The 112980-nt window shown below is 61.8% G+C and carries 107 protein-coding genes, 1 other RNA gene and 2 pseudogenes (1 of these 110 only partly in view); 51 read left to right on the forward strand and 59 right to left on the reverse strand.

The annotated features are described in order from the left end of the window. From AC1ECN_RS04390 to AC1ECN_RS04400, 3 genes and pseudogenes are all read left to right on the forward strand, one after another. Nucleotides 1–511: pseudogene (locus AC1ECN_RS04390) on the forward strand (CASTOR/POLLUX-related putative ion channel); the annotation flags it as partial. A 137-nt stretch (nucleotides 512–648) separates the two neighbouring features. Further along, nucleotides 649–1707, forward strand: coding sequence for an aldo/keto reductase (locus tag AC1ECN_RS04395; protein ID WP_130672859.1), 1059 nt, complete (start codon nucleotides 649–651; stop codon nucleotides 1705–1707). A 100-nt stretch (nucleotides 1708–1807) separates the two neighbouring features. Next, a complete protein-coding gene (locus AC1ECN_RS04400; protein ID WP_477952288.1) occupies nucleotides 1808–2851 on the forward strand; it encodes a DUF2278 family protein in 1044 nt (347 codons plus the stop codon). A gap of 40 nt (nucleotides 2852–2891) precedes the next feature. Here the strand turns inward: AC1ECN_RS04400 and AC1ECN_RS04405 are convergent, their stop codons facing one another. Further along, on the reverse strand, nucleotides 2892–4112 hold the full coding sequence (locus AC1ECN_RS04405) for an aminotransferase-like domain-containing protein (protein WP_130672861.1): 1221 nt from the start codon (nucleotides 4110–4112) through the stop codon (nucleotides 2892–2894). Between the two features lie 389 nt (nucleotides 4113–4501). Here AC1ECN_RS04405 and AC1ECN_RS04410 point away from each other — a divergent pair, with 389 nt between their 5' ends. The 5 genes and pseudogenes from AC1ECN_RS04410 to AC1ECN_RS04430 all read left to right on the forward strand — a co-directional run bounded on the left by AC1ECN_RS04410 (nucleotide 4502) and on the right by AC1ECN_RS04430 (nucleotide 7111). Next, entirely contained in the window at nucleotides 4502–5602 is a 1101-nt protein-coding gene (locus AC1ECN_RS04410; protein ID WP_477952289.1) for a branched-chain amino acid aminotransferase, read from the forward strand. A 107-nt stretch (nucleotides 5603–5709) separates the two neighbouring features. After that, nucleotides 5710–5840: pseudogene (locus AC1ECN_RS04415) on the forward strand (PIN domain-containing protein); the annotation flags it as partial. Between the two features lie 123 nt (nucleotides 5841–5963). Continuing rightward, nucleotides 5964–6215 carry a ribbon-helix-helix domain-containing protein gene (locus tag AC1ECN_RS04420; protein WP_018074241.1) on the forward strand — a complete coding sequence of 84 codons (252 nt, stop codon included), beginning with the start codon at nucleotides 5964–5966 and terminating at the stop codon, nucleotides 6213–6215. After that, nucleotides 6199–6534: a type II toxin-antitoxin system RelE/ParE family toxin gene (locus AC1ECN_RS04425; RefSeq protein ID WP_130672863.1), complete on the forward strand. Its 336-nt coding sequence runs from the start codon at nucleotides 6199–6201 to the stop codon at nucleotides 6532–6534. The genes AC1ECN_RS04420 and AC1ECN_RS04425 overlap by 17 nt, the downstream gene beginning before the upstream one ends. Continuing rightward, nucleotides 6524–7111, forward strand: coding sequence for a class I SAM-dependent methyltransferase (locus tag AC1ECN_RS04430; protein WP_130672864.1), 588 nt, complete (start codon nucleotides 6524–6526; stop codon nucleotides 7109–7111). The genes AC1ECN_RS04425 and AC1ECN_RS04430 overlap by 11 nt, the downstream gene beginning before the upstream one ends. 49 nt (nucleotides 7112–7160) lie before the next feature. Here the strand turns inward: AC1ECN_RS04430 and ilvC are convergent, their stop codons facing one another. Both ilvC and AC1ECN_RS04440 read right to left on the reverse strand, forming a co-directional pair. Continuing rightward, on the reverse strand, nucleotides 7161–8219 hold the full coding sequence (gene ilvC / locus AC1ECN_RS04435; RefSeq protein WP_018482866.1) for a ketol-acid reductoisomerase: 1059 nt from the start codon (nucleotides 8217–8219) through the stop codon (nucleotides 7161–7163). 10 nt (nucleotides 8220–8229) lie between these two features. After that, nucleotides 8230–8895 (reverse strand): TetR/AcrR family transcriptional regulator, encoded by a 666-nt coding sequence (locus tag AC1ECN_RS04440; protein WP_018074237.1) that lies wholly within the window; start codon nucleotides 8893–8895, stop codon nucleotides 8230–8232. Nucleotides 8896–9036: 141 nt separating this feature from the next. Here AC1ECN_RS04440 and AC1ECN_RS04445 point away from each other — a divergent pair, with 141 nt between their 5' ends. Together AC1ECN_RS04445 and AC1ECN_RS04450 are read left to right on the forward strand one after the other, a co-directional pair. Then, nucleotides 9037–9516 carry a hypothetical protein gene (locus tag AC1ECN_RS04445; protein ID WP_018074236.1) on the forward strand — a complete coding sequence of 160 codons (480 nt, stop codon included), beginning with the start codon at nucleotides 9037–9039 and terminating at the stop codon, nucleotides 9514–9516. A 23-nt stretch (nucleotides 9517–9539) separates the two neighbouring features. Next, nucleotides 9540–9905 (forward strand): DUF4087 domain-containing protein, encoded by a 366-nt coding sequence (locus tag AC1ECN_RS04450; RefSeq protein ID WP_130672865.1) that lies wholly within the window; start codon nucleotides 9540–9542, stop codon nucleotides 9903–9905. Nucleotides 9906–9988: 83 nt separating this feature from the next. Here the strand turns inward: AC1ECN_RS04450 and AC1ECN_RS04455 are convergent, their stop codons facing one another. The 3 genes from AC1ECN_RS04455 to AC1ECN_RS04465 form a co-directional block, all read right to left on the reverse strand. Further along, nucleotides 9989–11671: a hypothetical protein gene (locus AC1ECN_RS04455; protein ID WP_130672866.1), complete on the reverse strand. Its 1683-nt coding sequence runs from the start codon at nucleotides 11669–11671 to the stop codon at nucleotides 9989–9991. After that, complete coding sequence (locus AC1ECN_RS04460; RefSeq protein WP_477952291.1) at nucleotides 11671–12729, reverse strand: glycosyltransferase family 2 protein; 1059 nt, start codon at nucleotides 12727–12729, stop codon at nucleotides 11671–11673. The genes AC1ECN_RS04455 and AC1ECN_RS04460 overlap by 1 nt, the downstream gene beginning before the upstream one ends. A gap of 180 nt (nucleotides 12730–12909) precedes the next feature. Then, nucleotides 12910–13836, reverse strand: a complete 927-nt coding sequence (locus AC1ECN_RS04465; RefSeq protein ID WP_130672868.1) for an AraC family transcriptional regulator — start codon at nucleotides 13834–13836, stop codon at nucleotides 12910–12912. Nucleotides 13837–14040: 204 nt separating this feature from the next. Between AC1ECN_RS04465 and AC1ECN_RS04470 the strand changes: the two genes are divergently transcribed. Beyond that, nucleotides 14041–15087: an NAD(P)-dependent alcohol dehydrogenase gene (locus AC1ECN_RS04470; RefSeq protein ID WP_011652713.1), complete on the forward strand. Its 1047-nt coding sequence runs from the start codon at nucleotides 14041–14043 to the stop codon at nucleotides 15085–15087. 182 nt (nucleotides 15088–15269) lie between these two features. On the opposite strand, the gene AC1ECN_RS04475 is transcribed toward AC1ECN_RS04470, so the two are convergent. The 3 genes from AC1ECN_RS04475 to AC1ECN_RS04485 all read right to left on the reverse strand — a co-directional run bounded on the left by AC1ECN_RS04475 (nucleotide 15270) and on the right by AC1ECN_RS04485 (nucleotide 19273). After that, nucleotides 15270–17225 (reverse strand): elongation factor G, encoded by a 1956-nt coding sequence (locus AC1ECN_RS04475; RefSeq protein ID WP_130672869.1) that lies wholly within the window; start codon nucleotides 17223–17225, stop codon nucleotides 15270–15272. Between the two features lie 209 nt (nucleotides 17226–17434). Beyond that, nucleotides 17435–18700 carry an NAD(P)/FAD-dependent oxidoreductase gene (locus AC1ECN_RS04480; RefSeq protein WP_018074228.1) on the reverse strand — a complete coding sequence of 422 codons (1266 nt, stop codon included), beginning with the start codon at nucleotides 18698–18700 and terminating at the stop codon, nucleotides 17435–17437. A gap of 108 nt (nucleotides 18701–18808) precedes the next feature. After that, nucleotides 18809–19273 carry an Lrp/AsnC family transcriptional regulator gene (locus tag AC1ECN_RS04485; protein WP_018074226.1) on the reverse strand — a complete coding sequence of 155 codons (465 nt, stop codon included), beginning with the start codon at nucleotides 19271–19273 and terminating at the stop codon, nucleotides 18809–18811. 157 nt (nucleotides 19274–19430) lie between these two features. On the opposite strand from AC1ECN_RS04485, the gene AC1ECN_RS04490 reads away from it, so the two are divergent. The 5 genes from AC1ECN_RS04490 to AC1ECN_RS04510 all read left to right on the forward strand — a co-directional run bounded on the left by AC1ECN_RS04490 (nucleotide 19431) and on the right by AC1ECN_RS04510 (nucleotide 23668). Next, entirely contained in the window at nucleotides 19431–20150 is a 720-nt protein-coding gene (locus tag AC1ECN_RS04490; RefSeq protein ID WP_024320830.1) for an aspartate/glutamate racemase family protein, read from the forward strand. A 232-nt stretch (nucleotides 20151–20382) separates the two neighbouring features. After that, on the forward strand, nucleotides 20383–21300 hold the full coding sequence (locus tag AC1ECN_RS04495) for a bifunctional helix-turn-helix transcriptional regulator/GNAT family N-acetyltransferase (protein WP_024320829.1): 918 nt from the start codon (nucleotides 20383–20385) through the stop codon (nucleotides 21298–21300). A 60-nt stretch (nucleotides 21301–21360) separates the two neighbouring features. Beyond that, entirely contained in the window at nucleotides 21361–21984 is a 624-nt protein-coding gene (locus tag AC1ECN_RS04500; RefSeq protein ID WP_018074223.1) for a TetR/AcrR family transcriptional regulator, read from the forward strand. 110 nt (nucleotides 21985–22094) lie between these two features. Continuing rightward, nucleotides 22095–23303 (forward strand): MFS transporter, encoded by a 1209-nt coding sequence (locus AC1ECN_RS04505; protein WP_018074222.1) that lies wholly within the window; start codon nucleotides 22095–22097, stop codon nucleotides 23301–23303. 131 nt (nucleotides 23304–23434) lie between these two features. Next, complete coding sequence (locus AC1ECN_RS04510) at nucleotides 23435–23668, forward strand: DUF6429 family protein (protein ID WP_130672870.1); 234 nt, start codon at nucleotides 23435–23437, stop codon at nucleotides 23666–23668. A gap of 48 nt (nucleotides 23669–23716) precedes the next feature. Here the strand turns inward: AC1ECN_RS04510 and AC1ECN_RS04515 are convergent, their stop codons facing one another. Further along, nucleotides 23717–24133 carry a winged helix-turn-helix transcriptional regulator gene (locus tag AC1ECN_RS04515; protein ID WP_018074220.1) on the reverse strand — a complete coding sequence of 139 codons (417 nt, stop codon included), beginning with the start codon at nucleotides 24131–24133 and terminating at the stop codon, nucleotides 23717–23719. A gap of 123 nt (nucleotides 24134–24256) precedes the next feature. Here AC1ECN_RS04515 and AC1ECN_RS04520 point away from each other — a divergent pair, with 123 nt between their 5' ends. Continuing rightward, entirely contained in the window at nucleotides 24257–25144 is an 888-nt protein-coding gene (locus tag AC1ECN_RS04520) for an SDR family oxidoreductase (RefSeq protein ID WP_018074219.1), read from the forward strand. 61 nt (nucleotides 25145–25205) lie between these two features. Here the strand turns inward: AC1ECN_RS04520 and AC1ECN_RS04525 are convergent, their stop codons facing one another. Next, entirely contained in the window at nucleotides 25206–25958 is a 753-nt protein-coding gene (locus AC1ECN_RS04525; protein ID WP_020397661.1) for a pyridoxine 5'-phosphate synthase, read from the reverse strand. A 450-nt stretch (nucleotides 25959–26408) separates the two neighbouring features. Between AC1ECN_RS04525 and AC1ECN_RS04530 the strand changes: the two genes are divergently transcribed. Continuing rightward, nucleotides 26409–27101: a MerR family transcriptional regulator gene (locus AC1ECN_RS04530; RefSeq protein ID WP_018074217.1), complete on the forward strand. Its 693-nt coding sequence runs from the start codon at nucleotides 26409–26411 to the stop codon at nucleotides 27099–27101. Between the two features lie 117 nt (nucleotides 27102–27218). Here the strand turns inward: AC1ECN_RS04530 and AC1ECN_RS04535 are convergent, their stop codons facing one another. Further along, nucleotides 27219–28346 carry an ATP-dependent DNA helicase gene (locus AC1ECN_RS04535; protein WP_018074216.1) on the reverse strand — a complete coding sequence of 376 codons (1128 nt, stop codon included), beginning with the start codon at nucleotides 28344–28346 and terminating at the stop codon, nucleotides 27219–27221. A 73-nt stretch (nucleotides 28347–28419) separates the two neighbouring features. Next, a complete protein-coding gene (locus tag AC1ECN_RS04540) occupies nucleotides 28420–29343 on the reverse strand; it encodes a LysR family transcriptional regulator (protein WP_477952296.1) in 924 nt (307 codons plus the stop codon). A gap of 132 nt (nucleotides 29344–29475) precedes the next feature. On the opposite strand from AC1ECN_RS04540, the gene AC1ECN_RS04545 reads away from it, so the two are divergent. The 4 genes from AC1ECN_RS04545 (at nucleotide 29476) to AC1ECN_RS04560 (ending at nucleotide 32841) form a co-directional block, all read left to right on the forward strand. Continuing rightward, nucleotides 29476–29955 carry a carboxymuconolactone decarboxylase family protein gene (locus tag AC1ECN_RS04545; protein WP_018074214.1) on the forward strand — a complete coding sequence of 160 codons (480 nt, stop codon included), beginning with the start codon at nucleotides 29476–29478 and terminating at the stop codon, nucleotides 29953–29955. A 68-nt stretch (nucleotides 29956–30023) separates the two neighbouring features. Continuing rightward, nucleotides 30024–30779: an SDR family oxidoreductase gene (locus AC1ECN_RS04550; RefSeq protein WP_130661920.1), complete on the forward strand. Its 756-nt coding sequence runs from the start codon at nucleotides 30024–30026 to the stop codon at nucleotides 30777–30779. Between the two features lie 69 nt (nucleotides 30780–30848). Next, complete coding sequence (locus tag AC1ECN_RS04555) at nucleotides 30849–31265, forward strand: cupin domain-containing protein (protein WP_018074212.1); 417 nt, start codon at nucleotides 30849–30851, stop codon at nucleotides 31263–31265. A 94-nt stretch (nucleotides 31266–31359) separates the two neighbouring features. Beyond that, nucleotides 31360–32841 (forward strand): mechanosensitive ion channel family protein, encoded by a 1482-nt coding sequence (locus AC1ECN_RS04560; protein WP_477952299.1) that lies wholly within the window; start codon nucleotides 31360–31362, stop codon nucleotides 32839–32841. 17 nt (nucleotides 32842–32858) lie between these two features. On the opposite strand, the gene AC1ECN_RS04565 is transcribed toward AC1ECN_RS04560, so the two are convergent. Both AC1ECN_RS04565 and AC1ECN_RS04570 read right to left on the reverse strand, forming a co-directional pair. Next, nucleotides 32859–33347 carry an RrF2 family transcriptional regulator gene (locus AC1ECN_RS04565; RefSeq protein WP_018074210.1) on the reverse strand — a complete coding sequence of 163 codons (489 nt, stop codon included), beginning with the start codon at nucleotides 33345–33347 and terminating at the stop codon, nucleotides 32859–32861. 110 nt (nucleotides 33348–33457) lie between these two features. Further along, nucleotides 33458–34033, reverse strand: coding sequence for a MarR family winged helix-turn-helix transcriptional regulator (locus AC1ECN_RS04570; RefSeq protein WP_032989016.1), 576 nt, complete (start codon nucleotides 34031–34033; stop codon nucleotides 33458–33460). A 144-nt stretch (nucleotides 34034–34177) separates the two neighbouring features. Here AC1ECN_RS04570 and AC1ECN_RS04575 point away from each other — a divergent pair, with 144 nt between their 5' ends. The 5 genes from AC1ECN_RS04575 (at nucleotide 34178) to AC1ECN_RS04595 (ending at nucleotide 36850) form a co-directional block, all read left to right on the forward strand. Next, the gene (locus AC1ECN_RS04575) at nucleotides 34178–34513 is read left to right on the forward strand and encodes a cupin domain-containing protein (protein ID WP_130655880.1); all 336 of its coding nucleotides are present in this window, start codon (nucleotides 34178–34180) and stop codon (nucleotides 34511–34513) included. A gap of 45 nt (nucleotides 34514–34558) precedes the next feature. After that, complete coding sequence (locus AC1ECN_RS04580; RefSeq protein ID WP_003560880.1) at nucleotides 34559–34975, forward strand: VOC family protein; 417 nt, start codon at nucleotides 34559–34561, stop codon at nucleotides 34973–34975. A 165-nt stretch (nucleotides 34976–35140) separates the two neighbouring features. After that, nucleotides 35141–35521 carry a COG4315 family predicted lipoprotein gene (locus tag AC1ECN_RS04585; protein ID WP_018074207.1) on the forward strand — a complete coding sequence of 127 codons (381 nt, stop codon included), beginning with the start codon at nucleotides 35141–35143 and terminating at the stop codon, nucleotides 35519–35521. A 34-nt stretch (nucleotides 35522–35555) separates the two neighbouring features. Next, complete coding sequence (locus AC1ECN_RS04590; RefSeq protein WP_020397660.1) at nucleotides 35556–36071, forward strand: RNA polymerase sigma factor; 516 nt, start codon at nucleotides 35556–35558, stop codon at nucleotides 36069–36071. Then, nucleotides 36068–36850 (forward strand): anti-sigma factor family protein, encoded by a 783-nt coding sequence (locus tag AC1ECN_RS04595; RefSeq protein ID WP_130661921.1) that lies wholly within the window; start codon nucleotides 36068–36070, stop codon nucleotides 36848–36850. The genes AC1ECN_RS04590 and AC1ECN_RS04595 overlap by 4 nt, the downstream gene beginning before the upstream one ends. Here AC1ECN_RS04595 and AC1ECN_RS04600 read toward each other — a convergent pair. From AC1ECN_RS04600 to nthA, 3 genes are read right to left on the reverse strand one after another with little or no spacing between them, the layout of a single operon-like run. After that, on the reverse strand, nucleotides 36845–37222 hold the full coding sequence (locus tag AC1ECN_RS04600) for a nitrile hydratase accessory protein (protein WP_018074205.1): 378 nt from the start codon (nucleotides 37220–37222) through the stop codon (nucleotides 36845–36847). The genes AC1ECN_RS04595 and AC1ECN_RS04600 overlap by 6 nt on opposite strands. Next, complete coding sequence (gene nthB, locus AC1ECN_RS04605; RefSeq protein WP_003541276.1) at nucleotides 37209–37868, reverse strand: nitrile hydratase subunit beta; 660 nt, start codon at nucleotides 37866–37868, stop codon at nucleotides 37209–37211. Before nthB ends, AC1ECN_RS04600 begins: the two co-directional genes overlap by 14 nt. Continuing rightward, nucleotides 37865–38509, reverse strand: coding sequence for a nitrile hydratase subunit alpha (gene nthA / locus AC1ECN_RS04610; protein WP_130661922.1), 645 nt, complete (start codon nucleotides 38507–38509; stop codon nucleotides 37865–37867). The genes nthB and nthA overlap by 4 nt, the downstream gene beginning before the upstream one ends. A 234-nt stretch (nucleotides 38510–38743) precedes the next feature. Between nthA and AC1ECN_RS04615 the strand changes: the two genes are divergently transcribed. The 3 genes from AC1ECN_RS04615 to AC1ECN_RS04625 all read left to right on the forward strand — a co-directional run bounded on the left by AC1ECN_RS04615 (nucleotide 38744) and on the right by AC1ECN_RS04625 (nucleotide 41293). Continuing rightward, nucleotides 38744–39436, forward strand: a complete 693-nt coding sequence (locus AC1ECN_RS04615; protein ID WP_024320823.1) for a hypothetical protein — start codon at nucleotides 38744–38746, stop codon at nucleotides 39434–39436. Between the two features lie 97 nt (nucleotides 39437–39533). Beyond that, nucleotides 39534–40817, forward strand: a complete 1284-nt coding sequence (locus tag AC1ECN_RS04620) for an SDR family oxidoreductase (RefSeq protein WP_130661924.1) — start codon at nucleotides 39534–39536, stop codon at nucleotides 40815–40817. Further along, nucleotides 40817–41293, forward strand: coding sequence for a DUF2269 family protein (locus AC1ECN_RS04625; RefSeq protein WP_024320821.1), 477 nt, complete (start codon nucleotides 40817–40819; stop codon nucleotides 41291–41293). The genes AC1ECN_RS04620 and AC1ECN_RS04625 overlap by 1 nt, the downstream gene beginning before the upstream one ends. Here the strand turns inward: AC1ECN_RS04625 and AC1ECN_RS04630 are convergent. Next, complete coding sequence (locus AC1ECN_RS04630; protein WP_130661925.1) at nucleotides 41285–41878, reverse strand: LysE family translocator; 594 nt, start codon at nucleotides 41876–41878, stop codon at nucleotides 41285–41287. The two genes, AC1ECN_RS04625 and AC1ECN_RS04630, sit on opposite strands and share 9 nt — an antisense overlap. 244 nt (nucleotides 41879–42122) lie before the next feature. Between AC1ECN_RS04630 and AC1ECN_RS04635 the strand changes: the two genes are divergently transcribed. Then, nucleotides 42123–42971, forward strand: coding sequence for an aldo/keto reductase (locus AC1ECN_RS04635; protein ID WP_018074199.1), 849 nt, complete (start codon nucleotides 42123–42125; stop codon nucleotides 42969–42971). A gap of 117 nt (nucleotides 42972–43088) precedes the next feature. Here AC1ECN_RS04635 and ilvN read toward each other — a convergent pair whose 3' ends face one another. Both ilvN and AC1ECN_RS04645 read right to left on the reverse strand, forming a co-directional pair. Further along, nucleotides 43089–43661 (reverse strand): acetolactate synthase small subunit, encoded by a 573-nt coding sequence (gene ilvN, locus AC1ECN_RS04640; protein WP_003560902.1) that lies wholly within the window; start codon nucleotides 43659–43661, stop codon nucleotides 43089–43091. Between the two features lie 83 nt (nucleotides 43662–43744). Further along, nucleotides 43745–45535 carry an acetolactate synthase 3 large subunit gene (locus tag AC1ECN_RS04645; protein ID WP_477952304.1) on the reverse strand — a complete coding sequence of 597 codons (1791 nt, stop codon included), beginning with the start codon at nucleotides 45533–45535 and terminating at the stop codon, nucleotides 43745–43747. Nucleotides 45536–45858: 323 nt separating this feature from the next. Here AC1ECN_RS04645 and AC1ECN_RS04650 point away from each other — a divergent pair, with 323 nt between their 5' ends. After that, nucleotides 45859–47898, forward strand: a complete 2040-nt coding sequence (locus tag AC1ECN_RS04650; RefSeq protein WP_130672871.1) for an ATP-binding protein — start codon at nucleotides 45859–45861, stop codon at nucleotides 47896–47898. On the opposite strand, the gene AC1ECN_RS04655 is transcribed toward AC1ECN_RS04650, so the two are convergent. Continuing rightward, nucleotides 47883–48809 (reverse strand): dihydrodipicolinate synthase family protein, encoded by a 927-nt coding sequence (locus tag AC1ECN_RS04655; protein WP_130661928.1) that lies wholly within the window; start codon nucleotides 48807–48809, stop codon nucleotides 47883–47885. The two genes, AC1ECN_RS04650 and AC1ECN_RS04655, sit on opposite strands and share 16 nt — an antisense overlap. A gap of 21 nt (nucleotides 48810–48830) precedes the next feature. Beyond that, nucleotides 48831–49445: a LysE family translocator gene (locus tag AC1ECN_RS04660; protein ID WP_130672872.1), complete on the reverse strand. Its 615-nt coding sequence runs from the start codon at nucleotides 49443–49445 to the stop codon at nucleotides 48831–48833. A gap of 152 nt (nucleotides 49446–49597) precedes the next feature. Between AC1ECN_RS04660 and pdxR the strand changes: the two genes are divergently transcribed. Continuing rightward, nucleotides 49598–51106, forward strand: coding sequence for a MocR-like pyridoxine biosynthesis transcription factor PdxR (gene pdxR / locus AC1ECN_RS04665; protein WP_130672873.1), 1509 nt, complete (start codon nucleotides 49598–49600; stop codon nucleotides 51104–51106). Here pdxR and miaA read toward each other — a convergent pair. Further along, complete coding sequence (miaA, locus tag AC1ECN_RS04670) at nucleotides 51103–51999, reverse strand: tRNA (adenosine(37)-N6)-dimethylallyltransferase MiaA (RefSeq protein ID WP_130672874.1); 897 nt, start codon at nucleotides 51997–51999, stop codon at nucleotides 51103–51105. The genes pdxR and miaA overlap by 4 nt on opposite strands. On the opposite strand from miaA, the gene serB reads away from it, so the two are divergent. Beyond that, the gene (serB, locus tag AC1ECN_RS04675) at nucleotides 51998–52888 is read left to right on the forward strand and encodes a phosphoserine phosphatase SerB (RefSeq protein ID WP_130672875.1); all 891 of its coding nucleotides are present in this window, start codon (nucleotides 51998–52000) and stop codon (nucleotides 52886–52888) included. The two genes, miaA and serB, sit on opposite strands and share 2 nt — an antisense overlap. A gap of 198 nt (nucleotides 52889–53086) precedes the next feature. On the opposite strand, the gene AC1ECN_RS04680 is transcribed toward serB, so the two are convergent. From AC1ECN_RS04680 to AC1ECN_RS04700, 5 genes are all read right to left on the reverse strand, one after another. Then, nucleotides 53087–54838, reverse strand: coding sequence for a DegQ family serine endoprotease (locus AC1ECN_RS04680; protein ID WP_130672876.1), 1752 nt, complete (start codon nucleotides 54836–54838; stop codon nucleotides 53087–53089). A gap of 207 nt (nucleotides 54839–55045) precedes the next feature. Beyond that, complete coding sequence (gene hflC / locus AC1ECN_RS04685; protein WP_477952308.1) at nucleotides 55046–56014, reverse strand: protease modulator HflC; 969 nt, start codon at nucleotides 56012–56014, stop codon at nucleotides 55046–55048. Between the two features lie 3 nt (nucleotides 56015–56017). Next, nucleotides 56018–57100 carry an FtsH protease activity modulator HflK gene (gene hflK / locus AC1ECN_RS04690; RefSeq protein ID WP_003560923.1) on the reverse strand — a complete coding sequence of 361 codons (1083 nt, stop codon included), beginning with the start codon at nucleotides 57098–57100 and terminating at the stop codon, nucleotides 56018–56020. Nucleotides 57101–57242: 142 nt separating this feature from the next. Further along, nucleotides 57243–57767 (reverse strand): dihydrofolate reductase, encoded by a 525-nt coding sequence (locus AC1ECN_RS04695; protein WP_130672878.1) that lies wholly within the window; start codon nucleotides 57765–57767, stop codon nucleotides 57243–57245. Nucleotides 57768–57780: 13 nt separating this feature from the next. Continuing rightward, nucleotides 57781–58575, reverse strand: coding sequence for a thymidylate synthase (locus AC1ECN_RS04700; RefSeq protein WP_130672879.1), 795 nt, complete (start codon nucleotides 58573–58575; stop codon nucleotides 57781–57783). A gap of 111 nt (nucleotides 58576–58686) precedes the next feature. Between AC1ECN_RS04700 and ssrA the strand changes: the two genes are divergently transcribed. The 4 genes from ssrA (at nucleotide 58687) to AC1ECN_RS04720 (ending at nucleotide 60320) form a co-directional block, all read left to right on the forward strand. Continuing rightward, nucleotides 58687–59049, forward strand: a transfer-messenger RNA (tmRNA) gene (gene ssrA, locus AC1ECN_RS04705). A 127-nt stretch (nucleotides 59050–59176) separates the two neighbouring features. Then, entirely contained in the window at nucleotides 59177–59692 is a 516-nt protein-coding gene (locus AC1ECN_RS04710) for an SspB family protein (RefSeq protein ID WP_018483820.1), read from the forward strand. Nucleotides 59693–59742: 50 nt separating this feature from the next. Next, nucleotides 59743–59937 (forward strand): DUF4169 family protein, encoded by a 195-nt coding sequence (locus AC1ECN_RS04715; RefSeq protein WP_477952310.1) that lies wholly within the window; start codon nucleotides 59743–59745, stop codon nucleotides 59935–59937. A gap of 158 nt (nucleotides 59938–60095) precedes the next feature. Further along, nucleotides 60096–60320, forward strand: coding sequence for a ribbon-helix-helix domain-containing protein (locus AC1ECN_RS04720; RefSeq protein WP_018074186.1), 225 nt, complete (start codon nucleotides 60096–60098; stop codon nucleotides 60318–60320). 207 nt (nucleotides 60321–60527) lie between these two features. Here the strand turns inward: AC1ECN_RS04720 and AC1ECN_RS04725 are convergent, their stop codons facing one another. From AC1ECN_RS04725 to AC1ECN_RS04735, 3 genes are all read right to left on the reverse strand, one after another. After that, the gene (locus AC1ECN_RS04725) at nucleotides 60528–64238 is read right to left on the reverse strand and encodes an AsmA family protein (protein ID WP_477952311.1); all 3711 of its coding nucleotides are present in this window, start codon (nucleotides 64236–64238) and stop codon (nucleotides 60528–60530) included. A 202-nt stretch (nucleotides 64239–64440) separates the two neighbouring features. Beyond that, nucleotides 64441–65853 carry an FAD-binding oxidoreductase gene (locus AC1ECN_RS04730; protein WP_130672881.1) on the reverse strand — a complete coding sequence of 471 codons (1413 nt, stop codon included), beginning with the start codon at nucleotides 65851–65853 and terminating at the stop codon, nucleotides 64441–64443. Between the two features lie 163 nt (nucleotides 65854–66016). Beyond that, the gene (locus AC1ECN_RS04735; RefSeq protein ID WP_477952313.1) at nucleotides 66017–67051 is read right to left on the reverse strand and encodes an aldo/keto reductase; all 1035 of its coding nucleotides are present in this window, start codon (nucleotides 67049–67051) and stop codon (nucleotides 66017–66019) included. 92 nt (nucleotides 67052–67143) lie between these two features. Between AC1ECN_RS04735 and AC1ECN_RS04740 the strand changes: the two genes are divergently transcribed. Together AC1ECN_RS04740 and AC1ECN_RS04745 are read left to right on the forward strand one after the other, a co-directional pair. Continuing rightward, the gene (locus tag AC1ECN_RS04740) at nucleotides 67144–68046 is read left to right on the forward strand and encodes a LysR family transcriptional regulator (protein ID WP_130672883.1); all 903 of its coding nucleotides are present in this window, start codon (nucleotides 67144–67146) and stop codon (nucleotides 68044–68046) included. 256 nt (nucleotides 68047–68302) lie between these two features. Beyond that, on the forward strand, nucleotides 68303–69397 hold the full coding sequence (locus AC1ECN_RS04745; protein WP_130672884.1) for an AbrB family transcriptional regulator: 1095 nt from the start codon (nucleotides 68303–68305) through the stop codon (nucleotides 69395–69397). 51 nt (nucleotides 69398–69448) lie between these two features. Here AC1ECN_RS04745 and AC1ECN_RS04750 read toward each other — a convergent pair whose 3' ends face one another. Continuing rightward, nucleotides 69449–70351, reverse strand: a complete 903-nt coding sequence (locus AC1ECN_RS04750; RefSeq protein WP_130672885.1) for an AraC family transcriptional regulator — start codon at nucleotides 70349–70351, stop codon at nucleotides 69449–69451. A gap of 44 nt (nucleotides 70352–70395) precedes the next feature. Between AC1ECN_RS04750 and AC1ECN_RS04755 the strand changes: the two genes are divergently transcribed. Continuing rightward, entirely contained in the window at nucleotides 70396–70803 is a 408-nt protein-coding gene (locus AC1ECN_RS04755) for a DUF2000 family protein (protein WP_130672886.1), read from the forward strand. A gap of 52 nt (nucleotides 70804–70855) precedes the next feature. Here the strand turns inward: AC1ECN_RS04755 and AC1ECN_RS04760 are convergent, their stop codons facing one another. From AC1ECN_RS04760 to AC1ECN_RS04800, 9 genes are all read right to left on the reverse strand, one after another. Next, nucleotides 70856–71521: a YiaD family glycine zipper/OmpA-like lipoprotein gene (locus AC1ECN_RS04760; protein ID WP_018483828.1), complete on the reverse strand. Its 666-nt coding sequence runs from the start codon at nucleotides 71519–71521 to the stop codon at nucleotides 70856–70858. A 252-nt stretch (nucleotides 71522–71773) separates the two neighbouring features. After that, nucleotides 71774–72772 carry a flagellin N-terminal helical domain-containing protein gene (locus tag AC1ECN_RS04765; protein WP_024320809.1) on the reverse strand — a complete coding sequence of 333 codons (999 nt, stop codon included), beginning with the start codon at nucleotides 72770–72772 and terminating at the stop codon, nucleotides 71774–71776. 374 nt (nucleotides 72773–73146) lie between these two features. Continuing rightward, complete coding sequence (locus AC1ECN_RS04770) at nucleotides 73147–76302, reverse strand: efflux RND transporter permease subunit (protein ID WP_477952317.1); 3156 nt, start codon at nucleotides 76300–76302, stop codon at nucleotides 73147–73149. Next, nucleotides 76299–77516 carry an efflux RND transporter periplasmic adaptor subunit gene (locus AC1ECN_RS04775; protein WP_075224097.1) on the reverse strand — a complete coding sequence of 406 codons (1218 nt, stop codon included), beginning with the start codon at nucleotides 77514–77516 and terminating at the stop codon, nucleotides 76299–76301. The genes AC1ECN_RS04770 and AC1ECN_RS04775 overlap by 4 nt, the downstream gene beginning before the upstream one ends. Nucleotides 77517–77783: 267 nt before the next feature. After that, entirely contained in the window at nucleotides 77784–78710 is a 927-nt protein-coding gene (locus AC1ECN_RS04780) for an adenylate/guanylate cyclase domain-containing protein (protein ID WP_018074175.1), read from the reverse strand. A 158-nt stretch (nucleotides 78711–78868) separates the two neighbouring features. After that, nucleotides 78869–80419 carry a SpoVR family protein gene (locus tag AC1ECN_RS04785; RefSeq protein WP_018074174.1) on the reverse strand — a complete coding sequence of 517 codons (1551 nt, stop codon included), beginning with the start codon at nucleotides 80417–80419 and terminating at the stop codon, nucleotides 78869–78871. Further along, nucleotides 80416–81690, reverse strand: a complete 1275-nt coding sequence (locus AC1ECN_RS04790; protein WP_018074173.1) for a YeaH/YhbH family protein — start codon at nucleotides 81688–81690, stop codon at nucleotides 80416–80418. Before AC1ECN_RS04790 ends, AC1ECN_RS04785 begins: the two co-directional genes overlap by 4 nt. Nucleotides 81691–81702: 12 nt before the next feature. Beyond that, nucleotides 81703–83646 carry a PrkA family serine protein kinase gene (locus AC1ECN_RS04795; protein ID WP_477952320.1) on the reverse strand — a complete coding sequence of 648 codons (1944 nt, stop codon included), beginning with the start codon at nucleotides 83644–83646 and terminating at the stop codon, nucleotides 81703–81705. Nucleotides 83647–84060: 414 nt separating this feature from the next. Beyond that, the gene (locus tag AC1ECN_RS04800) at nucleotides 84061–84537 is read right to left on the reverse strand and encodes a VOC family protein (RefSeq protein ID WP_130661938.1); all 477 of its coding nucleotides are present in this window, start codon (nucleotides 84535–84537) and stop codon (nucleotides 84061–84063) included. 45 nt (nucleotides 84538–84582) lie between these two features. Between AC1ECN_RS04800 and AC1ECN_RS04805 the strand changes: the two genes are divergently transcribed. Both AC1ECN_RS04805 and AC1ECN_RS04810 read left to right on the forward strand, forming a co-directional pair. Beyond that, nucleotides 84583–84732, forward strand: a complete 150-nt coding sequence (locus tag AC1ECN_RS04805; protein WP_155249521.1) for a hypothetical protein — start codon at nucleotides 84583–84585, stop codon at nucleotides 84730–84732. Nucleotides 84733–84784: 52 nt separating this feature from the next. Further along, entirely contained in the window at nucleotides 84785–87265 is a 2481-nt protein-coding gene (locus AC1ECN_RS04810; RefSeq protein WP_130672887.1) for an ATP-dependent helicase, read from the forward strand. Between the two features lie 27 nt (nucleotides 87266–87292). Here AC1ECN_RS04810 and AC1ECN_RS04815 read toward each other — a convergent pair whose 3' ends face one another. Then, entirely contained in the window at nucleotides 87293–87640 is a 348-nt protein-coding gene (locus AC1ECN_RS04815) for a hypothetical protein (protein ID WP_130661939.1), read from the reverse strand. 400 nt (nucleotides 87641–88040) lie between these two features. On the opposite strand from AC1ECN_RS04815, the gene AC1ECN_RS04820 reads away from it, so the two are divergent. The 3 genes from AC1ECN_RS04820 (at nucleotide 88041) to AC1ECN_RS04830 (ending at nucleotide 90262) form a co-directional block, all read left to right on the forward strand. Continuing rightward, nucleotides 88041–88538 carry an EF-hand domain-containing protein gene (locus AC1ECN_RS04820; RefSeq protein WP_130661940.1) on the forward strand — a complete coding sequence of 166 codons (498 nt, stop codon included), beginning with the start codon at nucleotides 88041–88043 and terminating at the stop codon, nucleotides 88536–88538. A 332-nt stretch (nucleotides 88539–88870) separates the two neighbouring features. After that, nucleotides 88871–89497 carry a bifunctional nicotinamidase/pyrazinamidase gene (gene pncA / locus AC1ECN_RS04825; RefSeq protein ID WP_130655893.1) on the forward strand — a complete coding sequence of 209 codons (627 nt, stop codon included), beginning with the start codon at nucleotides 88871–88873 and terminating at the stop codon, nucleotides 89495–89497. A gap of 99 nt (nucleotides 89498–89596) precedes the next feature. Further along, entirely contained in the window at nucleotides 89597–90262 is a 666-nt protein-coding gene (locus tag AC1ECN_RS04830; protein ID WP_130655894.1) for a dihydrofolate reductase family protein, read from the forward strand. A 191-nt stretch (nucleotides 90263–90453) separates the two neighbouring features. On the opposite strand, the gene AC1ECN_RS04835 is transcribed toward AC1ECN_RS04830, so the two are convergent. Then, on the reverse strand, nucleotides 90454–92046 hold the full coding sequence (locus AC1ECN_RS04835) for a hypothetical protein (protein ID WP_130672888.1): 1593 nt from the start codon (nucleotides 92044–92046) through the stop codon (nucleotides 90454–90456). Nucleotides 92047–92241: 195 nt separating this feature from the next. Beyond that, on the reverse strand, nucleotides 92242–92487 hold the full coding sequence (locus tag AC1ECN_RS04840) for a DUF2164 domain-containing protein (protein WP_018074164.1): 246 nt from the start codon (nucleotides 92485–92487) through the stop codon (nucleotides 92242–92244). A 133-nt stretch (nucleotides 92488–92620) separates the two neighbouring features. Between AC1ECN_RS04840 and AC1ECN_RS04845 the strand changes: the two genes are divergently transcribed. Both AC1ECN_RS04845 and AC1ECN_RS04850 read left to right on the forward strand, forming a co-directional pair. After that, complete coding sequence (locus tag AC1ECN_RS04845; protein ID WP_130661944.1) at nucleotides 92621–93352, forward strand: AzlC family ABC transporter permease; 732 nt, start codon at nucleotides 92621–92623, stop codon at nucleotides 93350–93352. Between the two features lie 3 nt (nucleotides 93353–93355). Next, entirely contained in the window at nucleotides 93356–93664 is a 309-nt protein-coding gene (locus AC1ECN_RS04850; protein ID WP_018074162.1) for an AzlD family protein, read from the forward strand. A gap of 68 nt (nucleotides 93665–93732) precedes the next feature. Here the strand turns inward: AC1ECN_RS04850 and AC1ECN_RS04855 are convergent, their stop codons facing one another. Next, nucleotides 93733–95568, reverse strand: coding sequence for an aminopeptidase P family protein (locus tag AC1ECN_RS04855; protein WP_130672889.1), 1836 nt, complete (start codon nucleotides 95566–95568; stop codon nucleotides 93733–93735). Nucleotides 95569–95846: 278 nt separating this feature from the next. On the opposite strand from AC1ECN_RS04855, the gene AC1ECN_RS04860 reads away from it, so the two are divergent. Beyond that, nucleotides 95847–96020, forward strand: coding sequence for a hypothetical protein (locus AC1ECN_RS04860; RefSeq protein ID WP_003541368.1), 174 nt, complete (start codon nucleotides 95847–95849; stop codon nucleotides 96018–96020). Between the two features lie 417 nt (nucleotides 96021–96437). On the opposite strand, the gene AC1ECN_RS04865 is transcribed toward AC1ECN_RS04860, so the two are convergent. Next, on the reverse strand, nucleotides 96438–97316 hold the full coding sequence (locus AC1ECN_RS04865) for a 50S ribosomal protein L11 methyltransferase (protein ID WP_018074160.1): 879 nt from the start codon (nucleotides 97314–97316) through the stop codon (nucleotides 96438–96440). Between the two features lie 68 nt (nucleotides 97317–97384). Next, nucleotides 97385–97987: an SCO family protein gene (locus tag AC1ECN_RS04870; protein WP_024320796.1), complete on the reverse strand. Its 603-nt coding sequence runs from the start codon at nucleotides 97985–97987 to the stop codon at nucleotides 97385–97387. A gap of 324 nt (nucleotides 97988–98311) precedes the next feature. Between AC1ECN_RS04870 and AC1ECN_RS04875 the strand changes: the two genes are divergently transcribed. Further along, nucleotides 98312–98782: a chemotaxis protein CheW gene (locus AC1ECN_RS04875; RefSeq protein WP_003541378.1), complete on the forward strand. Its 471-nt coding sequence runs from the start codon at nucleotides 98312–98314 to the stop codon at nucleotides 98780–98782. A gap of 273 nt (nucleotides 98783–99055) precedes the next feature. On the opposite strand, the gene AC1ECN_RS04880 is transcribed toward AC1ECN_RS04875, so the two are convergent. Continuing rightward, complete coding sequence (locus AC1ECN_RS04880) at nucleotides 99056–99550, reverse strand: CreA family protein (protein WP_477952326.1); 495 nt, start codon at nucleotides 99548–99550, stop codon at nucleotides 99056–99058. 76 nt (nucleotides 99551–99626) lie between these two features. Then, nucleotides 99627–100217, reverse strand: a complete 591-nt coding sequence (locus AC1ECN_RS04885; protein ID WP_130655898.1) for a 3'-5' exonuclease — start codon at nucleotides 100215–100217, stop codon at nucleotides 99627–99629. Between the two features lie 283 nt (nucleotides 100218–100500). Here AC1ECN_RS04885 and AC1ECN_RS04890 point away from each other — a divergent pair, with 283 nt between their 5' ends. Continuing rightward, nucleotides 100501–101037 (forward strand): GNAT family N-acetyltransferase, encoded by a 537-nt coding sequence (locus AC1ECN_RS04890; RefSeq protein ID WP_130672898.1) that lies wholly within the window; start codon nucleotides 100501–100503, stop codon nucleotides 101035–101037. A 32-nt stretch (nucleotides 101038–101069) separates the two neighbouring features. Here the strand turns inward: AC1ECN_RS04890 and ligA are convergent, their stop codons facing one another. The 9 genes from ligA to AC1ECN_RS04935 all read right to left on the reverse strand — a co-directional run. After that, complete coding sequence (gene ligA / locus AC1ECN_RS04895; RefSeq protein WP_130661949.1) at nucleotides 101070–103226, reverse strand: NAD-dependent DNA ligase LigA; 2157 nt, start codon at nucleotides 103224–103226, stop codon at nucleotides 101070–101072. Between the two features lie 307 nt (nucleotides 103227–103533). After that, the gene (locus tag AC1ECN_RS04900; protein ID WP_024320791.1) at nucleotides 103534–104061 is read right to left on the reverse strand and encodes a DUF6886 family protein; all 528 of its coding nucleotides are present in this window, start codon (nucleotides 104059–104061) and stop codon (nucleotides 103534–103536) included. A 99-nt stretch (nucleotides 104062–104160) separates the two neighbouring features. Continuing rightward, nucleotides 104161–105834, reverse strand: a complete 1674-nt coding sequence (gene recN, locus AC1ECN_RS04905; protein WP_075224105.1) for a DNA repair protein RecN — start codon at nucleotides 105832–105834, stop codon at nucleotides 104161–104163. Nucleotides 105835–105839: 5 nt separating this feature from the next. After that, a complete protein-coding gene (locus tag AC1ECN_RS04910) occupies nucleotides 105840–106709 on the reverse strand; it encodes an outer membrane protein assembly factor BamD (RefSeq protein ID WP_018074152.1) in 870 nt (289 codons plus the stop codon). A 257-nt stretch (nucleotides 106710–106966) separates the two neighbouring features. Next, complete coding sequence (gene lpxC, locus AC1ECN_RS04915) at nucleotides 106967–107923, reverse strand: UDP-3-O-acyl-N-acetylglucosamine deacetylase (RefSeq protein ID WP_018483854.1); 957 nt, start codon at nucleotides 107921–107923, stop codon at nucleotides 106967–106969. A gap of 262 nt (nucleotides 107924–108185) precedes the next feature. After that, entirely contained in the window at nucleotides 108186–109904 is a 1719-nt protein-coding gene (gene ftsZ / locus AC1ECN_RS04920; RefSeq protein ID WP_477952331.1) for a cell division protein FtsZ, read from the reverse strand. A 55-nt stretch (nucleotides 109905–109959) separates the two neighbouring features. Next, nucleotides 109960–111291 (reverse strand): cell division protein FtsA, encoded by a 1332-nt coding sequence (gene ftsA / locus AC1ECN_RS04925; RefSeq protein ID WP_003561012.1) that lies wholly within the window; start codon nucleotides 111289–111291, stop codon nucleotides 109960–109962. Further along, on the reverse strand, nucleotides 111288–112220 hold the full coding sequence (locus tag AC1ECN_RS04930) for a cell division protein FtsQ/DivIB (protein ID WP_075224107.1): 933 nt from the start codon (nucleotides 112218–112220) through the stop codon (nucleotides 111288–111290). The genes ftsA and AC1ECN_RS04930 overlap by 4 nt, the downstream gene beginning before the upstream one ends. After that, nucleotides 112208–112980: the 3' portion of a D-alanine--D-alanine ligase gene (locus AC1ECN_RS04935; RefSeq protein ID WP_012758281.1), read on the reverse strand. Its footprint extends 154 nt past the window's final position; only the last 773 of its 927 coding nucleotides appear in the window; its start codon lies off the right edge, out of view — the gene reads right to left on this strand; its stop codon occupies nucleotides 112208–112210. The genes AC1ECN_RS04930 and AC1ECN_RS04935 overlap by 13 nt, the downstream gene beginning before the upstream one ends.

Genomic DNA, 112980 nt, shown 5'->3' on the forward strand with positions numbered 1-112980 from the left:
CGGCTACTCCGACGGCTACTCCGACCACATGGCCGCACAGCCCGCCGACACCCGCACGCTCGTCACCCTTTTGCAGCTACGCCGGATCGCCGAGAAAACCGGCCGCCACATCGGCATCGTCAGCGAGATGATCGACGTGCGCAACCGTGAGCTTGCCGCYGTCACCCGCGCCGACGATTTCGTCGTCAGCAACAAGCTCGTCAGCCTGATGCTGGCGCAGGCCTCCGAGAACGGCCAGATGGCGGCGATCTTCGACGAACTGCTCGACGAGGACGGCTCGGAAATCTACATGCGCCCCGTCACCGACTATGTTTCGATCGACAAGCCGCTGACCTTCTATACGATCTGCCTTGCGGCGCTGCGCCGCGGCGAGGTCGCGATCGGCTATCAACGGCAGCGGCAGGGAGAAGCCGACGCCCGCAATCTTTCCGGCGTCGTCGTCAATCCCGGGAAATCGGATCTTCTGGCCTTTGCCGAGGCCGATCGCCTGATCATCCTCGCCCGCCAGTGAACCCGCGTGTGAAAGTTCACACGCAAGCGAGCGTGGGAGTTCGCGCAAGCGAGTTCACGCAGGCGTGAACGCGCGGCGATTTGCCATTGCCGGGCTTTGCGCTACGTCACTCACATTTGGATGAGGGAGGAATTTCAATGGAATATCGTCTGCTCGGCCGTTCCGGCCTGAAGATTTCGACTTTGACAATGGGCACGATGACCTTCGGTGGCGTCGGCTGGGCAAAGACCGTCGGCGACCTCGGCGTTGCAGAGGCGCGCAAGATGATCGACATGTGCATCGATGCCGGCATCAACCTGATCGACACCGCCAATGCCTATTCATCGGGCGAATGCGAAAACATCATCGGCGATGTGCTCGGCGGCAAGCGGCCGCAGGGCGTGTTGCTCGCCACCAAGGCCCGCTTCAGCATGGGCGACGGCCCGAACGACCAGGGTCTGTCGCGCTACCACCTGATCCGGGAATGCGAGGCGAGCCTCAAGCGCCTGAAGACCGATGTCATCGACCTCTACCAGGTGCATGAATGGGACGGCCAGACGCCGCTGGAAGAGACGATGGAAGCGCTCGACACCCTGATCAGGCAGGGCAAGGTGCGTTACGTCGGCTGCTCGAATTATTCCGGCTGGCACATCATGAAGGCGCTCGGCATCGCCAACGAGCACAGATACCAGCGCTTCGTCAGCCAGCAGATCCACTATACGCTGGAGGCGCGCGACGCCGAATACGAGCTGCTGCCGATCTCGATCGACCAGGGCCTCGGCGTGCTGGTCTGGAGCCCGCTCGCCGGCGGCCTGCTCTCCGGCAAGCATCGCCGCAACCAGGCAGCCCCCGAAGGCACGCGCCAGTTCGCCGGCTGGACCGAACCGCCGATCCGCGATGAGAACCGCCTTTGGAACATCGTCGAGACGTTGGTCGCGATCGGCGAAGAGCGCGGCGTTTCGGCGGCACAGGTGGCGCTCGCCTGGCTGATCGGCCGCAAGGCCGTGACCTCGGTCATCATCGGCGGCCGCACCGAAGCCCAGTTCCACGACAACATCGCCGCCGCCGCGCTGAAACTCACGGACGACGAAAGCAAGCGCCTCGACGCGGTCAGCCTGCCGCCGGTGATCTATCCCTATTGGCACCAGCTGAACACGGTTAGCGACAGGCTTGGTGAAGCCGACCTCGAGCTTTTCGGCCCGCATCTCCAGCAATAGGCGATAGCGGATCCGGCATCGCACGGCGAAGACAGGCGTCACAAAAGATGCACTTTCGCCGTGTTATCGTCAAACCCCGCCACCCGCCGCGAGGTTCTCCATGCTGAAGAATTACACGGTCCTGAAGGGTACGGCGAGCGCCCTTGCCCTCGACGACGACAATGATCCCCATATCGAAATCCGCATCGAGGCGAATGGCGTCAGCTACCGCATCGCGCTCAACGTCCGCTCCAAGGAATCGCCGCACGACCTGCTCTACGCCGATATCGTCGGTTTCAAGCATCCGGCGCTGACGGAGGCGCTCGAAGCTCTGCCGATGGGCCTGACCGACATCCGCAAGGACCGTCCGGAGCTCGCAATCGATTATGTCCGCGGCGGGTTGATCGAGCGCGAAGAAATGAATGTCGCGCCCTTCCAGCTCTCCGGGCCGAAGAATGACCTGCGTGACTTCATCGAGCCGATCGTCCAGGAAGGCATTGCCGATTCCGACGYGCACTTCTACGCCTTCGGCGAGGCCTGGGGGCCCGAGAACAACAAGCCGGACCAATATTTCGACTTCGAACCGGGCAACGGCATCCACGACATCCACATGAACCAGGGCGACGGCGGCAGCTTCAAGGCCACCAACGGGCCGAACCAGGACGGCGCCCTGCTCGTCCATTTCAACGATACCGACGAATGGGCGGCGATCTTTCTCTGCTTCCAGTCGCAGAACTGGAACACCGATGCGGCGACCGGCCATCCGGTTTCCGACAGTCGCGGCGGCCAGGGCCGCGGCGAAGGCACACGCCGGCCGCAGCCGATCGTCGCCTCGTCGCTGCGTATCGTCGCCGCGCTGATTAACCCGGTGAACGGTGAAGGCGGCACCGAGGCCGAAACGGTGACGATCATCAACCGCTCCGACATGGAGGCATCGCTCGACGGCTGGAAGCTGGAGGACGAAAACGGCAGGACCCAGACGCTGTTGGGATCGCTGAGCGCAGGCGAGCTGCGCACCATAGCGCTCGATGCCGCAGTCGGCGGCCCGCAGCTTGCCAACAGGGGCGGCGACATCATCCTTCGCAATGCCGACGGCGCCGTGGCCGACCGGGTCGGCTACGGCAAGAGCGAGACGGCGAACGAAGGCTGGACGACGATCTTCTGATCGGCGCCCTGCCCTTGATCTGTCAGCCGGGCGGCTGGAATCAGCCGCCGATTTCGGCCGAGATCAGCGCGCTCAGGCGGCCAATGCCGTCCTCGATCATCTGCTCGTTGGCGCAGGAGAAGCTGACGCGGAAAGTGTTGGCGCCCGAACCATCGGCGAAGAACGCCTTGCCGGGCACGAAGGCGACCTTGGCGGTTTCGAGCGATTTCGCCAGCAGCTTGGCGCCGTCCATACCCTCCGGCAGCGTGATCCAGATGAACATGCCGCCTTCCGGCTTTGTCCAACTGGTGCCCTCCGGCATGTATTTATCGAGTGCGGCCAGCATGCAGTCGCGGCGTTGGCTGTAGGCGGCCTTGATCCTGGCGACCTGCGCATCGAACCCGCGCTCGGCGACATCTGATATCGCCATCTGGTTGATCGTCGAAGAATGCAGGTCGGCCGCCTGCTTCATCAGCACCAGCTTGCGGATGACCGGCGCGTTGGCGACGATGAAGCCGACGCGAAGACCGGGTGCCAGCGTCTTCGAGAAGCTGCCGCAATAGATCGTGCGCGTATCGTTGATATGGCCCTTCTCGGCGATCTCGAGCGCCAGGATCGGCGGGATCGGATCGCCGTCGTAACGCAGCGACTGGTAGGCCGCATCCTCGATAACGGCGATGTCGAGATCTTCTGCCAGTGCCAGGACCTTTTTGCGGCCGTCGAGATCGACGGTCTCGCCGGTCGGGTTGGAGAAGTCGGCGGAAAGATAGGCGAACTTCACCTTGCCGCCGGCAGCGGAAGCGGCCGCACGGTAGGATTCGGGCGTCCGGTTGCCGTTCGGCGTCAGCTGATCGTAGGCTGGTTCATAGGCATTGAAGGCCTGCAGCGCGCCGAGATAGGTCGGCCATGTCACGAGTGCGGTGTCATCAGGCGACAGGAAGAGCTTGCCGAGATAGTCGAGGCCCTGCTGCGAACCGGACACGATGAAGACATTGTCGAGCTCGCAAGGGATGCCGAGAGCCGCCATCTGCCCGACCAGCCATTCGCGCAGCGGCTTGTAGCCTTCGCTGACCGAATATTGCAGCGCCGAATTGACGGCGGCGCCGTCGAAGATATCGGCATAGGCCTGCTTGAATTCCTGATCCGGAAACAGCGCCGGATCAGGAATGCCGCCGGCAAAGGAGATGATGTCGGGCCGGTCGAGAAGCTTCAGGAGCTCGCGGATTTCGGATGCGCGCATGCGCGACGAGCGCGACGCAAACATGGTGTCCCAGTTCAGCATGGGGTTTCCTCATATTTTCTATACCGCCGACAAACCATGCGGGGAAAATTATGTCAATAATGCTGACCTATTTTCTTGTCATGGTGACAAGTTGGAGATCTTATATCCCAAAGCCCTGGTGCGGGATTGGCGACCGCCTTTCCCGATAAGGATGAAATTTCCCGAACCAACCGAATGCTTTTCAGTACCGCCGATGTTCGGGATTCACTTGATGTAGGGGCCATCCAATATCGAAGGCGCTCGATCCCGATTTTGCTGCTCGACGTCAGCCACATCCAGCGATTATTCCGCTGATCAAAGCCGAAACCGGCTGATTCAGACCTTTCCAAGACCAGCTCGACGGCGGTAGTGTCGCCGCCACTATTCAATTTACTATCAAGGTGCCAGCAATGACCGTGAYGTCGGCCTCTCCTGAAATCAAAATCGAACTCCACAAGTCTCCCGTCTCCGACGCCGACCGCATTCAGGCACTGGAAACGCCCGGCTTCGGCAAGGTCTTCACGGATCATATGGTCCTGGCACGATGGACTGCCGATAAGGGCTGGCACGATGCGAAGGTTACGCCGAGGCGGCCCCTGGAGCTCGATCCTGCGAGCGCCGTGCTGCACTACGCTCAGGAAATCTTCGAGGGCATGAAAGCCTACAACGCAGATGATGGCCGGATTCTGCTCTTTCGGCCTGAAGAGAATGCACGCCGCTTCGCGCAGTCGGCGACCCGCATGGCGATGCCGCCTGTACCCGAAGAACTCTTCCTGAAGGCGGTCGAAGAACTGGTCCGCGTTGACAAGGCCTGGATTCCGTCCGGCGACGCCAGCCTGTACCTTCGCCCCTTCATGTTCGCCAACGAGGCGTTTCTCGGCGTTCGTCCGGCTCAGGAATATGTCTTCTGCATCATCGCCTCTCCGGTCGGCGCCTACTTCAAGGGCGGCGCGAAGGCCGTCTCCCTTTGGGTCGAGACCGAATACACCCGTGCAGCCAGCGGCGGTACTGGCGCGGCAAAATGCGGCGGAAACTACGCAGCCAGCCTCGTGGCGCAAGCCGAGGCGTCGAAGAAGGGTTGCGATCAGGTCGTCTTCCTGGACGCCGCAGAGCATCGCTGGGTCGAAGAACTCGGCGGCATGAACGTCTTCTTCGTGATGAACGATGGATCAGTGGTGACCCCGCCCCTTGGCGGCACGATTCTGCCGGGCATCACCCGGGCCTCAGTGATCGTGCTTGCCGAAGAAAGGGGCTTGCGCGTCGAGCAGCGCCCCTACTCGTTCGCGGAATGGCAAGACGACGCTGCCAGTGGCAGGCTCGTCGAAGCCTTCGCTTGCGGCACGGCCGCGGTCCTCGCCGGCATCGGCCTGGTTCGACATGCCGGCGGCGAGTTTCTGGTCGGAGACGGACAGACCGGCAAGTTGACCAGCGAACTGCGCCAGCAGCTCGTCAGTCTGCAGAAGGGCGTAACGAACGATGAGCACGGCTGGACGCGCCTCATCCCGGCCTGAAATCCGGACGTTCCACACGAACGGCGGCGTCAGCACCGACATGGTGGGGGCGCGCCGCTCTCCGCCTCGCCCGCAAAGCCGTCGGGCCGGCGATCTATTCCGCCCTCGCCGCGGCAACTCATAAACTCGCCACCACCGACGCGATCATTTCTGCGACCGCGGAGCGCCATGATGCCGATATCCTGACTTGCGACGCCATTTCAAGGATCTCGAATGCGCCGTCCACATCGATAAAAAGACTGATCCGCATGTGACCCAAGCCCTCGACGGCGCAGCACAACGCTTCTATCACAAACTGGGAAATGGTAATCTGGCATCTGAAATGGCTGAAAACCGGCATGGGCGGGCGGCACCGAATCCAATGGCGAAAATGACGATCTCGCTTCCGGATAATCTGGCGGAATACGTCGAAAACCGTGTCGCAAGCGGCAGATACAGCAGTGCTGACGCATTCCTGGCAGAGCTCATTCTGAAGGATCAGCTCCATCACAAACTTGACGACGAAGAACTGCGCAACATCCTGAGACAGGCTGAGGAAAGCGGCCCGAGCGATCGACGCATTCCCGACATCCTGTCGGAAACGAAGGCGAAGCTGCGTGACAATAACCTATAGGCTGACCCGAATCGCGGACGCCGTGCTATCAGGCATCGACGAATATGCTTGCCTCAACTTCGGCGAGGCGCAGGCAGACGCCTATCTTCTCGACTGGGACAGGATTTTCGTGCTTCTTTCCCACGCTCCCTCCATGGGAGAAGAGTGCGACGAACTCGGCGCTGGCCTTCGCCGCCTCCTCCATATGCGCCACGTCGCCTTCTACCGGGTGACATCGGAAGGGATTGTCGTCATTGACATCATCGACGCGGACCGGCTTCCCGAAAGACATCTTCAATCCAACCGACGCCCCCGATCGGCCGAACAGCATGCCTCTTGAGCGCACCTCCGCCTTCTATGAGGAAAATGCCGAGACATATGCCAACCGGGCGCGCAGCCTGCCGAAGCAGCGGCTCGATGCCTTCCTCGCTGGTCTTGCCCCGGGTGCTGCAATCCTCGAACTCGGCTGCGGCGGCGGGCAGGACAGCGCCTACATGCTGTCGCAGGGTTTCGACGTTATGCCGACGGATGGCTCGGCCGAGCTTGCAAGACAGGCCGAAGCGCTGATCGGCAGGCCGGTCAGGGTCATGCTGTTCCAAGAGCTCGACGCCGACAGCGCCTTCGACGGAGTCTGGGCGCAGGCAAGCCTACTCCACGTCCCGAGGCCCGAGCTGCCCGATGTCTTCGCCCGCATCCGGCGCGCCCTGAGGACGGGCGGCATCATTCATGCGACCTTCAAGGCAGGCGATGCGGAAGGCCATGACGGCTTCGGTCGTTATTACAACTACCCCTCCGCCGAATGGCTGTCGGAGCTTTTGACGAAAGGCGGCTGGCGGAACATCGCCATCAGCGAGAGCGACGGCGGCGGCTACGACGGCAAGCCAACCCGCTGGCTGACCGTCAGCGCAGAACGGTAAAGGCCGGAGCTTTCGCCCCGGCCTTAAACTGCAACAGCACAGAAAGTGCTTAGTTGACCGACTTGTCGACCAGCTTGTTCTTGCCGATCCAGGGCATCATGCCGCGCAGCTTGGCGCCGACTTCCTCGATCTGGTGGCTGTCGTTCAGGCGGCGGATGCCCTTGAAGCGCGAGCCGCCGGCGCGGTATTCCTGCATCCAATCGGACGTGAACTTGCCGGTCTGGATGTCCTTGAGGACGCGCTTCATCTCGGCCTTGGTCTCGGCGGTGATGATGCGCGGACCGGAGACATATTCGCCCCACTCGGCCGTGTTCGAGATCGAGTAGTTCATGTTGGCGATCCCGCCTTCATAGATCAGGTCGACGATCAGCTTCACTTCGTGCAGGCACTCGAAATAGGCCATCTCAGGAGCGTAACCGGCTTCAACCAGCGTTTCGAAACCGGCGCGGATGAGCTCGACCAGACCGCCGCAGAGAACGACCTGTTCGCCGAAGAGGTCGGTTTCGCACTCTTCGCGGAAGTTAGTTTCGATGATGCCCGAACGGCCGCCGCCGACGCCGCAGGCGTAGGAGAGAGCAAGTTCAAGCGCATTGCCGGACGCGTTCTGGTGAACGGCAACGAGGCAGGGAACGCCGCCGCCCTTCTGGTATTCGCCGCGAACCGTGTGGCCCGGGCCCTTCGGTGCGATCATGACGACGTCGACCGAAGCCTTCGGCTCGATGAGGCCAAAATGAACGTTGAGGCCGTGAGCGAAGGCGATTGCCGCGCCGTCACGGATGTTGCCGGCGATGTCAGCCTTGTAGATGTCGGCCTGCAGTTCGTCCGGGGTGGCCATCATCATCAGGTCTGCCCAGGCGGCAGCTTCGGCAACCGTCATGACCTTGAAGCCATCGGCTTCGGCCTTCTTGACGGTCGGCGAACCGGCCTTCAGCGCGATGACGACGTTCTGGGCGCCGCTGTCCTTGAGGTTCAGCGCATGGGCACGGCCCTGCGAACCGTAGCCGATGATGGCGACCTTCTTGGACTTGATGAGGTTGAGATCGGCATCACGATCGTAATAGACGCGCATTTGAAGTTCCTTCCCTTTGCTTGTCTTGTTGACTGTCATTAAAGCGGAATCAGCCGAGAACCGGCATCTCCGCCAGAACCTTGTCCGTGCCATAGAGCCTGAGGAAGGCGGTGACCGCCCTCTCCGCCTGGCGTGCGGTATCCTTGAGGCCCGGTTCGCCGAGCAGCATGCGCACATGCAGGTCGGAAACAACAAGGCCGTAAAGCGTGTGATAAGCCTCGTCGGCATCGGAAAAACGCAGGAGCCCTGCCCTCTTCCCGGCATCGATCAGCGCCATGGCGCGCCGGTCGATCTGGCGGCGGCCGCGCTCGAGCAGCAGCTTGCCGAGTTTCGAGCCGTCGCGGTTCGACTGGCCGATCGCCAGCCGGTTCAGGGCCAGCGAGACGTCGCCGGCGAGCACTTCCAGCAAGTCACGCGCAAAAATGACGACATGGTCGTGCAGGCTCGCCGCCGTCAGCCGCTCGCCGTTGCGTTCGAAGGTGCGCACCTTGCTTGCCTGATAGGCGATCATCGCAGACAGCAGCCCGTCGCGATCACCAAACCACTTATAGAGGCTTTCCTTCGAACAATTGGCGGCGCGCGCAACGCCCGAAGTCGTCAGCGCCTTCTCGCCGCCATCGACGAGCAACTGCAGCGCCTGCTCCAGAACGGCGTTCTGGCGCGGCGAAAATTCGCTCGGCTCTGCGGTATCGACGGACACGATCATGGCTCCCATATACGTACCGTACGGTACGGTTCGTGAGGTTTATGCGATAAACCGATCAGGTCGTCAAGAAGTCCAGATAGATTTTTTTAATACGGGAAACCGCGATGAAACACCAGAATTGGATAGGCGCGAATCCTCGGCGATCGCATAATGTCGCGCTACGCCATTTGCCCGGAGGCTTCGATGTCACGCCTGTCTGCAGCTCTTCTCCTGCTCGGAGCAATTCTCCTTGGCGGCTCAAGCGCTCTCGCGCAGTCCGACAGCGACGTCTATGACCGCATCGAGGAACTGCACGGCGATGCCGCAAGCTTCGACCGGCCGCTGCGCCAACTTGTTCGGGCGATGCGCTCAGGCGACGCCGAGACCATCGCCGGCCTTGCCGAATACCCGCTGACGGTCAAGGCCAACGGCGAGACCTACGACGTCGAGAACGCTGAGGATTTCATCGACAATTTCGACGATCTCGTGACGCCGGAAACGCGCAGCGCCGTCGGGCGCCAGCAATACGAGGACCTCTTCGTCAATAGCGACGGCGTCATGCTCGCCGGCGGCGCCGTCTGGATGGGCGCGATCTGCGAGGACAACGCCTGCGAGGCGAGCCACTGGGCGATCATCGCGATCAACAATTAAAATCTGGCGACGAGGAAAAGTCGATGAAATACCAGATAGCCGCCGCAGTCATCACCGCAGCTCTCGCCATCGCCGCAATCGCACAGGCCGCCGAAACGCGCTGCGGCTGGATCGAGAATCCGACGCCCGCCAACTGGTGGCTGGAGGACGCGGAGAACACCTGGACGATCATGACCGAGGGCGACGATGCCGGCGAGGTGGAAGGCATGGAGTTGATCTCCGACATCTCCGAACATGATTATGTCAGGACCAACGGCAATTACGGCTATGCCTGCGCGTGCATGAGTGTGGAAACTGATGGCAAGGACCGCATCACCCGCATCCTCTCCTTCCGCCAGCTAAAGCTCGCCAAATGCCGTGCCGACAAGGCGCTGAAATTCCCCGGCTGACCAACCCATCACCCGAATACCGGATGGCGGCCGCGATCATGAGCCAATCGTCCGGAGGCAGTTGATCCGCGAAGAGCCGCAGCCTATGACCCCGTAGCGCAACCAGCGGGGATCAAGAGAGGCTCTGCCGGCATCGCCTTGTCGATCGCGTAAAGCTTCGCGAAACCAGCATCCTCGACCAGCGTCAGGCCCGCCGGCATCAAGGTGCCGACATAGCGGTCGGGGATATCGGCGTTGGCGACGAGGACGAAATCGAAACGTCTGCGCCAGTCCGACAGATAAGGCGTAAAGTTTCTATATTCCTGCATCATTGCCGGGCATGACAGCACGCCGATCGACAGCAGATTGCCCTCGGGGACCGCGATCTCAGACCATGGCGACAGAACCGATAGCGGCTGCTTGCCTTTTGCGGTGAAGAGCGTCGGCACGAAGGCATGCGAGAACGGCACGGCAAGCGTCGGCAGGTGCCGGAAAGTATCCAGTCCCCAGGCAAAATGCCGGTTGGAGTGGGCAAGACTGTTCACCGTCTCGGGTTCGTGTCCCAAAGGCAGCACGGCCGCGCCGGCCGGCACCTTCTTGAGCACACTCTCGACGGCGGCAACGTCCTTCTGTGCCAGCCACCAGTTCCAGCCGACCCAGCCGGTGCGGCCGAAGACCGCGAGATTGATGATGAGCGCCAGCAGCATCGCCTGCCGGCGCGTGAGATTGGCGAAGGGGCACACCATCGCCATGGCGACGAGCGCCGTCATGATCGGAAAGCGCCAACTGATCCATCCGGTGCCGAGCATGTGGCGAGGCGAAACACAGGATAGAAGCAGCAGGCCGCAGGCGGCGACGGCAAGCCCGGCATGCATGCGGATATCGCCCGCGCGGACGGCACGTGTGCAGATGAGGATCAGTGGCAGAACCAGCACGACATCCACCACCGGAACATAGGTCGTGATGGCGGAGAGCAGGTTCAGGACGATCAGGACGATGCCGTCGTTCCAGGCAAGGTCAAGGCCGTTGCCACCGGCGTTGGGCAAAGCCGCCGTATGGAGATAGAGCGCCAGCGGCGGCAGGAAGCAGGCGCCAAGCGCCAGCGCCAACCGGCCGGCGAGCCGCATCAGACCCGCCTTCGATCGCACTATATCGATGCGCCAGGAAAATTCGAGGCCGCAGACGATCGCCATATAGAAGCCAAGCGCGAAGAGATGCATCAGCGTCAGCAGCAGCGCGGCGGCGAGCCGCCAGGCAAAGACCAGGGCGGGATTTCTACCCTGCAGCCGGAGATCGATGCAGGCAAAGCCGAGCGCCATGCCGAGGCCGATCTGGAAGTTGATGAAGCCGCCGATCATGGTGGCGCACCAGCTAAGTGACAGCATGGCGGTCTGCCAGTGGTGCCGGCCACCGAAAAGCGCGCGGTGCAGGCCGATCGCGCCCAGTGGCGGCAGCACGATCGCCAGGAAAAGCAAAGCCCGCGCAAGCCTGTCGGCACCGACAAGCGGCCCCAGCCAGGTGGCTAGAACGTCGATCCCGACATTGGTGAAGGTGCGGTTCCAATCGACCGCATAGATCTCAGGAAACGGCTGCTCGCCGATCCCGCCCGAAAGGAGCCAGATACGGGCGTAGTGATTGGGGTAATCGAGAATTGGCGGAAAGGGAAACAGGAGAACCAAAGCCGCGGCAAGTCCGACGAAAGCGACGATCGCAACGGTGGAGTCCTGTCTGGCAATCAATTTCTCAGGCCCGGCTGCGGCCACAGCAGGAGCGGCAATCCGGTCCATTATCCGATCCGGCTGTTCTTTTGCGAGCGCGGCGGCTCTTCGGATGCAAAGGCCACATCCAGCGCCGTGCGCCTGTCGCTGGCGCTCATCTCCGAGAAAGCGATCGACAGTTCCGCGTGTTCACTGCCGCGCACGATCGTCTCGACCATGAACATCGGCCGCCTCTTGCTCTCCTGCACCAGACGGCCGAGATACTCGCCGATGATGCCGATGCAGATCAGCTGGATGGCGCTGAAGGCGCTGACCGCGGCCATGATCGACGACCAGCCGGTCACCGTCTCGCCCTGCAGCCAGCGAACGAAGGTGTAGACGAGCAATGCGATCGCGACGCCCGCGCTCATCATGCCAAGCCATGTGGCTATACGCAGCGGTGTCGTTGAAAAGCTGGTGATCGCATCCAGGGCAAAATTGATCATCTTGCGCAGAGGATATTTCGTCGTGCCGGCAAAACGGGCGTCACGCTCGTAGGGAAGAGCCACCTGCCTGCCGCCGATCCAGCTAACCATGCCACGGATAAAGCGATCGCGCTCCGGCATCGCCAGCAGGATATCGACGACACGCCGGCGCATCAGCCGGAAATCACCGGTATCGCGCGGGATGGTCACGGAAGCCAGCTTGGACAGAGTGCGATAGAAAAGCGAAGCGGAGGCGAGTTTGAACCAGGTTTCGCCCTGGCGGCGCGTACGCTGGCCGTAAACAACGTCGGCGCCGCGCTCCATGATCGGCATCATCATCAAAAGCAGCTCGGGCGGATCCTGAAGATCGGCATCGATCAAAAGCACGCGCTCGCCCCGCGATGCGGCAAGACCCGCCGTCGATGCCAGCTGGTGGCCATGATTGCGCAGAAGACGAATACCGAGCACCTGCGGCACATCAGCCGCCAGGYTCGAAATGATCTCCCAGGTGCGGTCGGACGAGCCGTCATCGACGAGAATGAGCTCGAAGGCATCGCCGGCAACGCTATGAGCCGCAGCGGCGGAGCGGCGGCAGAACTCGCGCAGCCCTTCTTCCTCGTTGTGACAAGGCGCGACGATGGAAAGAAAGGGTACTTGCGTCATGCTGACGTCGGTGCCTGCTTGATGTTTGGCGCCAGACTAGCGACGAAAGGTCAAACATCCTTTAACGATTGGATGCCTGTCGCAGGGCCACCTCTCCCTCCGCAGCCATCGGACTGTAGCTTGCTTCGACCGATCAGACGACAAAACTCGACAATACATGGCTTCCAGACGTGCGCTGCTCTATTCCGCCGCCATGACGTCGCGGGCGCCGTCGACATCACGGGCGCCGTCGACATCACGGGCCGGCGAGGCGCCGTAGAGGCGGCTGTATTCACGGCTGAACTGCGACGGGCTTAGATAACCGACGCGGTGGCCGGCCGTGCCCGCATCGAGGCGCTCCACGAGCATCAGACGGCGTGCCTCGTGCAGGCGAAGCTGCTTCTGATACTGCACCGGCGTCATCGCCGTGACCGATTTAAAGTGATGATGGAAGGACGACACGCTCATGCTGACGCGGTCGGCAAGGTCTTCGATGCGCAGTGGCCGCGCGAAATTCTCCTTCAGCCATGCGACGGCGCGCGCGACCCTGTTGCTGTGGCTGTCTGCAGTGGCAATATTGATCAGCCGCGCGCCATCCGGCCCGGTCAGCACCCGGTAGAGGATTTCCTGCTCGATCAGCGGCGCCATGGCAGGAATGTCGCCTGGACGATCGAGCAAGCGCAGAAGGCGGACGGCAGCATCCAGGAGCTCCGGCGGAGCGACGTTCACCGCCATCCCGCGCTGTCCGTCAGTATCGGCGGCTGGGCGCGGAATATCGATCCGGCTGAGCAACTCCAGCAGCTTTTCGGAATCGATTGCCAGCCCCAGGCAGAGATGCGGAACCTCAGGGCTCGCCTCCGTGACGCGCCAGGCGACCGGCAGGTCGAGCGAGGTCAGCAGATAGTCCCCAGTCCCGTAGCTGATAAGTTCAGTGCCGAGGCGCAAGCTCTTGGCGCCCTGCAGTACAAAGGCAAAACAGGGGCGGTAGCTGCTATGCAGCGGATCGCTGGGCTTGGACCGACGGCTGATGTGAAGATTGCCGATATCAGTCGCGAACTCGCCGTCACCAGCCGCGAAGCGCATCGCGATATCGACAATTTCCTGATAGGGGCTGAAAGGCAAAGTCATGCGGCAACTCTTTCTGTCAACTGTCTGACGCCGGCGATACCGCTCTTATCTAGAGTGCCTTGGCCATTTCGCAAACAGGCCGGCGCCTCACTTTTGCAGGATCGTGCAAAAAGCTGAGAGGATCGCTCTAACCCTCTGACGCAGTTCCGGGCAATAGTCCACCATCTCTTTCAACCCCCACCACAATCGAAAAGGATGGTTCCCATGCCTATTGCAAGAGGCTACGCCGCGACCGACGCTTCCAAGCCGCTGACCCCTTTCACCTTCGAACGCCGTAACCCGAACCCCGACGACGTCGTTATCGACATCAAGTTTGCCGGCATCTGCCATTCGGACATCCACACTGTCCGCAACGAATGGAAGAACGCCGTTTATCCGATCGTGCCAGGCCATGAGATCGCCGGGATCGTCTCGGCCGTCGGTTCTGATGTGACCAAATTCAAGGTCGGCGATCGCGTCGGCGTCGGCTGCTTCGTCGATTCCTGCATCGGCTGCGCCGAGCGCGACCTCGATCGGGAACAGTATATGCCGGGGCTCGCCGGCACCTACAATGACTTCGAAGCCGACCGCAAGACACGGACCCAGGGCGGCTATTCCGACTCGATCGTCGTCAGGGAAGGCTATGTCATGTCCATTCCGGACAATCTGCCGCTCGACGCCTCCGCGCCGCTGCTCTGCGCCGGCATCACGCTCTACTCGCCGCTGCGCCACTGGAATGCCGGCCCCGGCAAGAAGGTCGCGATCGTCGGCATGGGCGGCCTCGGCCACATGGGCGTCAAGCTCGGCGCCGCCATGGGCGCCGATATCACCGTTCTGTCCCAGAGCCTTTCCAAGAAGGAAGATGGGCTGAAGCTCGGCGCCAAGGAATATTACGCCACCAACGACCCGGAAACCTTCACGAAGCTCGCCGGCACTTTCGACTTGATCATCTGCACCGTCAGCGCCGAGATCGACTGGAATGCCTATCTCGGCCTCCTGAAGGTGGATGGTTCCTTCGTGGTGGTCGGCGCGCCGGAAAACCCGATCCCCGTGCATGCGTTCTCGATCATCCCCGGCCGCAAGAGCATATCAGGCTCGATGATCGGCTCGATCAAGGAAACCCAGGAAATGCTCGACTTCTGCGGCGAGCACAACATCGTCTCCGAGATCGAGAAGATCAACATCCAGCAGGTCAACGAAGCCTATGAACGCGTCCTGAAAAGCGACGTCCGCTACCGCTTCGTCATCGACATCGCCTCGCTGGCAGCCTGAGAAAACGAGAGGCGGCTCGCGAGAGCCGCCTATTTGATAACGGCATCCTCCATCCGTCCTCATGCTGAGGCGCGTAGCCCTTAGGGCGAAGCCTCGAAGCATCACCCGCAAACGCCGTTCCTGCCCGCCACGTCGGAGCGCCCGCCCCGTGCTTCGAGGCTTCGACCTTCGGCCTCCGCACCTCATGCTGAGGCTCTCGTGGACTGCAGCCGCAGCAGATATTCGACTGGTTTGAACGGATCAGGGCCTGAACGCTGGCGCGAACGCGGCGGGCCGGCCATCGGGGCATGATGGTCGAAAGAGGTTTCCATGGTCCCCGCTCCGCTGGTCAGGCCCGGCAATTGCTGCTGGACGCTCTGGATCATCGCGGATGCCATGGTGCCTTCCAGCCGGGCCATGCCGTCGGCAATCACGGAATCCGTCATCGTCGCGGCAGATTTCGCAAGCAGGGTCAGCAAGCCGCTCAAGCTCTCCGCGGGCGCTTCGAGATGAAAGCGGTCGATCGGTTCGCATAGGACGGTTTGTGCGGCCGACAGTGCATCTGCGAGCACCCAAGGCGTCAGCTGCCGGAAATCGGCGGCGGTGCTTGCGGGCGAACTGTGCCGGGCCGCCGTCATAGCGACGTGGCAATCGATGATCTGCCAGCCGAAAACGCCCTGCTTCAGCGTTTCGAACACGGTTTCTTCGACTGCCCTGTAAAAGCTGGCGGGCATCTGGCCCACGTCCACATTAAGCGCAAAGCTGTTGCCTGCGCCTTCTCTACGCGGTTCGACGCGTAGACCGACGGTAGCGAGAAATGGATTGGGCTCCTTGAAGAGGATCTGCAGGCCTTCGCCGGTTCCCGCAAGCCTCTCCACTAAGATGACCGTGCTTTCCTCGAACGCAGCCTCGAGACCGAAATCCGTCAGCAGGGTCGATTGGACGACCTCCTTCTGCACCTCGCCATAGAGCGATACGAAGATGTCGTCGGCATCATCGTTCCGGCGCAGATTGATCAACGGATCCTGCTCGGCCATCTGATTCAGCGCCAGCCAGAGCGCCGCCTTGTCGGAGGGCCTTCGGGCAAGGACGCGGGTTTCGAGGCTGGGCGGGGCAAACTGCGACCGCCCGCCCGCGAGCAGGTCGCCGCCCACCGCATCCCCGATACGGGCGCCGGCAAGGCCGCTTACGCGCGCGATCTGCCCGGCGCGAAAGCTTGCGGCGCCATGAACCTGGCCGGCCTCGCAAACCTCGATCGCGGTCACTCGTTCCGGGCCTTTGGCCAAATCCACATATTGCCGGAGCCGGACCGTGCCTGACGTCAGGTACATATAGGACAGTTTTTCACCGCCCCAGCCGCGTTCGATCTTGAAGATTTTTCCGGCAATCGGCCCATCCGGATCGAGGCGCCGGCCGGGCAATATCGTCGCAATGGCCGATGTCAGGGCCGGCACGCCGACGCCGGTCGTTGCCGCACCTGCAAAGACTGGATGCACCAGACCGCTCGCGACCTGATCGCTCAGGCAGCGTCCAAGCCTATCCGCCGTCAGGCGATCGGGCGCCAAGACGTAGTCGTCCAGCAGCGCCTCGTCATTCTCAGCCAGTGCCTCGCAGAGCGGCGTGAAAAGTGGCTCGCATCCGGGAGCCAACGCCTCCACCCTGGCAAGCCTGCTGCCGGCATCGATGACGGACGACATGGCGATGGGGCGAACCGGCAATTGGGCGGCAAGAGCCTTCAGCACGTCCTCATATTGCGCACCGAGACGATCGACCTTGTTGACGAAGAAGATGAAGGGAACGCCAAGCCGCCGCAGCGCCCGCACCAGCACCCGCGACTGGGCCTGTACGCCTTCGACCGCCGAAACGACGACGACAGCGGCATCCAGCAATCCGAGCACCCGCTCGACCTCGGCAATGAAATCCGGGTGACCGGGCGTGTCGATGAGATTGACGATCCTGTCGCCGATCGTGAACGACACCACCGCGGCTCTGATCGTGATGCCACGTTGCCGTTCGAGTTCGAGAGTGTCCGTCTGTGTATTGCCGGTATCGACGCTGCCGAGCTTGTCGATGACGCCGGCGTCAAAAAGCAGTCTTTCGGTAAGGCTAGTCTTGCCTGCATCCACATGGGCGAGGATGCCCAGATTCAAAGTGCGCATGAACCACCAACTTCTCAGAATTTCGAATGTGATTTTCGTGAGAAGTGAATCGGCGCATTGGAACCTCTACTCGCTGTAGCTACGGCTGGATGCGTAACCCTGGTGGTTTTCGGAAGACGCGGGGCAAACCCTAAGGGCGGATCCGAAGATATGTCAAGTTTGGCTACATCGCTGCTTCGAGGCTTGGCCTCTGAAGGACGGGAGAAGAGTTACCCCTCCTCCCGCATCGTCTCTCGCTGGGTGATTAGCCGGGCGCTGTGCTGGCCGCTCAGATAGATCCACAGCCAGCTCCAGGCGACGGAGAAGCGCGAGCGGGTGCCGATCAGGAAGTAGATATGGGCAAGTCCCCAGATCCACCAGGCGAGCCAGCCCTTCAGCTTGATCCGGCCGAAATCGATGATCGCAGCACTCTTGCCGATCGTCGCCAAGCTGCCCTGATGCCAGTAGCGGAAGGGCGCCGGCGCCGGCTTGCCGGATATGCGGGCGCGGATCACCTTGGCGACGTATCCGCCCTGCTGCTTGGCGGCGGGCGCAATGCCCGGCACCGGCTTGCCGTCCTCGCGCATGACCGATGCGGTATCGCCGACGACGAAGACCTCGGGCAGCCCCGGCGCGCTGAGATCTTTCTCGACCACGACGCGCCCTGCCCGGTCGGCCGTAACACCCAGCCACTGCGCCGCCGGCGAGGCGGTGACGCCGGCTGCCCAGACGATCGTCCGGCTGGCAACGAAGGTCTCGCCGATCTTCACGCCGTCGGCGGTGCACTCGGTCACCGGCTTGCCGAGATGGATCTCGACCCCGAGCTTCTCCAGCGCCTTCTGCGCATAGGCCGAAAGCTCTTCGGCGAAGGTCGGCAGCACCCGCGGGCCGGCCTCGACCAGCACGACGCGGGTCTTGCGCGTGTCGATGTTGCGGAACTCCTTGGGCAGCGTGAAATGCGCGAGCTCGGCAATGATGCCGGCCAACTCGACGCCGGTCGGCCCGGCCCCGACGATGGTGAAGGTCAGCAGCGCGTCGCGCACGGCGGGATCGCTCTCCATCTCCGCTCGCTCGAAGGCGAGCAGCACGCGCCGGCGAATCGTCGTCGCGTCCTCCAGCGTCTTCAGGCCCGGCGCCACCGGCTCCCATTCGTCATGGCCGAAATAGGCATGCGTCGCCCCGGTCGCCAGCACCAGCGTGTCATAACTGAGAGTCATGCCGTTGCGTAGGGAAACCGTCTTGGCGCCGCTGTCGACGCCCGTGACCTCGCCGAGCAGCACGGTCACGTCAGGCCGGTCGGCATAGAGACGACGGATCGGCCAGGCGATCTCGGAGGTGGACAGAATGGTGGTCGCCACCTGATAGAGCAGCGGCTGGAAGAGATGGTGATTGCGCCGGTCGACCAGCGTGATCCTGACACCCGCGCCTTTCAAGCCGTTGACGAGCTGCAGTCCACCGAAACCGCCGCCGACAACGACGACATGATGATCGCTCATGACCTACCCCTTTGCGCCATTTCGCTCAAAGCCAATGTGGCCTTCGCCGCGATGGTTGCAACCGCCGTTTCGGCATACCTCCCCTGCATCCCGGTCGGTGGAACCGACTCAATCGGCATAGCCCACGGGTATCGCCATTCCATGTTTCAATTCTTCCATCGAAATCGACGCGGAGACATCAAAGAGTTCGAGCCGGCGAACGATCTGCTTGTAGATCACATCGTAGTGCTCGACGCGCGGCAGGACGATCTTCAGGATGTAATCGTGATTGCCGGTMAGCCGGTGCGCCTCGACGATCTCCGGAATGTCGCTGATGATCCTGCGGAAGGTCTCCGTCCAGTCGTCGGAATGGTGCGCCGTCTTGATGAGTGCGAAGACCGTCGTCGGTACGCCCATTTTTTCCCGGTCGAGCACGATGATCCGCCGGGCGATATGGCCGCTCTCCTCCAGCCGCTGGATGCGCCGGGAACAGGCCGACACCGAAAGCGCCACACGCTCGGCAAGATCGGTCACGGATATGCCTGCATCCTTCTGCAGCATGTCGAGAATGCGCCTATCGCGATCGTCAAGCATGTGTCTAAACTGAACCTCTCGCCGAATTTTTGCATAAACTCGTAAAACCACGCAAAATAATATCACGTATTTCACAGAGATGACAAACAACGCAAACACGTCGCGCCGGAATCGCGGCATCATTCCCGACAGTTGAGAAGCATGGGAGCTTGAAGAAATGGAAATGATCGGACTGATCGGCGGCATGAGTTTCGAAAGTTCGGCGGTCTATTATCGCCTCGTCAACGAGATGGTGCGCGACCGCAAGGGTGGCCTCGCCTCGGCTGAACTCATCCTGCATTCGGTCAATTTCGAAGAGATCGTCGCGCTCCAGAAGGCCGGCGACTGGGATATGGCCGCCTCGCGCCTCGGCGACGTGGCGCTGCGCCTGCAGATCGCCGGCGCCCGCTGCATCCTCATCTGCACCAACACCATGCACCTGATCGCCGACAAGGTCGCAGACAAGATCTCCGTGCCGCTGATCCACATCATCGACGAGACGGCAAAATCGCTGCATGCGAGCGGCCGCAAGCGCCCGCTGCTGCTTGCCACCCGCTACACGATGGAGCACGGCTTCTACGGCGACCGCATGAAGGGCCTAGGCCTCGACATCATGGTGCCCGATGCCGGCGACCGCACCACCGTGCACGACATCATCTTCAACGAGCTCTGCGCCGGCAAGGTGCTCGACAGTTCGCGCGACAAGCTGATGGCGGTGATATCACGCGCCATCAATAACGGCGCCGACAGCATCATCCTCGGCTGCACCGAAATCTGTCTGATCCTCGATCCCGACCACCTGCCGTTGCCGGGCTTCGACACCACCGCGATCCATGCGCGGGCGGCGGTCGATTTCGCGCTCGGTGCAGACGAAGAGGCAGAAGAGGAAGCGGCCTGAAGGCCTACGGACAATTTAGTTGACCCAGTCAACTAAATGCACGACAAAGTCTCTGTTCGGAGATTTTTGCCAGTTTGCTGACACCTCGTTCTCTCCTCGGCGTCATCCTCGGCCTTGTGCCGAGGATCTGCCACGTATCGACGGGACGCAGATGCTCGGGACAGCCCGAGCATGACGAAGGAGGAGTTGGCCGACTTCGTCTCGCAAGAATCTCCATCTGGAGATTCTTGCCATGCCCGATATCGCCCTCCTCGAAACCGCTCGCGATTTCAACCGGTTCTATACGAACTTCCTCGGCCTCTTGAACAAGGCCTATCTCGACACCCCCTTCACGCTGACGGATGCCCGCATCCTCTTCGAGGTCGGCTCGCATGAYGGCGTCACCGCCGCCGCCCTTGTCCGCGACCTGCAGCTCGACCCGGCCTATCTCAGCCGCATCCTCAAGCGTTTCCGCGCCGAGGGGTTGATCGAGACCAGCCCCGATCCGGCCGATCTTCGCAGCCAGGTCATCATTGTCACTGACCAGGGACGCGGGACGTTCGAGGAACTCGGCCGGCGCTCCAATGCGCAGATCGCCGCCCGTTTCGACCGCCTGGCGAGCGGCGAGCCGGAGGCGGCCGTCTCCGCCATGTGCACGATCCGCGCCCTGCTCGACCCGGCGGCAAAACCTGCGCCGGCAATCATCCGCGCTCACCGGGCCGGCGATATAGGCTGGATTGTCCAGAGCCAGGGCCGCTTCTATGCCGAGGAATATGGCTGGGATCTGCGCTTCGAGGCGCTGGTCGCCGAGGTCGCCGGCAAATTCCTCGCCAATTTCGATCCGGTCAAAGAATATTGCTGGATCGCCGAGCGCGGCGGGGTCAATGTCGGTTCGGTCCTCGTCACCAATGGCGGCGACGGCGTCGCCAAGCTCCGCCTGCTCTATGTCGACAAATCAGCCCGCGGCCTCGGTCTCGGCAAGCTGCTGGTCGATGAATGCATCCGCTTCTCAAAACAGAAGGGCTACCGCGAGCTTTCGCTCTGGACCAACGATATGCTGGAGACCGCCCGCGCCATCTACGTCAAGGCGGGTCTCCGACTTGTCTCCGAGGAGAGACATCGCATGTTCGGCCCCGAAGCGAACGGCCAGAACTGGGTGCTCGATCTCTGAATTTGCTGCGTCGCAGAAATTTCACTTGATTTGGAAACGTTCATTCCCTAATTAGGCGCAATGACCGTTGCCAATCTCACACCAGAAGCAAAGACCCGCAGCCGTGGCCGTCCGCGCGAGTTCGATATGGACGCAGCACTGGATGCGGCGCTCCGCGTCTTTTCCGAACGCGGCTATCACGCCACCTCCATCAGCGAGTTGACCGAAGCAATGGGCCTTGCTTCGGGGAGCATCTACAAGGCATTCAAGGATAAGCGCGGCATCTTTCTTGCTGCTTTCGCCCATTATCGAAAACTCGGCCGACGGCGTCTGGAAGCGATGATCGCGTCTGCGAAGACCGGTCGCGAGAAGGTCTTCCAGATGGTGATGTATTATACCGAGCTCTCCTATGGCGAGGCCGGCCGCAAAGGCTGTCTCGTCGTCGGCGGCGCCAACGACTTCGCCCTGCTTGACGAGGAAGCCGCTGCCCACGTCGTGACTGCCTTTACCGCGGACGAAAAGCTGATGGCCGATCTCATCCGCATCGGCCAGGAAGACGGCAGCATTCCGAAGACGGCAGACCCGGATGCCGCCGCCCTCGCCTTCCTCTGCTTTACCAAAGGCCTGCGCGTCATCGGCAAAACAGGGCGCAGCAGGGAAGAGATGCAGTCCGCGGCCGAGGCCGCGATGAAGCTCGTGACCTGAACAGTCCACACCGTGGACGAGAGAAATACCGGCATTCGGTCAAGGATCGGGTGGCCGCAGCCAGCATTTTTGCATTCAATCCTTTCAATCTTTGAATACCGGAGTTTCTGATGAGCATTTCAGCCACCACGCCGGATAAGGCCATTCCCAGGGCGCTATCCCCCTGGCTAACCTTCCTTTTCGCCGCCGCCTGCGGGCTGGTGGCCGCCAATCTCTACTATGGCCAGCCGCTGGCCGGTCCGATCAGTGCCGATCTCGGCTTCACGCCTGCCGCCACCGGCCTGATCGTCACGTTGACGCAGATCGGCTACGGCCTCGGCCTGCTGCTGATCGTGCCGCTCGGCGATCTCACCGAAAACCGCCGTCTGGTGTTGATGCTGATCGCCGTCTCCGCCGTTGCGCTCATCGGCGCGGCGCTGTCGTCGACGCCCACGGCCTTCCTCGTCGCTTCGCTCTCTATTGGTCTTTCATCTGTCGCAGTTCAGGTCCTGGTTCCTTTCGCTGCCAACATGGCGCCGGATGCCACGCGCGGCCAGGTCGTCGGCAACGTCATGAGCGGCCTGCTCTGCGGCATCATGCTCGCCCGCCCCTTCGCAAGCTTCGTCGCCGAGGCCTCCTCCTGGCACGTGGTCTATTACGTCACCGCAGCGCTCATGCTCGTGCTCGCCGTCGTCTTGCGCATCAACCTGCCGGTTCGCGTGCCGAAGACGAAGCTGCGCTATGGCGAGTTGCTCGCTTCTATGGGCCATCTGGCGCTCACCTCCCGCGTGCTGCAGCGCCGGGCGCTCTATCAGGCCGGCATGTTCGGTGCCTTCAGCCTGTTCTGGACGACGACGCCGCTGCTGCTCGCAAGCCCGGCCTTCGGCCTGACGCAGAACGGCATTGCCCTCTTCGCCCTCGCAGGTGCTGCCGGCGCCGTCGCTTCGCCGATCGCCGGCCGGCTTGCCGATCGCGGCATGACAAAGATCGCCTCGACGCTTGCCATGCTGCTCGGCATGGCCGCCTTCCTGATCAGCCATTTCGCCGTAGACGGCTCGCTCACCGCGCTGCTGCTTTTGACGGCAGCGGCGATCCTCCTCGATTTCGGCGTGACCACCAATCTCGTCTGCGGCCAGCGCGCCATCTATGCGCTAAACCCGGAACACCGCAGCCGGCTCAACGGCCTGTTCATGGCGACCTTCTTTGCCGGCGGTGCGCTGGGCTCAGCACTCGGCGGCTGGGCCTATGCGACCGGCGGCTGGACGATGACGGCCTGGATCGGCTTCTGCTTCCCGGCGCTGGCCTTTCTGCTGTTCCTGACGGAAGGACGCGGTGAGTAAGGCGCCATCAATCCAGGATCGAACGTCTAAAACCTTGACAGAGCCAACTTATGGATGCCCACATCCAGGAAGCAGCGTATGCATCCGTTTGAGAGCTGCAGAATTTTCGCCTTTTTACATGGGATTCTGGCATGGAGATAAACGAAGAAAAAATCGACGATGCTGTACTCGCATTGTTATGGCTGACGCTACATGACGGAGACCGCGCCTGGAAGGGTTTTGACTGGGGCGTGATGGACCGTTTGCATCAGAAGGGTCTGATTGCAAATCCCGCAGGCAAGACCAAGTCTGTCGTTCTGAGCGACGAAGGTTTGCGAAGATCGGAGGAATTGTTCCGCGCTCTGTTCATGCGGCCAACCAAATAATTGCTGTTTCCGTTTCCAGAAAGGCGGAATTCGCTTTTATCAACGGCACTAGCCGCTGACGGAATCGAAATGCGAACGGGCGGCGCGAACGGCATCATGGTTCGCTTCCGCCCAATTCAGAAGCTGCGACAGCGGTTGGTAGAGCGAACGTCCAAGTTCGGTCATCGAATATTCGACGCTCGGCGGCTTGGTCGGGAATACCTCGCGGTCGATATAACCATCCCTCTGCAGGTCGCGCAGCGTCTGCGTCAGCATGCGCTGCGAAATATCGGGGATCATCCGCCGCAGCTCGCCGAAGCGATAAGGCCGATCCGCCAGCACCTCGAGCAGCAACGTCGACCATTTGCCGCCGATCTGCTGCATCATGTCCCTGACCGGGCAATTGCCGAAATCGAGGCCGGCGAGATCGATCTCGCGCCGCGCCCCCGGCACCCTGTTCTTCAGACTGACGACCGCACCACTCATCTGCTGGTTCCCTTTTGGTAACGTAGAGCTGAAAAACTGCCTCCTTTACACAGCCTAGTCAATTCCTATTCTAGTGTTACTCTCTTTTCGAGACTACCTGCACAACACGGAAGGAAACGACGTATGAGCGAAATCATCCTGGTCACCGGCGCTGCGGGGCAGCTCGGCCAGCGTGTCATCCATCACCTCATCGAGACCTACAAGGTTGCCCCCGGCAACATCGTCGCGGCGACACGCAGCCCGGAAAAGCTCTCCGAACTCGAAAAGAAGGGCGTCGTCACCCGCAAGGCCGATTTCGATGACGCGGCAGGCCTGGGGCAGGCTTTCGCCGGCGTCGCTCGCCTGCTGATCATCAGCACCGATGCGCTGGACACTCCCGGCAAGCGCCTCGCCCAGCACAAGGGCGCCGTTGCAGCGGCCGTCAAGGCTGGCGTCAAGCACATCGCCTACACCTCAATGCCGGCGCCGGACAATTCGCTTGTCACCTTCGCGCCCGATCATCTCGGCAGCGAAAACGCCATCAAGGCAAGCGGCATCGCCCATACGATCATTCGCGACGCCTGGTATCACGACAATTACCTGCACGGCATGCCGCACAACCTGCAGGGCGGCAAATGGTATAGCGCCACGGGTGACGGCAAGATCTCGACGATCTCGCGTGACGACTGCGCGCTGGCGATCGCCGCAGCCCTTGCCTCCGGCACCTCGGAGAGCGTCACTTATACGCTGACCGGCGCGCAATCGCTGAACAACCGGCAGATCGCCGCCATCGTTTCCGATGTCGCCGACAAGCCGCTCGAGGTGATCGACGTCAATGATGAGCAGCTCGGCCAGGGCATGCGCGGCGCCGGCCTTCCCGGTTTCGTCGCCGACATGCTGGTTTCGGCCGACGCCAACACCCGCGCCGGCAAGTTCGACATCGTCACCGAAGACTTCACCAAGCTGACCGGCAAACAGCCGCAGCCGCTGAAGGATTTCTTCGTCGAACACAAGGCGGCTCTGACCGCCTGAGGCGGGATAAGGCCGCCTGGAAAGCTCGCCTTGCACATCAGGGGCGGGCTTTCTTCAATGATCAGATCGTCTGACCGCAGGCCCGGCAGAAGCGCCGCACCGTTTCCGCCATGCCGTATTCCAGCGCATCGGCGGTCAGCCCATGGCCGATCGAAACCTCGGCAAGAGCGGGAATGCGCTTCACCAGCGCTGGCAGGTTTTCCACTGTCAGATCATGGCCGGCATTGACGGCAAGGCCGATTGCGACGGCTGCATCCGCCGTCCGTCCAAGCGCTTCAAGGATCGGGCCTGCCCGCTCCGGCGCATCGAAGCAACCGCCATAGGGGCCGGTATAGAGTTCGATCCGATCGGCGCCGACCGCCTTGGCGATCTCAACCGCCTGTGCGTCCCCGTCACCATCGGCAAACAGCGACACCCGGCATCCCATCGTCTTCAGCCGCGCGACGGCATCGGTCAGGAACGCCTGGTGCTTGCGGAAATCCCAGCCGTGATCGGAGGTCGCCTGGGCGGGATCGTCAGGCACCAGCGTCACCTGCTCGGGTGCCGCGCCGGCGCAGAGTTCGAAGAATTCCTCTGTGGGATAGCCCTCGATATTGAACTCGGCCTTGGGGAATTCGTCGTCGATCAGGTTGCGGATCACAGGCAGGTCGGAAAAGCGGATGTGCCGCTGGTCGGGGCGCGGATGCACCGTCAGCCCGCTCGCACCGGATTTCAGCGCGATACGCCCGAGCGCTTCGACGCTCGGCCAGGGCAGGTCGCGCCGGTTGCGCAGCATGGCGACGGCGTTGAGGTTCACGGAGAGCTTGGCGGGCATGGCGAGATCCATCGGTCACGGAAATGGGAGGCCTGCTTTTAAGCCAAGTGCTCCGCGATGGCCAACGAGATTCACAAATGGATGCGATGCCAATCGCTGATGGGCACCGAAATTACGCTGAGCATTTGCCGCACGCGTACCGCAGATAGTAAATCCCGTCACCTTTGAAGAGGACCGCGAGATCCCGCAGTGCAGCACATGTTTTTGTGCAACACACCCAAGAACCCGGCAAAATATGCCGGTAAAGTTGCTATCCCATTTAAAAGAGATTATTTTTAGCACTTATAAAAAAGATCGTTCACGCATAACGTGGACATCGTATCGCGTAGAGTACGCCGCGTACTGCTTCTTTCCCACTGAGAAGAACGCCTAGAGGAAACCCCACTCGCCGCGCATGGGAAGCAACTGGCAAAACCGCATGAGGTGCAACAACATGCCCCAGGAGGGTTCATGCCAGACGGTTCCAAACGCCTGTTTGCCACCGCCGGTATCGCTTCGGAGGCCCGATCGAAATATCGGTTCCTGCCTTCGGCCGCGCTACCGCCGGATCTACCGGACGGTCCGGTGCCCATTGCCGACATGGCAAACGCATTCGGCGTCACACACAGGACACTGCATTTCTATGAAGAGAAAGGGTTGATTTCAGCCAACCGCATCGGTCTGATGCGGGTCTACGGACAGGATGACGTGATGCGCATGGCCGTGATCACGGTCTGCCGCGATACAGGCATGCCAATCGCCGTCATCCAGGAACTGATGGACGAACTCCGCAACGCTGATTCGCAGGAAGCGGCCGAGACGATCTTCCGCGAGGCCCTGCAGGTGCGCAAGCGCGAACTGACGGCCGAGATGTCGACGCTGCACCGCCAGCTCCAGCAGGTCGGCGACCTCCTGGATTACGACGGCAGCATCGAGGAGCCGCCGCTGAACGACAATCAGGACAGCGCAAGCCTGACCCCGCAGGAGCGGCGTTGCCTGGAACTGATGGCGGAGGGTTATTCCACCCAGCGCATCGCCCGGGCGCTCGACCTGAAACATGACGAAACCCGTGACCTGGAGGCCGGAATCATCCTGAAATTCCGCGCCAACAACCGCTTCCAGGCCATCGCCAAGGCAGTTCTGCTCGGCATCGTGCAGGCCTGAATCACGCCCCCGACGGCCGCCACCGTCTCCTCTTTCTTCTGCCCGATCAGCAGATGCGATCTGGTCGCGGGTGCGACCGGGATCACGAGTGTGATCGAGATCCCGGATGTGATCGGGTCAGCGGACGATCGTCAGCGTCTCCGCCGCGCGCGTGATCGCAGTGTAAAGCCAGCGTTCCCGGGTATCGCGAAACGCCCAGCTCTCGTCGAAGAGCACGACATCATTCCATTGCGAACCCTGCGCCTTGTGAACGGTAAGCGCATAGCCGTAGTCGAACTCGTCATAGCGCTTGCGGGTGTTCCAGGGGATCTCACCTTCGACATCCTCGAACGCCTGTTTCAGCAGCTTGATCTTGGCAGCTCCCCGGTCCATGTCATCGTCTTCGGGGCGGACGAGCAGATTGATGCCGGGCTTCGTCGTTTCCTTGGATGAGGTCATCACCTGCCAGAGCGAACCGTTGAGCAGGCCCTTGGCCGGATCGTTCCGCAGGCAGACTAGCTTGTCGCCGGTCTGGGGATAATCGGCATTGAAGCCTTTCAGCTCGCGCAGGCGCTGATTGTAGCGCCGACGCGTCCTATTGGTGCCGACGAGCACCTGATCGGCGTCGAGGACCAGTTGCTGCGTCACCTCGTTCTTCGAGATCACCTTGGCCGTGCCGTAGTCGCCGTACATCACCTCATTGCCTTCGCGCACCTGCATGGCGAGCTTGATGATCGGATTGTCGCGCGCCTGGCGGTGGATATCGGTGAGCAGGTAGTCCGGCTCCTGATTGGTGAAGTAGCCGCCACCTGTCACCGGCGGCAGCTGGCCTGGATCACCGAGCACCAGGATCGGCGTGCCGAAGCTCATCAGATCCTTGCCGAGTGCTTCGTCGACCATCGAGCATTCGTCGACGATGATCAGCGCCGCTTTCGCGACCGGGCTTTGCCGGTTGATCGAAAACATCGGCGCAATCGACGTCTTGCCTGTTTCCTCGTCTTCCACCGCCTCCTCACCGCGCGGCCGGTAGATCAGCGAATGGATCGTCCGGGCGTTGGAGGCGCCGCGCGAGCGCAGCACCTGCGCCGCCTTGCCGGTGAAGGCGGCAAACAACACGTCGCCATCGACATTTTCGGCGAAATGCTTGGCAAGCGTCGTCTTCCCTGTCCCGGCATAGCCGAACAGGCGAAAGAGTGGCGAGCGCCCTTCCTTCAGCCATTTCGAAACAGCCTTCAGGGCTTCGTCTTGTTGCGGCGCAAATTGCATGATCGCAGGACTTGGCAGGATTCGCGGGATTTAGGCAAGGCGGAAAACGGCAAATCGCCCGGCCAGTCGATCATCAGTTCCACTGCGGGTCCGCGCCGCTCGCGCACATCGACGGGTCCTGCCCAATAGCGTCGATGAGAAAATCCAGAACCGTCTTGACGCGCAGCGGCATGTTGCGCCGCGAGGGATAGACGACGGTAACCGGCAGCCGGCTCGGCTGGAAATCCTTCATCACCGGGACCAGCCGGCCGGCGGCGATATCGGGCATGGCGATGATGTGCGAAAGCACCGCAAGACCCGCTCCAGCAAGGGCTGCCCGGTGAATGGCGACGGCATTGCAGGCGGTCAGCCGCGGTGAGATCCGGACCGATATGTCTTCCGAACCGTTCGAGAAGGACCAGGTATTGGCCTCACCTGCCCTGTTGTAGCACAGGCATTCATGGTCCTTGATCTCCTTCGGTGCGCGGGGAGCCGCCCTGCGCGCGAGATAAGTGGGAGATGCAACGAGGAAGGCGGTCGTCCAGCCGATCCGCCGGCAGACGAGGCTGCTGTCGGCAACCTGGCCCAAGCGCACTTCGAGATCCAGGCGCTCCTCGATCATATCCGAGCCCTGCTCCCTGAAAATGAGTTCGACGGAGAGCTTTGGATGGGCGGCGAGAAGATCGCCGAGCCGCTCGCTGAGACAGAGGCCGAGTGGTGCTGGAACGCTGAGCCTGACCTTTCCCGAGGCCATGGCTCCGTCCGATCCGGCCGCATCGCCAAGCTCCTCAACCGCTTCGAGAATCCGCAGCGCCATCGGCAGCATCCGCTCCCCCTCTGCCGTCAGCGATAGGCCGCTCGTCGTGCGATGCAGGAGGCGGGTGTTGAAATGGCCTTCGAGGGCGGCGACCTGTCGCGAGACCGCCGGCTGCGTCACGTCGAGATCGTGCGCCGCCGCCGAGAACGAACCCGTCTCCACGACGCGCCGAAACGTCCGCAATGCCGATACGATATCCATCCCCGCCCCCTCATACTTTTGCGCATAGGCCTTATGCAGCCAGACTAAGCGAGAATGGCTTTACAGTCTAGCAATTAAGGATATCTTTTATCCATAAGGATATTTGATATCCTTAATTAGAGGAGAAGTTACATGACCCAGCGACTGAACTACGCCCAGCAGTCACCCGAGCTTTTCAAGAAATTCATGGAATTCAGCATGGCGCTGAAGAGCAGCGTGATCGACGAGAAGCTGCAGGCCCTCGTCGAGATCCGCGCTTCGCAGATCAATGGATGCGGCTTTTGCCTCGACATGCATGTGAAGCAGGCCAAGATCCTCGGCGAAACCGAACTCCGGCTTTATCACGTCGCCATCTGGCGGGAATCGACCCTGTTCATCCCCCGCGAGCGCGCAGCGCTTGCCTGGACGGAAGCTCTGACGAAGTTGCCGGAAGGCGGCATTCCCGATGAGATTTACGAACGGGTTCGCGGCCAGCTTTCCGAGAAGGAAATCTCGGACCTGACTTTCGTCGTCATGGCGATCAATGCCTGGAACCGCGTCAATGTCGGCTTCAAGACCGTACCCGGCGCGGCCGACAAGGCTTATGGCCTCGACAAGGCCGGCCTGAACTAAACCGCGCAATTCATTGAGAAGATTCACCTTTGACGCTGCCGCACCGCGGCAGTAAACGGAGATCTGTTATGAAAATCGTTGTCATCGGCGGAACCGGCCTCATCGGTTCGAAGACTGTCGAACGCCTGCGCAAGTACGGCCACGAAGTGATCGCCGCCTCGCCGAACTCCGGCGTCAACACGATCACCGGAGAAGGATTGGCGGAGGCGCTCTCGGGCGCCGAAGTCGTGCTCGACCTCGCCAATTCTCCGTCCTTCGAGGACAAGGCCGTGCTCGAATTCTTCGAGACCTCGGGCCGCAATCTTCTCGCTGCCGAAAAAGTGGCCGGCGTGAAGCATCATATCGCCCTTTCGGTGGTCGGCACCGAGCGTCTGCAGGAAAGCGGCTATTTTCGCGGCAAGCTCGCCCAGGAAAAGCTGATCAAGCAATCCGGCGTTCCCTACACCATCGTTCACTCGACTCAATTCATGGAATTCCTCGGCGGCATCGCCCAATCGGGGACGGTCGGCCAGACGGTCCGCCTGTCGCCGGCCTATCTGCAGCCGATCGTTTCCGACGACGTCGCCGATGTCATGGCGGATGTGGCTCTCGCACCGCCCGCTAATGCGACGATCGAGATATCAGGTCCGGAACGGGCGCGCCTCAGCGAACTCGTCGCCCGGTATTTGAAGGCCATGAAAGATCCGCGCACCGTCGAGGCCGATGCCGAGGCGAAATATTTCGGCGCGAGACTCAACGACCAGTCGCTTGTTTCGGACAATAACCCGCGGCTCGGCTCGATCACCTTCGAGCAGTGGTTCGCCAAGTCCGCCCAGCCGAAGTGATGCGACTTGCCCTGAGGACGCGGCCACTCGGGCGCGTCCTGCCCAAACCCTGCAACCATGGAGATTCCGATGATCCGAACATCATTCCTCGCCGCTGCGCTCGCCCTTCTGGCTGCCACGGGCGCCAGCGCCGATGAGAGCAGCAAAGCTGCCAAGGTGACGCTCGTCTATGAACACGAACTTCCGAACGTACCGGGCAAGAGCATCAAGGGCGTGCTGGTCGAGTACGGCCCAGGCGGCTTCTCCGACGGCCACACCCATCCCGATACGGCCTTCATCTACGCCACCGTGCTCGAAGGAGCGATCCGCAGCCAGGTCAATGACGGCCCCGTCAAGGTCTATCATGCCGGAGAGAGCTTCTCCGAAATGCCGGGTGACCGCCATGGTGTCAGCGCCAACGGTAGCGAGACGAAGCCCGCCCGCCTGCTCGCCGTCTTCGTCGTCGATACCAAGCAGAAAGAGCTGACCTATCCGCTCAAGAAGTGATGATCCGCCTATACCGCCCGCGCAAGCCCCGAGCTTGCGCGGGCGGCCGAGATGCTGAATCATGTGCGGCCCGCCCTATCCCGGAGACAGAGTGATGATTGACGACGTGCTCTTCGGCAAGCCTCTGATATCCCTCATTACAGTTGGATTCGCCGGGATCATCGTTTGGCATCTTCTCTCCCGCCAACGGCCGACGACGCGACTGGTGGTGCAAATCCTCTTCTTTGCGGTGATGACGTTGATCCTCGTCATCAGCGGCATCGAACCCCACCGGTTTCAAGGATATGAGTCCGAGGACCCGCAGGCCCTGCTCGTCATCGTCGCGAAATCGCTCTGGTGGATCCATCTGGCATGGGCCGTCATCGGTTTCATCAGGCTGTATCTGGTACTGGAGGGTAGTCCGCGAGAAGCCCGACTGCTCCAGGATCTCGTCATCGGGGTCGTCTATATCGGCATGGCCCTATCGGTTATGGCCTTCGTCTTCGGTGTGCCGATCGGCACCCTCGTCGCGACCTCGGGCGTGGTCGCCATCATTCTCGGTTTGGCGCTCCAGAATACGCTGGCCGACGTCTTCTCCGGCATCGCGCTGACACTCGGCCGCCCATACATCATCGGCGACTGGATCCTTCTCAGCGACGGCACGGAGGGRCGCGTCGTCGAAAGCAACTGGCGCGCGACACACATTCTGACCAGCGCAAACAATGTCGTCGTTCTGCCGAACAGTTTTCTGGCAAAGCTCGGCCTGACGAATGTAAGCCGGCCTGACGAGACCCATCTCCTGGTCCTCACCATCCGCATCGCCCCGACGCGGATGCCGGCATCGGTCCGGAACGTCATGGCAACGGCGCTTKCGAGCTGCAATTCGATCGTGCGCGAGCCGCCGCCGGTCGTGGCACTGAAGGGGCTGGATGCCACGGCGCTGGAGCTCGAGTTGCAGTTCCGGGTGACGAGCCCGAGCCAACGGGTGACGGCACGAAACGAGGTACTCGATCTCGTCTATCGTCACTGCAAATCAGCCGGCCTGCTTTTGGCTGTTCCGGCGGCGGCCTCAATCCTGACGGGCGATCTGCCGACCGAAGAAAGCGCACGGCCGCCCCGTGTGACGCCGCTCGAACTGATCGAGGCCATTCCAATCTTTGCGACGCTGACATCAGATGAAAAGCAGAAACTCGCCGAGACCACGGCTGTGCGGGAATTCCGCAAGGGCGATGTCATCGTGCGGGAGGGCGAGATGCTCCCGTCGCTGATGATGGTGCGGGCAGGTATCGTCGCGGCGCGGCACGGAGATGAGGAACGCGGACGGCTCGCGCCGGGCGATTTTTTTGGAGAGACCGGACTACTCGCCGGCCTGCGGGAAGTCTGCACCCTGGAGGCTCTGACCCCCGTGACCGCGTATGAGATCGATCAAGAGGCCTTCGCGCCGCTGCTAAGCGAACGCCCCGCGCTGGCGGAAGAAATCGCCGACCACCTCGCCAGCCGCGCCGAGCGTTTCCGCAACGGCACCTCTTTGCCCCCGGAACATGCCCGCAGTGCACATGCCATCCTGAAGACCATCAGGACCATCTTCAAGGCGTAGAGATCGGCACCCCCCGCTCAGCCGGCGCGCTTGAGCACCCATTCGAACGTGCTCCGCCAAATGTCGGCCGGCACTTCCTCGGACAAGGTGCCGACCAGATCGGAAAGCCGGACGCGCCTTAGCGTATCCCGCCAGGCCTCGTCGGCCTCCCACATGATGCGCGCGACCGCGCATGGCTTGCTGTCGCAATATCCTTCCGGTCGGCAGGGATTGTTCGCCCGGATGTTCGTACAGGTGAAGCTGCGGGCCTTCCCTTCGACCGCCTCCACGATCTCGAGAAAATTGATGTCCGAGGGGGGCTTGGCAAGCCTGTAACCGCCACTCGGGCCGAGCGTGGTCTCGACAAGCGATGCCTGCGAAAGGCTCTGCAGTGCTTTGGAGAGATATTCCTTCGGCAGACCATGAAGCTCCGCGAGCGCCTTGGTGGAAAGATACCTGCCCTTTGGCAGGCCCGCGAGAATGGCGCAGCAGTGAAGCGCCCACTCGACCTGGCTTTTCAGGATCATTCAGCAACTCGTGTGATGGCTGGCTCTGCCGGTGGAATTAAGGATATATCATATCCGAAAACCGACTCGATGTAAACGAGCTGAACGGCGATGCGGACTCCGATCTCCCCTCAGCCCGCGTTCTCGTCCTCCCCCCGCGCCTGCTCACTTTCAATTCCGGCGATCAGCTTGCGCAGCAGCGCTGCGAGCGCCTCGCGCTCGTTTCCGTCAAGAGCCTGCAGAAACGAAGCTTCGCTCGCCATGTCGGTGCGGAAGGCCTTTTCGGCGAGTGCCGCACCCGCCTCGCTCAATGCCACCAGCACGCTGCGCCCATCGCGTGGTGATTTCTCCCGGCGGATCAGTCCCGCCTTCTCCAGCCGGTCAAGCCTGTGGGTCAGGCCTCCCGAGGAGATCATCAGCGCCGAATACATCTCCGTCGGGGTCAGCCGGTAAGGCGCTCCGGAACGGCGAAGCGTTGCGATCACGTCGAATTCGCCGCGGTCGAGGCCAAAATCGGCAAATGTCGCCTCGATGCTGGGGCGCACCAGGTTCGACAGCCGGAAGGCCCGCCCCAGGATCGCCATCGGCTCCGTATCGAGGTCGGGCAGTTCCACCGCCCATTGCCGGCGCAGCCGGTCGACATGGTCATCCCCGGAGCGGTCACCGTCCCTGGGGCGGTCGCGGTCCCCTTCAGTCCCATTCATCATTCTCTGCCTCATATGCCACCACAGCCGAGACATACACCTTCCATTCGAGTCAAGGAAGATATCTTGACAGGAAGATACTTTTAAGAATATATCTTCTCACGAAGATACTTTGCATTCGCAAACGGCACGAGCGGGAGGCACGTGATGTTCAGGATAGTTCGCCACCAGGAGCCACAACCCGATCAGAGCCGGACGGTCCGCTTCGAGGGCCGCGACTACGGCGGCGAGATCTCGCTCTTCATTGTTGACAATGAACCGGGTCAGGGGCCGGGCCTGCATGTCCACCCCTATTCAGAGACTTGGGCGGTCAGGAAAGGCGAGGCCGAATTCACCGTGGGTGAGACCACGGCTCGCGCCTTTCCGGGCGATATCGTCGTCGTGGCCGCCAACGTTCCGCATCGTTTCGAGAATGTCGGCATGGGACGGCTCGAAATCGTCTGCATTCATGCCAGTGACACGATCGTGCAAGAGTTCTTGTGAGGCGAGACTGTCCCCTGGAAAACAACCGAAGAGGAGGAAACTGCAATGCCCAAGATGATCTTTGTGAACCTGCCGGTGAAAGACATTGCTGCTGCGACCCGCTTCTACGAAGCGATCGGATGCACGAAGAACGAACAGTTCAGCGACCATCAGGCGTCGAACATGGTGTGGTCCGACGCCATCATCTTCCACTTGCTGACGCGCGATTTTTTCGCGACCTTCACGCCGAAGCCGGTTGCCGAAGCGCAGAAGACCAGCGAGGTCCTGTTAGCCCTGGCACAGGACAGCCGCGAAACGGTGGACGCCATCGTCGAAGCGGCAGCAACCGCCGGCGGCAAGGCCGATCCGCGCGCCCCAACCGACATGGGCTGGCTCTACAACCGCGCCTTCGAGGATCCCGATGGCCATATGTTCGAGGCGGTCTGGGTCGACATGGCGGCAGTGTCCACCACGGGAGAATAGCGGCAACACCGGCCACATTGATCTGCGGCATGGCATCAGGTGCGGCGGGCTTCCATCCGCCTCACTCGTCTTAAAAACTTTTCCCACCCATGGAATAAAACCGCCTCGCCTCGTGTCTCATGTCAGGTATCGCAAGACTGCGTGCCCAATCTGAGGAGAGACACCATGAAATCCGTGAAATTCCTGTCCGTCGTGGCGGCTGCCGCCTTTGCCGCGACCGCTGCTTTCGCCGCCCCTCCTGTCAAAACAGTCGAATCCGAAAAGGGCAAGGTGCTTGCCGGCGAAAACGGCATGACGCTCTACACCTTCAAGAAGGACGTGAAGGGCGTTTCCAATTGCAACGGCGATTGCGCCAAGAACTGGCCTCCGCTGATGGCTGCTGGCGATGCCAAGGCCGATGGTGCATATTCGATCGTCGAGCGCAAGGATGGCATGAAGCAATGGGCCAAGGACGGCATGCCGCTCTATTTCTGGGTCAAGGACAAGAAGATGGGCGACATCACCGGCGATGGCGTCGGCGGCAACTGGGATCTCGCCAAGCCTTGATCGCCAAGATCCCGATCACAAGCGAGTTGCCGGCGTGAAAACACCCGCACCCGAAACTTTCGAGGGCCAGATCCTGGCCCTCCTGCCCTCGCTCAGGCGCTATTCGCGCAGCCTGACGCGCTCGGATGCCGATGGCGAGGATCTGCTCCAGGATTGCGTCGAGAAGGTTCTCACGCGCCGCAGCCAGTGGCGTGGCCTCAACCTGCGCGGCTGGGTCCTGACCATCATGACCAATCTCTATCGCAACGGCCGGCGCGGCAAGGCGCGCGACAGCCTCGTCGAACTCGACGCCGCAGTTGACCTGGCCGCGCCTGAAGTGCCGGCCGATCCGCAGGAGCGCGCGCGGCTGGACGATGCGCTGAACAGCCTTTCGGAGGAATACCGCGCCGTGCTGATGCTTGTCGTTATTGAGGGATACACCTACAGTGAGGTCGCAGCCGCGCTCGATATCCCCATCGGCACCGTCATGTCCCGCCTGTCACGCGCCCGCCAGCGTGTCGCCGAGCGGCTGAAAGCCGACAATATCATTACGCTTCGGAGACCGAAATGAACGACACCAACCCGAGCGTAACCGAAGCCGACCTTCACGCCTATGCCGACGGCCAACTGCCGGAAACGGCACGCGCCCGCATCGATGCCTTCCTGGCAGACAATCCCGACGAGGCGGCGATGGTCGCCGAATGGCAGGCGCAGAATACAGGCATCCGATCGCTGTTTGCAGGCTATGAAAAAACAAAGGAAACCGACGCTCTCCTGGTTTCGCCGCCGCGCGGCATCTCTTCCGGGCGGAAACGTGCGGCGATCGCCGCAGCCGCCCTCCTCGTCTTCGCGCTCGGCGCCGTCAGCGGCCATTATGGTCCGGCCCTTCTGGAAAAACCGGAGCTGCAGCTTGCCGGCTCCGAAACCCTGCCCAAACAGGCTGAGACCGCCTTCATGGTCTATGCCGCCGAGGTTCGCCACCCCGTCGAAGTCTTCGCCAACGAGGAGGCCCATCTGGCCACCTGGCTCGGCAAACGCCTGGCGATAGAGAATCTCAAGATCCCGAACCTGCAGTCGCTCGGCTTCAAGCTGGTCGGCGGCCGCTTGCTGCCGGTCGATGGCAGGCCGGGCGCCATGTTCATGTATGAAAACCAGGCCGGCGAGCGACTGACCGTCCTGGTCGGCCGCAACACGGAAAATCGCACGACGAGTTTCCGCTTCGCCTCATCCGACAATCTCGAGACCTTCTACTGGATCGACGACGAACTCGGCTACGCCGTCACCGGCGAAATCTCCCGCGAGACACTGCGGGAGGTAGCCGAGGAGTGCTACAAGCAATTCCCGTCATGAGGATCCGCGCGAGGGATCGTTGCCGAGCTCGATCGGCCGTCCGTGCGGTGTCGCTTCCGCCGCCCGCTGCCAACTCTGTTGCAGTGCCAGGATCGTTTCCACATCGGCGATGCCGTTGTCGACGATGAGGTCGGAGAGTGCCGCCACCCAGCAGTCAAAATAGTCGCTGCCATCTTCAGCCCGGCCAGGCTTGTGCAATTGCGCGGAAAGCGTTTCAGCCCATTCGCTCCAGCTGAACAGGCCCTTTGCATGCAGGTGCACGGTCATGGCAAAGGCTTCGGCGGCCCATGGCTCGGGAAAGACCGGCTCGCCCTCCGATGACCTCGGCAGGCTGGGCGATTGAGTCAGCGGCGACATTTCATGCAGGCTCAAGATAGCTCTCCCAGGCATCGATCGACACGGTCAGCGTCCGATCGGCATCCTCGCCCCAGATCTCCGCGCCGTCGAAAACGACCGTATAGAGCCATTGCGGGCTCTCGCCCTTGCCATGCGCGTTGTCGTCGGGAAAGACGAACGAACCCTGCACCGCCTCGACCACACCGGTCCTGGCCCTGGCATAACGCGGCAGGCGCGTATGCGTCGCCGGATTGAAATTCTTCGTCCTCACCGTCTCACCGACCACGAAGAGCGGCGCTGCCTCGACGGGACGATCGCAAGGCCCACCCTTGGCCAGCACGGCGGGCACCATGTCCGCCTTCAGCACGCGCTTCGGCACCGCGCCGTCTTGCAGCTTCCGCCCAGAAAGCAGCTCCTCATGCGTCGCAAAGCCGTGCCGTTCGAGCAGCTTGTCGATGCCGCGGATCCAGATCTCGTAGTAGCTGGCGGCGAGGTAATCGGCCGGCGGAATATTCTCGCGCGCATGCCGGCTTTCATCGATCGTCCATGCGCCGAAAGCGCCGCAGGAAAGGGTAATTCCGAGCGCCCGCTTTTCCCATTCGGCATGGAAATAGGGCTCGTCCTTTTCCGGCGCGACAGGACCGAAGCCCATCTGCCCGCCGAGATCGTGCGGTCCGTTCATGTGGCGCTCTCCGGCTTGCGGGCAACGGCCGTGCCGATCATCGCATCGCGGCTGACGAGGTCGGCGAGCGTCTGCTCGTCCATTCCCTCTGTCCCTTCGGGCCGCTCGGGAATGACGAGATAACGCAGCTCCGCCGTCGAATCCCAGACGCGGACCTTCTTGTCCTCCGGCAGCGTCAGCCCGAATTCGGCCAGCACGCCGCGTGGATTGATGACGGCGCGTGAGCGATAGGCCGGCGCCTTGTACCAGACCGGCGGCAGGCCGAGCACCGACCACGGATAACAGGAGCAGAGCGTGCAGACGACGAGGTTATGGGTCTCGGCCGTGTTGAAGACGGCGCGCATGTGCTCGCCCTGCCGGCCGGTGTAACCGAGGCTTGATATCGCCGCCGTCGCATCGCGCTTCAGCCAGTCGGCGAAATCGGCATCGCTCCAGGCTCTGGCGACGACATGGGCGCCGTTTCTCGGTCCCACCTTCGTCTCGTAGGTCTCGACGATCGCATCGATCGCCGCCGGATCGATCAGCCCCTTCTCCGTCAGCAGCGTTTCCAGCGCCTTCACGCGGGCTTGCATGTCGGAGTAGTGATTGTCGTGGTGATGGTCGTCGTGGTCATGACCCGCATGATCGTCGCTGTACCGCATAACTCCCTCCCGAATAGGCGGCTCGATCTTAGGTGCTGGCCGGATGGCCGCCAAGTGCGTTTCTCGTAAAGATGCGGCCAGACGAATAGGGATTGGTTAAGCAAGCCGTCCTTCGCGCCGCCGATATAGCCAAACGTTAATGGCTTCATCTTCAGATTGCATGCCATGAAAACTCCGACATTCGGCCGAAGAACCACTCCGCCCGCCTCCGCCTCCTCGCCTCACGCAGAGGAAATGAAGACCCGTGCGCAAAGCGCTGTGCGGGACGATCCGCGCCGGAGCGAAGCCGGCAATCCCTTGCAAGGCCCGAGGCTCGTGGCCCGCGCCCTCCTCCACCGGATTCATCAGGAAATCGCCGAAGACGGCCGTTTTCGGATGATCGATCTGCTGGCGGCGCTCGGAGCGATCGGTGGATTTTCCTGTGTTATTGCCGCCCTCGATGTTGCTGAAGCAGGACAATGCCGCGACGGCGCCGATCTAGTCATCGTGGAAACAAGGGATGGATCTCGCTACTACGCCGGCAATCTGCCGAATGCTTTTCTGCTGGAAGGCCATGATTCTCTGCTGGCGCTGACCTATGGCGCCGCTAGAAACCAGGGCGCGGTCCTGCCGCAAGAGACGGTCCTCAGTACGTTTCGCCATGTCGCGGCCACCATCGGCGATCAGCAGTTCGGCAGGCCACGGCTGGCGGATGACGATCAGCCCGGCGCCCTGCCCATCAGCTATGTCAGGCGCCTCTGGCCGATCGTCCGGCAGATTCTGGACATGAACCATGTCCCGGTCCGGCGGCGGCCGCTGGCGATCGGCATGGCAATCGAGCTTGCTTTCGCGATCGACGAGCAAAGGATAGACCCGCTACTGGCAGCGCAGGTCGTGACCGAATGCGCAGTTCCCATGGCAAAAATCGATCCGCGTAAAATTCCTTGAGGCATCAGGGTCAAGACGGGTTATTGTCCTTGCCGCGCATGACGACAACTCCTGACCTCAAAGACACCGTCTCCGATTTTTCGATAACCTCCTCCTTATGAATATCCTCATTCTCGGTGCTACAGGCTTTATCGGTTCAGCGGTCGCCGCAAGATTGCTAGAGGACGGCCATGTCATCACCGGGCTTGGCCGCAATCCCGGCCGGGCGCGCTTCCGCCAGCCCGGCATCCGCTGGATCAGCGCAAATCTGGATAAGATGACCGACGCGGCCGACTGGGCGACGGTGCTTGAAGGCCAACAGATTGTCGTCAACAGCGCTGGCGCCTTGCAAGACGGCCTGTCTGACGACCTTGCCGCCACGCAGGAACGGGCGATGATCGCGCTGCAGGGAGCAGCGCGCATGGCCGGCTTGAAGTTGATCATACAGATATCGGCGCGCACCGACGGCGCCGGTCGTGACCGGCCCTTTCTGGCGACCAAGCGCGCCGCCGATCTGGCGCTTGCCGCAAGCGGCATTCCCTACGTGATCCTGCGCCCGGCGCTAGTGCTTGGCCGAAACGCCCATGGCGGTACGGCGCTGCTGCGTTCCCTCGCTGCMTTCCCCCTCGTCCTGCCGTTCGTCCACGCCGACAGCCCGGTCGAAACCGTCGCCGTCGAAGATGTCGCCGCCGGAGTCTCAGCCGCAATCTCCGGTACGCTGCCCTCCGGCAGCGATATCGAACTGGCGGCCGAGGAACGGCACTCGCTCGCGAGCCTCGTCAAACTCCACCGCGCCTGGCTCGGCCTGCCGGATGCACCAGTCATTTCCCTTCCGTCCATTCTTGCAAGGCCGGTCACATGGCTTGCGGATATGGCCGGTCATCTCGGCTGGCGCTCGCCGCTGCGCTCCACCGCCATAACCGTTATGTCCGAAGGTATCAGCATAGATCGCGCGACACCGTCAGGCCTGCCGACTCTCTCGGCCCGAGCAACGCTCGCGGCCAATCCGTCCGGCGTACAGGATCTCTGGTTTGCCAGGCTGTATCTTCTGAAGCCGCTCGTCATATCTGGCCTGTCCGTTTTCTGGCTGCTCTCAGGTTTGATCCCGCTGCTGGCGCTGGAGAAGACGTCCGCGCACTTCCTGCCGTTCATGCCTGAGGCCGCGGCAACAGCGCTGACGCTTGCAACCTGCCTGATCGACATCGCTCTCGGTGCTGCCGTCCTCCTTCGCCCGCTGGCGCAACGTGCCCTTCTCGGCATGCTGGCCGTGTCGTTCACCTATCTTGCCGGCGCCAGCCTGCTCGAACCTGCACTCTGGCTCGATCCGCTCGGTCCCCTCGTCAAGGTGCTGCCGTCGATCCTGCTGACACTCACCGCACTTGCCACCCTGGATGAACGCTGATGCTTGAGCAATGGCTGCTGCTTGCCCATGTCATCGGCGCGACGGTGCTCTTCGGCACCGGCGCCGGCATCGCCTTCTTCATGGTGATGGCACACCGGACGCGCGATCCCCGGTTGATCGCCCATGTCGCCAGCACGGTTGTCATCGCTGACACGATCTTCACCGCCACCGCAGCCCTTCTCCAGCCGGCAACCGGCTATCTGTTGGCCCGGTCGATCGGCTGGGACCTGTCGGAGGGATGGATTGCGCTGTCGCTGCTGCTTTATGTCGTGACCGGCCTGTTCTGGCTGCCGGTCGTCTGGATCCAGATCCGGCTGCGCGATCTCGCCCGGGCCGCAGCGGCGGCGGGAAAAGCCCTGCCGCCGGCCTATTTCAGCCTCTACCGCATCTGGTTCGCCTGCGGCTTTCCGGCCTTCTCAGCCGTCATCGGCATTCTCTGGCTGATGCTAACGAAGCCGTCGATCGCTCTATTTTAGCATCGGCCAGAGGCTTAGCACCAAGAGTGTCGCCATGCTGATATTGAACCATTTCAGCCGCACCGGATCGGAAAGCCACTCCCTCAGCGCCGAGCCGAAGCCTGCCCATGTCGAAACGCTGGGCACATTGACCGCCGCGAAGGCGAGACCGACGATCAGCACGCTCACGAGGTAGAGTTGCGGACTGGTATAGGTCGCCATCGCGGTGACCGCCATCACCCAGGCTTTCGGGTTGACCCACTGGAAGGCGGCCGCCGCGAAGAAGGACATCGGCTCGACGCCGCTCCTGCCTTCGCTGAGTGAGCGCGACGAGGCGATCTTCCAGGCGATCCAGACGAGATAGGCACCGCCCGCAAATTTCAGCGCCGTATAGACCATAGGCACCGTGTGCAGCAGCGCGCCGAGCCCAAGGCCGACGCCGATGAGCAGTGAGAAGAAACCGACGCCGATGCCGAACATATGCGGGATCGTCCTGCGGAAGCCGAAATTCACGCCCGATGCGAAGAGCATCATATTATTCGGCCCCGGCGTGATCGAGGTCGTGAAGGCGAACAGAACGAGGGCGAGAAATGTATCCAGCGGCATGCGACCTCCCGAAGCCAGCTTTTCCGCGGCCCGTTTATTTAGGTCAGGATAACTGTCCTAAACCGCCGATACCATTGCATCATTGTCATGGTGACAGGATTACTTGAAAGATGGAGACCCGGCCCAATCTCTTGCCGACTGCATAATTCCCTAAATCGCCATCGATTTAAGGATAAAATCATGCAGCCATTCAAAGTGCTACAGCGTCCGTCTCAAGGACGCGCGGCGCTGTAGGAAGAAACCCATGCAGAACGACCCGATTCCATCGATCACATTTCCGAACGGCACTGAGGTGCCGGCGCTCGGCCAGGGCACCTGGGCCATGGGCGAGGATGCCGGCCATGCCAAGGCCGAAATCGAAAGCCTCAAGGCCGGCATCGATCTCGGCATGACGCTGATCGACACCGCCGAAATGTACGGCGACGGTGGCGCTGAAGAGATCGTCGGCCAGGCGATCAGGGGGCGGCGCGACGAAGTCTTCATCGTCAGCAAAGTCTATCCCTGGAATGCCAGCCTGAAAGGCACGATCGAAGCCTGCGAGCGCAGTCTCGAACGGCTCGGCACCGATCGTATCGATCTCTATCTGCTGCACTGGCGCGGCAACTATCCGCTCACTGAGACTGTCGCGGCCTTCGAAACGTTGAAGGCATCGGGCAAGATCGGCGCCTGGGGCGTCTCCAACTTCGACACCGACGATATGGAGGAATTGCTTAGAGTGCCCGATGGCGCCAATGTCGCCGCCAACCAGGTGCTCTACAATCTCTCCCGCCGCGGCATCGAATTCGATTTGCTGCCCTGGTGCCAGAGCCGCGGCATTCCCGTCATGGCCTATTCGCCGATCGAACAGGGAAATATCCTGCACCATCCCGAGCTGATCCACATCGCCAAGGCCTATCAGGCAACACCTGCCCAACTGGCGCTCGCCTTCCTGCTGGAACGCGACGGCGTCATCGTCATCCCGAAGACCTCGAATGCCGAACGCGCGGCGGAGAACCGCGACTGCGTCTCGCTTGATATCACCGACGACGACTGGGATGCCCTCGACGCCGCCTTTCCGCCGCCCACAAAGAAAAAACCGCTGGAGATGCTCTGACCTTCAGCGGCTTTCCCAATTATCAGCATCGGGCTTAGATGCCCGGCTGTAATCTTACATGCCCGGGCTGTAATCTTACATGCCCGGGCTGTGATCTTACATGCCCGGGCTGTATCTTTACATGCCCTGCACGCCGCGGTTCATCGCCGCAATCCCGGTACGGCACACCTCGATGAGGCCAAGCGGCTTCATGATCGCCACGAATTGATCGATCTTCGACGATTTGCCGGTGATCTCCAGAATGAAGTGACCGACCGTCGCATCCACTACCTTGGCATGGAAGGCATCGGCAAGGCGCAGCGTCTCGGCACGCATCTCGCCCTCGCCGATCACCTTGACCAGCGCCACCTCGCGCTCGATCGGCCGGTCCTGGCCGAGCTCGCGGGCACGCACCGTCAGGTCGACGACGCGATGCACCGGCACGATGCGCTCGAGCTGCGCCTTGATCTGTTCCAGCACCTGCGGCGTGCCGCGTGTGACGACGGTGATGCGGGAAAGATGCGCCTGATGCTCGGTCTCGGAGACCGTCAGGCTCTCGATATTGTAGCCGCGGCCGGAAAATAGGCCGATGACCCGGGCAAGAACCCCCGGCTCGTTGTCGACGAGAACCGAAAGCGTGTGGCTTTCGACGGCCGCCGTTTCCGGCGAGATGAAGTAAGCGGAGCCCGTGGGCTGTAGGTGAGCGTTCATGGTCCTGAGTTTCCTCTTTCCTGCCGCATAACCCCGAAAATCGGAAACGATTTTCGGAAAGGATTATGCGCAAATTAAAAATGTCAGACGAGCGCGCGACCCTTGGCATCGATCGCATTGGCGACCGCTTCGTCGGTGGCTTCGTCCGGCAGCRGCATTTCGTTATGGGCCTTGCCCGAGGGGATCATCGGGAAGCAATTGGCGAGATTGGCGACGCGGCAATCGAAGATGACAGGCTTTCTGACCTCGATCATCTCCAGAATGGTGTCGTCGAGCGCATCCGGCTTTTCGCAGCGCAGGCCGACGGCGCCATAGGCTTCCGCCAGCTTGACGAAGTCGGGCATCGCCTCGGTATAGGAATTCGACAGGCGGTTGCCGTGAAGCAGCTGCTGCCACTGGCGCACCATGCCCATATACTGGTTGTTCATGATGAAGATCTTGATCGGCGCATCGTGCTGGATCGCTGCCGACATTTCCTGGATGCACATCTGGATCGAGGCGTCGCCGGCAATGTCGATGACGAGGCTGTCGGGGTGGGCGATCTGCACCCCGAGCGCTGCCGGCAGGCCGTAACCCATCGTGCCGAGACCGCCCGAGGTCATCCAGCGGTTCGGCTGCTCGAAACCGAAGAACTGCGCCGCCCACATCTGGTGCTGGCCGACTTCGGTGGTGATGTAGGTGTCGCGATCCTTGGTATGCGCAAAGAGCCGCTCCAGCGCATATTGCGGCATGATGACGTCGCTGCTCTTCGTATAGGCGAAGGAGTTGCGCGCGCGCCAGCGGGCGATATCGGTCCACCAGTCTTCCAGGCGACCCTTCTCCGGCTTCTTCGGCAGCGCCCGCCACAGGCGGACCATGTCTTCGAGGACATGGCCGACATCGCCGCGGATGCCGATATCAACACGGACGTTCTTGTTGATCGAGGACGGATCGATATCGATATGGATCTTCTTCGAATTCGGCGAAAAGGCATTGAGACGGCCGGTGATGCGGTCGTCGAAGCGGGCGCCGATGCAGACCATGACATCGCAGTCGTGCATCGCCATGTTGGCCTCGTAGGAGCCGTGCATGCCGAGCATCTTCAGCCAGTTCTTGCCTGAAGCAGGATAGGCGCCGAGGCCCATCAGCGTCGAGGTGATCGGGAAATCGGTGAGCTCGACCAGCTCGCGCAGCAGCTTGGAAGCCTCGGGGCCGGAATTGATGACGCCTCCGCCGGAATAGATGATCGGACGGCGCGCATTCGCCATCAGTTCGATCGCGGCATGGATCTGGTTGAGGTCGCCCTGGATCTTCGGCTGGTAGCTCTTCTGGATCGCGTAATCGGCGGGCGGTGTGTAGGTGCCGGTCGCAAACTGCACGTCTTTCGGAATATCGACGACGACGGGGCCCGGACGGCCGGACTGGGCGATGCGGAAGGCCTCGTGAATGACGGCGGCAAGCTGGTTGACATCCTTGACCAGCCAGTTGTGCTTGGTGCAGGGCCGGGTGATGCCGACCGTATCGCATTCCTGGAAGGCGTCGGAGCCGATCAGTGGGGTCGGAACCTGTCCGGTCAGGCAGACGAGCGGGATCGAATCCATCAGCGCGTCCTGCAGCGGCGTGACCGCATTGGTAGCGCCCGGACCCGAGGTCACCAGCATGACGCCGACCTTGCCGGTGGAGCGGGCGTAACCTTCGGCCGCATGGCCTGCCCCCTGCTCGTGGCGGACGAGGATGTGCTTGACATCCTCCTGCTGGAAGATCTCGTCGTAGATCGGCAGGACCGCGCCGCCCGGATAGCCGAAAATATGTTCGACACCGTTGTCCTTCAGCGCCTTGAGAACGATCTCCGCTCCCGTCATCCGATTGCCTGCCGCCTGATTGTCCGTGCTCATCTGTCTGTTCCGTTTGATGCTGGGATTGCGTTTGTGGCCGGAAGCCCGAATTTCGGGCATAAAAAAAGGCCCCTGAGGAGCCTGTCATCTAGCGCATGGGTGGCTATCGCCGGATGGTTACACCATCCTGCCCATGCGCTTTCCCACCACGATAAGAGCCGTTGCGATTTTCATGGTCGGAAGTGATAGACAGAAAATTTCGCAGCGTCAACGCATGCCGCAATAAAAAACTGCCCCACGCCTGCATCCCCGAAAATCGATAGGATGAAGGATTTGTTAAAGGATCGACTTTATTCTTCTACGCTACCGCAGGGAGTAGCCCTTTGCTCAACAACGACTTGCGCACGCCTGGCAAGGCAGGCGAGCATGATCGCCGCGATGGCCATGCGCCGGGAAATCGCTTTCTCGGCCGCGTCGTCGCATGCAGCGGTTCGCGGGCGACGATTGCCGCCGTTGCCGAACAGGGCGGCACCGACCTGACCGAACTCTGGTCCGTGGGGCGGTTGATTTCGATCAGCGTCGGCCGCAACCGCGTCGTCGCGCTCGTCTATCAGATGAACACCGGCAGCCATGCCTGGGGCGAAGGCGAAGACAATATTTTCAAGATCGAGACCGAGCTGCTTGGCGAAGTCCGTGTCGACGAGGACGGGCGCGAGGAATTCTCGACCGGCATCTCGCGTTATCCCTATCTCGGCGCCATCGCCCACCGCATCCGATCCGCCGACCTGATGCGCATCTACGATGCCGGCGAAGGTACAACCGCCGTCATTGGCAAGCTGACGCAGGACGAAAGCATCGATGCGGCGATCCATATCCCCACGATGCTCTCCAAGCATTTCGCCGTCGTCGGCTCCACCGGCGTCGGCAAGTCGACGGCCGTGTCGCTGCTCCTGCACAAGGCAATCGCGGCGGATCCGAAGCTGCGCGTCCTGATCCTCGATCCGCATAATGAATTCGCCGCCGCCTTTCCCGAGCACGCCGTCACAATCGATACCGATACGCTCGACCTGCCCTTCTGGCTGATGCGGCTGGAGGAATTTGCCGAGGTCGTGTTTCGCGGCCGCCCGCCGGTGCCCGAAGAGCTTGACATGTTGCGCGATATCCTGCCGGAGGCCAAGCGCGCCTTCCGCGGCAGCGACAACTCGCTGGTGCGCCGCACGACGGAAAAGAGTTCGATCACCGCCGACACGCCGGTTCCCTACCGCATGGCCGATCTACTGGCGCTGATCGACGAGCGCATCGGCCGCCTGGAAGGCCGCTCGGAAAAGCCCTTCCTGCGGTCGCTGAAGATGCGCCTTATCGCTGCGATCAACGATCCGCGCTATCACTTCATGTTCTCCAACAATACGATCAGCGACACGATCACCGAAACCATCGCGCAGATCTTCCGCATCCCCGGCGAAAACCGGCCGATCTGCACCTTCCAGCTTGCGGGCATTCCCTCCGAGGTCGTCAATTCGGTCGCCTCCGTGCTCTGCCGTATGGCCTTCGAGGTGGCGCTGTGGAGCGACGGCGCCATCCACATGCTCGTCGTCTGCGAGGAAGCTCACCGCTATATCCCCTCCGATCCGAGCCTCGGCTTCGTGCCGACGCGCCAGGCGATCGCCCGCATCGCCAAGGAAGGTCGCAAATACGGCGTCTCGCTCGGCATTATCACCCAGCGGCCGGGCGAGCTCGACCAGACGATCTTGTCGCAGTGTTCGACACTCTTTGCCATGCGCCTTGCCAACGACCGCGACCAGGAAATCATCCGCTCGGCCATTCCGAATTCGTCGATCTCGACGACGAGCTTCATCTCCTCGATCGGCAACGGCGAGGCGATCGCTTTCGGCGAGGCGATCAGTGTGCCGATGCGCATGCGCTTTTCCCGCGTCGACGAAAACCTCCTGCCGAAGGCGAGCAGCGCCAACAGCAAAAACAGCGAGGAAGATCCGGATACGGTCGATCTGCGCAAGATCGTCACCCGCATGCGGGCGGTGACGGTCGGACCCGACATTTCGAATTTTCAGCAGAACTATGCCGCGTCCGTGGCAGGTTTCGACGAGACTGACGCAGCCGACGAGGATCTTGACGCGAAGCCATACACGCCGCCCGCCTCTTCCGCCGCGCCGCCCGCCTCCGCGCCGCTCGAATCCTACCGCCGCGAACTGCTGCCGCAGACGCCGCGGCTGGACCCGGCCACGTCACCCGCGATCGATCCCCGGCTGGACGCGCTTCGCCGCGAGATGCGCCGCGACGAGCCAGTCTTTCCCCGGCCGGCACCACCGGCGGATCAGCCAGCGATCTCCCGCCGGGACCCCGGCACGTCGCTGCGCGAAAGCATTCTGAAAAAACCGCTGAGCAGCCTTTACAATAAAGAATAAGCCTTCCACTCGCTCTCCAGTGCGATCAGAGGCTCGACGGCCTCGAGCACCCTTTGCCGGTCCATCGGTCCGAGCGGCAAGAGAGGGCGTGGGAGCTCTGCCCTGGCGAGTGAGAGAAGGTCGATGAGCGTATAGATCACACGAAGGCTTCCGAACGCCTTGAACGTTTGCCAGAGCGGCTCGATAAGACCGTCGAGCCGACGCACTTCCCCATCCTCGCCTGCAATCGCGGCCTTGGTCAGGGCAAAGGCTACGTGCGGAAGCAAGCCGCCGATGACGCTGTACCAGGCGTCGGCACCTGAAAGCAGCGCTTCGGCAGCGCCCCAGTCGCCGCTGTAGCCGATCGCAAGCTTGGTCTTCTCACGCAATGTCGCCAGTTCGCCTGCGAAATCGCCGTCAACTGGCAGAGGCATCTTCACCGCCCTGATCGTCTCGATGTCAGACAGGCGCTGCAGAAGGTCCCGGCTGAAGGTGAAGTGGGTCGTGCCGGGATTGTTGTAGATGCAAAGCGGCAGCTTCGCCGCATCCGTGACGGCAAGGAAATGCTGATAGGCCTCTTCCTGAGTAAGCGGCGTGTAGGACACCGGCGCAAGCAGAAGCGCATCCGCACCAGCGGCCTCCGCATCCCTCGCCAGGGTCCGGGCGTGGTCTGTCCTCAGAGCACCGACACCGACGACGATCGGAACACGACCACGAACGCACTCGACCGCGGCCTCGACGGCTCGCCGTCGCTCCGCGCATGTGAGAAAGGCGTAGATCCCGGTGCTGCCAAGAAGGCCTATCGAAGCGACGCCTACATCGCACAGGGGTTCCAGCAGGCGGCAGAGAGCTTCGGTGTCGACCCGGCCATCCCTATACGCGGGAGTTGGCGGAAAGGCCGAAAGGCCATGAAACGGAGAGGCGACAGACATGATGCGTTCCTGAAAATCTGGTCAATGTGAGAACAGCAGGCGGGATCCGGCGCCCGCGAAGAAGACGGCGAGACTTCCCTCGATCCATCGTCGCGCACGGGTATAGCCGCGCACCATCGGTGCCGTCGAGAAGAGCACGGCATAGCCGGTAAATATCGAGATCCCGAGAAGCACGCAGCCGCCGAAAGCTGTGACGGCCATCTCCGGCGAAGCGCCGGGCTTCAGGCCGAGCGACATGATCGCGACCCAGGCCAGAACCGCCTTCGGATTGCCGAGATGCATCAGAACGCCGCGACGATAGAGTGTGGCGAGTTGCGCGGCGGGTCGAACGACCTCGCTTGCCGGCATATCCGACGTAGCTGCCGAGCGGGCCGCCCTCCAGGCGAGCCAGAGAAGGTACAGCCCGCCTCCGATCTTGAGACGCAGCAGAGCATGAGCATAGCGGACCAGGAGTGTCGAGATGCCGGTGACCACGACCAACCCCCAGCATGTCGACATCGTGATAACCCCGGCGGCAAAAGCCAGCGCCGGTCGCCGCCCCTGCCGCATCGCCACATTCATGATGGCCATGTTGCTTGGTCCGGGACTGCCTGCAGCGATTGCGTAGGCGATGTAGACGACGAGAAGATCCTGCATATTTACCTGTTTCCAGAAGTTTGCGCCCACGCACGGCACAACCCCAAAGACGAAGAATGCGCGATCGGGGAGCCGCCAATTCGCTTCCTTTTCCACAAAAACTGGTCCATCATGAAGCGCCATTTTGAAGAATTTCAATAGACCATTTTGCGATGTCCAAACGGCGCAGCATCATCGAGATACCATCGCTGAACGCGATCGATCGAACGGCTAATGTCGGTCGCCAGCTTGCGCAGGCCCTGCGCAACGCAATCGCCCGCGGTGAGCTGAGGTCGGGAGAACGCCTTCCTTCGACGCGTAGCCTTGCGACTTCGCTGAAAATCGCGCGCGGCACTGTCGTCGAGGTGTTCGATCAGTTGACCGCCGAAGGCTATCTCGAAGCGCGGGTCGGTGCCGGAACCCATGTTGCCGCTGACCTGATCGACGCCACGCGAGCGCTCCCATCTGCACCGCCAGTGCCGCCAGGCGCGGAGACTGTCGATCTGCCTTCCCAGGCTGCCCGCCTGATCGCCATCGCTCGTGCGCTCACCCCGCACCCGGCCGTTCCCTTTGCCATTGCCGTCCCGGCCTGCGGTATTGCGCCCGACGACAACTGGCGCCGTCTCGGCAATCGCGTGCGCGCGTCGCGACAGGCCGCACCCTCGGGTTATCACGACCCTATGGGCTTGCTCGAACTCAGGCTTGCCATTGCCGACCACGTCCGGCGCGCGCGGGCCGTTCATTGCGAGCCGGAACAGGTCATCGTCACGTCAGGCACACAGCAAGGCCTTTATATGGCGGGCCGGGTCCTTCTCTCGCGTGACGATCCGGTATGGGCCGAGGACCCGGCATATCCCGGCTTGACGGCAGTGCTCGACGATCTCGGCGTACGGATGCACCGCCTGCCGGTCGATGCACAGGGAATGAACGTGGAACGCGGCCTCGACCTATGTCCGCAGGCCCGCGCCGCATTCGTCACCCCTTCGCACCAATATCCGATCGGGATGCCACTCAGCATGGCGCGGCGCAATGCCTTGATCGCCTGGGCTGACCAAAATCGCGCCTGGATCGTCGAGGACGACTACGACAGTGAGCTGCGTTATGCCGGACACCCGTTTCCCTCAATGCAGGGATTGCGTCCGTCACGCGTCATCTATCTCGGCACCTTCAGCAAGGTGCTCTTTCCTTCCCTGCGCCTCGGCTACGTCATCGCCCCTTCTCCGCTCGCAGAAGCCTTTGCCGGCGCCCGTGCCATTCTCGACCGGCATTCGCCGATCGCCGAACAGCACGTTTTGGCAGCCTATATGCGGGAAGGCTATTTCGAAGCGCATATCCGGCGCATCCGCGGCCTCTATGCCGAACGCCGCGCGGTTCTGCTCTCGGCGCTCGATCGGGCTTTGCCTGAGGGCTGCCGCGTCCAGGAGAGCGACCAGGGCATGCATATACTTCTATGGCTGCCCGAGGAGGTTGACGACGTGCAACTCGCAGCCCGCGCCCTCTCGGCCGGCCTTGCCGTGCGGGCGATCTCCCCGATGTATGCCGCGCGGCCGGCGCGCCCCGGCCTGATACTGGGCTTCGGCGGATTTCTGCCGGAACAGCTGCAGGCGGCGGTTAGCGAACTCGTTAAACTGCTGAGCCAGCAGATGTCTCAAGCAGGAGGCCCGCAACAAGCTGAAACCTAAACTGTCAGCCGTTCCCAGCTATCGTCCATCTGGTTGCGAAACCATGTCATTTGTCGCTTGGCATATTGCCGCGTCGCCGCAGCCCCCTTCTCCAGCACCTCGCCGCGCGTCATCTCGCCCCTGACCATCGCCGCAATCTGCGACACGCCGATTGCCTTCATCACAGGCGCCTCGGCCGGCAGGGCGAGCGCGATCAGCGCCCTCACCTCTTCTTCTGCGCCTTGCTGCAGCATCTTTTCGAAACGCCCGTTGATGCGCTGGTGCAGCACTGCTCTGTCTGGCAGCACGACGATCTTGCGGGCCTGGGTGGCGTCGATGACCTCCGGCCCCGACCTGCCCTGGAAATCGGCGATCGACCGTCCCGTCGCCTTCATCACTTCGAGCGCCCGGACGATACGTTGCCCGTCCTGTCGGTTGAGGTTTGCCGCCATGGCGGGATCGGCCTCGGCGAGCTCCGCATGCAGCCCGTCCGGCCCCTCCTGCAACAGCCGCGTCCTGAGTTCCTCCCGCAGCGCCTCGGGTATCTCGGGCATATCGGAGAGGCCGCCGGTCAGTGCCTTGAAATAGAGCCCAGTGCCGCCGACGAAGACCGGCAGCCGCCCCGCGGCCCTCAGCACCGGCAGCAGTGCTGCGACATCGCGCAGCCAGGCGCCTGTGGAATAGGTCGCACCCGCCGGCACGTGGCCGTAGAGATGATGCGGCACACCCTGCATCTCCTCCTCCGACGGCCGCGCGGTCAGGACCCTCAGCGTGTCGTAGACCTGCATGCTGTCGGCGTTGACGACCGCGCCGTCATGGCGCCTGGCCAATTCGACGGCGAGCGCGGACTTGCCGCTGGCTGTCGGCCCGGTTATCAGGATCGCGTTCACTGTGCTCAGAAGGTTTTCCATCATGGCCCTCGTTGCCACGCTTGTTGCCAATCCGTCAAATCCCGTGCTGACACCCGAGATCGCCGAGCAGGCGGCCGACGCCGTGAAGGCTTCCGGCCTCTACTGGCTGGCCGATGGCATCGCCTGCGACATCGCGTTGCGCGATGGCACCGATGCACAAGCGGCCGAGGCCAGTATCCTTGCCGTCATGGCGAGCGCGCCCATCGACCTCGTCATCCAGGAGCAGGAGACCCGCCGCAAGAAGCTGCTGATCGCCGATATGGATTCGACGATGATCGGCCAGGAATGCATCGACGAACTCGCCGCCGAAGTCGGTCTGAAGGAGAAGGTCGCCATCATCACTGCCCGCGCCATGAACGGCGAGATCGCCTTCGAGCCTGCCCTGCGTGAACGTGTCGCCCTGCTGAAGGGCTTGCCGATATTCGTCGTCGACGAGGTGATCGCCAAGCGCATCACGCTCACCCCGGGCGGCCCGGAACTGATCGCCACCATGAAGTCGAAAGGCCATTACACGGCGCTTGTCTCCGGCGGTTTCACGGTTTTCACCAGCCGCATCGCCGCCACCCTCGGTTTCGACGAGAACCGCGCCAACACGCTGCTCGAAGACGGCGGCATTCTCTCCGGCTTCGTCGCCGAACCGATCCTCGGCAAGCAGGCGAAAGTCGATGCGCTGAACGAGATTTCGGCCCGCCTCGGCATTTCGCCGGAAGAAGCGATCGCCGTCGGCGACGGCGCCAACGATCTCGGCATGCTGCACCTCGCCGGCGCCGGCGTCGCCCTTCACGCCAAGCCGGCAGTCGCTGCCGAAGCACAGATGCGCATCAACCACGGCGACCTGACCGCGCTGCTCTACATCCAGGGCTACCGGAAGACGGACTTCGTTTCCCGGTAAACCGCTCGGAAGAGGATATTAGCAATCGACCTTTGATTGATAAGCAGTTGGACGAACTCCAGGCACCGGAGAAGCGTCACGACGAGAATATCGACACCAGCGGTATTTCTGACCGACGAACCGTAGCGAGTTGCGCGCAAAGGCAATCTGTACCGGCCTGGCAATCAAAAAAGGAGCGGCTGACCGCTCCTTTTTCGCTCATTCCATCGGCACCGCAACGAACCGCAGATCGCCATTCGCCGATGCGATCATCAGCTGGGCGTTGCGGCGGCCTTCCTGTTTCAGCGCCTGCACCTTGGCGGCGACAGCATCCGGCGACTTCATAAACTCCTGCGCAACCTCGACGATCACGTCGCCCGGCTTCAGCCCCTTTTCGGCCGAAGCGGAGCCGGGCGTCACCTCTGTCACGACGACGCCGTCGACGCTCTCGGCGATGCCGAAGGCCTTGCGCGTCTCGGCGCTCAACAGCGACAGCGACAGCCCGAGCACGTTCTTCGGCGTTGCCGCATCCGGCGACACCTGGCCCTTATGCTGGTCGGGCGTACCCGGCGCTGGTTGGGCCTGATCGCCGGTGTCAGGCTGGTCCATGTCGTTGTTCTCGCCGGGATCCGGGGTGATCACGCCGTCATCCTGCGAACCGTCGGGTGCTGAATCGTCGGATGCCGCCGCCTGATCGCTGTCCTCGAGCCGGCCGAGCTTCACCTTGACGGTCTGCTCCTTGCCGTCGCGCAGCACCACCACGTCGACTTCCTTGCCGACTGTGCTTTCCGCCACGACACGCGGCAGATCGCGCATTTCGCTGACGGTCTTGCCGTCGAATTTCAAAATGACGTCACCCGCCTTGATCGAGCCGTCGTCGACGGGGCCACCCTTGATGACGCCGGCGACCAGCGCGCCCTTTGCGGTGTCGAGCCCGAGGCTGTCGGCGATATCGTCGGTCACCGGCTGGATGCGCACGCCGAGCCAGCCGCGCCGCGTCTCGCCATATTCGCGCAGCTGGTCGACGACGCCGGAAGCAAGCTCCGACGGCACCGAGAAACCGATGCCGATCGAGCCGCCGCTCGGCGAAATGATCGCCGTATTGATGCCGATCACTTCACCCTTCATGTTGAAAAGCGGACCGCCGGAATTGCCCTTGTTGATCGCTGCATCCGTCTGGATGAAGTTGTCGTAGGGGCCGGCATTGATGTTGCGCCCGCGCCCGGAAATGATGCCGACCGTCACCGACCCGCCGAAGCCGAACGGATTGCCGATCGCCATCACCCAGTCGCCGATGCGCATCGTGCTGGAATCGCCGAATTTCACCGATTTCAGCGGTGCTTTCGGCTCGACCTTCAGCACCGAAAGATCGGTTTTCGTATCAGTGCCAATCAGCTTCGCCTTGAGCTTCGAACCATTGGCGAAATTGATCTCGATATCGTCGGCGCCCTCGATCACATGGTTGTTGGTGACGATATAGCCGGCGGGATCGATGACAAAGCCGGAGCCGAGCGAACTGACATTGTGATTGCCGCCCTTGTTACCCTGCTGCTTGTTGAAGAAATCGTTGAAGAATTCCTGGAAAGGTGAGCCGTCGGGCGCGCGCGGCGCCGGGCCTGCACCCTCGTCGTCCTTCACATTCTGCGAGGTCGAGATGTTGACCACGGCATCGAGCAGCCCCTCTGCGAGATCGGCGACCGAAGCCGGACCGCTGTTGGGCACGACGGCCTGGATCGGGGCGGCCTGCTGCGGTGCGGGAGCAGCCGTTTCCGGTGCAGCCGCGGCCGGCGGTGTGGGTGCAGGAGCAATCGTTTCCGGGGTAGCCGGAGCGGGTGTCGTAACCCCGGGTGTGGTCGTCTGAGGCGCGGTTTGGGCGTAGGCGACCCCGTTCATGCCGGCATGCGCAAGAATTGCAGCGCTGGCCATAAGCGCGAGCGTTCGTCTGAAGGGCGAGCGAATCGTGGGGGCCATCAAGCTTCCTCATAAGGGGTACATGCGCACATTGAGCACCAGCATAAGGCGGAATGATGGAGGGCGAAATCACCTTTTCGCGAAATCCCCGTGCAATGTGACGTGGCCTCGCAAAAGCCAAATTATCTCGACCATTCCACGAAAAAAGGGCCGGCACTCGGGCCAGCCCTTCAATGATTGTCGGAATGCGAATGGCATCCTTTGCCGTTAGTTCGCCGGCTGGGCGGGAGCTGCGGGAGCAGCCGCGCCGGGAACTGCCGCGGCCGGTGCGGCAGGATTTGCCGGCGGCTGCAAGGTGCCGGCGGCATTGTCGAAATAGCGGAAGAATTCCGAATTCGGCGACAGCACCAGCGTCGTGTCCTGCGACGAGAGAGCAGAGGAATAGGCCGCCATCGAGCGATAGAACTCGAAGAAGGCTGGATCCTTGCTGAAGACTTCGGCGAAGACGCGGTTGCGGTCCGCATCGCCCTGGCCTCGAAGGATTTCCGCATCGCGCTGGGCGCCTGCGGTGAGCTCGACGACCTGACGGTCGGCGATGGCCCGGCGCCGCTGGCCTTCCTCATTGCCCTCCGCACGGATACGCTCGGCCTCAGCGAGGCGTTCCGAACGCATGGCATTATAGGTGTTGGGAGCAACTTCCGGTGAGAGGTCGGTGCGGCGGATGCGAACGTCGTCTATATGCAGACCGAGATTTTCGGCATCTGTGCGCAGATCGTCGCGAATCTCCAGCATCATCGCGACACGCTCTTCCGAGAGCGCCGCATTGTAGTCACGCAGACCGTAGACGCGGCGAAGCGATGAATCGAGCTGCGCTCTCAACCGCGCTTCCGCAGCTTCGCGATCGCCCGATACCGTTTCGCGGAAACGGCGGACATCCGAGATGTTGTAGATCACGAAGGCATCGACATCGAAGGTCTGGCCGTCCTGGACCTGAACCCGGATATTGTCGAGATCGAGCCGCAGCGCCTGGTTTTCGACCAGCTGAACGCGGTCGGCATCCATGAAGCCGAAAGGCAGCTTGAAGTAAATGCCAGGCTCGGTCTTGACCGTCTGAATCTGTCCGAAACGGACGACGATGGCCTGCTCGCGCGCATTCACCACGAAGATGGACGAATAGAGCCCGACCAGCACGAAGGCGAGGATGAGGAGAATGATGGGAAGTCTGTTCGATGTCATGACTCAACCTCCCTGCTGCGCCGGCTTGCCGAGCTCATTGAGCGGCAGATAGGGCAGGACACCCTGCTTCTCATCGATGATGACCTTCCGGGAATTCTTCAGCACCTGCTCCATCGTTTCGAGGTACAACCGCTTGCGGGTCACGTCAGGCGCCTTGGAATATTCGTCGTTGATCGCCGTGAAACGCTGCGCTTCACCTTCCGCCTCCTTCACGACACGGTCCTTGTAGGCGGCGGCATCTTCACGGATTCGCGCCGCATCGCCTCGCGCCTGGCCGAGCTTCTGGTTCGTGTAGCGATTGGCCTCTTCGATCGTGCTGTCGCGGTCACGGCCCGCACGCTGCACTTCTTCGAAGGCATCGGCGACTTCGCGCGGCGGCGCCACGTTCTGGATCGTCACTCCGGTCACGGTCACGCCTGCGCCATAACGGTTCATCGTGTCCTGCAGGATATTGAGCACATCCACTTCGATCGGCTGGCGATTGCTGCGGAAGGCGTCCTGCGCCGGACGCCGGCCGACGATTTCACGCATGGCACTGTCGGAAACCTGCTGCAGGGTCTCTGCCGGATTTTCGACATTGAAGAGATAGGCCTTCGGGTCACTCACCGTGTAAAAGACGGCGAACTGCACGTTAATGACGCTCTTGTCGCTGGACAGCATCAGGCCGTTCGAAGACGATGCGGAAGTCGCCCCGATGTTCAGCTGCTGCACGGTCACCTTGACCGTCTCCACGGTTTCCATCGGCCACAGGTGGAAATGCAGGCCCGGCATCGAGATCTCGTCCTTCGGCTTGCCGAACCGCAGCTCGACGCCGCGTTCGTCCGGCTGCACGACGTAGATGCACTGGATCAGCCAGAAGACGGCGACGATCGCCGCGACGATCACCGCCACGCCGCCGTTGAAGCCGCCGGGAATGATGTTGCGCAGCTGGTCCTGGCCGCGCCGGATGATATCTTCCAGATCGGGCGGTCCGCCCTTGCCGCCGCCACCGCGCGGCCGGTTCGGCCCCTGTCCCCATGGTCCCTGATTATTACCGCCGCCGCCGCCCCAAGGGCCGCCGCCGCCATTCTGATTGCTCCAGGGCATCAAAACCTCGTTGTTCGTTAAGTCTCCACGCATCCAAAACCGTGGGGGCTGACCGGCGGACCCGTTGGTGACCGTTATAGGTATCGCCGCATCGGCTTTCAACGCAGCGTGAGAAACTTGGTCAATTTAATTGGAAAATAGTTCATTTCCAGGCGTGTCGGCGTTCGTAGACGATGAAACGCGTGGGATAACTGTCCTTCTCGCCGGCCGGAACCGCGATCGCCTCCCCCGCCTGCCAGATATCGGCATCGATCGCGGGAAACGACGCGTCTCCGTCAAGATCGGCCTCGACATGCGTGATGCACATCCGGTCGGCAAGACCGATCGCCTGGGCATAGACCTGCCCGCCGCCCAGAATGCAGATTTCATCGACGCCGGTTTCGAGCGCCAGCCTTTCGGCCGCCTTTATCGCCTCGGGCAGCGAATGTGTCATGCTCACATCAGCATGGTCTATCGCCGCCTGCCGCGAGATGACGACGTTCGGTCGTCCCGGCAGCGGCTTGCCGATCGAATCGTAGGTCTTGCGGCCCATCACCACAGGCTTGCCCAATGTCAGCGCCTTGAAGCGCTTGAGATCGCTCGAAAGCCGCCACGGCATGTCGCCGTCGCGGCCGATAATGCCGTTGCGAGCAACGGCGGCGATAATGGTCTTGCGGATGTCAGCCATGAAATGTCCCGGATCAGACGGCGATCGGCGCCTTGATGCTGGCATCGGCCTCGTAGCCGATCAGCTCGAAATCATCGAAGGTGAAGCCGAAAATATCCTTCACATCAGGATTGATGCGCATGAACGGCAGCGGTTTCGGCCGGCGCGCCAGCTGCAGCTTCGCCTGGTCGAAATGGTTGTGATAGAGATGGGCGTCGCCGAGCGTGTGGACGAAATCGCCGGGCTTCAGCCCAGTCACCTGAGCCACCATCATCGTCAGCAGCGCATAGGAGGCGATGTTGAACGGCACGCCGAGGAAGATATCGGCCGAGCGCTGGTAGAGCTGGCAGGAAAGTTTGCCGTCAGCCACATAGAACTGGAACAGGCAATGGCAGGGCGGCAGCGCCATTTCGTCCACTTCGGCCGGATTCCAGGCCGAAACGATGTGGCGGCGCGAATTCGGATTGTTGACGATGCCTTTGACCAGATTGGCGATCTGGTCGATATGGCCGCCGCCGGACGCTGGCCAGGAGCGCCACTGGGCGCCGTAGACCGGCCCGAGATCACCGTTTTCGTCGGCCCATTCGTCCCAGATCGAAACGCCGTTCTCCTTGAGATAGCGGATGTTCGTCTCGCCCTTCAGGAACCAGAGAAGCTCGTGGATGATCGAGCGCAGATGCAGCTTCTTCGTGGTGAGGACGGGGAAGCCCTCTTCGAGGTCGAAGCGCATCTGATGGCCGAAGACCGAACGCGTGCCGGTGCCGGTACGGTCGCCCCGGTCGGAGCCCTTTTCCATCACATGATTCAAGAGATCGAGATATTGCTTCATGTCGCGCTGATTCCGTTTCGGCTAATTTAAGCCTTCGGAACCGGGAAACCAATCGCCGGCGGGCATTTTCCCAATGTTTCTGATGGGTCGCATAACGCTTTTATGACGTTTGCCCTTTCCTTGGGCTGAGGAAACCACTATATCACCCCTGCCGGCTTTCGGGCCGGCTATGGCGATAAATGAGCGGTGTAATAAACCTATTGGACCCGGGGGCGGTACCCGGCGCCTCCACCAAAAACCGGCGGTCTTAAAGGCCGGCTTTTGATGGGGGCGAAACAGGATCGACAAGGGTGTAAAGATCGTCTTTTTGCTCGGCATTGTACCGCCGTTATCGGGCTAAAATTGTAGTTGCAAACGACAACTATGCGGAAGCTCGTCTCGCTGCTTAATCGCGGTGTGACACTTCAATCAAAGTCCTAGTGGTTCGCACCTCTAGGCGGGGTCCGAAGGCACCTGGCAACAGAAGCCTTCACCTTCTCCCTGCCGCCGAAATCATGTATGCTGCTTAAAAACGTGACTCGGCTCCGGTCTTTCCCAAGGCGCCCGGACGTGGCATACAACCTTGTGAAAAGACTCCGAACCGACGAAAGACAGGAAAAGCATGGGGCAGGATCATATCCGCTACGACATTCTGGCACAGGATGCACTTCGCGGCGTCATCCGCAAGGTTTTGGCGGAAGTCGCAGCTACGGGCCGCCTGCCCGGTGATCATCACTTCTTCATCACCTTCCTCACCGGCGCGACMGGCGTGCGGATCTCCCAGCACCTGAAGTCGAAATACCCCGAGCAGATGACCATCGTCATCCAGCACCAGTTCTGGGATATGAAGATCACTGAAACGCATTTCGAGATCGGCCTTTCCTTCTCGGACGTTCCGGAAAAGCTGGTCATCCCATTCAATGCGATCCGTGGTTTCTACGATCCCTCCGTCAACTTCGAGCTCGAATTCGATGTGCCTCTCGCCGACGGCGAGGAATTGCCGTCCGGTGAAATCACCGCTTATCCGGTGGATGCTGTTGGAAAGCCCGACGACGCCGCGGGCGCAAAACCCGCCGACGGCGAGGAGAAAAAACCGGGCTCCGTCGTCTCACTCGACTCCTTCCGCAAGAAGCAGTGATTTAAAGGGGGGCCAAGCCTCCCTTTTTCATAGGGAAATCAGGCAACCGCATGAGCGCCGAAATCATCAATCTGCGCCAGTTCCGCAAGAAGCAGGCCCGCTCCGAAAAGGAGCAGCAGGCCGAGCAGAACCGCATCTCCTTCGGCCGCACCAAGGCCGAAAAGCAACTGACCCGCAGCGTGAACGACAAGGCCGACAAAGCCCATCGCGACGGTCGAATCGAAACGGATGACGACGGCGCGTGATGGTTTCACGCAAAGCTTGAAAACCGGAATAGATTCTGCGATCAGCCACTTGCGTGCTTTCCTTGAATCGATCCGCCAACCCACGCATGATTTGATGGAACGCCCCTAGCGCGTCCTCTCGGACGCACGGCGCTCTAACCGGGATGTGAAACCGCTTCATGATCCGCAAGCATTCGGCGACATTGCACGGCCATCGCACCAGTTTCTCGCTGGAGGATGAGTTCTGGGCCGAGCTGAAGACGATCGCCGCAAGCCGTTCGATGCCGTTCGCCGCCCTGATCTCCGAGATCGACGACCACCGTCCTGCTGAAAGCAACCTGTCCTCGGCGCTGCGGCTGCATGTGCTTTCATGGCTGAAGGCCGGCGGCGACCGCCAGCCGTGACACGGGCCTCATGCATATTGCACAAAACCGTGGGGCGATTTGGGGCGCGAAATCAATGAAAACAAAGATCTGAGCGCCTTGCATGAATCAAATTCTAGCGCATAACCCCGAAAATCGGAATCGATTTTCGGAAAGGATTATGCGCAGATTCAAAGTGATAGAGCGTCCTTAGCGCGTCTGAAAAGACGCGCGGCGCTCTATGCAATCTCACTGCGCCTGAACGCCCGGTAACTGGTCGAAATTGAGCGGACCGGGCTGCGCTTGCCCACCGCGCCGTGCCGCTTCCGCCTCAGCGGCAGCCCTCGCTTGCGCATCTGCCTTCGCTTTGGCTTCCGCCGCGCGTGCAGCCTCTGCCTCGGCAGCGGCCTTCTCGGCGGCTGCTTGCTGCGCCAGTGCACGCAGCCGCTCTTCCTCCGCCTGCCGTTGTTGCTCGATCTTGGCCGCCTTGATGCGCTCGGCGTCGTTGAACCGATAGAGCGCCACCTCGCGGCGCAGCCGCTGTTTTTCGAGCACGATCGCCTGCAGTCGCTCGACCCGCCGACGCTCGCGCTCAAAGGCGCGCAGCGACAGATAGCTGGTGATATCGGTCACATCCATCGTCTTGCCGGGTGACGGCAGCATGCCCGAAAAATTCAGCTTGAGCGCCGGCTCGGCGCCGGAAAGCGCTTCCGTGCCCGGATTGAACCCGACACCCAGCGTCGCGCTGACCCGCTCTTCCGGCAGCGCGATCTGCGCATCGGCGGTGATGCGGGCGAGATCGTTGGCGACGGTGACATTCTGCACCCTCAGCGTTCCGTCGGTGATGTTGAAGGGAACGCCGAGCGGCGGCAGCTTCGCCTCGCCGTTGCTGAGCAGCGTTTCGATGATCGGATGCACCTTGCCGGCGTTGATCTGCTCCTGCATCGTATCGGTCGCGGCAAGCAGCGGCGGAAGGATGGCAAGGTTCAGCCCGCGAATGCTGGTATCGCCGAGCCTCAGTTCGCCGGAACCGTTGAGCGAGCTGGCGATCTCGCCGATCGTCTTGCCCGAGGCCTCCATAGACAGCGACAATCCGAACTTGCCGTTGGCGATCGGCGCGCCGTCGCGCAGCCAGACGACGCCGGAAAGATCGGAATCGGCAAGCGCAAGCTTTGTCTGCAGAAAGCCGGTGCCGTTGGCATTGGTGAAGAGCAGGTTGCCGGAAAGCTTTCCCCCGTCCCAGTTGCCGGCCATGTCGTTGAGCTGCAGCTCGTCGCCCTTATAGGCGACGTTGCTGGTGAAGTCCGACACCGCCGTTTCGGGCAGGCCCGGCCAGAACTGCTTGGCCGTCAGCTTCACGTTGACGTCGAGATCCTTGAAGACGGGCAGCCCCAGCGGCGCCGTCGTCAGCTGACCGTTGGCGGGATCGACGATCTGGCCGAATAACGCCTCGCCGAGCCAGCCGGCATCGGCCTTAGAGAGCGTCAGGCCGCCGCTCGCGGTCGTCTTCGCAGCCTTCCGGTCGACGGTCAGCGCACCTGAAAATTCGTTGTCGGCCGCATGCCCCTTAAGATCCGAAAGGACGATCTTGTCGCTATCGACGGCTGCATTGACTTGCAGGCCGAACGGCAACCCGGTTTCGGTCTGCGGCAGGGCGATGCCGTTCATGATGAGATAGGGGTCGATATCGGCGCTGTCGAGCGACAGCGCGATCTGGCCGTTCATGAAGCTCTCCGGCCGGACATCGACCTTGCCGYTGGCGGTGARCGASGTCCGGTCGGTCGCAAAGCTCAGCGCCGCATCGGCTGGATCGTTGCCCGATGCCTTCACCTTGAGCGTCAGGCGGCCATTGGCCCCGACATCGACCGGCAGCGGGTCGAGCCCGGCCTGACCGAACAGGATGGACGGCACGGCGTTTTCGAGCGTCGCCTCGAGGCTCGTCGTGCCGTTGCCGGTCAACGCCAAGAGGTCGGACATGCGGTAGTCGAGATTGACGCGGCTGCCGTTCGCCACGCCGGCAAGCGTCACGGTCAGCGCGTTGCCCTCGTCGCCGCCGAGCGTCAGTGCGCCGCGTAGCGCCGTATTGCCGTACCAGCCGGCATTGCGCACCAACCGGTCGAGCACCGGGTGATGCGGCAGGTGCTCGCGCAGCATCGTGAAGAACCCGCCGGGATCGGCCGATTTGAAGGTGATTTCGCCGGCGCCCTTGTAGTCGAGCAGCGAGCCCTCCGCCCTGCCCGTCGCCGTCAGCTCGGCGCCTGCGATGTTCTTGATCGACAGCCGGTCGACGGCAAGCGCCCCATCGGCGATCGTAAAGGTGGTCTCGACATTCTCGGCGTCGACGCCGAAGGCCGTGAACTTATCGGCCTTGAGCTGGGCGGCGATCTTGTGGTCGAGCACGTTATCGCCGGCATCCGGGCCGGTCATGAGCCCGCTCAGCGCCTGCAGCGCGTCCAGATCGAGCGTATCGCCGTTCAGCGCCACCGACAACGTCGGCGTCTGGCCGGAGATCGCCTGGCGCTCCAGCCGACCCTTCAGCGTCGCCGGTCCGATGGCAATCTCGAGATTTTCAAAACGCTGCAATTCGTGCGTCAGGCTGACATTGGCGGAAAAGCCAGCCTGCCGCAATTGCCGGATGGCCGGATCGACCGAGCCGGCAAGCCAGGAGGCAAGCCCCGTCGGCTGGCTGGAGGCCACCACGATCTGGCCATTGAACGAAGCTTCGCCCTCAAGCAGGAGCTTGCCCTTGCCTTCCACCTGCGTGCGCCCCGGCAGCGTGCCGGTGGCGCTGTCGATCATCCAGCCGGTGCCGGCCGGTTCGAGCTCCAGCTGTACGTCGCGCAGCGTCGTATCGCCGGCGACGATCGCCGGCAGTTTGACGCTCGCCTTGCCCGGCACCTGCGGGATCGGCACCTGCCGGACGATATCGATCAGCGAATTCAGCCGTTGGCGCGCCGAAACAGCGGGATCCCGTGTCGTCTTGCCCGACGCGCCCTGATTGCCGATGCGGTTGACGTCGATCTGCTGCCCATCAGCGGTCAACAGGAATTCCGGTGCATTGCCGGTATCGAGCGTCGCCTCGCCGGTTATGACATAGGGATCGTCCGTCGGGCCGATCTCCATCCGGTATTCAGGAATGCGGATGCGTTCATTGGTGAGCTCGAAGCGGCCCTTGACGCGCGGCGGCTGCTCTTTTTTGTTGGCGGGCTTGGCGCTGTTGCGGATTTCGATCGCGGCCGAAAGCTGGCCCTGATAGTTCGGCTTGCTGTCGACGAGCTTCAGTTCGCCGTCGAGATCGACGCTGACGGGATGCTTGTCCGGCGAAAGCCTCGTGCGCATGCGCAGCACGCCCTTCTCGTCCGGCTGACTGCTCGAGATCGAGAAGCCGCCATGCTCGCCGTCGAGCGCAGCGTCGCCCTCGATGCGCCAGGGACCGGCCAGCGACTTTGCCGACATTTCCGCATTGAGGCCGGTGATGCGACGCGAGCGGCCCGACTGGTCGTCGATGAATTCGACCTCGCCGCCGCTGACATGCACGTTTTCGAGTACGACGGTCCTTGCCGGTATTTCCGCACGGCTGCCGCGCATCCAGTCGAGCGTGCCGTCCTTGAGCAATCTCAAGCGCACCTTCGGATTGACGATGCGCATGTCGAAGATCAGCGCTTCACCCGACAGGAAAGGTGCGAGCTCCGCATCCATGGAGAACTGCTCGACCTTGACGATCGGCGTGCCGTCCGCTTCCTGGCCGACCCGCACGTCATGCAGCGTCACCGATGGAAACGGCAGCAAGCGCGCATCCACCGTGCCGTAAACGGTGACTTTCTTGCCGATAATGCGGCTTGCCTGATCCTCGAAATTCTTGCGGAAATCCGTCCAGTCGATGAACAGCGGCGCAAGCAGCGCCACAAACAGCACTACGACGATCACTCCCCCCAGAAAGACGAGGAACCGGCCTACCAATGCAAAGCGTCTCCATTCGGGATTCTGTTGCCGACACTAGAGCATGATGCCGAAAAGTGTGAGCGGTTTTCGGACGACATCATGCTCTAACTCTTTATTTGAGAACAGGATTCAGATTTTAGGGCGAGCCAGCCCAACATCATCCTGTTCTAGCGCTATTCATGCCGGGGGCAAGGCCCAAGTTCATGAGAATATTCCGTTTTCAGCCATGGTGGAAAATCTTGCCGGGATTGAAGATGTCGTCCGGGTCGAGCGCCTGTTTCACTTGTCGCATCAGATCCACAGCGCCGCCAAGCTCCTGTTCCAGAAACGCCATCTTGCCTTGCCCGATCCCGTGTTCGCCGGTGCATGTCCCGTCCAGGTCGAGCGCCCGCTGGTTGAGTCGCTGCACGAAGCTCTCAGCCATGGCGATGTCTTCGGCACTTCTGTCGTCAAACAACAGCAGCACATGGAAGTTCCCGTCTCCGGCATGGCCGACGATCGGCCCCAGCAGCCCGTGCTCCTCGATATCCGCCTGTGTAGCGGAAACACAATCGGCGAGCCTCGATATCGGAACACAAACATCGGTCGAAAGTGCGGCAAGCCCGGGCGCCAGCGCCCTTGCGGCCCAATAGGCGTCATGGCGCGCCTTCCAGAGTTTTGTCCGTTCCTCGGCATTGGCGGTCCACAGGAATTCGCCGCCGCCACATTCCGCCGCGATCTCGGCAAAGGCTGCCGATTGCAGCGGCACCGTCTCGTCGGTGCCGTGGAATTCGAGGAAGAGTGTCGGGCTTTCGGCATAGGAAAGCCCGGAATAAGCATTGCAGGCCCGCATCTGCACCGTGTCGAGGAGCTCGATGCGCGCCACCGGAATGCCCATCTGGATCGTCATGATGACGGCATCGCAAGCGGCCTTGATGCTCGGAAAGGCACAGGCCCCTCCGGCGATCTTCTGCGGGATCGCCTGCAGGCGCAACGTCACCGAGGTCAGGATGCCGAGCGTGCCCTCGGCGCCGACGAAGAGCCGCGTCAGATCGTAGCCCGCCGAAGATTTGCGGGCGCGCCGGGCCGTGCGGATCTCTTCACCATTGGCGGTGACCGCGGTGACGGCAAGCACATTGTCCTTCATCGTTCCGTAGCGCACGGCATTGGTGCCGGAGGCCCGCGTCGAGGCCATGCCGCCGATCGAGGCGTTAGCGCCGGGATCGATCGGGAAGAACAGGCCGGTATCTCGCAGGTGGATGTTCAGCGCTTCGCGTGTCACACCCGGCTCGACGGTACAGTCGAGATCTTCGGGATTGACCTCGAGCACCCGGTTCATGCGGCTGAAATCGATCGAAATACCGCCATGGGCGGCATTGATCTGCCCCTCCAGCGAGGTGCCGGTGCCGAATCCGATGACCGGCACCTTGTGGGTCGCACACGCCCTGACCGCCGCCTTCACATCCTCGGCACTCTCGGCAAAGAGCACGCCGTCCGGCAGCTGCGGTGGGATATAGGTGGTCGTATGGGCATGCTGTTCGCGGAAGGACTGGCCGGTCTGGAAGCGCTCGCCGAAGCTCTGCTTGAGAATGCCGAGCACGGCGGCGATACCCACCTCGTTGCGTGTGCCGGCCTTTGCGTCCTTCAGCGCCATCCCTTTGATCTCCCTGCTATTCCGCGGCAACCATATCGTGTTCCGCAGGTTAGGCTGGGTATGCGGCAAGTCAAAGCGGCTGTCCAGTTAAGATTGGCAGAAGATTTCATTCCCCTTTTGTTGTAGGCCGCTTGTTATAGCCAAATCCGCCGCCCCCGGCGCCTCAGACGATCGGCGGATTGAGCCGCGCAAAACCCTCCTGCCGCCGATAGGGGAAATAGGGATAGGGCGCCGTCAGGGTGCTGACGGCGTCGAGCCTTTCGATCTGCTCTTTCGACAGGCTCCAGCCGACTGCGCCGAGGTTCTGCCTGAGCTGCTCCTCGTTGCGGGCGCCGATGATAACGCTCGACACCGTTGGCCGGTTAAGCAGCCAGTTGATGGCGATCTGCGGCACCGTCCGGCCGGTCTCGGCTGCGATGGTCTCCAGCACTTCAACGATGTCGAACAGCTTCTCGTCGTCGACGGGCGGGCCGTATTGCGCTGTCTCGTGCAGCCGGCTTGACTTGGGCAGCGGCTGGCCGCGGCGGATCTTGCCGGTCAGCCGTCCCCAGGCAAGCGGGCTCCAGACGAGGGCTCCGACACCCTGGTCGGCGCCGAGCGGCATCAGCTCCCATTCGTAATCGCGCCCCGCCAGCGAATAATAGACCTGATGGGCGACATAACGCGAATAGCCGTGACGTTCGGCGGCGGCGAGCGACTTCATCAGTTCCCAGCCGGCAAAATTGGAAACGCCGACATAGCGGATCTTGCCTGCTGCAACGAGCCCATCGAGCGTCGACAGCACCTCCTCGACCGGCGTCGAGGCATCGAAAGCATGAAACTGCAGCAGGTCGATATAGTCGGTCCCGAGCCGGCGCAGCGCATCCTCGGTGGCGCGGATCAGCCGCGCCCGCGACGTTCCCCAGTCCTGCGGCCCCTCGCCCATCGGCAGCGCCGTCTTCGTCGAGATCAGCACAGCGTCGCGCCGGCCGCGGATCGCCTGGCCGAGCACCTCTTCGGAAGAGCCGGCCGAATAGACGTCGGCCGTGTCGAAGAGATTGACGCCGGCTTCCAGGCAGATGTCGACGAGCCGCCGCGCTTCCTCGGCATCGGTATTGCCCCAGGCGCCGAACAGCGGGCCGCTGCCGCCGAATGTGCCCGCGCCGAAGCTTAAGACCGGTACTCTGAGGCCGGATGCGCCGAGATTTCTGTAGTCCATGGACCTGTCTCCTGTCTTTCCTATGAGATAGACCTTGGCGGTTCGATGATATAGATTGCCCACCAGCAAAACATTTGTGACTTGAAATCATCATGAGCCGTCAGCACATCAATCGCTCCGGCGAAATGGAAGTCTTCGTCAGTGTCGTCGAGCGCGGTGGCTTTTCCGCGGCCGCCACGGCCCGGCGCATGACGCCGTCGGCCGTCAGCAAGCTCGTCGCCCGGCTGGAGACACGCCTCGGCGCCCGCCTCGTCAACCGCTCCACGCGAAGGCTGCAGCTAACGCCGGAAGGCTGCGCCTTCTACGAGCGCAGCATAGCCATCCTTGCCGATATCACCGAGGCCGAACATCAAGCCTCGACGGGCGAACAAGCCTCAGGCCGCATCCGCATCAACACCAGCGGCTCCTTCGGCAACCATCTGCTGGCGCCGCTCGTGCCTGCCTTCATGGCGCTTCATCCGGCCGTGACGCTGGATATTTCCCATACCGACAGGATAGTTGACCTGATGGAAGAGCGCGCCGATGTCGCGATCCGCGCCGGTCCCTTGAAGAATTCCAGCCTGATCGCCCGCAAGCTTGGCGCCACCGGCAAGATCATCGTCGCGTCGCCGGATTATCTCTCGCGTCACGGCAAACCACGCACGACCGCCGATCTCCGCCGCCATTGCCGCATCGGCTTTTCCTACGCCCGCGCCATCGAGGGCTGGCCGCTGCGCGAGGACGGCGAAACGGTGATGATCCCGATCACACCGGGCGTGCAGGTGGGAGACGGCGAAGCCATGCGCCACCTCGCTTTGTCAGGCGCCGGCCTTGCCCGCCTTGCCGCCTTCACCGTGCGCGCCGATATCAATGCCGGGCGCCTGGTGCCGGTGCTTGAAGAGGCCAATCCCGGCGATCTCGAAGAGTTCTACGCCCTCTATATGGGCCAGGGTGGCCCGCTGCCGGCGCGTATACGCGCGCTGCTCGATTTTCTCGTCAGCCATGTGCATTTCTAGTGCATCTCGTTCAAAACCGTTCAGCGGCTTTGGAGGACGATCTGCATGAAAACAACGACTTGAAGCGGCCGCATGAATCAGTTTCGCATTCCAAGACGCCAAGAAGCCAGATTTCGGAATTGACCGCCGCCGTGCCACCCACCTATACCGGACCCGCGCCGGTCGGCTCCTGCAGCCGGCCTCTCTTCGTCATGCCGGAGCTTCCCCTACCTTCAGCCTCAGGGCTTGGCACCGGCCAGGAAAGATACGGGAATCCATGCCATTCAGCGACGCAAGCCGCCTGCTGCGGGATGCCGGCCTGCCGAAATGGGCGCTGTTGCTCGCGCTTTCCACAGCTCTCGTCGTCTTCCTCGAGTTCTTCGCCCTGCCGGCCTCGCTGCTGATCGGGCCGATGGTCGCGGCAATCGCGCTGGCGTTGACCGTCGGCAAGGGAAAGCTTCGCGTGCCCTTCTGGCCGCTGCAATTCTGCCAGGTCCTCGTCGGCCTGATGATGGCGCGCACCATCACTCCCGATATTCTCGGCACCATGGCGAAAGACGCGCCGCTCTTTCTGCTGTTCATCTTCTCGGTCATCGCCATCGCCACCGGCCTCGGCTGGCTGCTGACGCGCTGGCAGGTGCTGCCGGGAACAACCGCGGTCTGGGGCTCCTCGCCGGGCGGCGCCTCCGCCATGGTCATCATGTCGGAAGCTTATGGCGCCGATGCCCGTCTCGTCGCCTTCATGCAGTATCTGCGCGTCGTCTTCGTCGCCGTCGGCGCCTCGGTGATCTCGCGCCTGTGGGTGGCAGCCGACGGCGCCGAGCCGCCGCCGCTTGTCCTCTTTCCCGAGATCGACTGGCCGGCCTTCGCGGCGACGATGGCTTTTGCCGCCTTTTGTGCCTATGGCGTCCGGCGCCTGCGCCTCCAGGGCGGCTCAATCATCGTGCCGCTCTTTCTCGGCGCCCTGCTGCAGGGCATGGGCCTGCTGAAGATCGAGTTGCCGATGTGGCTGCTCGCCATCGCCTATGCACTGGTCGGCTGGAGCATCGGCCTGCGTTTCACCCGCTCGATCCTCGAGCACGTGGCGCGCGCCCTGCCGAGGGTATCGGCATGCATCGTGCTGCTGATGGCGCTCTGCGGCTGCATGGCGGTGGCGCTTCACGTCTTCGCCGGCATAGATCCGCTAACGGCCTACCTCGCCACCAGCCCCGGCGGCGCCGATTCCGTTGCCATCATCGCCGCCTCCAGCGATGTTGACGTGCCCTTCGTCATGGCGATGCAGACCGGCCGTTTCCTGGTGATCCTGATGATCGGCCCGATGCTCGCCCGTTTCATCGCGCGCCGTTCCGGCCTTGCGGAAAATCCCGCTTGATGCATATCGCCCAAAAATGTGCAGCGGTTTTGGGATAACGACATGCATAAATCAAAGACTTAAAGCGCGTCGCATGAATCCAGAGCGCGGCGCGGAGTTATGCGCGAGCGCTACCCACTGGCCAGGCGTCATGCCGTAGGCCTTCTTGAAATGACGGTTGAGATGGCTCTGGTCGGCAAAGCCCGTTGCCGCCGCCACCTCGGAAATCCCCTCGCCCGCGCCGATCATCGCCCGCGCCCGCTGCAGCCGCCGCATCAGCAGGTAGCGATGCGGACTGGTGGCAAAGGCCGCCCGGAAATGCCGCGATAGCGCGAAACGGTCGAGCCCCGTCACCGCCTCCAGCTCGCCGGAGCGTACTGCCCGCGTCGCATGCGCCTCGAGATAGTCGCGCGCCGCCCGCGCCTGCCGCCAGGCGACGAGACCCAGCGGCCGGCGCGGCATGCGCGCATGCCGGGACAGCCCGCCGGTGACCCGCGATACGAAATCGTCGACGAAAAGCGCGTCCAGTTCGCGGTCGAGTTCGCCGAGTGCTGCCAGCAGCACGCCCGCCAGCGCGGGATCGCCGATAACAGGTTCATCGACAAAAGGCAGGCCGACGCCATCGGCTTCCAGGCATTCGAGCAGCAACGATGGCTCCAGATAGAGCATGCGGTACTGCAACCCGTCCTCCGTCCCCGCCCCGCCATCATGCTCCTCATCGGGATGCAGCACGATCACCTGCCCCGGCAGGCTGAAGCGCCGCTCGCCGCGATAGCGGAAGGTCTGTACGCCTTTCAGCGTCACGCCCAGAGCATAGGTGTCGTGCCGGTGCGGCTCGAAGGCATTGCCGGAGAACTGCGCCTCGATGCGCTCGATACCGGGAAAGGCCGGTGCGGCAAGGATGCCATTGCCGGATGATCCCGCGCACAAACGTTCAAGACCTTCGGAGATCTGCGGATGTAAATCCTGGTTCAACGCGCCGATACTCCATAACCCGTAGATAGGTGAAAGACCGTCTGATGTTTGATACCAAAATTGCCGTCGTCCTGCGAAACAATCTTGCCGGCTGGCAGAAGCTGAACGTCACCGCCTTCCTGATGACAGGCATCGCCGGCGGGCATCCGGAGATCATCGGTGAAGCCTACAGGGACCGCGCCGGCAATCTCTACAATCCGCTATCGATCCAGCCGATCATCGTGCTTTCTGCAGACGAGGCGACCATATCAGCCATTCATCGCCGCGCGCTGGAGCGCGATATCACCAGCTCGCTCTTTATCGAGGAAATGTTTGCAACCGGCCACGACGCAGCCAACCGCGCCGTCTTCGCAGAATTTGCGCCCGAAGATGCTAAGGTGGTCGGCATCGCGCTGCGCGCCGAAAAGAAGATCGTCGACAAAATCACCAAGGGTGCGACGATGCAGCACTGACGAAAAAGGCCGGGAGTGACCCGGCCTTTCCGCAAACGCATACGAGCCGGAATCAGCCCTGTGTGATCGGCGCGATCTGGATCTCGACGCGGCGGTTCTGCGCGCGGCCGGCCTCGTTCGCATTGGAGGCGACCGGCTGGGACGGGCCGAAACCGACGGCGGAGACGCGGCGCTGGTCGATGCCCTGGCCGCCGAGATAATCGGCAACCGACAACGCACGGCGCTGCGACAGGTCCTGATTATGCTGCAGGCTGCCGGTCGAATCCGTATGGCCGTTGACGTCGATCAGCGTGCGGTTGAACTTACGCAGCACGATCGCCACCGAATTCAGCGTCGGATAGAAGCCCGGCTTTACCGCGTCCTGATCGACGTCGAAGGTGATATTCGAGGGCATGTTGAGGATGATGTTGTCGCCGTTACGGGTCACCGAAATGCCGGTGCCTTCGAGCTGGGCGCGAAGCTCGGATTCCTGCTGGTCCATGTAATTGCCGATCGCACCGCCGGCGAGAGCGCCGACGCCTGCGCCGATCAACGCCGCATTGCGCTTGCCGTGGCCGCCGCCGCCGACAGCCACGCCGACGAGCGCGCCCCCAAGGGCGCCAAGCGCGGCGCCGCCGGCCGTATTGGAAACCTTCTGTTCACCGGTATAGGGATCGGTCGTCGTGCAGGCGCTGAGATAGCTTGCGGCAATAGCTAGAAGTAGGAATTTCTTGATCATGGACAGGACGGTCTCCGTTCGACTGATCCGAGCAAATGGCAAGGATTGCGGCAAGAAAATGAAGATGTTCTCCTGATACGGCAAATTCGGACGTCGAAACACAGCCATGTTGCCGGAATGCGCTGATTATCACCAGTTTTGGTGGACACCGTCCCTGAGCCTCCACGGGAATTTGTGAAAACTCCGCAGGCGGGAAGCACTTCCCGCCTGCGGAGTTCGATGTCACGCGTTTCGGATGAAGAGAGTCTGGCCTCAGAAATTCTGGAACAACTGCCGCACGGTATCGTAAGTTGCGTTGGCGATGTTAAGCGATTGCAGGCCGAGTTGCTGCTGCGTCTGCAGCGCCCGCAGCCTGCTCGACTCCTCCTCCATGTCGGCATCGACGAGCCGGCCGATGCCGGCTGTGATGTTGTCATGCAGTTTCGTGGCGAAGTCGTTCTGCAGATTGATGCGTTTTTCCAGCGCGCCAAAAGCCGAACCGACCGTCGTCAGCTGCGTCAGCGCTGCATCGACGACGCTGATCATTTCGCTGACCTGTCCTTTCGTCGTGCTGGCCGAGAGCGAAATCACCACCTGCCCGGTGGTGGTGCCGTTCTTGCTCTGCATCAGCACATAGTCCTGCGAGGCGCCGAGCTCGGTGGCGAAATAGGCCGATGTCAGCACGCCGTATTCACCCGAACCGGTGGCGCGATCGTCGATCAGGTAGCGCGCGTCCTTGGAGGTCGTGCTCCCGCTCGGCGTCGTGTCGATATGGTAGCTCAGCATGCCGACCGAGATCGTGCCGTCGGCGTTGCGGATGAAGGAGGCCGGGATCTGGCGCGGCTGCGTCGGCGTCGCATCGTTGGTGAGGACCACCCAGTTGTCGCTGTTGAAGGTCGCCGATTCCGAAACGCTGCGCAGTTGCTCCTGCAGCTGTTTGATCTCTTCGTTGACCTTGTTCTTGTCGATGCCGTCTTCGGTCGCGGCAACGAGCTTGGCCTTGATTTCGGAGACGACGTCGATGACATTCTGAACGCCGGTATAGGCCGTTCCCATCGTCGCCGCTGCCATACCGAGTGCATCCTGGATCGCAGAAACCGCCTTGTTGTCGGTTCGAGCAGTGGTGGCGATCGACCAGTAGACGGAATTGTCTCTGGCCTCCGCGACACGCATGCCGGTGGTGATGTGGTTTTGCGTGACCGCCATATTACGGTTGATATCGCGCAGCACATGAAGCGCCGCATCCACCGAGACGCGCTGATAAATACTCACGAAACTAAACTCCAAAAACACAACAGGACGCAAACTGCACAAGAAATGAACCGTCCGCACGGACTCTCATGTCCGGGGTCGCTGGAGTTCCAGCGCGTTGCGGCCTCCAAGAAACGAAGAAGACCAGTCGGTTACTGGTAACAATCATTGCCGTTTATGCTTAATAAACGACTAAACTTCAGAAGTAATTTAGCTTATTTTACAAGGTTTCATACACCAAGAGAAACGCCGCCGGATTGCGGCGTCGCGCGTCTTGTCAGGCCCGCAAAGGACGCTGCAGCACTTCGAATTGCCGCATAATTTTGTCCTTAAATCGATTGCGATTTAAGGCACGATGCAGCAGGTCCGGCAGCGTTCGAAATCGGATGAAGGCCTTATTCGGCGGCCTGTAGCTGCTCGTCGTCGGGCGCAGCGCGCGGCCGCGTGGCGACCGACATCTCTTCGTGCAGGCGCGCCTCCTCATGGGCGTGCGGCTTGGCGAAGCGGGCAAGCAGCAGATAGGCGACCGGCGTGATGAACAACGTGACCAGCGTCGCGAAACCGAGACCGCCGACGATCACCCAGCCGAGTGCAATACGCGCTTCGGCACCCGCGCCATGGGCAAAGACCAGTGGCACGCCGCCGAGGATGGTGGCGATCATCGTCATCATCACAGGGCGAAGGCGTAGCGCGCAGGCCTTCTCGATCGAGGACCGGACATCCTCGCCCCGGTCGCGCAGCTGRTTGGCGAAYTCGACGATCAGGATGCCGTTCTTCGCCATGACGCCGACCAGGAGCACCAGGCCGATCTGGCTGTAGATGTTGAGGCTGGAGCCGGTGATAACAAGCGCGAAGACGGCGCAGGCAAGACCAAGCGGCACCGTCGACATGATGATCAGCGAGGACAGCACGCTTTCGAACTGCGCGGCCAGCACCAGGAAGATGATGACGATGGCGAAGCCGAAGGTCAGCGCCATGCCGCTCGAATTCTCTTCGAGAGTCGCCGCTTCCGCCAGCGGCAGCAAGCGAGAGCCTGGCGGCAGCAGCGGCTCGGCAAGCGTCGTCACTTGGCTGACGGCATCGCCGAGCGACATGCCGTTCCTGAGGCCGGCGGTGATCGCGACGGAGGCGAGCTGTTGCTCGCGGTTGAGCTGCGGCGCGACCGACCCTTCCTTCATCGTGGCAATGACCGACATCGGCACGATCTTGCCGTCGCCTGTCTTCAGGAACACGTTCTCGAGGTCGGTCGGATCGTCGATCGGCCGCGTCGTCGAGGTCAGAAGCACGGGATAGGATTCGCCGTCGACGAAGACGTCGACCACCGAGCGCCCTTCGAGCAGTGACTGGATCGCCGTCGAGAGCCCGGTTATGTCGATGCCGAGATCGGATGCACGCTCGCGATCGATCGCCACCGATACCTGCGCCTGGCTGGGCTCGTTGGTCAGGCGCGGCGTATCATACTGGCCAGTGGCCTCTAGGGCCTGAACCAGCTTGGCGGCCGCCGCCGTCAGCGCCTCGTGATCGTTGCCGATCAGCGCCATCTGCAGACCACTGCCGGCACCGCGGATGCGCAGGCTGTTGGAGGAGATGGCATTGCCGCGCAGCGCCGGCACCCTGGAGGCTGCCTGGTTGATATCGCCGACGATCTCCGTCTGCGTCCTATCACGTTCTCCCCAAGGGGCGAGCGTCAGCACCATGAAGCCGCTGTTCAGCGAACCGCCCTGCCCGGAGATCGAGAAGACGTTGCGGATGTCACCGCTGTCGACCAGCGGCTGCAGATATTCCTCGACGAGCTGCATCTTGTCGCGGGTATATTCGAGGCTCGATCCCTGCGGCGTCGTCAGCCGCATCATCACCATCGAGCGGTCCTCTTCGGGCGTCAGCTCGCTCTTGACCGTCGAGAAGGCAACGAGTKCCGCACCGGCAAAGATCACCGAGAAGAGGATGACGACGAAGGGCGCGTTGAGACAGCCGTGCAGAGCCCATTTGTAGAGATTGGCAAGCGCCCCGCCGAAGCGGCCGAGCGCGCCGTGATCTTCGAGCATCGGCTTCGTCAGCATGCGCGAGGCAAGCATCGGACACAGCGTCAGCGCCACGATCGACGACAGACCGACCGAGAAGGCGAGCACGAAGCCGAATTCGCGGAAGAGACCACCGACCTGTCCCGGCAGGAAGGAGAGCGGAATGAACACCGCCGCCAACGTCGCCGTCGTGGCGATCACGGCGAAGAACACCTCACGCGTACCGAGCACCGCAGCCGCGCGCGGCCCCATGCCTTCGGCGCGCCGGCGCACGATATTTTCGAGCACCACGATCGCATCGTCGACGACGAGGCCGGTCGCCAGCACGATCGCGAGCAGCGTCAGGATGTTGATCGAGAAGCCGACCATATAGATTGCCGCCAGCGTGCCGATCAGCGCCACCGGCATGCTGACCGCCGGGATCAGCGTCGCCCGCCAATCGCGCAGGAAGAGATAGATGACGGCGGTGACGATGACGGCGGCGAGTATCAGCGCCAGCACCACCTCGTGGATCGCGCCCTGGATGAAGACGGCATCGTCGCTGGTGATGGCGATCGTCGTGCCCTCGGGCAACGTCTTCGACAGGTGGTCGACGGCCGCCTTGATGCCGGTCGAGATGTTCAGCGTATTCGACTGCGCCTGGCGGATGATGCCGAGGCCGATGCCCGGCTTGCCGTTGGAGCGTAGCGCCGTTTCGCCATCGCGTGGCCCAAGCATCACCGTCGCGACGTCGCCGAGCCGAACGCGATCCTGCAGGATGACATTGGAAAAATCCGCCGGCGTCTGCAGGTTGGCGGTGGCGCGCACTACGATATCCTGCGTATTGCTCTTCAGCGAGCCGGCCGGCACGTCGAGTGCGGCGTTGTCGAGCGCCTTCGTCAGGTCGCCGATGGTCAGTCCGCGGCTGGCAAGCGCGCCCTGGTCGACGTCGACGCGGAAGACCTTCTCCTGGTCGCCATATTCCTCGACGTCGGCAACGCCGTCGACGGAGGCAAGGCGATCGATCACCTCATTCTCGACGAGCTGGGTCAGGTCGTCCATGTTGAGATTGGTGGAGGTGACGGCAAGGCGCATGATCGCCGAGGAATCCGAATCCGCCTTGACGATCTGCGGCGCATCCGCTTCGTCGGGCAGGTTCTGGGTAATACGGCCGATCGCGTCGCGCACGTCGTTGGCGGCGACCGAGAGATCGATCGCATCCGAGAATTCCAGCGTCACCCGGCTCTGACCGAAGGAAGAAGTAGACGAAATCGATTTCAGGCCGCTGACGCGCGCGACCGCCCCCTCGATCACCTTGGTCAGTTCCTGGTCGATCGTCTGCGGCGATGCGCCATCGAAGGTGGTGCGCACGGTGACGACGGGACGGTCGACATCCGGCAGTTCGCGCACCTCGACGCCGACATAGGCGGCAAGGCCGGCGACAACCATCAGCGTGTTGAACACCAGCGCCAGGATCGGCCGGCGAACGAAAAGTGCGGTGAAGCTCTGCTTGCCCGACGCCCTGTCCTGATGAATCTCGGTCACGCTCATCGGGTGATGACCTCCGCATTCGCGGCGACATCGGCGCTCACACGCACCGCCCCACCCTCACGCACGCGCTGCAGTCCCTGTGTGACGATCACGTCGCCGTCCTTGAGGTCGGCTTTGACGAGCACGAAATCCGGGTTGCGCTGCACGATGCTAACCCGCACCTTGCGTGACTTGTCGTCGTTGACCTGCCAGACGAAGGAGCCCTGCGAGTCCCACTGCACGGAGACCGGATCGACCGCCGGATATTTGTCGCCGGCAAATTTCATGCTGACGTTGAAGGACATGCCGGCGCGCAGTTCATCCGAACTATTGTCGATCTTGGCGCGCAGGCGAAGCGTGCGGCTTGCCACGTCGATGCGGTTGTCGACGGCTTCGACCACGCCCGAAAAGACCTGTCCCGGCCGTGCCACCGACATAGCCTCGACCGGCTGGCCGACCGACACCGTATTGGCGAAGCGCTCCGGCACCCAGTAATCGACGAGGATTTCCGAACGGTCGTCGAGCGTGACGATCGGGATACTCGTCGTGACGTTGTCGCCGATATTGACCGGTACGATGCCGACGATGCCGTCGATCGGCGCTGTGATATTACGCCGTGCGAGATTGAGCTCGGCGGCCTGCAGTTGCAGCCGTGCGCCCTGCTCGGCGATCTCGGAATCGAAGACGTCCATGCGCGACACGCTCGACTTGATGTTGTGATAGAGATTGGATTTTTCGACGGCGGCCTTGACCGCCACATCAGCCTGGCCGCGGGCGATCACCTGCTCCTCGCTGTCGAGCTTGGCGAGCACCTGCCCGGCGTTCACCCTGTCGCCCGACTTGATGAGGATTTCGCGGATCGTGCCCGATGCCTGCGGCGTGACCGCCACCGAGCGGATCGCGTCGCCCGTGCCGATGGCGTTCAGCCGGTCGTTGACGACGCCCTGGACGACAGCCTGCGTCGCGACGAGAATGGCACTGTTGCGCCCGCCGCCATTGCGGCGGTTCTGTCCCTGCCCCTGACCTTGTCCCTCGCCACGCTGCTGCCCTTGCGCCCGGGCGGGAGCGTCGGCATCCGCCGTCTCCTCAGCCTTCGGCGCGATCTTGGAAACGATGCTGTCTGGAATACCTGCGTCGCGCATCGTATCGCCGGCGCCGGGCACAAAGAAAACCCACGCGGCAAAGCCGGCAACAATGACGATGAGCGACAGTATAAACTGCTTCCAAAAGGCCATTCACGTCTCCAGAGGGACTCGAGGTTGGACCAGGGTCGGTCGAAAGAGGCGCTGCGGGATGAAGATTCCCGTCTGATGCGACAATATCGCGCGTTTACAGCTTACCGGCAAGCATAAGCAGCCGGCATTACCGATTTGTAATATCAGCAAAGAATGGAAATAACCCGGCCGCTCACTTTTGCTTGAACGGACACTCGCCCATGTCTTTGACACCGCCGATTATCGGGCGAGATATCGTACAAATCTCCGACGATGCGGGTTGGATGTCTACCGGCGCATCGACCACCGCACGCCCATGACGGCCGCGATCCCCAGCATCGGCCACACCGCCCAGAACTGCCCCGTCCAGGTGAAGAGGTTGATGCCGGCAATGCCGAGCGCCACGATCGCCAGCGAGGTGATCTTGCGGTTGAACAGTGTCTGGTCGCGGTTCCAGGCGAGCGCCGCGACGACGGCCAGCGCAAGCACGGGAAAGCGCGCCCAGAAAACGCCCTGCCATGACAGCAGATTGATGCCGATCAGGACAGCGGCGATGACGGCGAGCACGCCGTACAGCCTGCGTCCACGCGGTGCCGGGCTTGCCTCGGCCATATCAGCCGCAATAACCGCCGCCGGCTGCGGCTGCGGACGCGCGGAGCCGGATCGTTGAGCAGGCGGCGTCTCGTCCTTGGCGTCGCCGATCTTCACCGCGTAGCTCGGCACGCCTTCATCGACGTTCTTCACCATCAACGGTCCGAGAAACTCGAAGCCGACCGCCACCTTGTTGCGGACCTGGTCGTAAACGGAACTTGATATGACGATGCCGCCGGCTGCAGCCGACGCCTGCAGCCGCGCCGCAATATTGACGCCGTCGCCGTAGATGTCGTCGCCTTCGACGATCACATCGCCGAGATTGATGCCGATACGGAAGAGCATGCGCCCGTCGGCCGGGCGGCGGGCGTTGAAGCCCGCGAGTTCATTCTGGGTGTCGACGGCCGCACGCACCGCTTCGACCACGCTCGGGAAATCGGCGATCAGCCCATCGCCCCAGGTATTGATGACGCGGCCGCCATGGCTTTCGATCAGCCGCCCCATCGCCTCCCGGCAGCGCTTCAGGCTCGCAAGCGTCCCCTCCTCGTCAGTCCCCATCAGCCGCGTATAGTCCTGCACGTCAGCACAGAAGATCGTCGTCAGCTTGCGCCGCGTTTCACTCATCGTCTCTCGTCTCCGCGCTATCGACCCCCGGAAAGATCGCTGCAAAGGCTGAAACTGGTCGAGATCAAGTGGGCGATTGCAACGGTGGTAAACTACTAAGGCTTTGTGTTTGTTGCCACCGATAATTGTTCATTATCGCCCGTCAGCATAACCGGTGATTATTGAACGATCTTGCGCGGGCTCGCCGCGTGTTCTCTCGCCACCGTGCTGGAACTATCGATTTCCTGAAGCAATACGTCATAGCCCCAGAGATCGGCGAGATGCTGCAGGACGAGCTTCGTGTCATTTTCCTGAAGATAGCAGCCATTCATAACGATGTGCTGCAGCAACAGCCGGCGGTCGCCGGCGAGATCGACATCGACGATATCGATTGCCGGATCGGTCCAGCCGATATCATATTCGCGGGAGAGCTGGCGGCGGATGCGCAGGTATCCGCGCTCATTGTGGATCGCCGAAACCAGCACTCCCTCGGTCTGCTCCGGATCGTCGTAGAGATGGAACAGCCGCAACTGCCGGATCAGGTTGGGGCTCAGGAACTGGCTGATGAAGCTCTCGTCCCGGTAATTGGCCCAGATGTCGCGCAAGACGGCCATCGCATCGCCTCGTCCAGCGATATCGGGGAACCATGCGCGGTCCTCTTCCGTCGGCTTCGTGACGATCCTCTCAATATCCTGCATCATCGCAAAACCGAGCGCATAGGGGTTGAAGCCCGAGAACCGCCGGTCGTCATAGCTTGGCTGAAACACGACGTTGGCGTGCGACTTCAGGAATTCGAGGAAGTTTCCGTCGCTGATCTGCCCCCGCTCGTGAAGGCGGGTCATGATCTGGTAGTGGACAAAGGTGGCGGTTCCCTCGTTCATCACCTTGGTCTGCCGCTGGGGATGGAAATATTGTGCGACGTGGCGGACGATGCGAAGGATCTCGCGCTGCCACGGCTGCAGCCGCGGTGCCGACTTTTCAAGAAAATAAAGGATGTTGTCCTGCGGAAGACCGAGGGCGGCGCGGCGCTTTTCCAGGCCGATGTCACCCGCCTTTCGGGCCTTACCGACGGGAACCGTGCGCCACAGATCGTTGAACATCTGCTCCTCGTGGGCGCGGCGCTCCTGCTGCCGCTTTTCCTCCTGGCGAAGATCGATCGTGGTCTTGCCCGCGTATCGATGCACCCCGTGCGACATCAGCGCATGGGCTGCATCCAGCGTGCGCTCGACAGCCGTCTCGCCGTAACGTTCCTCACAGCGGGTGATATAGCCCTTGGCGAAATCGAGGTAATCGAGGATGCCCTCCGCATCGGTCCAGAGCTTGAAGAGATAGTTGTTCTTGAAGAAATGGTTGTGGCCGAAGGCCGCATGCGCGGTGACGAGCGTCTGCATCGTCGCTGTGTTCTCCTCCATCAGGTAGGAGATGCAGGGCGAGCTGTTGATGACGATCTCATAGGCAAGGTCGCGCATCCCGCGGCGGTAGAAGGTTTCATGATGCGCGAAGTGTTTACCGAAGGACCAATGGCGGTAGAAGAGCGGCATGCCGGTCGAGGAATAGGCATCCAGCATCTGCTCCGAGGTGATGACTTCGATCTGGTTCGGGTAGACGTCGAGGCCGAGTTCGCCGAGCGCGATCTCCTCGCAGGCATCGTGGATGCGCTGGAGGGTTGCGAAATCCCAGTCGGCCCCCTCGAACAACAGCCGCTCTCTTGGCCTCATCGTCATGGTCATGGCGTCACCTTCGACTGTGCGTCACGTTTCTGGAAGAGATCGTGGAAAACAGGGAATATTTCGTTTCGCCGGCAGACCTTGCGCATCGAAAGCGGCAGCAGCTCGGGACGGAGCCCGTCATAGAGCATCCAAAGCGGTGAGCGGGATACAGAGGAGTCACCGCCTTCTTCGCCGACCTCGATATAGGCGAAATACTGGCACAGCGGCAAAATCTCGCGCAGCAGCTGTCCGCTCAGGTTCCCGTCCGAATGGGCGTTGTCGCCATCCGAGGCCTGGGCGCCATAGATATTCCATTCCGCCGGATCGAAACGTGCCGCGATGATCGCCCGCATTGCCGCTAGCGCACTAGAGACCAGCGTGCCGCCGGTTGCCGGACCATAGAAGAAAGTTTCCTCGTCGACTTCCTCGGCCTTGTCGGTATGGCGGATGAAGACGATCTCCACTTTCTTGTAGCGCTTCGACAGGAAAAGGTAGAGCAGCAGGTAAAACCGCTTGGCCAGATCCTTCATGTGTTCCGACATCGAGCCGGAGACGTCCATCAGGCAGAACATCACGGCCTTCGCCACAGGCTTCGGCTCGTTTTCGAAGCGGCGATACCGCACGTCGAGCGGATCGATATAGGGAATGCGCCGGCTTTTTTCCGTCAGGGATTTGAGTTTTGCCTCAAGCGCCAGCCGGCTCTCGTCGTCTTCGCATTCCTCGATCTGCCGCTGCAGGGCTTCGATTTCTTCGCGGCGCGGACGGTGAAGCGCGACACGGCGCATCATCGCGAGCCTGGTCGTGCGACCGACGGCGATGTTGGACGGCGATCCCGACACGGAATAGCCGGCACGGAAGGGAGTTTCCTCCTCGGTTTCGGCCAGACGCCGCTTGGCAAGGTCGGGCAGCTCCAGATCGTCCAGGAACACATCGAGGAATTCCTCGCGCGTCAGCACAAAACGGAAGCCGTCCTCGCCGTCGCCTTCGCCCGCATCCTTGGGTTTACCGCCCCTGCTCCCCGGCGGGCGCGGAAGAATGTCGCCTTCGACGAAGGCCCTGTTTCCAGGCAGGATATGGTCGCGAATGCCGCCGTCGCCCCTTCTCAAGTTCGGCTCGGCCATTCCATCGATCGGCAGGCTGATTTCCCCGCCGTCGAGCACATCGCGAATGTTCCGGTTTTGCAGAGAACGTTTTACCGCCTGCTGCACGGCGCCTTTCATGCGCCGAAGAAACCGTTGCCGATTTTCCAGACTTTTACCGCGCGGATTTAGCCGACGGTCGACAATGTGCATATTGGCTCCACATTAACTTGCCTGTTTGACGCGCATGTACCATTCGACGAGGCGCCGAACCTGCCTCTCCGTGTAGYCCCGCGCAGCCATGCGCGAGACAAACTCGCTGTGTTTCTTTTCTGTTTCCGAATCCTTCTTCGAACCGAAGGAAATGACCGGCAAAAGATCCTCGACCTGCGAGAACATTCGCTTCTCGATGACTTCCCGGATTTTCTCGTAGCTCGTCCATGACGGATTCTTTCCGCCGTTGGCTGCCCGCGATCTCAAGCAGAACTTGACGATTTCGTTGCGGAAATCCTTCGGATTGGCAATTCCCGCCGGCTTTTCGATTTTCGTCAGTTCCTGGTTGAGGAGCTCGCGATCGAGAAGCTGGCCGGTATCGGGATCCTTGAAGTCCACGTCTTCGATCCAGGCATCGGCATAATCCACGTAGCGGTCGAACAAATTCTGTCCGTAATCCGCATAGGACTCAAGATAGGCCTTCTGAATCTCATTGCCAATGAACTCTGCGTAACGTGGCGCAAGATCGGCCTTGATGAACTCCATGTAGCGCTTCTCGACATCGTCGGAAAACTGCTCGCGACGGATCGACTGCTCCAGCACATACATCAGATGAACCGGATCGGCGCCGATATCCGTGGTGTCGTGATTGAAGGTGGAGGCGAGCACCTTGAAGGCGAAGCGGGTCGATATGCCGTCCATGCCCTCGTCGATGCCAGCGGCATCCCGATATTCCTGGACACTGCGAGCGCGCGGATCCGTCTCCTTCAGGCTCTCGCCGTCATAGGTGCGCATCTTCGAGAAGTATGTCGAATTCTCATGTTTGCGCAGACGCGAAAGCACGGAGAAGCGGGCCAGCATTTCGAGCGTCGCGGGAGCGCATGGCGCATCGGCCAATTCCGATCCCTMGATCAGCTTTTCGTAGATCTTCTGCTCTTCCGTGACGCGCAGGCAATAGGGCACCTTGATCACGCAAATACGGTCGATGAAGGCCTCGTTGTTCTTGTTGGCCTTGAAGGTTTGCCATTCCGCTTCGTTCGAATGCGCTAGGACGATACCGGAGAAGGGTATGGCGCCGATATTCTCGGAGCCGATATAGTTCCCCTCCTGCGTCGCCGTCAGCAGCGGATRCAGCATCTTGATCGGCGCCTTGAACATCTCGACGAATTCGAGCACGCCCTGATTGGCGCGGTTGAGCCCGCCCGAATAGCTGTAGGCATCGGGATCGTTCTGGGAATAGGTCTCCAGCTTGCGGATATCGACCTTGCCGACCAAGGACGAGATATCTTGATTGTTCTCGTCTCCAGGCTCGGTCTTGGCGATGGCGATCTGGCGCAACCGCGAAGGCTGTACTCTGACGACGCGGAAGCGGGAAATATCGCCTCCAAAATCGTCGAGCCGTTTCAGGCACCACGGGCTCATCAGTCCGTTCAGGCGTCGCAAGGGAATACCGTATTGCTCCTGGAGGAGCGATCCCATCGTGTCCGGGTCGAACAGGTTGAGCGGACTTTCGAAAACGGGGCTTATCTCGTCACCCGCCTTCAGCACGTAGATCGGATGAACCTCCATCAGCAGCTTCAGCCRCTCCGCCAGCGATGACTTGCCGCCGCCGACCGGGCCAAGCAGATAGAGGATCTGCTTGCGCTCCTCGAGCCCCTGCGCCGCGTGCCGGAAGAAGGAAACGATGCGTTCGATTGTCTCTTCCATGCCGTGGAAGCCAGCAAAGGCCGGATAGATCCGGATGGTCCGGTTCATGAAGATCCGGCCGAGGCGGGTGTCCCTGGCGGTGTCGACCATCTGCGGCTCGCCTATCGCGGCGAGCAGGCGCTCGGTCGCATTGGCATAGGCAAGCGGTTCCTTTTTGCAAAGGTCGAGATATTCCGTGATCGACATATCGGTTTCGCGACGCGCATCATAGCTGCGGGTGAACGCATCAAATACGGATTCACTCAGCATGGGCCCTCCATTCAAGGTTAATGCCACAGGCTCTAGGTCGTCATACCAAAGGAGATGGCCACGACATTCCTAAGAATCAATAGTTTCACAGGTATATTCCACGCTCACCGGCTGTTTCTGGCAATGCACAAAAACGTGCATGCACCGGTTATTTTTTACTCTACGAAACTGTCTCTTATTGTAGTTGAGAAAAGGGCCGTTGCGGTATCAGCACATTTCGCGACGTGACAGAAAGATGAAAAGGGTGTGCAATGTCGCCCGTGATTCGAGCCTTGGAAAAATCGACAATCGGCGGCCAATAAGGGCAAAAGCCGATGCTGGGCAGCGCGTCGTGTCGGTCCGTTACCGACATKATGGCGACGAGCGCGACGCGGCCATGCGCCCGGCATCGTAATTATATGCCACCGGCGCGAATCAACCGTTGAACGCCTTCTCCAATGCAGCGACATCGATCTTGACCATGCCGAGCATCACCTCGGTCACGCGCCTGGCCCGCTCGCGGTTGCTGTCGGCGATCATCTCGGACAGCATGCGCGGCACGATCTGCCAGGAAAGGCCCCAGCGGTCCTTCAGCCAGCCGCAGGCCTCCGGCGTGCCGCCATTGGCGAGGAAGGCCTCCCATATCCGATTGATCTCGGCCTGGCTTTCCACGAGAATCGCGATCGAGAAGGAATGGTTGAAGCTATCGAGCGGGCCGGCCTTCATCGCCAGGAAGGCCTGGTCGGCGAGCGTGAACTCGATCAGCTCGACGCTGCCGGGAGGCCCGCTCGGCGTTTCCGCCGGCAATATAGTAGTGCGGCCGATCCTGGAGTCCGGGATAACAGACACGTAGAATTCGACGGCTTCGCGCGCTTCCTCGGCGAACCAGAGATTTGAAACGACCTTCGGCATGAAACGGCCTCCTTGTTGACGGGTGTTGATCCGGACTGCTGTCCGATGACCCAAAGACGCCCCACCGGCACCGGTTCCGACACACTCCGATCGGAAATTTTTAGCCCGCTCGCCCGCATGGCGACCGCAGCCGGGCTCGGCGGCGGCCTTGCCGCCCGCAACATACCGCCTGGAATAGCGCCGGCTCAGGAATGAAAGCAGAACATCTTTTCTGGTCTTTCCTTCCCGAATCACTACATTACGCGCCATGAGCAATAGTTTCGACGATATGCCCTTCTTCGACGAAGAGCCGGGCGAGATGGCGCGCAAGCCGCAGCCGCCTGCCGCCCCCGCCGAAAGCGCGCCCGCCGCCGGTGGCGGCATCGCCGCCCGCGCCATGGCGGCTCGCGACGGCGGCAAGCGGCCGGATTACCTCGCCGGGCTGAACCCCGAGCAGACCGAAGCCGTCGAAACGCTGGAAGGCCCCGTCCTCGTGCTGGCCGGCGCTGGCACCGGCAAGACGCGGGTGCTCACCACCCGCATTGCCCATATTCTCAACACCGGCCGCGCCTTCCCCTCGCAGATCCTCGCCGTCACCTTCACCAACAAGGCCGCCCGCGAGATGAAGGAGCGCATCGCGCTGCTCGTCGGCGGCGCCGTCGAAGGCATGCCCTGGCTCGGCACCTTCCATTCGATCGGCGTCAAACTTCTGCGCCGCCACGGCGAGCTCGTCGGCCTGCGCTCCGATTTTACCATTCTCGATACCGACGACGTCGTCCGCCTGATCAAGCAGATCATCCAGGCCGAGGGCCTCGACGACAAGCGCTGGCCGGCCAAGCAGTTCGCCGGCATGATCGATACCTGGAAGAACAAGGGTCTCGGCCCTGCCGATATCCCCGAGGGCGATGCCCGCGCCTTTGCCAACGGCCGCGGCCGCGATCTCTATTTTGCCTATCAGGCGCGCCTGACGACGCTGAACGCCTGCGACTTCGGCGACCTGCTGATGCATCCGATCGCGATCTTCCGCAAGAACCCGGACCTCTTGAAGGAATATCACGGCCGCTTCCGCTATATCCTCGTCGACGAGTATCAGGACACCAACACCGCCCAGTACATGTGGCTCAGGCTGCTCGCCCAGCGCCCCAAGGGCGAGCTGCAGAATGTCTGCTGCGTCGGCGACGACGACCAGTCGATCTATGGCTGGCGCGGCGCCGAGGTCGACAATATCCTGCGCTTCGAGAAGGACTTCCCCGGCGCCAAGGTCATCAAGCTCGAGCGCAACTACCGCTCGACCGAACATATCCTCGGCGCAGCCGCCCATCTGATCGCCCATAATGAAGGCCGCCTCGGCAAGACGCTGTTCACCGACCGCTCCGATCCCGACGACGTCAAGGTGCAGGTCCACGCCTCCTGGGATTCGGAGGAGGAAGCCCGCGCCATCGGCGAGGAGATCGAGCAGCTTCAGCGCGGCAAGCATCTGCTGAACGACATGGCGATCCTCGTGCGTGCCTCCTTCCAGATGCGCGAATTCGAAGACCGCTTCGTCACCCTCGGCCTCAATTACCGCGTCATCGGTGGCCCACGCTTCTACGAGCGCCTGGAAATCCGCGATGCCATGGCCTATTTCCGCCTTGTCGCGCAAGCCTCCGACGACCTCGCTTTTGAGCGCATCGTCAACACGCCGAAGCGCGGCCTCGGCGATACGACGGTGCGCGCGCTGCACGACTATGCGCGTGCCCGCGATATTCCGATGCTTGCGGCAGCCGCCGACATCGTCGAGACCGACGAGCTGAAGCCGAAGGCGCGAAAGGCGCTCTTCGACGTGATTCAATCTTTCCGCAGATGGCAGGAACTGCTTGAAAACACACCGCATACCGAACTGGCCGAGCAGATCCTCGAAGAGTCCGGCTATACCGACATGTGGAAGAACGACAAGAGCGCCGAAGCACCCGGTCGCCTTGAGAACCTCAAGGAACTGATCCGCTCGATGGAAAGCTTCGAGTCGATGCGTGGCTTCCTCGAACACGTCTCCCTGGTGATGGATGCCGAGACCAACGAGAACCTCGACGCCGTCTCGATCATGACGCTGCACTCGGCCAAGGGCCTTGAATTCGACACCGTCTTCCTGCCCGGCTGGGAGGAAGGCCTCTTCCCGCACCAGCGCTCGCTGGATGAGAGCGGCCGCGCCGGCCTGGAAGAGGAACGCCGCCTCGCCTATGTCGGCATCACCCGCGCCAAGCATCGCTGCCACATCTGGTTCGTCTCCAACCGACGCATCCATGGCCTCTGGCAATCGACCCTGCCCTCACGCTTCCTCGACGAACTGCCGGAAACCCATGTCGAGGTCGCTGAAATGGAACAGAGCTACGGCGGGTACGGCCGCGGTGGCTACGGCCAGTCCCGCTTCGACAAGGCCGAGCCCTTCGCCAACTCCTATTCCACCCCGGGCTGGAAACGCGCCCAGGCCAACAAGACCGACGCCACGCGCGACAACTGGGGCACTCGCTCCGGCCATGCCGTCGAACGCATCGGCTACGGCGAGAGCGGCCCGAAGGGGCGTACGATCGAAGGCGAGCTGGTGGCGAAATCGACCTCGTCGGAGCCGTCGAGGTTCACGCTCGGCGACCGCGTGTTCCACCTGAAATTCGGCAACGGCAACATCACCGGCATCGAAGGCAACAAGCTGACGATCGAGTTCGACCGGGCCGGACAGAAGCGGGTATTGGACGGGTTCGTCGAGCGCGTGTGATCTCACCTCGGCACGACGCGAGAACCTTCAGCCGAGCATCCGCATCCTTCCGAGCCCAAGAATATCGTTGATCAGCGCAATGCCGATTCCGGTGGCGACGATTCCCAAACCGATCAGGAAGAGCCGGCGAGACCGATCATATTTGACGGCAAAGAGAGAATCGCGCGCCAGCAGATCGGCAAAGACCTTCACCTGGATGGCGATGCCGATGGTCAGAAACAGCATCGGCGGAATATCGATGCGGCTCCAGTCATTGGGGTTGGAAACCCAGACGCTGATGAAATTGAGCGAGAAACCGAGGATGATCCCGGCCGCCGTCAACGACCCGTTGCGAAACGTCGCATCGATCTTTTCGTCTGGATTGGGCTCGGACATGGCTTCGGTTCCGGCTTGCTGCTGAGGGTAAGAAAGGCAGAAATCATGATCCGGAGCAAGCTCGGCCTGACATCGCCCTCACAGGAAGCAGACGAAATGTCGCAGCCGCGCAAACCCGGGCACTCCGCCCATGGCTCCTCCGCACGCAGCGTTACGGCAATTTCAGACAAACACCGGCATGGATTTGATCGCGCCCAGACGAAGAAATCGCTAAAAAAGCCAATAATTCCAATGAAAAAACTTTGGTAACCGAGAGGTTAACGTGCGTCGCCCCGCGCCGTCAATCGCACTTCTGCCCTGTCAAAACGTCGCTTTGACGCTTTGCGCAAATCAGCTTAGCCCAGAGGCTGCCCACCCATGAAAGGCGGGCTTCACGACGAACTTTTCGAAGGAGGTTCAAGTGACCAGTGTTTCATCTCTCGGCAGCACATTAACTCAATATCAGTCTCCGCTTTCCAGTCTGGACAAGAATGGCGACGGCGTCATTTCGGCGGACGAGTTGGCCGCCGCCTCGCAGTCCTCGACATCAGCTACGGCGTCGACCGACAGCGACGACAGCAGCACCGACATCGTCAAGAAGATCACCGCCGACATCCTGTCGCTGATGCTGTCCATGCAGAAGACCGACGGCAGTGACGATCAGGGCGACGGCAGCGATCAGAGCGACGACGCTTCCAAGGGTGTCTTCGCCGCGATGGATACGAATGGCGACGGCAAGTTAACCGAGTCCGAGTTTCTTGCCGCCGATCCGAACAGCATCAAGACTTCAGGCGACAGCGATCCGCTCCTCACCAAAGTGCTGAGCGACATGCAGACGGCCCTCCAGGCCTACCGTAATACCTACGGCACTTCCGCCGCAGCAGGTGACTCTGCAGCCGAAGACGTGGCGGCGGTCTAGCCGGCCGAGATCCGGGCTCTGCCGGGGGAGCCTCGATCCATCGATGCAGCACAAAAGCGTCCGACGCAGGCAGATCGATTTGCCGGCAATTGCCACCGTCGCGGGCCGTGTCTGCGATCCGGAAATCATGCACGCGCCTCCCCTCCGTTCCCTTTCAACACGAGAACCGCCGCCAGCTATCGCAATGATTGCATTAGAGCATTCTGTTTCGACGACTTACTACCGCTAGTGCCAGAATTAACACTTGCGCGTCCGCGCCTGGAAATCCACTAGTTGATCCATTCAGTGTGCTTGGCGTCTTACACTGCAATAAAGCGAAGGGATTGGCCTTGATGAAAGCGCTGCTGCTCGTCGATATTCAGAACGGCTTCTGTCCAGGCGGCAATCTACCGGTGCCTGACGGCGACAAGGTGGTTCCCGTCGCAAACAGACTGATCGACAGCGGCAAATACGACCTGATCGTCGCTTCGCAAGACTGGCATCCGTCGGGCCACGGCAGCTTTGCCTCCGCCCATCCGGGTGCCGCCGCCTTCGAGATGGGCGAACTGTCGGGCAAGCCGCAGATGATGTGGCCCGACCACTGCATTCAGGGTACGCTCGATGCCGAACTGCATCCCGAACTCAAATCCGAAGAGATCGACCTGATCCAGCAGAAGGGCGAGAATCCCTATATTGACAGCTATTCGGCCTTCCGCGACAATGACCGCGATGCCTCGACCGGACTTTCCGATTTCCTCGAGGATCAGGGCGTCACCGACCTCGACGTCTGCGGGCTGGCGACCGACTATTGCGTCAAGTTTTCCGCGCTCGACGCGCTGGAGATGATGCCTGGTATCCACGTGCGCTTCATCGAGGACGCAAGCCGCGGCATCACGCCCGAAGGCGTCGCCGCCGCCATCGAGGAGATGCTGGCGCATGGCATCGCGATCATCGACAGCACCAAGGCCTTGGCCGGCTAGTTCAACTCGGATACCGCCCGAAAAAACCGCGTCGGATGTCGGATCGGTGCAAGCTAATCCGTCCTTGGCTCTGAACACACCAACAATGGGAGTTGAGAGATGAGAAAGCTTGTTGCTGCAGCCTTCGTCAGTTTGGACGGTGTCATGCAGGCGCCGGGCGGGCCGCGGGAGGATCCGACCGGCGGCTTCACGCAGGGCGGCTGGACCGTCAATTATTGGGACGAGCCGATGGGCCAGTTCATGGGCGGGATCTTTACCGATCCCTTCGAACTGCTGCTTGGCCGCAAGACCTACGAAATCTTCGCCGCGCACTGGCCCTTCGTCGGGAAAGACGATCCAATCGGCAAGGTCTTCAACGCCGTGACCAAATATGTCGCGACCACTTCCACGGAGCCGCTCACCTGGGCAAATTCCGTCGCCCTGCGTGGCGACGCCGCCGCCGAAATCGCCCGGTTGAAGCAACAGGACGGTCCCGTCCTCCTGACACAGGGCAGCAGCGGCCTGTTGCAGACCCTATTGGCGCATGACCTGATCGACGAATTCCGGCTTCTGACTTTTCCGCTCGTCCTCGGCCCGGGCAAACGCCTGTTCGGTCAAGGCGCCAAGCCAGAGGCGCTGAAGCTCACCGCCAACACGATCTCGACGACGGGCGTCATCATGAGCGTCTACGAGCGTGCCGGCGCAATCAAGACAGGCACATTCGAGCTGGCGCAGCCCTCGGAGGCTGAGATCGAACGCCGGGAGCGGATGAAGCGCGAAGGCTGACCGTGCCTTTGCGATTGCGGGGCCGCAGGCGCCGTCGCGTCCCGTTTATAGGCTCGGGCCCTTGTTCGTCTGGTCGCGCTGCAACGGTGGCACCACTCCTGAAGGTGTTACCGCCGCAATCGACGGAATGCGGACGCATGTCACAATGATCAAATGCGTGGACGTGTGCAAATAACCTGCTGGCTGGCATCTTATTTCAGGACGTAGACGTCGAACGTCTCATCGCTTCCGGCAACCGTGCCGAAGCGCTTGACGAGGCTTGTCGCGCTCTGGAAAGCAGAAATGTCTTCCGGCGTCAGAGACAACCGCCAAACGTAGCTTTCACGCAGGGAAACGGGCGCAGTAATCTGATCAAGCCGCTGTGAAAGAAGGATGACAACAGGGACATGCTCACTCTGCTGCAATCGATGTGCCGTTTGCAGAATATCGGCAAGGCTGAGCGAAAGCCGCGCATTCCGGGTATATCGCACGATCGCGCCGAACCGCTCCTCCCGCAGAAGATAGGTGCGGTTGGGGACGTAATAGGGCAAGGCTTCCACCAGATAGTCTGGATCCGCCATAATGACCGCATCCTTGAGATCGGGGCGCGATTGAATGAACGCACCGAGATCCTTGCTTCGGCTCAGGGGTATTTCGGCTATGAAGGCCTGATGGACCTTGTCGATGCCGGACACGACCTGTAGCGCCAGCAATATCAGGAAGCACAGGCGCCCGAACGTTACGATGCCGCCAGCAGCCTCGATGCCGGCAACGCCCGCCCCGTCGCGCTGAGAGTCTGTGGCCAAGGCGGTGATCGCGATCATGAAAACCAGCCAGAGCGCCTGATGTCTGTATCCGCCGGGATAGACAAGCGTAAAAAGCTGCGAAAGCCCCAAGAGAACCAGTCCCGCTGCGATCAGCGCCGGCCACCGATTCGCCAGCGCCAACAGGCTGCCGTAGATCAGCACGGACATTAACACTGCGAAAATCTGGGCAGCCAACGGATACGCCACGACCAGTTCAAGGATGCTGTTGGGATAGAACGCCATAAAATGCGAACTGGTCAGGGCAAGAGCACGAAGGACAAGCAAAGCGAAATTCTCGCCGCTGAGATCGTTCTGCCCCGTATCATTGAAGGTCGGATAGACTGTTACGAAACATAGAACAATTCCAACCGCGGCAATGGCAGCGGCTGTCACAAAGGCCCGATATGCCGTCAGAGGCGGCCTCGACCGGGCCAGAATTAAATCGAAAAACCAATAGGCGAGAAAGCCGCCGACGAGGACGACCGAATGGACGTTCGTATTTGCCAGCAAGGCAAACAACAGGCCGAGCAATATCCCGTTGCGCGCTCCTTTCTCCCAACTCAGGACGATAAGGAAAATCACCAGCATGCTGATGCCGTAATTTCGCGACATCGCGGCATAATCGAAAATCGAAAAGCTACTGAACAGCGCCAGCAGCATGATGGAAAGCGGCAGTTTCAGCCTGAAAACAAGAAGATAGGCCGCAGTCGCTGCAATCGTGAGTGCGACGATCTTCAGGACGACAGGCGAGCCGACCACGGCATAGGCGGCGCGCAGCAGAATATACCAGACAGCAGGATGGCCCTCACCATGCATCTGGCGAAGCATATCGATGAAATTGTCCCCTTGAAGGGCGAGTGACAATGCACGAACCTCGTCACGCCAGACCGTTTCGGACCAGCAAAGCGCAGACGCCAGCGCAAGCCAGACCATAAAGATCAACGCCTTGCCGAGCTTGGCGGATCGAGGTTCATCGATAACGGAGACAATCAAGGCCAAATAACACGCAATCCGGTGAACAAAAGCGTCACGACCATATCGGCGCAGAAATAATTTGCCGTTAAGTGAAGGCCGATTTGATTTTAAGGCGCTAAAGCATGTCGCGCAAAAATGTGCAGCGGTTTTGCGACAACGGCATGCGTAAAAACAAAGACTTAAAGTGCAGGGAGCGAATCTGAAAGATCGCGACGCGCTTTAGAATTTTTGCTCCCTCTCAAGAAGATGAATATCTTCGGCCAGGTGTTCCATTCTCGTCGATAAGGCGGCCTGGGCATCTCTCAGCCCTCGATTGTAGAAATACGGCCCGATCTCCTCGGCGAAGAAGTCAAGCAGGAATTCGGCCGGCAATGCGCCGATGGGATCGAGTTCCCGGCCGAAATAAGCGCGGATGCGCGAAACGATCTCAGCCTTTTCTTCCTTGGAAAATTCGATCTTTTTCATGGTTGCCTCTTTGCCGAATGCGATCGGGACTTTGATGGTTCAGCAAAATCGATTGGTCAATCAAGGAAATTCAATTGCCGTCGCAAGCCGTAGACCATAAGGGAAAACTTGAATTCCAACTGGACAAGATCACATGAATCGCGCCGACTTTGTTGAAGGTTTGCGGGGCGGCTCCGCCGTTGCGCTGGCATCGGCGCCCTTTGGCGCTCTCTTCGGAGCGCTGGCGGTCGAAAATGGCATGTCGCTTTCCGAAGCCGCCTTCATGAGCGCCACCGTCTATGCCGGCGCCAGCCAGATGGTCGGCATCGAACTCTTCGGTCACAATGTCCACGCCTGGCTGATCGTGCTGTCGATCCTCGCCGTCAATTTCCGCCACGTGCTCTATTCGGCGGCACTGGCTCGCTACATCGGCCATTTCACGCCGGTGCAGAAATTCTTTACCTTTTTCCTGCTCGTCGATCCACAATTCGCCGAAGCGGTCAAGCGCGCCGAGGCCGGCCGGCGACTCACCTTCGCCTGGTATTTCGGCTTTGCCATCATCATCTACATTCCCTGGGTGCTGATCAGCATCGCCGGCGGCATGCTCGGCGGCTTCATCGGCGATCCCAAGGCCATCGGCCTCGACATCCTGCTGCCGGCTTATTTCCTCGGCATCGTCCTCGGCTTCCGCAAGCGAGACAATTTCCTGCCTGTGGCGCTCGTCAGTGCGGTGGCATCCGTGTTCGCCTACCGCTACGTCGGCTCGCCTTGGCATGTCAGCCTCGGTGCCGCCGTTGGCATCGTGCTCGCCGCCCTGTTGCCGCTGCCGCAGCAACCGCAGGATCTGGAAGCCGACGCCCTCCAATCCGAAGTGCACGAGGTCTGAGCCATGGAATTCGATCTTCACATGGCGCTCGTCATCCTCGCAGCAGCCGCCGCCACCTTCGCCACCCGCATCGGCGGCTATATCCTCATCACCCGAATGAAAAGCATCCCCCCGCGCATGGAGGCGGCGCTGAATGCCGTGCCGGCGGCCGTGCTGACGACACTCGTCGCACCCGCCTTCTTCATCGGCGGCTGGGAATCGAAGCTGGCGCTGATCGTCGCCCTCTTCATCGGCCTGCGCTTCACCCATACATGGATGCTGGTCGCCGCCTGGATCGTCGTGATGACTTGGCGCCACACGATCGGCGCCTGAGCGCCGGCCCGAAGCCGGCGCAGAAATTCAAGGTGCTACAGCGTCGCCGACGCTGTAATGCCGTTTTCTCAATATTCCAGCGGCAGCGTCGCGTTTTCGAGCCACGCCCTGACATCGTGATCGTGGATGAGCGGCATCAGCGCCTCGCATGTGCGGCGATGATAGTCGTTGAACCAGTGCAGCTCGTCATGGGTCAGAAGCTCGGGAATGACGAGGCTGCGGTCGATCGGGCAGAAAGTCAGCGTCTCGAATCCGAGCATCGGCGCATCGCCGCCCTCGATCTCCTCGGCCCCGCGCACATAGATCAGGTTCTCGATGCGGATGCCGAAACTGCCGGGCCGATAATAACCCGGCTCGTTCGAAAGGATCATGCCGGGCAGCAGTTCCTGCGTCGAAAGCCTGGAGATGCGCTGCGGCCCCTCATGCACTGAGAGATAGGAGCCGACGCCGTGGCCCGTGCCGTGAGCGAAATCGGCGCCGGCCCGCCACAGCGCGATGCGCGCCAGCGGATCGAGGTCGCAGCCGCGCGTGCCCTTCGGAAAACGTGCCGTGCTGATCTCTATCATCCCCTTCAGCACCAGCGTGAAGAAGCGCCGATGCTCCTCCGATACCGCGCCGATGCCGACAGTGCGGGTGATGTCGGTCGTGCCGTTGATATATTGCGCGCCGGAATCGATCAGAAAGAGTTCGCCGGCCTCGATCATCCGGTTGGTCTCGGTCGTCACGCGGTAATGCATGATCGCTGCATGTTCGCCGGCTCCCGAAATCGTGTCGAAGGAAATGTCCTTCAGAGGGTTCTGCATGCTCTGGCCGACGCGGGCACGCGCCGCTTCGAGATGATCGGCGGCGGCGATCTCGCTCACCGTGCCGGGCTTTGTCTGCGACAGCCAATAGAGGAATTCCACCATCGCCGCCCCGTCCTGCAGATGCGCGGCGGCCGAGCCGTTGATCTCGACGTCGTTCTTCACTGCGCGCGGCAACTTGGCGGGATCGGCGCCCTCCACCACTTCGCCGCCCGCCTTGCGGATGATCTCCGCCAGCGCATAGGCGGCGATATCAGGGTCGATCAGCACGCGGCCGCCATCTCTCGAAACGGCAGCCAACCTCTCCTCCAACGCCGAGGGCGGCAGCTGCGTGCAGATCTGCGCGAGATAGGCCTCCGGCTCGATGCCGGTCTTGCGCTTGTCGAGGAAGAGCTCGGCCCGGCCGTCGGCATGGATGATGGCGCGCGCCAGCGGATGCGGCGTGTGCGGCACGTCGGCGCCGCGGATATTGAAGGTCCAGGCGACAGAAGAGGGATCGGCGATCAACACCGCCGCAAGATTCTTCTTCGAAAGATCGGCGGCGATCGTCGCGATCTTCTCTCTCGCCAGCACGCCGGCCTGCGCGACGTTCTGGATGCTAACCGCGCCGAGCGGCTCGGCCGGCCGGTCGCTCCAAAGCCTGTCGAGCGGATTGTGCGGCAGGAAGACCAGCGTGCCGCCGATCTGGGAAAGGGCTCTTTCCAGCCGGCGCACCTCGGCACCCGCATGCAGCCAGGGGTCGATGCCGAGCCGCAGGCCCTTACCGCCGTTTGCGGCAAGCCAGAGATGCGGCGGTTCGTTGACGAGATCGCCGCCCGAAAAAACCGAACCGTCGACCTGTTCGGCAAGCTGCGTCACATAGCGCCCGTCGACAAAGACGATCGCCTGCGTGCGCAGGATGAGCGCAATACCCGCGGAACCGGTAAAGCCCGTCAGCCATGCCAAGCGCTCCGAACATGCGGGAACATATTCGCCGTTGAACTCGTCGGCGCGCGGCACGAGAAAGGCGTCGATGCCGAGCGAATCGAAACTGGCGCGTAGCGCCGATACGCGATCCCTGCCGAATTGCGGCGTGGAAGTGACCTCGAAAGACTGGAACATGCTGGAAACCCGAATGATTGAGACGAATCCGGTTAATGGGATGCCGGCCATGTTAGCGAAATTTCAACTGATGGGGAGAAAAAGCGACCAAACGAGTCGAAACCTCTGGTGCCGCTCAACATTTTGACAGAACTGTGACGCCAAAAGTTAATTTGGCACGCTTTATGCAATGGCCGCATGGCTCCCATGAGCGAAACCCTCTGCCTCCGCATTTCAGAATAGCTATATAGGCGTCATCGAACGGTTCGCGATGAACCTATAACAAAGGAATTCTTGAAATGACCGCCTCTCTCTCGCGCTTCGCATATAGCAGCCCGGTGCAGGCTGGCGAACGCCAGACCGTGCGTCACGTGATCGGCGCCCGCCGCCCGCAGAACGAGGACAGCCTCAAGCTGCTCGGCGCCGGCCAGCGGGCCACACGCCACAAGGGCGCCCCCAGCTACGCGTTCTAAGCCTGAAAGCCAGTCCGTCTCCTCCCTCCCGGACTGGCCTATTGGAATGCAGTAGAGCCCGCTTGAGCGCTCCTCCCCTTGAGCTCGCGGGCATTGGCCGGATAGACCGGTCCAAGGCGGTGCCATCGGCACCGCCTTTTTTCTTGCCTTCAACAAGGCTCACGGAGCGGCTCCCTTTCGATAAGGCGATGCGGCACCCGCCGCCGCCCTCATCCCTGTGCTTGTCACAGGGATCCAGTGCGCCCAAGTCCTTGGGCGCGGGAAACTCTCTTCAAGCTCGTATAGAGTCATTCACCGCGCAGACGCGCGGTGGCTGGATCCCTGTGACAGGCACAGGGATGAGGGTGGGGAGGAGGCGCATTGCCTTAAGCAAGGCATGCGTTGCAGGAGAAATCACCTGCTCACAGCCTTGAAAACTCAAGGACGATCGAGATGAATAGTCACCCAGCCGTTGCGCCAGATGGTTCTGACATGGCGAAGCCTCGCGCCACTATAGGCGGCAATCACCTTCCAGCGCTGCCCGGCAAGGATGCCGGAGAGAATGACCGATCCGCCAGGCGCAAGATGCGTCGCAAGCTTCGGTGCCATGCGGATCAGCGGCCGCGCAAGAATATTGGCGATGATGAGATCGAAGGGACCGTGCTCGGAAAAGGCCGTCGAATGAAAGCCCGGCGCAGTCCTGGTGACGATGCCCGAGGCGATGCCGTTGCGGCGCACGTTCTCGGCCGCCACCTTCGTCGCGATCGGATCGATGTCGGTCGCCAGCACCGGTATGTTCCTGAGCTTGCGCACCGCTATCGCCAGCACGCCGCTGCCGGTGCCGAGATCGAGCGCGTTGCGGACCGGGCGCGAGCGCACCACGGCATCGATCACCTCGAGGCAGCCCGCCGTCGTGCCATGATGGCCGGTGCCGAAGGCCTGGCCGGCATCGATCTCGATGGCGATGTCGCCGGGGCGGATCTTGTCGCGGTCATGCGAGCCATGCACCAGGAAGCGCCCTGCCCGGACGGGCTTCAGCCCCTCCAGCGATTTCACCACCCAGTCGATCTCGGGGATGACTTCCCGCTCCAGCCGGGCATCAGGGAAAGAGGCCTTCAATGCGTCCTCGACGCGGGATTGCACCTCAGCCTCGTCCTCGGCCATCATGTAGATCGAGGCTTCCCAGATATCCTTCTTCTCATCGATCTCGGTGGTGCCGATGGCAAAGTCTTCTTCACCGAAGACCGCGCTCAGAAGGTCGAGGATCTCTTCGGCCTTGCTTTCGGTCGTCGTCACGTAAAGGCGGATTTCACTCACGATAGGCGGTCTTTCCCGTTTCCGTTGCCCGCCGCCGGTCGATCCAACGCCCCATCACGCTGAAGCTGTCACCCCTTGCTGGCGAGATTCTCCAGCTTCTTTACCGCCGTGTCCGGGTTTTCGCCATAGGCGATCGTTCCGGAAAACCGCCCGGCCGAATCGAGCAGGAAGACCGAGGCGGTGTGATCCATCGTATAGTCGCCGTTCGGATCCTTCTCGTCGACCGGCACTTTCTTGGCGTAGACGCGGAACCCCTTGATAACCTCGGCGATCTTGTCAGGCGGGCCTGAAATGCCGATGATGCGCTTGGAAACATTGGAGACGTATTCGTTCATGATCTCAGGCGTATCGCGCTCCGGATCGACGGTCACGAAATAGGCCTGCAGCTTGTCGCCCTTCGGATCGACCTTCTCCATCCAGCCATTCAGTTCGAAAAGCGTCGTCGGGCAGACTTCCGGGCAATGGGTGAAGCCGAAAAACAGCGCCGTCGGCTTGCCGCGCAGCGCCTGCTCGGTGATCGGCTGCCCGCTTTGGGAGACCAGGGTGAAGGGCACGCCGAAGGGCGGTTCGGCCACCACGTCCCTCGACTTCGTCAGGTTGAGCGTGTACGCGCCGAGAAACCCGGCAAGTATCAGGACACCGACCCAGACGGCGATGCGGAATGTCTTCATTGGCATGATCCTCGATCCAGGCGGATATGTACCGCCCGCCCCTTGCCCCGCGTGATTATAGCCTCGACCGGACGCGCGCAATTCAAGAATATGTTTTCTGACTGGTGATAAATTGTCTCACCGATAGAAACTGCAACGGCAACGAAATCCGACCTCAGGAATCTGCGCGGATCAAAAATGGCATGTTTGTGAATAGCTTGCCTTTAGAGCGACGGGTAATCTGAAAATACATATCGTTAGGAAAGACTTAAGCCGTCACATCTATATTTAACAGCAGTTCTGCATCGCCTCTCCCGCCGGGGACAACTGGGAAGAATTCTGACCATGAACAACAATAACGCCATCAAGCAGTCGGGCGCTTATCTCGAAATCGTTTCGTTCCACCTGGGCGATCAGGAATTCTGCATCGACATCATGGCCATCCGCGAAATCCGCGGCTGGGCACCAGTGACGCCGATGCCGCACACCCCGCCCTATGTGCTGGGTCTCATCAACCTGCGCGGTGCGGTGATCCCCGTCATCGACATGGCCTGCCGCCTCGGCATGAAAATGACCGAGCCCTCCGAGCGCTCGGCGATCATCGTCACCGACATCGCCGGCAAGCTGGTCGGCCTGCTGGTCGAGCAGGTTTCCGACATGATGACCATCAAGAGCGAAGACCTGCAGCCACCGCCGGAAATCATTCCGGAAGCCCAGCGCGCCTTCTGCCGCGGCATCGTCGCGCTCGAAAAGACCATGGTCTGCTTCTTGAATCTCGACACGGTCATAGCCGACGAACTGACGCAGGCCGCCTGAGGAATACTCATATCTAGAATTCGAAGGCCCGGCTCGTCCGGGCCTTTTTCGTTTGATGCAGGCGCAAAGCGGCATCGGATCAGCTTTTAGGAAGACCCCTCCCCAACCCCTCCCCACAAGGGGGAGGGACTACCCGGAGCGCCCGCCTCGTTCATCTCGAAACGTCGAAGATCTGGAAAGCGGGTGCGGCAAGTTAAGCCCCTCCCCCTTGTGGGGAGGGGTTGGGGCGGGGTCTTTCATCGCAAGCGCGAGAGACCCCGGAACCTCCCCGCTTTATTGCGGCTTCCCATTCTTCCAGACAACGTTCTGGCCATAGAGCGGAATGGTCGAGATCGACATCTTCGCCGAACCGTCGGTCAGTTCGCGCGAATGGGCGAGATAGATCAGCGTGTCGTTCGTCTTGTCGTAAATGCGGTTGACGACCAGCGTCTTCCAGATCAGCGATATGCCCTGGCGGAACACCTCGCTGCCATCCTTGGACAGGTCGATATTACCGATCTCGATCGGCCCGGTCTGCCGGCAGGCGATGGAATTATTGGATGGGTCCTCGAACCAGTTGCCGTTCTTGAACCGGTCGATCAGGCTGCGATCGAAATAGGTGACGTGACAGGTGATGCCCTTGACCTCAGGGTCGGAGACCGCCTCGACAATGATGTCGTTGCCGATCCAGTCGACCCCGACCTTGCCGACGACTTCGGCTGAGGCAGYACCTGCGGAAAGGACGGAGAAGGAAAAGGCGGCGAGGAGAAGATTGCGCAGTCTGGACATGGCGGCTCCCTGAATAATCCGCATTCTAGATAAGCATGCACCCATGCTTTGCAAGAAATGGGGCTCGCTGTAGGGCTCAGCCTTTCCGGCAGGTGCAGGGCTCGTAGGCCCGCGCCGTCAGCCGGCCGGGCCTCATGCCGATCAGCGCCGGTATCGCGTGAACGGCACTGGCCTTGACGGCTTTCGCCATCTCGATCGCCGCGGCCGCGCAGACCACAGCATCCTCGGCAGCGTTGTGGTGCACGAAACGCAGGCCGAGATGCTCGGCGATCAGGTTCAGCCGGTGCGACAGGAAATGCGGCCAGATCCGCTGCGCCATCTTCAGGCTGCAGAGATAGGTAAGCTCCGGATAGGATTGCCGGTAGAGATCGAGGCTCGCCCGCCAGACGCTGAAATCGAAGGCAGCATTGTGCGCGATCATCGTCGCGCCGCGAAAATCTTCCTCGAACTCGCCCATCACCTCGGGAAACTCGGGCGCATCTTCGACATGCTCCGGCCGGATGCCATGGATTGCGATGTTCATCCCGGAAAAGCGCATCTCCCGCGGCCGGATCAGCCGCTCCTCGACGCGCGTCACCCTGCCCTCCTCGATCCAGGCAAGGCCGACGGCGCAGGCGCTGCCGCGCTGTTCGTTCGCCGTCTCGAAGTCAATCGCGATGGTCTTCAAATCAGCAACCCGAATCGTTTCTTCGGGAACAGGAATACCGCCCCGCTTCCGGCCGCGCAAATTCGACACGACGCATGGTTGACTTTTTAACCCGCATATCGAAACTTGCCGCCATGATCGGTTCCGTAACCATGGCAGCGCTTATCCATCACACCACGACCCTTGAAGGGTACGCGGGAGCGATGGCGCGTTAGCAGCGATCCGATCATCATCCCGAAACCCTGCCGAGGCGAGCAGGGTTTTCGGAAACCGGCTCTCCTCCCGACACAGATGGAGAGCATGAATGTCCGAAAACGAAGAGAATGAACCTCGCGGCCGAGCGCGCCTGCCGGATGGCGTCCTCGTGCGCGCCGTCCGCCTGTCCGATGCCGAGGAGATCACCGATCTCATAAATCTGCCGGGCTACCGGGCCGGCACCTTGCGGCCGCCCTACCAGCCGGTCGAGGAGGTTCGCAAACACATGGAAAACCCGTCGCCGGGCGCGCTCAACCTGGTCGTCACCCAGGACGGCAAGATCGTCGGCAATGGCGGCCTCAACCGCCTCTCCGACCGCCGGCAGCACGTCGCCAGTATCGGCATGGGCGTGCATGACGATTTCACCGGCCGTGGCTTCGGACGGATCCTGCTCGGCGCGATGGTCGACGCCGCCGACGACTGGCTCGATATCAAACGGCTGGAACTGACCGTCTATACCGACAACGATGTCGCCATCGGCCTCTACCGGAAATTCGGCTTCGAGCAGGAAGGCCTGCTGAAGGCCTTCGGATATCGCGCCGGTCAATACGTCGATGCCTATACGATGGCGCGGCTCAGGCTGTGAGCAAACGGGGCTGGCGGCTTGCCGTCAGCCCCTCACCCGCTGATCAGCGCCAGCCATTCGTCCTCGTCCATCGTCTGCACACCGAGTTCGCGCGCCTTGTCGAGCTTGGAGCCGGCGCCGGGGCCGGCGACGACGATGTCGGTCTTCTTCGAGACCGATCCCGCCACCTTGGCGCCGAGGCTTTCCGCCCGCGCCTTCGCCTCGTCGCGGGTGAATTTTTCCAGTGAACCCGTGAAAACCACGGTCTTGCCGGCAACCGGGCTGCCTGCCGTCACCGGCTGTTCGGCCTTCTGCGGCTCTACCTGTCTGATCAACTCCGAAATCACCGCAACGTTGCGCGGCTCCTTGTAGAATTCGACCATGGCACGGGCGACGACCTCGCCAATACCGTCGATGGCGTTGAGATCGTTCCAGGCGTCGCCGGAAAGTGTCTCGGCCTCCCGCATCGCCGTCTCGAATGCCTCGTAGGTGCCATAGGAGCGCGCCAGCAGCTTCGCGGTAGTCTCGCCGACATGACGGATGCCGAGCGCGTAGATAAAGCGATGGAGCGCAATGCTGCGCCGCTCGTTGATCGCGCCATAGAGCTTGCCGACGCTGACCTTGCCGAAGCCGTCGATATTCTCGAGCTTGGTCAATGATTGCAGCTGCCGTTCCTCCAGCGTGAAGATATCGGGCGCGGTGCGGATCTGCAGCGACGGATCTTCGTTTTCGAAGAAGAAGTCGATCTGCTTCGAGCCGAGGCCCTCGATATCGAAGGCGTTGCGCGAGACAAAGTGCTTCAGATGCTCTGTCGCCTGCGCCCGGCAGATGAAGCCGCCGGTGCAGCGGGTGACCGAATCGAGCTTGCCGGTCTTCTCATGTCTTTCACGCACGGCATGTGAACCACAGACCGGGCAGGTCTTCGGAAATTCATAGGGCCTGGCCTCGGCCGGGCGTTTCTCCATGACGACGTCGAGTACCTGCGGAATGACGTCGCCTGCGCGCTGCACGATGACGGTATCACCAATGCGGATATCGTGCTGGTCGTCGCGGATGCGTTCGCCGCTATTGCCGATGCCCTGGATGTAATCCGCGTTGTGCAGCGTCGCATTGGTGACGACCACGCCGCCGACGGTGATCGGCGTCAAACGCGCCACGGGCGTTAGCGCGCCGGTGCGGCCAACCTGGATGTCGATATTCTCGACGATCGTGAAAGCCTGTTCGGCAGGGAACTTGTGCGCCGTCGCCCAGCGCGGCGAACGTGAGCGGAAACCGAGACGGGCCTGCAGCTCGAGACTGTCGACCTTATAGACGACGCCGTCGATGTCGTAGTCGAGATCCGGACGCTCGAGGCCGATCTCGTCATAATGCGCCAGGATGTCGGCGACCGAGTTCAACCGCTTCATCAGCGGATTGACCGGAAAACCCCAGTCCTTGAAGGTCTGCACCATACCGAACTGTGTATCAGCCGGCATCTCCGACATCTCGCCCCAGGCATACGCGAAGAATTTCAACTTGCGGCTCGCCGTCACCTTGGCGTCGAGCTGGCGCAGCGACCCGGCCGCGGTGTTGCGCGGATTGACATAGGTCTGCTTGCCCTCAGCCTCCATCTGCCGGTTGAGCGCCAGGAAGTCGCTCTTGGCCATATAGACTTCACCGCGGATCTCCACGACGGCCGGCACGCCTTTCGGCAGCTCGTTGGGGATCTCGGCGATGGTCCGGATGTTGGCAGTGACATTCTCGCCCGTCGTGCCGTCGCCACGCGTTGCGGCCGTCACCAGCCTGCCGTTCTCGTAACGGATCGACATCGACAGGCCGTCGATCTTCGGCTCGGCGGTAAAGGCGATCGACTGGTCCGGCAGACGGCCGAGGAAACGATAGACGCCGGCGACGAAATCCTGCACGTCCTCCTGCGAGAAGGTGTTGTCGAGCGACAGCATCGGCCGCGCATGGATGACGGGCGCGAAGGTGACGGAGGGCGCTGCACCGACATGCCGCGATGGGCTGTCTTCGCGAATCAACTCGGGAAACCGAGCCTCGAGCGCATCATTGCGACGCTTCAGCGCATCGTAATCGGCATCCGAAATCTCCGGCTGGTCCTTGCCGTGGTAGAGCGCATCGTGATGCGCAATCTCCTTTGCCAGCCGTTCGAGCTCTGCGGCAGCCTCTTCGATCGTCAACGTGTCGACAGTGGAACCTTCGGTGGACATGGAACATCACTCCAGAGAATCTGCATTGTTTTTTAGAGCAAAATTTCCGGATGAAAAGAGAGGCCGCGTATCCGCCGTGGGGAGGATCGGCCTGCTCACCTCTCCTCCCTCATTCCTGTGCCTGTCACAGGAATCCAGCCACGGCGCGTCCGCGCCGTGAATAGCTCTCTTTCAACGAAGAAGAATCTCCCGCGCCCAACGACTTGGGCGCGCTGGATCCCTGTGACGAGTACAGGGATGAGGGAGATTGAGGTGAGCTTTCGCGCCAACTTTCATGCCGTGGAATCCTTGTTACCGCCCTATCCGGCTATTCCCAATCGCCCGCATTACGCAGCCTGATGCCACTGACATGCAGGCTGGTGCCCCAGAGCCCTTTCAGCGGCGTCAGCGTGTCCACCACCCGAAGCTCCACCCCGCGCGGCGCAAACTCCTGGTCGAGCCGTGAGATGGCGGTCCTCTCCATGGGAATGACGCGTCTGCGGGCCACCCACATGCCGGCATCACCCAGATCCTCGAAGCCCTCGGCCGGCATCTCGTAACGGTGGATCGTCTCCGCTTCGAGCCTTTCCAGCCAATGGCGCTCGACGTAGGCGACAGCGCGCCAGTCGCCGAGCCAGCGCCGCTGTTCGGCCTCCGGCGTATCGGCTGTCGCCCAGAGCAGGATGCGGGGACAATCGCGCGGAAAGAGATACATGAAATCATGATCGGCATCGATTGCCCAGACGAGTGGACCGTTCAGCCATTCCCGGCCGGGCGCGCGGGCAGACGGGACGCGAACCGAGCGTGGCTCGAACGCTACGATACCGGGATCGTCGCTGAAATGGAAAAGTCGCATGGCTTGAGCTCGCCGCCGATCGGGAAGCTTCAGCGCATATCGCGCCGCAGGATGATTGTCATCCCACCAGCTCAAGCGGAAAGAGCATCAGAAGAAAAATCAGCCGTTGCCGGCCAGCAGCCGCTTCGCCGCAGCCCGCGCCTCTTCGGTGACCGAAGCCCCGGCCAGCATACGGGCGATCTCCTCGGTACGGTCCTTCTGCGCCATCGTCGCGACGCGCGTGGCGATCTTCTCGGACCCATCGGCCGACGGTCCCTTGGAAATCAAAAGATGCGTCGCGGCCCGCGCCGCGACCTGGGGCGCATGCGTGACCGACAGCACCTGCACCCGCTCAGACAGCCGCTTCAGCCGCTGGCCGATCGCATCGGCCACCGCACCGCCGACGCCGGTATCGATTTCGTCGAAGACGAGCGTTGGGGCCGATCCACGATCGGCGAGCGCCACTTTCAGCGCCAGCAGGAAACGCGAGAGTTCGCCGCCCGAGGCGACCTTCATGATCGAGCCTGGTCGCGTGCCCGGATTGGTCTGGACATGGAACTCGACGACGTCGATGCCTTCGGCGAGCGCCTCCCCCGCATCCGTGCTGATCTCAACCATGAAACGGGCGCGTTCGAGCTTCAGCGCCGGCAGCTCGGCCATGACAGCCCCGGCCAGCGCAGTGCCGGCATGATGGCGCTTGTTGGACAGCGCGCGCGCCGCCGCATCGTAACTTTCCCGCGCCAGGCCGACCTCGGCTTCGAGCCGAGCAAGCCGCTCCTCGCCCGCATCGAGATCGGCAAGATCGGCGATCATGCGCACAGCAAGCGCCGGCAGCTCGGTGACGGGAACGGAATATTTGCGCGAGGCGGCCCTGAGCGCGAAAAGCCGCTCCTCCACCCGCTCCAGTTCGCGCGGATCGTATTCGGTCTTGCGCAGTGCCGCCTCGACTTCCATCTGCGCGTTGGAGAGCTGGTCGAGTGCTGCGTCGAGCAGCGCCACAGTGTCTTCGAGCAGTCCGGGCGCCTCATGGCTCTTGCGCTCCAGCCTGCGTACCAGCGAGGCGATATGGGGCACCGGCGAGGCATTGCCGTTCAGGAATTCGGACGCCTCGGCGATATCGCCGGCGATTCGCTCGGCCTTCATCATCTTCTGCCGGCGATCAGCGAGCTCTTCCTCCTCGCCATCCTGCGGCGAGAGCTTCTCGAGCTCCTCGACCGAAGAGCGCAGGTAGTCGGCTTCGCGCGCAGCACTTTCAACCTTCTCCCTATGCTTCTTCAGCGTCCGCTCGCTGTCGCGCCACAGGCGATAGAGCCGGGAGACCTCCGAAACCTCGTCGGTGAGACCGGCGAAAGCATCGAGCAGAGTGCGGTGAGCATTGGTGTCGACAAGGGCGCGATCGTCGTGCTGTCCGTGGATTTCGACCAGCATCTGACCGGCCTGGCGCATCAGTTGCACGCTGACCGGCTGGTCGTTGACATAGGCCTTGGTGCGCCCGTCCGCCGATTGTTGGCGGCGGAAAATCAAGTCGCCCTCGTCATCGATGCCGTTTTCACGCAGGAGTGTGCGGGCGCCGTGTTGCATGCCGACGTCGAACACCGCCGTCACCTGGCCCTTATCCTCGCCATGGCGCACCAGGTCGCCGTCGCCGCGCCCACCGAGCGCCAGCGACAGGCTGTCGAGCAGGATGGATTTGCCCGCCCCGGTCTCGCCCGTCAGCACGGAGAGGCCGGTCTCGAAGGCAAGATCCAGCCGCTCGATCAGGACGATATCGCGGATCGAAAGCTGGATCAGCATTGGCCTCAGGAACCGAGAAGAAGTTTCTTGCCCGCTGCTGCGATCCACGAGCCCTTGTTTTCACGCGGCTCGGCACCGCCGCTCTGCAGCAGCTTGTAGGAATCAGCATACCACTGGCTGTCGGGATAATTGTGACCGAGAACGGCAGCGGCTGTCTGCGCCTCGTCGACAATGCCCATGGCGTAATAAGCTTCGACGAGACGCGCTAAGGCCTCTTCGATCTGGTTCGTATTCGGATATTTCTCGACGACGATGCGGAAGCGCGAGATCGCGGCGAGATATTCCTTCCGCTCCATGTAGTAGCGGCCGATCTGCATTTCCTTGCCGGCGATCTGGTCACGCGCGAAGCGGATCTTGGCCTGTGCGTCATCGACATATTCGGAGTTCGGATAATTGTCGATGACGGCCTGCATCGCCTCGATCGTCTTGGCCGAGGCGCGCTGGTCCTGCGTCACGTCGACGATCTGCTTGGAATAGGTGAGACCGATGAGATACTGCACATAGGCGGCATCCTGGGACTTCGGATATTGCGACATGTAGCGGTTGCCGGAAGCAAGCGCATCGTCCAGGCGGCCCTGGCGGTATTTGACGAAGGTGCTCATCACAAGCGCCTTGCGCGCCCATTCGGAGAATGGGTTTTCGCGGTCGATCGCGTCGAACTTGCGCGCTGCTTCCGCCATGTTGCCGGCCTTCATATTGGCAAGGCCCTGGGTGTAGAGCTCGTCAGGCGGATCGGTTTCGAGGCCGAGCTTGGTGATGTCGATATCGGGGTCCGACTGGCAACCAGAGATCGAGGCGCCTGCGCTGAGCACCAGAAGCGATGCGAACAAGGCGCGCGCTGTCTTCATCATACCTTCAGATCCTGCATAACCCATTCGAAAGAACCCCACTGCTGCCGCTCTCTCCACGGCAGCCACGCCTCGCTGGCGTTTCTAGCCACAAATGTGCATCAAGAGCAACGCAATGATAAGGCATTAACGCATTTTTGTGGCAGCAGCCGAAGAATGATCGGCTTTTCAACTTCTTCCCGACCTGGGGCGGCCAAGCATCGGTCTATTGCCRCAGACACGGCCGGACATAAAAAAACCGCCTCCGGGAAAGAGGCGGCCTGGTCTTGAGAATATGCTGGAGGTCATGCCGACCAGGGAGCGAATTCCGAAGCGCTGACTGCGATCAGTTCGCGGGCAGCGACACGCTGGCGTGGCGTCGACGTCTCCACAACCTCGTAGGCGGAGGGATCGGCGAGCAGCGCCTTCAGCGCATTGGCATTCATCTTGTGACCACCGCGATACGAGCGGTAGCAGCCGATGAACTGGGCGCCGGCAAGCGACAGATCGCCGACGGCATCGAGCGTCTTATGGCGGACGAATTCGTCCTTGGCGTAACGCAAACCTTCGACATTGATGACGGTGTTGTCGTCCGAGATGACGACTGAATTTTCAAGCGAGGAGCCAAGCGCATGGCCCGACGCCCAGAGACGCTCTACATCGCGCATGAAGCCGAAGGTGCGGGCGCGGGAAAGTTCGGTCTTGAAGACGGCGGCGGTCATGTCGCCGGCCCACTTCTGCCGGCCGATCAGCGGGCAGTCGAAATCGATCTCGACTTCGAAGCGCGTACCATCATAGGGACGGAATTCACTCCACGAGCCGCCATGCTCGATTCGCACCGGCTTGGTGATACGGATATAACGGCGCTTGACACCGAGCGAGACGAGACCGACCTGCTCGATCGCCTCGACGAAGGGCAGCGAGCTGCCGTCCATGATCGGCATTTCGGAGCCCTGCACCTCGATCACCACATTGTCGAGGCCGAGCGCATAGACGGCGGCCATGACATGCTCGATCGTCGCGACCGAATGGGCGGGTGAGAAGCCGAGCACGGTGCAGAGGTCGGTATTGCCGACCTGCGAGGAAACAGCCTTGAGTTCGGTAATGTCGCCATTGTCATGCAAGCGCTGGAAAACGACGCCGGTGTCCGATTCAGCCGGGTTCAGGGTGATCGAGACGTCAGCGCCCGAATGCACCCCGATGCCCGAAAGCGTCACGGGACGCGATACCGTCGTTTGAAAACCCAGCAAGCCAATTGCCATAAAATCTGCCTTTTATTCTTCCGTACCGGCGGTCTGTCCGATCGGCGCGGTCATCGTTCATTCTGCAGAAGGAGTCTGTCGAAAGGTCTCCTAGGGCAGTTTCCTTGCACCATACTTACGTGCGCCGGCGCTCCAATCCAAATCACTGTTTCTTTCGCTTTGTTACGAAGTCACGCGATTGAAATTGCTCGCGAATCGCAGGCTGAAAAACAGCAATGCCCGGGACCTTGATCCCGGGCATGAACGGTGCCGAAGCACGCACTCAGTTCGACTGGCGACGCAGGAATGCCGGGATTTCCAGCTGGTCGTCTTCCTGCATCATCCGGGCCTGCGGAACTGCCCGGCCCTGGTCGTCGAGGTTGCCGCGACGCGGTGCGTAGAGGCTTGCCTCCGGCGACAGCGGACGGCGCTGCTGCGAAGCGGCCGGCGGTGCGGCGGTCATATCGGCGGCAACGGCGTCGTCGTCACGGCGGCCAAGCGAATTGGTGATTCGCTTGAGCAGGCCCATCGGACCGCGCTCTTCCGCCGCATGCGCGGAAGCCGGCTGCGTGCGGTGGTCGAGTTCAGCCTGGACGACCGGCGGGAAATCCTCGACCTTCGGCATGCGCATCGGTTCGGGCGCCTGGCGGATGATCGGCTCCTGCCGGACCGGTTGCTGCTGAACCGGCTGGCTTATCACCGGCTGGCTCATGACGGGCGCCGGAGCCTGCTGCTGCACCGGAGCCGGACGCATTGCCGGAGCTTCCGGCGCAGGCGCGAAGATCTTGCTCTGCGGACGGAAGGTCTCCTGCTGTGGAGCCGGCTGCTGTAGCGGTGCCGCAGCACGCGGGGCCGGAATTTCGAGCTCGCGTTCCATCTCGGCTTCGCGGATGGTCTGCGCGATCGGATCCATGGCCTTCGGTGCCTGCATCACGGGGGCAGGCTGAACTGCGGCCGCTGCCGGAGCAACAGCCGCGGAGGGACGGATAGCGGGCCTTGCTGCCGGCTGGAGGTTCCGCTCGGCGGCTTCGTTCATCGCCCGGTCGATGCCGGTTGCGACGACCGAGACGCGGATGATGCCTTCGAGCGATTCGTCGAAGGTGGCGCCGAGGATGATGTTGGCGTCAGGATCGACTTCCTCGCGGATGCGGGTCGCGGCTTCGTCGACTTCGAAGAGTGTGAGGTCGCGACCGCCGGTGATGGAGATCAGCAGGCCCTGGGCGCCCTTCATCGAGGTTTCGTCGAGCAGCGGGTTGGCGATCGCAGCCTCTGCGGCCTGCAGCGCGCGGCCGGAGCCGGAGGCTTCGCCGGTGCCCATCATCGCGCGGCCCATTTCGCGCATCACCGAGCGGACGTYGGCGAAGTCGAGGTTGATGAGGCCTTCCTTGACCATCAGGTCGGTGATGCAGGCAACGCCCGAATAGAGAACCTGGTCAGCCATGGCGAAGGCATCGGCGAAGGTCGTCTTGTCGTTGGCAATGCGGAAGAGGTTCTGGTTCGGAATGACGATCAGCGTATCGACAGACTTCTGCAGTTCCTGGATGCCCATCTCGGCCAGACGCATGCGACGCCCGCCTTCGAAATGGAACGGCTTGGTGACGACGCCGACCGTCAGGATGCCCTTGTTGCGGGCGGCCTGCGCGACAACGGGAGCAGCACCTGTGCCGGTGCCGCCGCCCATGCCGGCGGTGACGAAGCACATATGCGTGCCGTTCAGGTGATCGACGATTTCGTCGATGCACTCCTCGGCGGCCGCGCGGCCGACTTCCGGCTGCGAGCCGGCACCGAGGCCTTCGGTAACGTTGACGCCGAGCTGGATGATGCGCTCGGCCTTCGTCATCGTCAGCGCCTGCGCATCCGTGTTGGCGACGACGAAGTCGACACCCTGGAGGCCGGCGGTAATCATGTTGTTGACGGCATTGCCGCCACCGCCGCCAACGCCGAACACGGTGATGCGCGGCTTCAGCTCTGTGATGTCAGGCTTTTGCAGCTTGATGGTCATGGTACCTGTTCCTTCTCTCTCTGGCCGCATCGCCACGCCGGCCAATTACTCAATTTCAGAAACTTTCCTTCAGCCACTGGCCCATGCGGGCTATGCGGCTGTTATTTCCCCCAAGCGACATGAGCAGACCGCTCTGTGACGCATGTGTCTCCATGTCCGCGACCTGCGGATAGATCATCAGGCCGACGGCCGTCGAAAAGGCCGGGCCCTTGGCCGCCGTCGGCAGCCCCGAGACGCCCATCGGGCGGCCGATGCGAACGTTGCGGGCAAGGATGCGCCGCGCCACGTCGGCAAGGCCGGTCAGCTGGCTCGCCCCGCCGGTCAGCACGACGCGCTTGCCGACGATCGGGCTGAAACCGGAGCGCTGGATCCGGTCGCGGATCAGTTCCATCGTCTCCTCGATACGGGCCGACACGATGCGCGAAACCAGCGCCCGCGGCACCTGCGACGGCTGGTCGCGATCGTCCTCGCCGATCGGCGGGATCGAGATCAGCTCGCGCTCGTCGGAGGAATTCGAAAGGGCCGAGGCATGCACGACCTTCAGCCGCTCCGCATCCTCGATGCGGGTCGAAAGGCCGCGCGCCAGGTCGGTGGTGACGTGATGGCCGCCGAGGCCGACGGCATCCGTATGAACGAGCTTGCCTTCGGCAAAGACCGAGATCGTTGTCGTGCCGCCGCCCATGTCGATCGCCGCGCAGCCGAGCTCGACCTCGTCGTCGACGAGAGCCGCAAGGCCCGATGCATAGGGCGTCGCAACGATGCCCTCGACCGACAGATGCGCGCGGTTGACGCTAAGCTCGAGGTTCTTCAGCGCCGAGCGCTCCGCCGTCACCACATGCATGTCGACACCGAGTGCATCGCCGTACATCGCCAGCGGATCGCGGATGCCGCGCTCGCCGTCGAGCGAGAAGCCGGTCGCCAGCGAATGCAGCACCGAACGGTCCTGGCGCAGCGACTGCTGGCAGGCGGCCGACAGCACCTTCTTCAGATCGTTGAGCTCGACTTCCTGGCCGCCGAGATCGATCGTCGCGGTGTAGATGTCGCTGCCGAGGCGGCCAGCCGTCAGGTTGACGATCAGGCTTTCGACGGTCAGCCCCGCCATGCGCTCCGCCGCGTCGACCGCAAGGCGAATGACGCCTTCCAGCGCGTCGAGATCAGCGATGACGCCAGTCTTGATGCCGCGGGAACGCTGGTGGCCGATGCCGATGATCTCGATATTGTGCGTGCGGCCCGGCAGGATCTGGCTTTCCTCTCGCGGCGTCAGCCGGCCGATCATGCAGACGACCTTGGTCGAGCCGATATCGAGCACCGAAACGACATGTGACCGCTTCGACGAAAGCGGCTTCAGGCGCGGCAATCCGAAATGGGATGAACCGAACAAGCTCATATATTCTGCCCCGCCTTCTTCAATTCTTTCGTACGCTCCGTCACTGCCGTCTGCCTGCGGATCGCCGCCTCCGGCGTCAGCTGGATCGCGGTTCTGTCGGCCAGCCTGAGATCGACCGCGGCAATGTCTCGCTCCAGGAGCTGGTGCTCCTTGTCGAACTTCGAAAGCGTCGCCAGTGCCTGGTCGATACCGTCTTCCGGCAGCTTGACGACGACGCCGTTGTCCATGTGCAGGTCCCAGCGACGGCCTGATATCCAGACATAGGCCTTCACGCGGGCCTTCACGTCGGGCCACTTCGAGAAGGCGTCGTCGAGCGAAGCCGCCGCCGTTTCGGCATCGCGGCCGACGACGAGCGGCAGCGCCGAAAACTTGTTGTCGCGCAGCGGCGCAATGACGCTGCCGTTCTTCTCGATCAGGGAAAGCTCCTGTCCGTGCTGCCAGATCGCATAGGCCTGGCGCTCCTTGAGCTTCACTTCGATCGTTTTCGGATAAATCTTGCGCACCTCGACACTTTCGACCCAGGGAAGATGGGCGATCTTCCTGCGGGCGGCATCGACGTCGAGCGCAACCAGCGAGGTCGTGCCGTCAAGGCCGATCAGCTGCAGGATCTCGATTTCGGAGGTCTCCGAATTGCCGGAGACCTTCACGTCCTCGATCGCAAAACCCGCGGCCGTCGTCGTCGCCTGCGCGACGGCTTCCGTGTGACCGCCGAGCGACATGCCGTAAAGCCCCGTCGCAGCCAGGAAGGCGAGCGCCGAGACCGTGCCCGTATGAACAGGAATGTAGATGCGGCCGCTGCAGAGGCTGATCAGGAAGCGCGTGACCCGGCGCAGCGGACGCGGCAACACGAACCGCTCTTCGGCTTCCATGATCGGAAGCACGGCATGATGGCTGGGGCGCCCAATCCTCTTGACTGTCAACGCAAACAAGACGCGTCCTCCACCATCCACCGGAGAAACTGACCAAACGAATAACCGGCATGACCGGCCATTTCGGGCACGAGCGAGGTTGGAGTCATACCTGGCTGGGTATTGACTTCCAGCCAGATGATTTCGCCGTCTTCGGAGAAACGATCGTCGTAACGAAAGTCGGACCGACTGACGCCGCGACAACCGATTGCCTGATGCGCCCTTAGGGACAATGTTTGTATTTTTTGGTAAATATTCGGTGAAATTTTCGCGGGGATGACGTGTTTTGAACCGCCTGCCGCGTACTTGGAGTCGTAATCATAAAAATTGTGTCCCTGCGGCACCACTTCCGTGACACCGAGCGGAGTTTCACCCATGACACCGCAGGTGAGTTCGCGACCGTAAACATAGCGCTCGACGATCACCTCTTCGCCGTAGCGCCATTCGGGCGAGCTGACGATCTGTGGCGGATGCGCCTGATCTTCGGTGACGATGACGACGCCGAAGCTCGACCCTTCGCGGACGGGTTTCACCACATAGGGCGGCTTCATCGGATGCGTCGCGGGAAAGGCGAAACGGTTGACCACCTGCGATTCGGCCACCGGAATGCCGGCGGCGCCGGCAACGAGCTTCGCCTTGTCCTTGTCCATCGCCAGCGCCGAGGCAAGCACGCCCGAATGCGTATAGGGGATTTCAAGATATTCGAGGATGCCCTGAATGGTGCCGTCCTCGCCGAACGGGCCGTGAAGCGCATTGAAGACGACATCGGGCTTCAGCGCAG

The organism is Rhizobium sp. 01N447_2 (assembly GCF_056399245.1).

Bases quoted from the DNA above. Each gene is read 5' to 3' on its own strand.
- AC1ECN_RS04395 (WP_130672859.1), top strand. From the start codon at position 649: ATGGAATATCGTCTGCTCGGCCGTTCCGGCCTGAAGATTTCGACTTTG.
- AC1ECN_RS04405 (WP_130672861.1), bottom strand. From the start codon at position 4,112: ATGCTGAACTGGGACACCATGTTTGCGTCGCGCTCGTCGCGCATGCGC.
- AC1ECN_RS04420 (WP_018074241.1), top strand. From the start codon at position 5,964: ATGGCGAAAATGACGATCTCGCTTCCGGATAATCTGGCGGAATACGTC.
- AC1ECN_RS04430 (WP_130672864.1), top strand. From the start codon at position 6,524: ATGCCTCTTGAGCGCACCTCCGCCTTCTATGAGGAAAATGCCGAGACA.
- ilvC (WP_018482866.1), bottom strand. From the start codon at position 8,219: ATGACAGTCAACAAGACAAGCAAAGGGAAGGAACTTCAAATGCGCGTC.
- AC1ECN_RS04440 (WP_018074237.1), bottom strand. From the start codon at position 8,895: ATGGGAGCCATGATCGTGTCCGTCGATACCGCAGAGCCGAGCGAATTT.
- AC1ECN_RS04445 (WP_018074236.1), top strand. From the start codon at position 9,037: ATGTCGCGCTACGCCATTTGCCCGGAGGCTTCGATGTCACGCCTGTCT.
- AC1ECN_RS04450 (WP_130672865.1), top strand. From the start codon at position 9,540: ATGAAATACCAGATAGCCGCCGCAGTCATCACCGCAGCTCTCGCCATC.
- AC1ECN_RS04455 (WP_130672866.1), bottom strand. From the start codon at position 11,671: ATGGACCGGATTGCCGCTCCTGCTGTGGCCGCAGCCGGGCCTGAGAAA.
- AC1ECN_RS04465 (WP_130672868.1), bottom strand. From the start codon at position 13,836: ATGACTTTGCCTTTCAGCCCCTATCAGGAAATTGTCGATATCGCGATG.
- AC1ECN_RS04470 (WP_011652713.1), top strand. From the start codon at position 14,041: ATGCCTATTGCAAGAGGCTACGCCGCGACCGACGCTTCCAAGCCGCTG.
- AC1ECN_RS04475 (WP_130672869.1), bottom strand. From the start codon at position 17,225: ATGCGCACTTTGAATCTGGGCATCCTCGCCCATGTGGATGCAGGCAAG.
- AC1ECN_RS04480 (WP_018074228.1), bottom strand. From the start codon at position 18,700: ATGAGCGATCATCATGTCGTCGTTGTCGGCGGCGGTTTCGGTGGACTG.
- AC1ECN_RS04490 (WP_024320830.1), top strand. From the start codon at position 19,431: ATGGAAATGATCGGACTGATCGGCGGCATGAGTTTCGAAAGTTCGGCG.
- AC1ECN_RS04500 (WP_018074223.1), top strand. From the start codon at position 21,361: ATGACCGTTGCCAATCTCACACCAGAAGCAAAGACCCGCAGCCGTGGC.
- AC1ECN_RS04505 (WP_018074222.1), top strand. From the start codon at position 22,095: ATGAGCATTTCAGCCACCACGCCGGATAAGGCCATTCCCAGGGCGCTA.
- AC1ECN_RS04510 (WP_130672870.1), top strand. From the start codon at position 23,435: ATGGAGATAAACGAAGAAAAAATCGACGATGCTGTACTCGCATTGTTA.
- AC1ECN_RS04515 (WP_018074220.1), bottom strand. From the start codon at position 24,133: ATGAGTGGTGCGGTCGTCAGTCTGAAGAACAGGGTGCCGGGGGCGCGG.
- AC1ECN_RS04520 (WP_018074219.1), top strand. From the start codon at position 24,257: ATGAGCGAAATCATCCTGGTCACCGGCGCTGCGGGGCAGCTCGGCCAG.
- AC1ECN_RS04525 (WP_020397661.1), bottom strand. From the start codon at position 25,958: ATGCCCGCCAAGCTCTCCGTGAACCTCAACGCCGTCGCCATGCTGCGC.
- AC1ECN_RS04530 (WP_018074217.1), top strand. From the start codon at position 26,409: ATGCCAGACGGTTCCAAACGCCTGTTTGCCACCGCCGGTATCGCTTCG.
- AC1ECN_RS04535 (WP_018074216.1), bottom strand. From the start codon at position 28,346: ATGCAATTTGCGCCGCAACAAGACGAAGCCCTGAAGGCTGTTTCGAAA.
- AC1ECN_RS04540 (WP_477952296.1), bottom strand. From the start codon at position 29,343: ATGGATATCGTATCGGCATTGCGGACGTTTCGGCGCGTCGTGGAGACG.
- AC1ECN_RS04545 (WP_018074214.1), top strand. From the start codon at position 29,476: ATGACCCAGCGACTGAACTACGCCCAGCAGTCACCCGAGCTTTTCAAG.
- AC1ECN_RS04550 (WP_130661920.1), top strand. From the start codon at position 30,024: ATGAAAATCGTTGTCATCGGCGGAACCGGCCTCATCGGTTCGAAGACT.
- AC1ECN_RS04555 (WP_018074212.1), top strand. From the start codon at position 30,849: ATGATCCGAACATCATTCCTCGCCGCTGCGCTCGCCCTTCTGGCTGCC.
- AC1ECN_RS04565 (WP_018074210.1), bottom strand. From the start codon at position 33,347: ATGATCCTGAAAAGCCAGGTCGAGTGGGCGCTTCACTGCTGCGCCATT.
- AC1ECN_RS04570 (WP_032989016.1), bottom strand. From the start codon at position 34,033: ATGATGAATGGGACTGAAGGGGACCGCGACCGCCCCAGGGACGGTGAC.
- AC1ECN_RS04575 (WP_130655880.1), top strand. From the start codon at position 34,178: ATGTTCAGGATAGTTCGCCACCAGGAGCCACAACCCGATCAGAGCCGG.
- AC1ECN_RS04580 (WP_003560880.1), top strand. From the start codon at position 34,559: ATGCCCAAGATGATCTTTGTGAACCTGCCGGTGAAAGACATTGCTGCT.
- AC1ECN_RS04585 (WP_018074207.1), top strand. From the start codon at position 35,141: ATGAAATCCGTGAAATTCCTGTCCGTCGTGGCGGCTGCCGCCTTTGCC.
- AC1ECN_RS04595 (WP_130661921.1), top strand. From the start codon at position 36,068: ATGAACGACACCAACCCGAGCGTAACCGAAGCCGACCTTCACGCCTAT.
- nthB (WP_003541276.1), bottom strand. From the start codon at position 37,868: ATGAACGGACCGCACGATCTCGGCGGGCAGATGGGCTTCGGTCCTGTC.
- nthA (WP_130661922.1), bottom strand. From the start codon at position 38,509: ATGCGGTACAGCGACGATCATGCGGGTCATGACCACGACGACCATCAC.
- AC1ECN_RS04615 (WP_024320823.1), top strand. From the start codon at position 38,744: ATGAAGACCCGTGCGCAAAGCGCTGTGCGGGACGATCCGCGCCGGAGC.
- AC1ECN_RS04625 (WP_024320821.1), top strand. From the start codon at position 40,817: ATGCTTGAGCAATGGCTGCTGCTTGCCCATGTCATCGGCGCGACGGTG.
- AC1ECN_RS04630 (WP_130661925.1), bottom strand. From the start codon at position 41,878: ATGCCGCTGGATACATTTCTCGCCCTCGTTCTGTTCGCCTTCACGACC.
- AC1ECN_RS04635 (WP_018074199.1), top strand. From the start codon at position 42,123: ATGCAGAACGACCCGATTCCATCGATCACATTTCCGAACGGCACTGAG.
- ilvN (WP_003560902.1), bottom strand. From the start codon at position 43,661: ATGAACGCTCACCTACAGCCCACGGGCTCCGCTTACTTCATCTCGCCG.
- AC1ECN_RS04655 (WP_130661928.1), bottom strand. From the start codon at position 48,809: ATGTCTGTCGCCTCTCCGTTTCATGGCCTTTCGGCCTTTCCGCCAACT.
- AC1ECN_RS04660 (WP_130672872.1), bottom strand. From the start codon at position 49,445: ATGCAGGATCTTCTCGTCGTCTACATCGCCTACGCAATCGCTGCAGGC.
- pdxR (WP_130672873.1), top strand. From the start codon at position 49,598: ATGTCCAAACGGCGCAGCATCATCGAGATACCATCGCTGAACGCGATC.
- serB (WP_130672875.1), top strand. From the start codon at position 51,998: ATGGCCCTCGTTGCCACGCTTGTTGCCAATCCGTCAAATCCCGTGCTG.
- miaA (WP_130672874.1), bottom strand. From the start codon at position 51,999: ATGATGGAAAACCTTCTGAGCACAGTGAACGCGATCCTGATAACCGGG.
- AC1ECN_RS04680 (WP_130672876.1), bottom strand. From the start codon at position 54,838: ATGGCCCCCACGATTCGCTCGCCCTTCAGACGAACGCTCGCGCTTATG.
- hflC (WP_477952308.1), bottom strand. From the start codon at position 56,014: ATGACATCGAACAGACTTCCCATCATTCTCCTCATCCTCGCCTTCGTG.
- hflK (WP_003560923.1), bottom strand. From the start codon at position 57,100: ATGCCCTGGAGCAATCAGAATGGCGGCGGCGGCCCTTGGGGCGGCGGC.
- AC1ECN_RS04695 (WP_130672878.1), bottom strand. From the start codon at position 57,767: ATGGCTGACATCCGCAAGACCATTATCGCCGCCGTTGCTCGCAACGGC.
- AC1ECN_RS04700 (WP_130672879.1), bottom strand. From the start codon at position 58,575: ATGAAGCAATATCTCGATCTCTTGAATCATGTGATGGAAAAGGGCTCC.
- AC1ECN_RS04715 (WP_477952310.1), top strand. From the start codon at position 59,743: ATGAGCGCCGAAATCATCAATCTGCGCCAGTTCCGCAAGAAGCAGGCC.
- AC1ECN_RS04720 (WP_018074186.1), top strand. From the start codon at position 60,096: ATGATCCGCAAGCATTCGGCGACATTGCACGGCCATCGCACCAGTTTC.
- AC1ECN_RS04730 (WP_130672881.1), bottom strand. From the start codon at position 65,853: ATGGCGCTGAAGGACGCAAAGGCCGGCACACGCAACGAGGTGGGTATC.
- AC1ECN_RS04735 (WP_477952313.1), bottom strand. From the start codon at position 67,051: ATGGACTACAGAAATCTCGGCGCATCCGGCCTCAGAGTACCGGTCTTA.
- AC1ECN_RS04740 (WP_130672883.1), top strand. From the start codon at position 67,144: ATGAGCCGTCAGCACATCAATCGCTCCGGCGAAATGGAAGTCTTCGTC.
- AC1ECN_RS04745 (WP_130672884.1), top strand. From the start codon at position 68,303: ATGCCATTCAGCGACGCAAGCCGCCTGCTGCGGGATGCCGGCCTGCCG.
- AC1ECN_RS04755 (WP_130672886.1), top strand. From the start codon at position 70,396: ATGTTTGATACCAAAATTGCCGTCGTCCTGCGAAACAATCTTGCCGGC.
- AC1ECN_RS04760 (WP_018483828.1), bottom strand. From the start codon at position 71,521: ATGATCAAGAAATTCCTACTTCTAGCTATTGCCGCAAGCTATCTCAGC.
- AC1ECN_RS04775 (WP_075224097.1), bottom strand. From the start codon at position 77,516: ATGGCCTTTTGGAAGCAGTTTATACTGTCGCTCATCGTCATTGTTGCC.
- AC1ECN_RS04780 (WP_018074175.1), bottom strand. From the start codon at position 78,710: ATGAGTGAAACGCGGCGCAAGCTGACGACGATCTTCTGTGCTGACGTG.
- AC1ECN_RS04785 (WP_018074174.1), bottom strand. From the start codon at position 80,419: ATGACCATGACGATGAGGCCAAGAGAGCGGCTGTTGTTCGAGGGGGCC.
- AC1ECN_RS04790 (WP_018074173.1), bottom strand. From the start codon at position 81,690: ATGCACATTGTCGACCGTCGGCTAAATCCGCGCGGTAAAAGTCTGGAA.
- AC1ECN_RS04800 (WP_130661938.1), bottom strand. From the start codon at position 84,537: ATGCCGAAGGTCGTTTCAAATCTCTGGTTCGCCGAGGAAGCGCGCGAA.
- AC1ECN_RS04805 (WP_155249521.1), top strand. From the start codon at position 84,583: ATGACCCAAAGACGCCCCACCGGCACCGGTTCCGACACACTCCGATCG.
- AC1ECN_RS04810 (WP_130672887.1), top strand. From the start codon at position 84,785: ATGAGCAATAGTTTCGACGATATGCCCTTCTTCGACGAAGAGCCGGGC.
- AC1ECN_RS04815 (WP_130661939.1), bottom strand. From the start codon at position 87,640: ATGTCCGAGCCCAATCCAGACGAAAAGATCGATGCGACGTTTCGCAAC.
- pncA (WP_130655893.1), top strand. From the start codon at position 88,871: ATGAAAGCGCTGCTGCTCGTCGATATTCAGAACGGCTTCTGTCCAGGC.
- AC1ECN_RS04830 (WP_130655894.1), top strand. From the start codon at position 89,597: ATGAGAAAGCTTGTTGCTGCAGCCTTCGTCAGTTTGGACGGTGTCATG.
- AC1ECN_RS04840 (WP_018074164.1), bottom strand. From the start codon at position 92,487: ATGAAAAAGATCGAATTTTCCAAGGAAGAAAAGGCTGAGATCGTTTCG.
- AC1ECN_RS04845 (WP_130661944.1), top strand. From the start codon at position 92,621: ATGAATCGCGCCGACTTTGTTGAAGGTTTGCGGGGCGGCTCCGCCGTT.
- AC1ECN_RS04850 (WP_018074162.1), top strand. From the start codon at position 93,356: ATGGAATTCGATCTTCACATGGCGCTCGTCATCCTCGCAGCAGCCGCC.
- AC1ECN_RS04855 (WP_130672889.1), bottom strand. From the start codon at position 95,568: ATGTTCCAGTCTTTCGAGGTCACTTCCACGCCGCAATTCGGCAGGGAT.
- AC1ECN_RS04860 (WP_003541368.1), top strand. From the start codon at position 95,847: ATGACCGCCTCTCTCTCGCGCTTCGCATATAGCAGCCCGGTGCAGGCT.
- AC1ECN_RS04870 (WP_024320796.1), bottom strand. From the start codon at position 97,987: ATGAAGACATTCCGCATCGCCGTCTGGGTCGGTGTCCTGATACTTGCC.
- AC1ECN_RS04875 (WP_003541378.1), top strand. From the start codon at position 98,312: ATGAACAACAATAACGCCATCAAGCAGTCGGGCGCTTATCTCGAAATC.
- AC1ECN_RS04890 (WP_130672898.1), top strand. From the start codon at position 100,501: ATGTCCGAAAACGAAGAGAATGAACCTCGCGGCCGAGCGCGCCTGCCG.
- ligA (WP_130661949.1), bottom strand. From the start codon at position 103,226: ATGTCCACCGAAGGTTCCACTGTCGACACGTTGACGATCGAAGAGGCT.
- AC1ECN_RS04900 (WP_024320791.1), bottom strand. From the start codon at position 104,061: ATGCGACTTTTCCATTTCAGCGACGATCCCGGTATCGTAGCGTTCGAG.
- recN (WP_075224105.1), bottom strand. From the start codon at position 105,834: ATGCTGATCCAGCTTTCGATCCGCGATATCGTCCTGATCGAGCGGCTG.
- AC1ECN_RS04910 (WP_018074152.1), bottom strand. From the start codon at position 106,709: ATGGGTTATGCAGGATCTGAAGGTATGATGAAGACAGCGCGCGCCTTG.
- lpxC (WP_018483854.1), bottom strand. From the start codon at position 107,923: ATGGCAATTGGCTTGCTGGGTTTTCAAACGACGGTATCGCGTCCCGTG.
- ftsA (WP_003561012.1), bottom strand. From the start codon at position 111,291: ATGAGCTTGTTCGGTTCATCCCATTTCGGATTGCCGCGCCTGAAGCCG.